The following is a 111161-nucleotide window of genomic DNA, read 5'->3' as shown; positions in this document are numbered from 1 at the left end:
AACAGTGGTCAGGCGCTCGACGAAGGCCACCACCCTGCCCTGTTCATCGAGGATGGGGCGCAGCTCGACATCCACGTGTTCCGGCCCGCGTGGTGTGTGGTGGATGTGCAGGACACGTTCCGGCACCTTGCTGTCCCAGGCCTTGCGCATCGGACAATGCTCCCCAGCCTGATCGCAAGGTACAGCGTAGTGATGGGACACGCGGTGACACTTCTCGCCCAGTGGTGCTTGCTGGTCACGGCCGAACAGCCGGCGGTAGGCCGCGTTGGCCGCGAGGATGTTGTAGTCGGTATCCAGCACGATCGTAGGCTGCGCATCGTGTTCGAGGTAGGAAACCAAAGCTAGGATGAGGGAGTGGGATTCAGGCATGACGGCACCGAGGAATGACCGCTGCAGGGTAACAAGGACTGCCAAACACTGCCATTAGCTGACAGTCGACTGCCAGTGCAGCTGCCATATTGGCAAGGCATACGCCAGGAGCCGCCGTTTTCATTGGCCTTTCGAGCAGAAAAACCCTGGCATGCATCTTGATAAACCTCCCGGCACTGCCTACGCCTCTACAAGGCGCGGTAGATAAATTGGAGAACGTGATGATCATCGGCAACAACCTTCACGTGGAAGCCTTCTTCGACAAGGCGACCTCGACCATCAGCTACCTGGTCATGGACGGCGAGACGCGCAAGTGCGCGTTGATCGACAGTGTCCTGGACTACGACCCGAAGTCCGGGCGCACCTGCACAGACTCCGCAGACTTGCTGATCGCCCGGGTCAAGGCGCTGGGTGCCGAGGTGCAGTGGGTATTGGAAACCCATGTACATGCCGACCACCTTTCCGCAGCGGCTTATCTGAAGGAAACACTGGGTGGCCATACCGCCATTGGTGCCCACATCACGCAGGTGCAGAAAGTCTTCGGTTCGCTGTTCAATGCTGAACCCGACTTTGCTCGTGACGGTAGCCAGTTCGATGTGCTGCTCGAGGACGAAGAAGGCTTCCGTATCGGAAACCTGCACGCCCGTGCCCTGCACACCCCCGGCCACACACCTGCCTGCATGAGCTATCTGTTCGAGGATGCGGGGGAAAAAGCGCTATTCGTTGGCGACACCCTGTTCATGCCCGACTACGGCACGGCGCGTTGCGACTTCCCCGGTGCCGATGCCCGCACCCTGTATCGCTCCATCCGCCGACTGCTGGCCTTCCCTGACCAGACCCAGCTGTTCATGTGTCACGACTACCTGCCAGGTGGGCGTGACATGCGGTACGTCACCACCGTGGCCGAACAGCGCGCCAGCAATATTCACATCCATCAAGGCATCGACGAGGACAGCTTCGTGAGCATGCGCGAAGCCCGCGACAAGACGCTCGACATGCCGGTACTGATCCTGCCCTCGGTGCAGGTGAACATGCGCAGCGGCCATTTTCCCGAACCCGAGGAGAACGGGGTGAGCTACCTGAAGATCCCGCTGAACAAGCTCTGACCGCCCTGCCCCATTATCAGAAATCCAGGAAATACCTTCATGCCTGCCTTGTTGTCCCCAACCCATGCCGATCACCATAAAGTGGTCATCGTCGGTGCCGGTGCCGCCGGTATCGCCACCGCCTCGAGCCTCATCAGCCGCGACCCTTCACTGGATATCGCCCTTATCGACCCTGCCGATGTGCACTACTACCAGCCTGGCTGGACCATGGTTGGCGCGGGTGTGTTCAAAGCACCGAGCACCGCCCGCACCATGGCTTCGGCCATCCCGCGCGGTGTGCATTGGGTCAAGGCACGGGTCCAGGGCTTCGACCCGTCGGGCCAGCTGGTGATGCTCGAAGACGGCCGCGCCATCAGTTATGAACAGCTGGTGGTCTGCCCGGGCCTCAAGCTCGACTGGGAGGCCATTGCCGGGCTCAGCGAAACCCTGGGCCGCAATGGTGTGACCTCGAACTACCGTTACGACCTGGCGCCTTATACCTGGCAGCTGGTGCAAAACCTCAAGCAGGGCCGAGCGCTGTTCACCCAGCCGCCCATGCCGATCAAGTGTGCTGGCGCGCCGCAGAAAGCGCTGTACCTGTCCTGCGACCACTGGCTGCGCCACGGTCAGCTGGGCAATGTCAAAGCCAGCTTCTTCAATGCCGGGGCGGTGCTGTTCGGTGTGCCCGACTATGTGCCTGCGCTGATGGCCTACATCGACAAATACGGTGTCGACTTGAACTACAGTCACCGTCTGGTCGCGGTGGATGGCCCCAACAAGCGCGCAACGTTCGCCCGTACCCTCGCCGACGGCACCCGCGAAACCCGCACTGAAGCCTTCGACATGCTGCACGTGGTGCCGCCGCAGGTTGCCCCCGAGTTCATTCGCCAAAGCCCGTTGGCCGATGCCGCTGGCTGGGTCGATGTCGACCCGCAGACCCTGCGCCATCGCAAGTTCTCCAATGTCCATGCCTTGGGCGACGTGGCCAACACCAGCAATGCCAAGACCGCTGCCGCGGCGCGCAAGCAGGCGCCAGTGGTGGCCAACAACGTGCTGGTGGCGCTGGGCAGGTTACCTACCCTGGCCCAGTACGATGGCTACGGCTCCTGCCCACTGACTGTCGAGCGCGGCAAGATCGTGTTGGCCGAGTTCACCTATGGCGGCAAGGTCGCGCCAAGCTTCCCGCGCTGGCTGCTCGATGGCCGCAAGCCTACCCGCCTGGCCTGGTTGCTCAAGGCGCGGGTGCTGCCACCGCTGTACTGGCAAGGCATGCTCAAGGGGCGCGAATGGATGGCGCGTCCACAGCCACTGGTCGAGGCCCGCCAGTGATCGAACATCAACTGCTGGGCGCCGGCCTCGGCGCCATCATCGGTGCGGTGCTGGCGCTGACTGGCGCTGGCGGCGGCATCCTGGCGGTGCCGCTGCTGGTGTTCGGCCTGGGTTTGTCGATGGTCGAAGCGGCGCCGATCGGGCTGCTGGCGGTGGGGCTGGCGGCGGCCGTGGGCGCGGTACTGGGTTTGCGCCAGGGGCTGGTGCGTTATCGTGCCGCCTTGTTCATCGCCCTGATCGGTATCGTTGCAGCGCCGTTCGGGCTGATGCTGGCCCACCGCTTGCCCAATACGCCCCTGGCCCTGGTATTCGCCGCCGTGCTGGTTTATGCCTGCCTGCGCATCTGGCGCAAGGCGGCCAAGGAGCTGCGCGGCGAAACCGTCGATGCGCACCGGCTCATCGCACCCTGCGTACTCAACCCGTTGCAGGGTCGCTTGCGCTGGACCTTGCCATGCGCGCGAGCTTTGGCCTTCACGGGCGCATTGTCCGGGCTGTTGTCCGGCTTGCTGGGTGTGGGCGGCGGATTCGTGATCATTCCTGCCTTGAATCGCTACACCAACCTGCGCATGACGAGCATCGTCTGCACATCGCTGGCGGTGATCGCCCTGGTCTCCATGGGCAGCGTGGTCAGCGCCAGCCTGGCGGGGGTGATGCACTGGCGGGTTGGCGCACCGTTCGCCATCGGCGCGGTGCTCGGCTTGCTGGTGGCCCGGCCACTGACCGCCAAACTCGCCGGGCCGCGATTGCAGCAGCTGTTTGCCGTTGCCGGTTGGTCGGCGGCACTGCTGCTGGCGGGCAAGGCGCTACTCGGCTAGCAATTCGCCTTGCTCCGCCGCGCACAGCGCCAGCAGGTAGTCCCAGACCACCCGCAGGCGCACCGACTTGTGCAGCTCGCGACGGGTACAGATCCAGTAGCTGCGCTGGATGGTTTCGCTGGGCAGCACGCGGACCAGCGTGGGGTCGCGGCGGGCCATGTAGTTGGGCAGCACGGCGATACCCAGCCCGGCGCGGGCCGCGGTTTGCTGGGCGATCACGCTGGTGCTGCGAAAGGCCACGTTGGGCGCCCGGCAGAAGCTGTTGAGGAACAGCAGCTCCTGACTGAACAGCAGGTCATCGACGTAGCCGATCCAGCTGTGCCGGGCCAGGTCCTCGCGGTTGCGCAGCGGTGGGGCGCGGTCCAGGTACGCCTGGCTGGCATACAGCGCCAGGCGGTAGTCGGTGAGTTTTCGGGTGATCAGCAGGTCGGCGTTGGGCCGTTCCAGATGGATGCTGATCTCCGCTTCACGGTTCAGGATGCTGACGAAGCGCGGCACGGCAACCAGTTCTACCTCAAGGCCCGGATAGCGTTCGAACAGCTCGCTCATGCGCGGGGTGAAGAACATGATGCCGATGCCTTCGGTAACCCCCAGACGGATCTTGCCCAGTGGCGTGATGGCCTGGGTGATTTCTTCCTGCGCCAGCAGGGCAACGTTCTCCATGGCTTCGGCATGCTTGAGCAATGCCTGGCCTGAGGAGGTCAGTTCGTAGCCTTGGGCATGTTGCACGAACAGCGGTGTACCGAGGCTTTTCTCGATGCTCTCGATATGCCGGGCGACGGTGCTGTGGGTGGTGTTGAGGCGTTTGGCAGCAGTGAGCAAGCGGCCGCTGCGCTGTAACTCGAGGAAAAACCGCAGATCATTCCAGTCGAACATGCTGATCCCTTTGTGCTGTTCGTTCTGGCCCCATCGCCGGCAAGCCGGCTCCCACAGGGAGAAAACCACACCCCTTCTCTGTGGGAGCCGGCTTGCCGGCGATAGGGCCAGTACAGGCTTACCGCTGTGCTAAAACGCACAACGGCTGCGCGAAATCTCGTGTTTCCTCAGCGAAATTAATCAATAAGATGTAGGACGACAAGAACAATAATCAGGCGCGAGGTTGCACATGCCGTCAGCCGATTCTGTCTTCGATTACGTGGTCGTAGGTGCCGGTCCCGCCGGCTGCCTGTTGGCCAATCGTTTGTCCGCCGACCCCGCTTGCCGGGTCTTGCTGCTCGAAGCGGGCGGCCGCGACAACTACCCCTGGATTCATATCCCGGTCGGTTACCTCTATTGCATCGGCAACCCCCGCACCGACTGGTGCTTCAAGACCCAGGCACAAACCGGCCTGAGCGGTCGCAGCCTGGGTTATCCCCGGGGCAAGGTGCTGGGTGGCTGCTCTTCCATCAACGGCATGATCTACATGCGCGGCCAGGCCGCCGACTATGACCGTTGGGCCGAGCAAGGCAACGATGGCTGGGCCTGGAAGGATGTGCTGCCGCTGTTCAAGGCCAGCGAAAGCCACTTTGCCGGCAGCAGTGAGCACCATGGCAGCAGCGGCGAATGGCGGGTCGAACGTCAGCGCTACAGCTGGCCGATCCTCGATGCCTTCCGTGATGCCGCCGAGCAGAGCGGCATTGGCAAGGTCGACGACTTCAACACCGGTGACAACCAAGGCTGTGGATACTTTCAGGTCAACCAGCGCAGCGGTGTGCGCTGGAATGCATCCAAGGCATTCCTGCGGCCGATAAAGGACCGCGCCAATCTCACCGTGCTCACCGATGTGCAGGTCGACCAGGTGCTGTTGAACAACACCCGTGCACGGGCGGTGAAAGCACGCTGGCAAGGCGCCTGGCATGAGTTTGCCGCGCGCCGCGAGATCATCCTGTGTGCCGGTGCCGTGGGGTCGCCCGGCATCCTGCAGCGCTCGGGTATCGGCCCGCGCACGCTGCTGGAAAGCCTGGGCATTGGCGTGCGCCACGACATGCCCGGTGTCGGCGGCAACCTGCAGGATCATCTGCAACTGCGTCTGATCTACCAGATTCGCAACACCCGCACCCTCAACCAGATGGCCAACAGCCTGTGGGGCAAGATGGGCATGGGCCTGCGCTATCTGTATGACCGCAGCGGCCCGTTGGCCATGGCGCCAAGCCAGTTGGGCGCCTTCGTGCGCTCGAGCCCCGAGCAGCCCACGGCCAACCTGCAATACCACGTACAGCCGCTGTCCCTGGACCGCTTCGGTGAGCCGCTGCACCGCTTCCCGGCCTTTACCGCCTCGGTGTGCAATCTGCGCCCGGCGAGCCGCGGGCGGATCGACATCGCCAGCGCTGACATGAACAGCGCCCCGCTGATCGATCCCCATTACCTGAGCGACCCTCAGGACCTGCGCGTCGCCGCCGATTCCATTCGCCTCACCCGGCGCATCGTCCAGGCCCCTGCCCTCGCCGCGTTCGCCCCCGAGGAGTATTTGCCGGGCCCAGCGTTGCAGACGGAAGAAGAACTGTTCGAAGCCGCAGGCCAGATCGGCACCACCATCTTCCACCCGGTGGGCACCTGCCGCATGGGCAGCGGCGCGCTGGACGTTGTGGATAACCAGCTGCGTGTGCATGGCATACCCGGCCTGCGCGTGGCAGACGCCTCGATCATGCCGCAGATCACTTCCGGCAATACCTGTTCCCCCACCCTCATGATCGCCGAGAAGGCGGCGCAACTGATCCTCAAAGGAGCGGCTACCCAGACCTACCTAAACGAAGACGCGATACCGACGCCCTGACCCGGGTGCGTGCAGTACCGGCGGCTTGTGGTCAGAGGCTGCCGACAGTGGAACAAAAAGAATAATCACTGTGGCCTGTGGGCCGAGGACAGCAACGATGTCGGATTACATTCAAGAGCAGGGGGCGACGGCGAGCAGCCCCAGCCGTCGTGAAGAACGCAAGATCATTTTCGCGTCATCCCTCGGGACGGTTTTCGAGTGGTATGACTTTTTTCTCTATGGCGCCCTGGCAGCGGTCATCAGCAAGCAGTTCTTCGCTGGAGTGAACGACACCACCGCCTTCATCTTCGCCTTGATGGCCTTTGCCGCCGGCTTCCTGGTCCGCCCTTTCGGCGCGTTGGTATTCGGCCGACTGGGTGACATGATCGGGCGCAAGTACACCTTCCTGGTGACCATCGTGCTGATGGGCTTGTCCACTTTCGCGGTCGGCCTGTTGCCCACCTACGCCAGCATCGGCATCGCAGCACCGATCATTCTGGTGGTGTTGCGCATGCTCCAGGGCCTGGCGTTGGGCGGGGAATACGGTGGAGCCGCGACCTACGTGGCGGAACATGCGCCACCTGGCAAGCGCGGCTTCCACACCGGTTTCATCCAGTCCACCGCTACCCTTGGCCTGCTGTTGTCGTTGCTGGTGGTGCTGGGCAGCCGCTACATCAGCGGCGACCAGTTCGAAACCTGGGGCTGGCGCCTGCCGTTCCTGCTGTCGATCGTGCTGCTGGCGATTTCCACCTGGATTCGCATGAGCATGCACGAGTCGCCGGCCTTCGTGAAAATGAAGGCCCAGGGCAAGGTCAGCAAGTCGCCGATCCGTGAGTCGTTCACCTCCTGGCCGAACCTCAAGGTGGTGCTCACTGCCCTGTTCAGCATCAACGCCGGGCAGGCCGTGACCTTCTACACGGCGCAGTTCTACGTGCTGTTCTTCATGACCCAGATGCTCAAGATGGACCCGGCCCAGGCCAACACCTTGCTGATCATCAGCGTGGTGATCGGGGCGCCGTTCTTCGTGTTCTTCGGCTGGCTGTCCGACCGCATCGGTCGCAAGCCGATCCTGATGCTCGGCCTGCTGTTGGCCACGGTGTTGTACTTCCCGCTGTTCAAGGCGCTGAGCCACTACGCCAACCCGCAGATCGACGCCGCCAGCCGCGAGGCGCCGATCGTTGTCACCGCCGATCCGCAAGGCTGCACCTTCCAGTTCGACCCCGTAGGCAAGGCGCGTTTCGACAGCCCCTGCGACAAGGTCAAGACCTTCCTGGTCAAACAGGGCCTGCCTTACAACTCGGTGGAAGTTGCCGGTAGCCAGGTGGTCGTGAACATTGGCGACAAGACCATCAACGGCTTCGACGAAGCGGCCATGCGTGCGGCGGTGGAGCAGGCGGGTTACCCGGCGAAGGCAGACCCGTCGCAGGTCAACCAGGTGATGGTGGTGGTGTTGATCGTGGCGATGATCCTGATCGCTACCATGACCTACGGGCCGCTTGCGGCTGTGATGGTCGAACTGTTCCCGACGCGCATTCGCTACACCTCGATGTCGCTGCCCTATCACATTGGTAACGGCTGGTTCGGGGGCTTCCTGCCGACCGTGTCGTTCGCGCTGGTGGTGTATACCGGGGATATCTTCTACGGGCTGTGGTACCCGGTGCTGGTGACCGGGATCAGCCTGGTGGTGGGTATCTTCTGCCTGAAAGAAACCAAGGATGTGGATATCGACAAGATCTGAGGTTGTCAGGGCTGGCCCTATCGCCGGCAAGCCGGCTCCCACAGTTCATTTGTGGGAGCCGGCTTGCCGGCGATAGGGCCATCGAAGCCCATAAAAAAACCGGCTGTAAAAGCCGGTTTTCTTATGCCTCAAAAAAACTTATGCACGATTTTCAGAAAAATGTCATAGAGATAAATAAACAGCTAATTCAAATACTTAGCGATCACTTACGGCATTTAGTCCAAAAACTGTCAACACGTTATCCACAGATGGTCAGGCCATCTGCTCCTGCGGTTTTTCATCCACTGGCGGCAGCGAACCCATGGCCCGCTGGGTTGCTTCGTTCCAGGCCGCAGCACGGTCATTGAGCTCGGCGATGGCGCGTGGGCCGCTGCCGTTGGCGTACATCGGCTCACCGATCACGACCTCGATGGTGCCAGCACGCTTGCCCCAGCCAGTCTTCGGCCAGAACTTGCCCGCGTTGTGCGCAATCGGCAGCACCGGCAACCCTGCATTCACCGCCAGCGCAGTACCGCCACGGGAGAACTTGCCCACGGTGCCGAACGGCACACGCGTACCCTCCGGGAAGATCAATACCCACACCTTCTGCTTGAGCAGCTCGTCACCCTTGCTGGCAACCTGGCGCAGGGCTTCCTTGGGGTTGTCGCGGTTGATCGCGATCGGCCGCAGCATGGCCATTGCCCAGCCGAAGAACGGCACGTACAGCAGCTCACGCTTGAGCACCTGGCTCAGGGGCGAGAAGTACGCCGAGAGGAAGAAGGTCTCCCAGGTACTCTGGTGGTTGGAGAGAATCACACAAGGCTCTTTCGGCACGTTCTCGGCACCGGTGATCTTGTAGTCGATGCCGAGAATGGTGCGCGTCAGGAACAATGCGCAGCGACACCAGTACACGTTGATGAACTTGTAGCGTTTGGGGAATGGCAGAAAAGGTGCAACGAAGAAGCTAAGCGAGCACCAGAGCAGCGAACTGGTGCCCAGCAGCAGGTAAAAAAGAAAGACTCTGATCGCCTGCAGGATCGACATAGTGGCATGTACCGTTGCGGGGCTCGCCCGCCTGAGAAAAATGCGCCCGAAGGCGCATTGTTTAAATTAGTTCTCTGGCGATAGCAGCCAGATCGTCGAAAATCAGTGTAGTTTGCGCGACCCCTTTTTCCAGGGTCCGCTCGCCCTTGCCGGTTTTCACCAGCACAGGTTGTGCACCGACGGCCAGGGCGGCCTCAAGGTCACCTTTGCTGTCGCCGACGAACCAGACGCCTTGCAGGCCAACCTGGTAATGCTCGGCAATCGCCCGCAGCATGCCAGGCTTGGGCTTGCGGCAATCGCAGCCTTCGTCCGGCCCGTGCGGGCAATACACGATGTGGCCCACTTCGCCGCCCTGCTCGGCCACCAGCGCGCGCAAGCGCGCATGCATGGCCTCGAGGGTTGCCAGCGAGTAATAGCCACGGGCAATGCCGGACTGGTTGGTGGCCACGGCCACCGTCCAGCCCGCCTTGCTCAACTGCGCGATCGCTTCGATCGAGCCGGGTATCGGGATCCACTCCTCCAGCGACTTGATGTAGGCGTCGGAGTCCTGGTTGATCACCCCGTCACGATCGAGAATCAGCAGTTTCAAGGCTTACCCCAGCAGCGAAATGTCGGCAACACCCAGGAACAGGCCGCGCAGGCGGCTGAGCAGGGCATAACGGTTGGCGCGTACCTTGGCGTCCTCGGCGTTGACCATCACCGCCTCGAAGAAGGCGTCGACCGGGTCACGCAGGGCGGCCAGGCGGGCCAGCGACTCGCTGTACTGGCGCGCAGCAGCCATCGGTTGTACGGCCTGGTCGGCCTGCTGGATGGCCGAGTACAGGGAGAACTCGTTGGCGTTGTCGAAGTACTTCGGCTCGACCTGGTCGGCGATAGCGCCTTCGGCCTTGCTCAGCAGGTTCGACACGCGCTTGTTCACCGCAGCCAGGGCTTCGGCTTCCGGCAGCTTGCGGAAGGCCTGTACGGCCTGCACGCGCTGGTCGAAGTCCAGGGCCGAGCCCGGCTTCAAGGCACGTACCGACAGGTAGGTGGCCACGTCGATGCCTTCGTCTTCGTAGCGCGCACGCAGGCGGTCGAAGATGAACTCCAGCACCTGCTCGGCCAGGCCGGCGGCCTTGACCTTGGCACCGAACTGCTTGACCGCGAACTCGACCGCACCGGTAAGGTCCAGGTCCAGTTGCTTCTCGATCAGGATACGCAGCACGCCCAGGGCGGCACGGCGCAGGGCGTACGGGTCCTTGCTGCCGGTGGGCAGCATGCCGATGCCGAAGATGCCGACCAGGGTGTCGAGCTTGTCGGCGATGGCCACGGCCGCACCGGTGAGGGTCTGCGGCAGCTCGGCGCCAGCACCGCGCGGCATGTACTGCTCGTTCAGGGCCAGCGCGACGTCTTCCGGCTCGCCATCGTTGAGCGCGTAGTAGTAACCGGCAACGCCCTGCATCTCAGGGAACTCGCCGACCATCTCGGTGGCCAGGTCGCACTTCGACAGCAGGCCGGCACGGCCAGCGCGCTGGGCGTCGCCGCCGATCAGCGGGGCAATGAACGCGGCCAGCTTGGAGACGCGCTCGGCCTTGTCGTAGACCGTGCCCAGCTGAGCCTGGAACACCACGTTCTTCAGACGCTCGTTGAACGTTTCCAGCGGCTGCTTCTTGTCTTGCTTGAAGAAGAACTCGGCGTCGGTCAGGCGTGGGCGCACGACCTTCTCGTTACCCTGCACGATCTGCTTGGGGTCACGGCTCTCGACGTTGGCCACGGTGATGAAGCGCGGCAGCAGCTTGCCTTCGCTGTCCAGCAGGCAGAAGTACTTCTGGTTGTCCTGCATGGTGGTGATCAAGGCTTCCTGCGGCACCTCGAGGAAACGCTCTTCGAACGAGCACACCAGCGGCACCGGCCACTCGACCAGCGCGGTCACTTCATCCAGCAGCGCTGGCGGCACGATGGCAGTGCCTTCCTGCTGCAGGGCCAGCTCGGCGGTACGCTTGCTGATCAGCTCGCGGCGCTCGGCGAAGTCGGCCAGCACGTAGGCTTTGCGCAGGTCTTCGACGTAGTTGGCTGGCGTGGTGATGACCACGTTTTCCGGGTGGTGGAAGCGGTGGCCACGGGATTCACGGCCGGCCTGCTGCGACAGGATGGTGCAGTCGATTACCTGGTCGCCAAGCAGCATCACCAGCCACTGGGTCGGACGCACGAACTCTTCACGGCTGGCGCCCCAGCGCATGCGCTTGGGGATCGGCAGGTCGTTGAGCGAATCTTCGACGATGGTCGGCAGCAGGCTGGCAGTAGCCTTGCCCGCAATGTGCTGGGAGAAGCGCAGCTTGGCGCCGCTCTGGTCGATCTCCGACAGCTCGACGCCGCACTTCTTGGCGAAGCCCAGGGCGGCTTGGGTCGGCTGGCCTTCGGCGTTGAAGGCTGCCTGCATGGGCGGGCCATCGATATTGATGCTGCGGTCCGGCTGCTGCACGTCGAGCTGACGGATCAGCACGGCCAGGCGGCGTGGCGCGGCGTACACCTGCTTGGCGGTGTAGTTCAGGCCAGCGGCCTGCAGGCCTTTCTCGATGCCGGCCAGGAAGGCGTCGCCGAGGGTGGACAGGGCTTTGGGTGGCAGCTCTTCGGTGCCCAGTTCAACCAGGAAATCTTGAGCACTCATTGTGCAGCCTCCAGCTTCGCCAACACTTCGTCACGCAGTTCAGGGGTAGCCATCGGGAAGCCCAGGCGTGCGCGGGCTTGCAGGTAGCTTTGCGCCACGTCCCGGGCCAGGGTACGTACGCGCAGGATGTAACGCTGGCGCTCGGTCACCGAGATGGCGCGGCGGGCGTCCAGCAGGTTGAAGGTGTGCGAGGCCTTCAGCACCATTTCATAGGTCGGCAGCGGCAGGTCCAGCTTGATCAGTCGGTTCGCTTCGCTTTCGTAGAAGTCGAACAGTTCGAACAGCTTGTCGACGTTGGCGTGCTCGAAGTTGTAGGTCGACTGCTCCACCTCGTTCTGGTGGAACACGTCGCCGTAGGTGACCTTGCCGAACGGGCCGTCAGCCCATACCAGGTCGTACACCGAGTCGACGCCCTGGATGTACATGGCCAGGCGCTCCAGGCCATAGGTGATTTCACCGGTGACCGGGTAGCACTCGATGCCGCCCACTTGCTGGAAGTAGGTGAACTGGGTCACTTCCATGCCGTTGAGCCAGATTTCCCAGCCCAGGCCCCAGGCGCCCAGGGTCGGCGATTCCCAGTTGTCTTCGACGAAGCGAATGTCGTGGACCAGCGGATCCAGGCCGATGGCTTTCAGCGAGCCGAGGTACAGCTCCTGGAAGTTGGCCGGGTTCGGCTTGAGCACCACCTGGAACTGGTAGTAGTGCTGCAGGCGGTTGGGGTTTTCGCCATACCGCCCGTCGGCAGGGCGACGGCTAGGCTGCACATAGGCGGCGTTCCAGGTTTCTGGACCCACGGCGCGCAGGAATGTAGCGGTGTGGAATGTGCCGGCGCCTACTTCCATATCGTAGGGCTGAAGCACCACACAACCTTGGTCTGCCCAGTAGTTCTGCAGGGCGAGGATCAGGTCTTGGAAGGTACGCACGGCTGGCGTAGGCTGGCTCACGAAATTCACCTGTATCTGGGGATGCGGATGTAAAGAGCGGGAGTATAACCTGATTCGCCTCGCCCTCTACTTATTGGAGCCTTATGCCACGCTGCTTTTGGTGTACCGACGATCCGTTGTACCAGGCCTACCACGACCAGGAATGGGGAACGCCACAGCGTGACCCGGCGTTGCTCTTCGAGATGCTTTTGCTCGAAGGGTTCCAGGCGGGGTTGTCATGGATCACCGTGCTGCGCAAACGCGAGCGTTATCGTGAGGTACTGCACGGCTTCGACCCGCACAAGCTGGCGCAGATGAGCGACGAACGGGTCGAAGAGCTGATGCTCGATGCCGGCATCATCCGCAACCGCCTCAAGCTCAAAGCCGTGCGGCGCAATGCCCAGGCCTGGCTGGCTGTGGATAACCCTGCCGAATGGCTGTGGTCGTTCGTGGGCGGCGCGCCGAAGATCAATCATTTCAACAGCCGCAGCGATGTGCCGGCGGTCACCGACGAAGCCAAGGCAATGAGCAAGGCTTTGCAGAAAGCCGGCTTCACCTTCGTTGGCCCGACCATCTGCTACGCCTTCATGCAGGCCACCGGCATGGTCATGGACCACACCACCGATTGCGATCGCTACGCCGCCTTGCTGCGCTGAGGGGTTACAATGCGCGCCTTGCTGAAATAAGGAATTCGCCTGTGGAAAAGTTCAAGGGCGCCCTGATGGTCGGGGTGCTGCGTCTGTTTGCCAAGCTGCCCTGGGGCGCTGTACAGCGCGTTGGCGCCGGGATCGGCTGGCTGATGTGGAAGATCCCCAATGGGTCGCGCAACGTCGTGCGCATCAACCTGGCCAAGTGCTTCCCGGAGATGGACCCGGCCGAGCGTGAGCAACTGGTAGGTCGTGCACTGAAAGATATCGGCAAGTCCTTTACCGAAAGTGCCTGCGCCTGGATCTGGCCGCCGCAGCGTTCGCTGGAGCTGGTCAAGGAGGTGCATGGGCTGGAAGTACTGGAACAGGCCCTGGCCTCGGGCAAGGGTGTGGTCGGTATCACCAGCCACCTGGGCAACTGGGAAGTGCTCAACCACTTCTACTGCAGCCAGTGCAAACCGATCATCTTCTACCGCCCGCCCAAGCTGAAGGCAGTGGATGACCTGCTGCGCGAGCAGCGTGTGCAGATGGGCAACCGTGTGGCGCCTTCGACCAAGGAAGGCATTCTCAGCGTGATCAAGGAAGTGCGCCGCGGTGGGCAGGTAGGGATTCCGGCCGACCCCGAGCCGGCCGAGTCTGCCGGGGTGTTCGTGCCGTTCCTGGGGACTCAGGCGCTGACCAGCAAGTTCGTGCCGAACATGCTGGCCGGTGGCAAGGCGGTGGGGGTGTTCCTGCATGCGCTGCGGCTGCCGGATGGTTCGGGCTTCAAGGTGTTCCTGGAGGCGGCGCCGGAGGAGATGTACAGCACGGATGTGAACGTGTCGGCGGCGGCCATGAGCAAGGTGGTCGAGCGGTATGTGCGCGAGTATCCGAGCCAATACATGTGGAGCATGAAGCGCTTCAAGAAGCGCCCTGCTGGTGAGGCGCGCTGGTATTGAGGATTTGGGGGCGCTTTGCGCCCCTTTCGCGACACAAGGCCGCTCCTACAGACGACCGCGATCTTCTGTAGGAGCGGCCTTGTGTCGCGAAAGGGCTGCAAAGCAGCCCCAGCAATCTCAGACCTTGTTCAACTTCTTGAGAAACACCACCATCTCCTTCTCGGCCTGCTTGTCCCCATGGGCCTGCGCCGCCACGATCCCGTCTTCCCAGGCCTTGCGCGCCGCTGCCAGGTCACCCTGCAACTGATAGGCCTTGCCCAGCAGCTTCCACGCCGCCGAGTACTTCGGATCCTGTTCCACACAGCGCGCCAGGTGCACCGCCGCTTCAGCACCATTGCCCTCATCCAGCCAGGCCTTGCCCAGGCCAAACCTCAGCAATGGGTTATCCACACCCTTGGCCAGCATCTTCTCCAGCGATTCGCGCATTCCCTCTTCTCCTAGAAGAAACTCAAGCCGACGTGGAACAGCTTCTCCACATCCCGAATATGCTTTTTATCCACAACGAACAGGATCACATGGTCACCCGACTCGATCACCGTGTCGTCATGGGCGATCAGCACTTGTTCATCGCGGATGATCGCACCGATGGTGGTGCCGGGCGGCAGGGCGATGTCCTCGATGGCCTTGCTGACCACTTTGCTCGACTTCGCATCACCATGCGCCACCGCCTCGATGGCCTCCGCCGCGCCGCGGCGCAACGAGTGCACGCTGACGATATCGCCCCGGCGCACATGCGCCAGCAAGGTACCGATGGTGGCCAGCTGCGGGCTGATGGCGATATCGATGTCGCCTCCTTGCACCAGGTCGACGTAGGCCGGGTTGTTGATAATGGTCATCACCTTGCGTGCACCCAGGCGCTTGGCCAGCAGCGACGACATGATGTTGGCCTCGTCGTCGTTGGTCAGGGCCAGGAAGATGTCGGCGTCGGCGATGTTCTCTTCGAGCATCAGGTCCTTGTCCGAAGCGCTGCCCTGCAGCACCACGGTGCTTTCCAGGGTGTCGGAAAGGTGCCGGCAGCGTGCCGGGTTCATCTCGATGATCTTCACCTGGTAGCGGCTTTCGATGGCCTCGGCCAGGCGCTCGCCGATCTGCCCGCCGCCGGCGATGACCACGCGCTTGTTGGTTTCGTCGATACGGCGCAGCTCGCCCATCACGGCCCGGATGTCTTTGCGTGCGGCGATGAAGAATACTTCGTCATCCGCCTCGATGACCGTGTCGCCGCGCGGCGTGATCGGCCGGTCGCGGCGGAAGATCGCGGCCACGCGGGTGTCGACGTTGGGCATGTGCGCGCGGATCTGGCGCAGTTGCTGGCCCACCAGTGGGCCGCCGTAGTAGGCCTTGACCGCCACCAGCTGCGCCTTGCCTTCGGCGAAGTCGATCACCTGCAGCGAGCCGGGATGCTCGATCAGGCGCTTGATGTAGTTGGTCACGACCTGCTCGGGGCTGATCAGCACGTCCACCGGGATATGGTCGTTGTCGAACAGCTCCTCGCGGGTGAGGTAGGCCGACTCGCGCACCCGGGCAATCTTGGTCGGGGTGTGGAACAGCGAATAGGCCACCTGGCAGGCGACCATGTTGGTTTCGTCGCTGTTGGTCACCGCCACCAGCATGTCGGCATCGTCGGCACCGGCCTGGCGCAGCACCGTTGGCAGCGAGCCGCGGCCCTGCACGGTGCGGATGTCGAGGCGGTCGCCAAGGTCGCGCAGGCGCTCGCCGTCGGTATCGACCACGGTGATGTCGTTGGCTTCGCTCGCCAGGTGCTCCGCCAGCGTCCCGCCCACCTGCCCTGCGCCGAGGATGATGATCTTCATCCGTTACTCCCTAACGTTTGCTTACCCGCGCGAGGCGGCAATCTTGATCAGCTTGGCATAGTAGAAGCCGTCGTGGCCGCCTTCCTGGGCCAGCAACTGGCGGCCGTGGGGCTGGCGCAGGCCGGCTTCGGTGGCCAGGTCCAGCTCACGGGCACCTGGGGTGCGGGCAAGGAAGGCGCCGATCACTTCGGTGTTCTCGGTCGGCAGGCTGGAGCAGGTGGCATACAGCAGCATGCCGCCGACTTCCAGGGTCGGCCACAGGGCATCGAGCAGTTCGCCTTGCAGGGCGGCCAGGGCCGGAATGTCATCGGCCTGGCGGGTCAGCTTGATGTCCGGGTGGCGGCGGATCACGCCGGTGGCCGAGCACGGGGCGTCGAGCAGGATGCGCTGGAACGGCTTGCCGTCCCACCAGCTGGCGGTGTTGCGGGCATCGCAGGCGATCAACTCGGCGTCCAGCTGCAGGCGGTCGAGGTTTTCGCGCACGCGGGTCAGGCGCTTGGCTTCCAGGTCGATGGCCACCAGGTGCGCCAGGCCCGCTTCGGCTTCGAGCAGGTGGCAGGTCTTGCCGCCCGGGGCGCAGCAGGCGTCGAGCACGCGCTGGCCGGGGGCGAGTTCGAGCAGGTCGGCAGACAGCTGCGCAGCTTCGTCCTGAACGCTGACCCAACCTTCGGCGAAGCCCGGCAGGCCACGCACATCGCAGGCCTCAGCCAGGACGATACCGTCGCGGCTGAACTGGCAAGCGCTGGCAGCGATGCCGGCTTCGACCAGCAGCGCCAGGTAGGCATCGCGGCTGTGGTGGCGGCGGTTGACCCGCAGGATCATCGGCGGGTGCGCGTTGTTGGCCGCGCAGATTGCTTCCCACTGCTCCGGCCAGAAGGCTTTCAGCGACTTCTGCAGCCAGCGCGGGTGGGCGGTGCGCACCACCGGGTCACGCTCCATGCCGGCGAGCAGCGCCTCGCCTTCACGCTGGGCGCGGCGCAGTACGGCGTTGAGCAGGCCTTTGGCCCACGGCTTCTTCAGCTTGTCGGCGCAGCCGACGGTTTCGCCGATGGCGGCGTGGGCCGGGATGCGCGTGTAGAACAGCTGGTACAGCCCGACCAGCAGCAGTGCCTGCACATCGGTATCGGCGGCCTTGAACGGCTTTTGCAGCAGCTGTGCTGCGAGCAGGTCGAGGCGTGGCTGCCAGCGGGCGGTGCCGAATGCCAGGTCCTGGGTCAGGCCACGGTCGCGTTCATCGACCTTGTCCAATTGCGCTGGCAGCGAGCTGTTCAGCGAGGCCTTGCCGCTGAGTACAGCGGCCAAGGCACGGGCGGCGGCGAGGCGTGGGTTCATTGGCCCAGCACCTTGCCACTGGCGAACTTCTCGCGGCGGCTGTTGAACAGGTCGCTGAAGGCCAGGGCCTTGCCACCGGGCAATTGCAGGCGGGTCAGGCTCAGGGCCTGGTCACCGCAGGCGACCACCAGGCCGTCCTTGCTGGCTGAGAGGATCTCGCCCGGGGCGCCCTTGCCTGTGGACAAGTTGGCGGCGAGAACCTTCACGCTCTCGCCATCGAGCGTGCTGTGGCACACCGGCCATGGGTTGAAGGCACGGATCAGACGCTCCAGCTCGACAGCCGGGCGGTTCCAGTCGATGCGCGCTTCGTCCTTGTTCAGCTTGTGTGCATAGGTGGCCAGGGCATCGTCCTGTACCTCGCCCTGCAGGCTGCCGTCGGCCAGACCGGCGATGGCTTGCACCACGGCAGGCGGGCCCATTTCGGCGAGGCGGTCATGCAGGCTGCCACCGGTATCGTCGGCACTGATCGGGGTGACCACCTTGAGCAGCATCGGGCCGGTGTCCAGGCCCGCTTCCATGCGCATCACGGTCACGCCGCTCTCGGCGTCGCCGGCTTCCACGGCGCGCTGGATCGGCGCCGCACCGCGCCAGCGTGGCAGCAGGGAGGCGTGGCTGTTGATGCAGCCCAGGCGCGGGATGTCCAGCACCACCTGGGGCAGGATCAGGCCGTAGGCGACCACCACCATCAGGTCCGGCTTGAGCGCGGCGAGTTCAGCCTGGGCGTCTTCGTTGCGCAGGGTTGGCGGCTGGAACACCGGGATGTCATGGGCCACGGCCAGTGCCTTGACCGCGCTCGGCATGAGCTTCTGGCCACGGCCGGCGGGGCGATCGGGCTGGGTGTAGACGCCCACGATCTCGTAAGGGCTGTCGAGCAGGGCCTTGAGGTGTTCGGCGGCAAACTCTGGAGTGCCTGCAAAGACGATGCGCATGGAGTTCTCGCTTCAAAAAAGAAAAAGGCTTGCCGGAGCAAGCCTTCTGGAAGGTAGGGATCAGGCTTGCTGGCGGTGCTGCTTTTCCAGCTTCTTCTTGATCCGGTCGCGTTTGAGTTGCGACAGGTAGTCAACGAACAGCTTGCCGTTGAGGTGATCGAACTCGTGCTGCACGCACACCGCCAACAGGCCTTCGCATTCCAGCTCGAACGGCTTGCCGTCGCGGTCCTGGGCCTTGACCCGCACACGCAACGGGCGGTCGACGTTCTCGTAGAAGCCAGGCACCGACAGGCAGCCTTCCTGGTACTGGCCCATGTCGTGGGTCAGCTCTTCGACCGTGGGGTTGATGAAGACGCGCGGCTCGCTGCGGTCTTCGCTCAGGTCCATGACCACAACCTGCTTGTGCACGTTGACCTGGGTAGCGGCCAGGCCGATGCCAGGGGCTTCGTACATGGTTTCAAACATGTCGTCGATCAGCTGACGCAGGGCGTCGTCGAACTCCGTCACCGGTTTGGCAAGGGTGCGCAGGCGCGGGTCCGGGAATTCGAGAATGTTCAAGATGGCCATAAGGTCAGGCAGTCACTGTGCGTTCGGTTGAAAACTGAGCACACATAATAAAGGGAATCGACGATTTCGGCACCTGGCAAGCTCGACTAGGGTGTCTATGGGCTTGGTAGCGTCCAATTCATGGACAGCTTTTCAAACTGTTACCCACACAGTTATCCACAGGTTGTGCCACGTAATTGGCCCTGTTTCGATCAAGGATGATCCCCATGTCTACCCACCACTCGTCGCTTTGTTCGCCTGCCGAAATCGAGGCCCGATTGCGTCTGCATCGCCTCCCCGAGGTCGGGTTGCGGCGTTTTCACGCCTTGCTGAAAGCTTTTGGCAGCGCCTCTTCGGCGCTCAGTGCCCCGGCCGGGGCATGGCGTGCGCTGGGTATGGCGCAGGCCACCATCGATGCCCGGCGCAGTGCCCAGGTGCGCGACGGAGCATTGGCCGCAATGGCCTGGTTAGAGCGGCCGGGCCAGCATTTGCTGATGTGGGACAGCCCAGGTTACCCCGCGCTGCTGGCCGAAATCGACGATGCCCCACCGCTGCTTTTCGTGGCAGGTGAGCCCGCGTTGCTCGACCGCCCGCAGTTGGCAATTGTGGGCAGCAGGCGTGCTTCACCCCCCGCCATCGACAACGCCAGAGGATTTGCCCGTTACCTGTCGCAAGCCGGGTTCACCATCACCAGTGGCCTTGCCTTGGGGATCGACGGTGCCGCTCATCGGGCTGCCTTGCAGGCCGGAGGGGGCACGATCGGTGTACTCGGCACGGGGTTGCAAAAACTTTATCCACAGCGCCACCGTGAGCTGGCCAAGGCGATGGTCGACAGCGGTAGCGCGCTGATTTCGGAGTTTCCGCTGGATGCTGGGCCGCTGCCGGGCAACTTCCCGCGGCGCAATCGCATTATCAGCGGGCTGTCGCTTGGCGTTCTGGTGGTCGAGGCGAGCCTGGCCAGTGGTTCGTTGATCACGGCCCGGCTGGCAGCCGAGCAGGGACGTGAGGTCTATGCCATTCCCGGTTCGATCCACCATCCCGGTGCCAAGGGCTGCCACCAGTTGATCCGCGACGGTGCGTTGCTGGTGGAAAGCGTGGAACAGATCCTGGAAACCTTGCAGGGTTGGCACAACATGCCGCCGGTGATTGTGGATAAACCGTCGCATCCCCTGCTGGCATTGCTGCATGCCGCGCCGCAGACCAGCGAGGCACTGGCGGTTTGCAGCAAGCAGCCACTGGCGCAGGTGCTGGCGCAATTGACCGAGCTGGAGCTCGAAGGCCGAGTGAGTAATGAAGCCGGGCGTTGGTTTGCCCGCGTGGGCTAAGTAAACTGCCGTCATGGCTTAAATGCGGAGAAACACAAATGGTGAGCAGTTGGCGTGTGCAACAAGCCGCGCGTGAGATTCGGGCGGGCGCGGTAATCGCCTACCCGACGGAAGCGGTCTGGGGCCTGGGCTGCGACCCTTGGAACGAGGACGCGGTGTATCGCCTGCTGGCGCTCAAGTCGCGGCCTGTGGATAAAGGCCTGATTCTGGTCGCCGACAACATCCGCCAGTTCGACTTCCTGTTCGAGGATTTCCCGGAAGACTGGATCGACCGCATGGGCAGTACCTGGCCCGGGCCCAATACCTGGCTGGTGCCGCATCAGGACCTGTTGCCGGAGTGGGTGACGGGGCAGCATGACACGGTGGCGCTGCGGGTCAGCGATCATCCGCAGGTGCGTGAGTTGTGTGCGTTGGTGGGGCCGTTGATTTCCACGTCGTGCAACCCGGGTGGGCGGCCGGCGGCGAAGACGCGGTTGCGGGTTGAGCAGTATTTCCACGGGCAACTGGACCTGGTGCTCGGTGGGGCGCTGGGTGGGCGGAAGAATCCGAGTGTGATTCGTGATCTGGTCACTGGCGAGGTTGTTCGCCCAGGCTGATCCTCTTGGGTGAGCGCTAATTGCTGTAGGAGCGGCCTTGTGTCGCGAAAGGGCTGCGCAGCAGCCCCATCAATTTCCGCACCGGCATTGCACTTGGGGGCCGCTTTGCGGCCCTTTTCGCGACACAAGGCCGCTCCTACAAAGGGGCGCAGGCTTTTCTGAAGTGTCTTATCAAATACGAATTTGGGAAATTTCCTACAACTCGTATCGAATACCATCATCTTCTCAGTAGGAACTCCTGCCTCTAGTCTCCACATCGTCGCCGAACAACTTGGCGATCGGGTGTGGTAACCCGTGGATGTACTGGAAGGTGACAGCCCATGGCGGCTGTGCGCGGGAGGCTTCGTGCCTACCGGGATTGCCTCCAGCCCGGCTTACCACCCCGCGTACAGCTGCCACCCAATCCGTGTGGTAACGGATGGAGGGCAGCTCCTGTTCTGGAGCAAAACATGAAAAAGATAGTCCCCGATCCACCACTCCCCTGCACTTCTACTCGCTCTTTCGGCCGCTGCGACGCCGGCCACGAACCGCTTTTCAGCGTAAACCCGAACATCCCCGCCGCCGACGCGCTGGTCCACGTAGCGCTCTACCTGCGCTGCGCCTACGAGACGGGCTACAAGACCCTCGATTACCTGCGCGAAGAAGGCCGCGGCATGTACTGGTCGAACCTGCATGCGATCGAAATGGCAGAGGGGTTGGTAGAGGCGATGCTTGATGGCATTGAATCCTCACCTGTGTCTAAAAACGCTGTCGGCTGATCTGGCGCTATCGCCGGCAAGCCGGCTCCCACAGGTTCATCAGTCGCTCTTGAGAGCAGATCTGCATTCGTGGGAGCCAGCTTGTCAGCGATCCTTCCAACGCAGATGTTTCCTACATGCACTGTAGAGGGCAATCACCTCCCTGCTCTCAGTCGTCCACTCTATGCTTCGTGTTTTCTTGGTATCCGACCATGAGGCGTTGAGGTTTGTACCTAGGCTTGTACAATGTTTGTGTTTGCAGACCCAAGCCTATTGCCCATCCAGTTGTCCTGGTTGGGTTGAGAAAAACCTGATCCAGGCCCTGCCTGGGAAGGATTTGAAAAAATGCATGTACTGACTTTTAGCCAGGCTCGCGCCGACCTGAAGCAGACGATGGATGATGTATGTCGGGATCACGAACCCGCGATCATCACGCGACAGCGTGGTGAGCAATCAACACTTTGATCAAGGAATGCCTGCGTATCCCTTTCAAGGGCACTGGCAAACCTGAGCCTCTGAAGGGTGATCTTTCAGGATTCTGGTCTCGTCGTATTACCCGCGAACACCGACTGGTCTACCTCTTTGAAGGTGGGCAGATGACCATCTTGCAGTGCAGATACCACTACGATAATTGATCATGTCGCCTGTCTTCTCCGGGCATTGAAGGCGCGCCAATGGCGAACACTACCGCTGGCTGATCTGGCGCTATCGCTGGCAAGCCAGCCCCCACAGGTACACCGCCGCCTGCAAGAGCGGCATAGATACTGTGGGAGCCGGCTTGCCGGCGAATGGGCCGCAAAGCGGCCCCAGGGTTCAAGGCAGTAGAACAGTCGATCCCACAGTCCGCCGCGCCGACAGTTCAGTCTGGGCCTTGGCCGCCTCGCTCAGCGGATAACGCTGCTGGATATCCACAACCAGCTTGCCACTGCCAATCATGGCAAACAGATCATCCGCCATGGCCTGGGTGTTCTCGGCATTGTTGGCATAGCTGGCCAAGGTCGGCCGGGTGACATACAGCGCGCCCTTCTGCGCCAGAATCCCAAGGTTCACCCCACTCACCGCGCCCGAGGCATTGCCAAAGCTCACCATCAACCCACGCGGCTGCAGGCAGTCCAGCGAGGTCAGCCAGGTGTCGGCGCCGACGCCGTCATACACCACGGGGCATTTCTTGCCATCGGTCAGTTCCAGCACCCGCTTGGCCACATCTTCGCGGCTGTAGTCGATGGTCGCCCACGCCCCTAGTGCCTTGGCCCGCTCGGCCTTCTCGGCTGAGCTGACGGTGCCGATCAGTTTGGCGCCCAACGCCTTGGCCCATTGGCAGGCCAGCGAGCCCACGCCTCCGGCAGCGGCATGGAACAAGATCACATCGCCCGGCTGCACGGCATAGGTCTGCTTGAGCAGGTACTGCACGGTCAAACCCTTGAGCATCACCGCCGCCGCCTGTTCGAAGCTGATGTTGTCGGGCAGCTTCACCAGGTTGGCTTCGGGCAGCGTATGCACTTCGCTGTAGGCGCCCAGCGGGCCGACGGCGTAGGCCACGCGGTCACCCACCTTAAGACGGGTGACGCCCTCACCAACCGCATCGACCACCCCAGCCCCCTCGGTGCCCAGGCCCGAAGGCAGCGCAGGCGGTGCGTACAGGCCGTTGCGGAAATAGGTGTCGATGAAGTTCAAGCCGATTGCATGGTTACGCACGCGTACTTGCTGCGGCCCGGGTGGTGCCGGGTCGAACTCCACAAGCTGCAGCACTTCGGGGCCGCCATGCTGGCTGAACTGGATACGCTTGGCCATCTCGCACTCCTGTTGTCGGGATCGGGAAAGGCCTTCTATCGGACGCCTTTGCTTGACCGCCGTCAACTGCGGCGCGCGCTCTGGCGGTGGTATGCTACGCGGCGAATTCTTCCCTGCCCGTTCCTGGTGACCCGATGACTAGCCGCACCGAGGCCGTGAAAGCCTACCTGCTCGACCTGCAAGACCGCATCTGCTCTGCCCTCGAAGCCGAAGACGGCGGCGCCCGCTTCGTCGAGGATGCCTGGGTGCGCGAAGCTGGCGGCGGGGGGCGCACGCGGGTCATCGGCGAGGGCAAGCTGATCGAGAAAGGCGGCGTGAACTTCTCCCACGTGTTCGGCGCCGGCCTGCCGCCGTCGGCCAGCGCCCACCGCCCCGAGCTGGCGGGCCGTGGTTTCGAAGCCTTGGGCGTGTCGCTGGTGATCCACCCGCACAACCCGCATGTGCCGACGTCCCACGCCAATGTGCGGTTCTTCATCGCCGAGAAGGAAGGCGAAGAAGCGGTCTGGTGGTTCGGTGGCGGCTTCGACCTGACCCCGTACTACGGCAATGAAGAAGATTGCATCCACTGGCACCGCGTGGCCGAGCAGGCTTGCGCGCCGTTCGGCGCCGACGTCTACCCGCGCTACAAGGCCTGGTGCGACCGCTACTTCCACCTCAAGCACCGGGGCGAGCCGCGTGGCATTGGCGGATTGTTCTTCGATGACCTGAACGAGTGGGACTTCGACACCTGCTTCGCTTTCATCCGCGCCATCGGCGATGCCTACATCGATGCTTACCTGCCCATCGTCCAGCGCCGCAAGGACACGCCCTACACCCCTGAGCAGCGCGAGTTCCAGGAGTACCGCCGCGGTCGCTACGTGGAGTTCAACCTGGTCTACGACCGTGGCACCCTGTTCGGCCTGCAGTCTGGCGGTCGCACCGAGTCGATCCTCATGTCGCTGCCGCCGCAGGTACGCTGGGGCTACGACTGGAAAGCCGTGCCGGGCAGCGAGGAAGCACGCCTGACCGAATACTTCCTGCAAGACCGCGACTGGCTCGCCCAGTAAGCCTGTGGAAAACCGAGGAGCCCCCATGGACCAGTACGTCGTTTTCGGTAACCCGATTGGCCACAGCAAGTCGCCGCTGATTCATCGGCTGTTCGCCGAACAGACCGGCCAGGACCTGGAGTACTCCACCCTGCTGGCGCCGGTGGACGAGTTCAGCGACTGTGCCCGTGGCTTCTTCAAGCAAGGCAGCGGCGCCAACGTGACCGTGCCGTTCAAGGAAGAGGCCTACCGGCTGTGCGACAGCCTCACCCCGCGCGCCCAGCGTGCCGGGGCGGTGAATACATTGAGCAAGCTGGCGGACGGCACGTTGCAAGGTGACAACACCGATGGCGCCGGCCTGGTGCGTGACCTGACGGTGAATGCCGGGGTCGAGCTGACCGGCAAGCGCATTCTCATTCTGGGCGCCGGGGGGGCGGTGCGGGGTGTGCTGGAGCCGATTCTGGCCCTCGACCCGCAATCGCTGGTGGTCGCCAACCGCACCGTGGAAAAGGCCGAGCAGCTGGCGCGTGAGTTCGCTGAGCTGGGGCCGGTGGTGGCCAGCGGGTTTGGCTGGTTGCAGGAGCCGGTGGACGTGATCATCAACGCCACCTCGGCGAGCCTGTCCGGCGAGTTGCCGCCGATTGCCGAGAGCCTGGTCGAGGCCGGGCGCACGGTGTGCTACGACATGATGTATGGCAAGGAGCCGACGCCGTTCTGCCAGTGGGCGAGCAAGCTGGGCGCGGCCCAGGTGCTGGATGGGCTGGGCATGTTGGCTGAGCAGGCGGCTGAGGCGTTCTTTATCTGGCGTGGAGTGCGGCCGGATACCGGGCCGGTGCTGGACGAGCTGCGCCGGCAATTGGCGCGGGGCTGAGATTTTGGGGCCGCTTTGCGGCCCTTTCGCGACACAAGGCCGCTCCTACAAAGGCACCGCGCTCCCCTGTAGGAGCGGCCTTGTGTCGCGAAAGGGCTGCAAAGCAGCCCCAACGATCACTCCTCAAATCGAATAGGACAAAGCTCCATCCCTTCCAGCTTCTGCAATTCCTCGATCACCTGCGGCCTGGCCCGGTGCAAGGTCAGACTCCCCCCCGCCCGCCTCAACCGCCGCGCCTCGCGGTGCAGCATGTCCACCCCCGAGTAATCGATAAAGTTCACCTGCCGCGCATCGATCACCACATGCGGCCCCTGGCAGCGCTGCAGCCGCACCTGCAGATAATGCGCCGCCCCGAAGAAAATCGACCCGCCCACCCGCAGCACGTCGGCCTGCCCTTCGCGGCTCTGCTGCACCCGTGGTCGCGAAGTGCGCTTGAGGTAGAAGAACAGCGAAGCCAGCACCCCGGCATAAATTGCCGTCTGCAACTCTAACAGCAAGGTCGCTGCAGCAGTCAGCGCCATGACCAGAAACTCCGAACGACTTACCCGGAACAACGCGCGGATAGCCCGGTGGTCAACCAACCCCCAACAGATCAGCAGGATGCTGCCTGCCATGGCCGGAATTGGCAGGTGCGCGATCAGGCCGGCACCGGTCACCGCGAACAGCGCCACCCACAGCGCCGAGAACACACCGGCCAGAGGCGAACGGGCGCCGGCTTCGTAGCTCAGGCCCGAGCGGGTGAAAGAACCGGAAGACAGGTAACCGGAGAAGAACGCGCCGACCATGTTCGACAAGCCCTGTGCACGGATTTCCTGGTCGGCGTCGATCAGTTGCTCGGAGCGTGCCGACAGCGAGCGGGCGATCGACAGGCTGGTCACCAAGCCGAGCATGCCTACCGCAACGGCGCTGGGCAGTAGGCGCAAGATCAGTTCCAGGTCCAGCAAGGGCAGTGGGCTGAGCGGCGGCAGCTGGCCAGTGAAGGCCGGTACCCGTGCCACATGGCCGAAGAAGCCCGGCAGCAGCCAGGCCATCAGGCTGACCAGTACCAGGCTTATCAACAGGCTCGGCCAGCGCGGACGCCAGAGTTTGAAGGCCACCCCGATTACAACGGTAGCCAGGCCAAGCAGCAGCGATGGCAGGTCGACCTCGCCGGCATGGCTAGCCAGGTCCTGCACGGTCTTCAGCGCCGTGGCCTGGCTCGGCAGATCCATGCCCATCAGGTTCGGCAACTGGCCGAGGGCGATGACGATGGCGGCGCCCAGGGTAAACCCGAGCACCACCGAATGGGAGACGAAATTGACCAGCGCGCCGAAGCGCAGCAGGCCGAGCAGCAATTGGAAAATGCCGCCGAGGAACGTCAGCAGCAACACCAGGGTGACGTAGTCGTCGCTGCCGGCCACGGCCAAGGGGCTGATGCTGGCGTAGAGGACAATGGAGATGGCGGCGGTGGGGCCGCAGATCAGGTGCCAGGAGGAGCCCCACAAGCAGGCGATCAGCACCGGCACGATGGCGGCGTACAGGCCGTATTCGGCGGGCAGGCCGGCGATCAGGGCGTAGGCGATCGATTGTGGCAGGGCGAGAATCGCACCGCTCAGGCCCACCAGCAGGTCCTGGCGCAGGCTGCGGCCCGATTGGCGGGGGAGCCAGGTGAGGAAGGGCAGCAGGTGGGTCAGGTGAATCATGGGGCAACTCGCATAGGGGGCTGTCTTGTGCTGGCTTTACTGGCCTCATCGCCGGCAAGCCGGCTCCCACAGGGGGCGATGAGGCCGGTACAGGTTCTACAAATGAGTGTTGACCGCTTCCAGAGCACTGCCCCCGGCCATGGTGGTCACCCCATCCAACCAACCCTCGATTACCTGGGGGTTCGCCTTGACCCAAGCCTCGGCCGCCTCATCGAAGCTGATCTTCTTATCCACAACCTCGGCCATGATGCTGTTTTCCATGTCCAGGGTAAATTTCAGGTTGCCCAGCAGCTTAGCCGCATTCGGGCAGGCTTGTGGATAACCCTTGCGAGTCAGGGTGTAGACCTCGCCTTTGCTGCCAAACCACTGCTCCCCGCCAGTCAGGTAGTGCATCTTCAACTTCACGTTCATCGGGTGCGGTGTCCAGCCGAGGAAGGTGATGAACTGGTTCTTCTTCACCGCGCGGTCGACCTGCGCCAGCATCGCCTGCTCACTCGACTCCACCAGCTTCCACTGGCCGAGGTCGAACTCATTCTTGTCGATGATCGCCTTCAGCGACAGGTTGGCGGGGGCGCCGGAGCCTATGCCGTAAAGCTTCTTGTCGAACTGGTCGGCGTGTTTCTGCAAGTCCGCGAAATCCTTCACGCCGGCATTCCACACGTAGTCGGGCACCGCCAGGGTGAATTCGGTTCCCTCCAGGTTGCGCGAGAGTTGCTGCACATCGCCATTGGCGACGAATTTGTCATGGAAGCCCTGCTGCGCTGGCATCCAGTTGCCGAGGAAGGCATCGACCTTGCCGTCCTTCAGGCCGCCGTAGATGATCGGCACCGCCAGGCTGTCGACCTTGACCTGGTAGCCCAGGCGCTCCAGAAGCAGCCGGGCAATGGCATTGGTGGATGCAATGTCGCTCCAGCCGGGGTCGGCCAGCTTCACGGTGCTGCATTGCGCATCGTCGGCGTGGGCCGTGACGTTGGCCAGGCCAAGGGCCAGGGCGATCACGGCGGTGGAGAACTTGTGCATGGCGGCCTCTCTTCATCAATCCATGGGTGCGGGCTGTGGATAACGTGCCTTGCGCTCGAGGTCGTCGAGATCGATGTGATTGCGCATGTACTGTTGGCTGGCGTCCACCCAGGGTTGGTGGTCCCAGCTTTTCAGCGTGCCGATGGCCAGCGCCTCGGCCACCAGGCGGCGGCGCCTTTGGCTGGCCAATACCTGCTGGCGCAGGCTGGGGATATCCCAACGCGCGCGGGCTTCATCGACAAATGCCTGCAGCACCCCTTGGTGGTCAGGGCTGCCGGTGAGGTTCTCCCGTTCGTGCGGGTCGCGGCTCAGGTCATAGAGTAAACAGGGGTCGTCTTCGCTGTATACGAACTTGTAGGCGCCGCGGCGGATCATCATCAGCGGGCCGACCGTGCCTTCTGCCATGTATTCGCCAATCACCTCGTCGTGGCCGCCCTGCCCCTGCAAATGGCCGAGCAGCGAGCGGCCGTCCAGGTGCAGGGATTTATCCACAGCCCCGCCGGCCAGTTCCACCAGGGTCGGCAGCAGGTCGCAGGTCGATACCGAGGCACTCACGCGCAACGCGGCGAAGCGCTTGGGCGCGTGGATGAGCAGCGGCACCCGCGCCGACATCTCGAACCAGTGCATCTTGTACCAGAGCCCGCGCTCGCCAAGCATGTCGCCATGGTCGCCGGAGAACACGATCAGGGTGTCGTCGGCCAGGTTGCATTCCTCCAGGGTCTGCAGCAGCTGGCCGATGTTGTCGTCGATGTAGCTGCAGGCGCCGAAATAGGCGCGGCGGGCGTCGTGGATCTTGTCCACAGGCAGGGGCTTGTCCCACAGGTCGTAGACCTTGAGCAGGCGTTGTGAATGCGGGTCCAGTGCTTGCTGGCTGAACTCGGCGCGGGGCATGGGGATATCCACACCTTCGTAGCGATCCCAGTAGCGCTTGGGAATGGTGTACGGGTCGTGCGGGTGGGTCATGGATACGGTCAGGCAGAACGGCCGGCCATCGTTTTCGCGCACATGGTCATACAGGTACTGGCGCGCCTTGAACACCACCTCCTCATCGAAATCCAGCTGATTGGTACGCACGCAGGGGCCGGCTTGCAGCACCGACGACATGTTGTGGTACCAGCTCGGGCGCGCGTCCAGGGCATCCCAGTTCACCGCCCAGCCGTAGTCGGCAGGGTAGATGTCGCTGGTCAGGCGTTGTTCGTACCCATGCAACTGGTCCGGGCCGCAGAAATGCATCTTGCCCGACAGCGCCGTGCGATAGCCGAGCCGGCGCAAGTAGTGGGCGTAGGTGGGTATGTCGGCGGGGAAGTCGGCGGCATTGTCGTAGGCGCCGATGCGACTGGGCAGCTGGCCACTGACCAGGGTGAAGCGTGACGGCGCGCACAACGGGCTGTTGCAGTAGGCCGAATCGAACACCACCGCCTGTTCGGCCAGGCGGCTCAGGTGCGGCATCTGGATGGGCGATGGGGCGTAGATCGGCAGCAGGGGGGCGGCCATCTGGTCGGCCATGATGAACAGGATATTCGGGCGCGTCATGGGAGGCTTCCATTGTTTAGGGTTATGCGAACCGCTTGCCTACCAAGATGCGACTGGGGCTAACATGGGTAAAGCCCATGGCGGGCAATGACTGGGATTAGCCGAGCTTATGTTTGACCACCTCGCCGAGCTGTCACTGGATACCTTGCGCGTGTTTGAAGCCGCCGCGCGCCTGCGGGGGTTTACGGCCGCCGCGCTGGAGCTGGGCACCACGCAGCCGGCGGTGAGCCAGCAGGTCAAACGCCTGGAAGCGCAGTTGAGTACGCGGTTGTTCGACCGCATCTACCGAGGTATCGAACTGACCGAGGCGGGCCGGCAGTTGTTCGAACAGGTCCACCAGGGCCTGCAGGCGATGGACGATGGCATTGCCGAAGTCAGTGGGCGTGGCCAGCGAGAGGTGCTGCAGGTGGCCACCGACTTTGCCTTTGCAGCCTACTGGCTGATGCCTCGCCTGCAGCGCTTCCATGAGGCTTACCCACTGGTCGATGTGAGCCTGGTGACGGGTGAGCGCAGCCAGGCCATGCTGCGGCCGGATATCGACGTGGCGGTGCTGTTCGGCGATGGGCGCTTTCATCAGGGTGAGAGCCGTTGGCTGTTCGATGAGGAAGTCTTCCCGGTCTGCAGCCCTCGGCTGATTCATGGCAAACCCTTGTCAGCCGTGGCTTTGCAGCGTTTGCCCTTGCTTCATTTGCGGGGCGAACAGTCCAGTGGCTGGTTCGATTGGGCGGGGGTGTTTCGCGGGTTTGGCGTGACCAGCCCGCCGCCGCCAGGGCAGTTGCGGTTCGATAACTACACGCTGCTGATCCAGGCGGCGATCGCCGGCCAGGGGGTGGCGATTGGTTGGGGGCATCTGGTTGATGGGTTGGTGGAGCAAGGGTTGCTGTGCCGCCCGTTGGAGGGGAGTTTGCGGTCCAGGCGGGGGTATTACGCGGTGCTGCCGCCGCGCAAGCGGCGGGGGGCGCTGATTGAGCGATTCGTGGATTGGCTGGAAAATGAGCGGGGGCAGTGAGGCTTTTGGGGCCGCTTTGCGACCCTTTCGCGACACAAGGCCGCTCCTACAAAGGCACCGCGACCGCTGTAGGAGCGGCCTTGTGTCGCGAAAGGGCTGCAAAGCAGCCCCAGCGATCTATCAAACAAAGTTCAGATGCTCACCCCGATGCAGCCCCAGCTCCAGCATGTCGACCATCCCCGCCGCCACCCCGGCCAAGCGCCGCAACGGCTCATCCAGCTCCGGCTCCACCGTGCCGCTGGTCGTGCGAAAGTGCTCGATCCCCATTCCAGGGTAGTCCTGCGGCGCATTGATCAGCGTCCAGTGCAAAGCACTGCGCTGCAGTGCATCGACCACCTGATCGACGCACCCACGTTCCTCGTCGGAGTAGCTGCCCGGCGTATCCAGTACAGCGAAATCGCCCACCAGCAGCAGCCGGCGTATAGTCGTGCGACTTAGCCCGGCCACCAGCGCCTCGCTCATCCGCCACTGTGCAGGCAGATCACCCGGCGCCAGCGCCGGAAGCAGGGCAATCACTGCCGAGCCGCCTGCGGCGCCCTGCTCCGCCTGGTCAGCACTCGCCAGCCCGCCTATCTTGAAATGCAGGCCGGGGCGCGGGGCATGGCGATTGAGGTCATCGACCACGGCCGTGACTTCATGCTGGCGCGACAGCAGCTCGACCATCAGGGCACTGCCCAGGCTGCTCTCAGCCCCGAACAGCACCAGTTTGAACACTGGGGTTTCGGCATTTTTCACCACGTCACTCCCTTTGCAGGTGGTGATGGTTTGACCGCAATCAGGAGTTATCGTGCAGAGGATCAAGGGCTATCACGCCCACGTTTACTACGACGCATCGACCATCGAGCAGGCCCGCAACCTGTGCGAGGAAGCGGCGCGGCTGTTTCCCGTGACCATGGGCCGCCTGCACCAGAAGCCGGTCGGGCCGCACCCGGACTGGAGCTGCCAGCTGGCGTTCGGGCCGGAGGTGGTGGGGGTGGTTTTGCCGTGGTTGGCGTTGTATCGGAGGGGGCTGGTGGTGTTTTTACACCCGCTGACCGGGGATGAGCTGGCGGATCACCGGGATCATGCGATCTGGATGGGGGCCGTGCGGCCTTTGGATCTGTCGATCTTTGAGGAATAGGTTGGTTTTGCTGGCCCTATCGCCGGCAAGCCGGCTCCCACAGTGGGCATGTGCAGCGCTAACCCTGTGGGAGCCGGCTTGCCGGCGATGAAGGCGACGCGGATCAGGAACGCGCGCCGCGCACCCCTTCAGCCAGGGCCGAGCACAGGCTCAATACATCGCTGACAGCCTGATCGGCATCCTTGGCCTGAGCGATCTTGTCGACCAGCGCCGACCCCACCACCACGCCATCGGCCAAACGGGCAATCGCCGCCGCCTGCTCCGGCGTGCGAATACCGAAACCAACGCTGATCGGCAGGTCGGTATGCCGGCGCAGGCGGGTAATCGCCTCGGTCACGTGCTCGGTGGTCGCCGAGCCTGCACCGGTCACACCGGCCACCGACACGTAGTAGACGAACCCGGAGCTGCGCTCCAGCACGCGCGGCAGGCGCGCATCGTCGGTAGTCGGGGTGGTCAGGCGAATGAAGTCGATGCCGGCAGCCTGGGCCGGGGTGGCCAGCTCGGCGTCGTGCTCCGGCGGCAGGTCGACGATGATCAGGCCATCGACGCCGGCCTCTTTGGCCTCGGCGACGAACTTCTCTACACCAAAGCGATGGATCGGGTTGTAGTAGCCCATCAGCACGATCGGCGTAGCCTGGTTGCCAACGCGGAATTCACGCACCATCTGCAGGGTCTTGGCCAGGGTCTGGCCAGCTTCCAGCGCGCGCAGGGTGGCCAGCTGAATGGCCACGCCATCGGCCATCGGGTCGGTGAACGGCATGCCCAGTTCGATCACGTCGGCACCGGCAGCCGGCAGGCCCTTGAGGATCTGCAGCGAGGCGTCGTAGCCAGGGTCGCCCGCGGTCACGAAGGTGACCAGGGCGGCGCGGCCTTCGGCTTTCAGGTCGGCGAAGCGTTGTTCAAGACGGCTCATGCCTGTTTCTCCTGGGCGGCCATGTGGTTCATCACGGTTTGCATGTCTTTGTCGCCGCGGCCCGACAGGCAGATCACCATCAAGTGGTCCTTGGGCAGGGTCGGCGCGCGCTTGATCGCCTCGGCCAGCGCGTGGGAGCTTTCCAGGGCCGGGATGATGCCTTCCAGGCGGCAGGTGGCGTGGAAGGCGTCGAGGGCCTCTTCATCGGTGATGCTGACGTACTCCACGCGCTTCACTTCGTGCAGGTAGGCATGTTCCGGGCCGATCCCGGGGTAGTCCAGGCCGGCGGAGATCGAGTGGGCGTCGGTGATCTGGCCGTCGTCGTCCTGCAGCAGGTAGGTGCGGTTGCCGTGCAGCACGCCCGGTACACCGCCGTTGAGGCTGGCGGCGTGCTTGTCGGTATCGACACCGTGGCCGCCGGCTTCGACGCCGATGATCTGTACGCTGGCGTCGTCGAGGAAGTCGTGGAACAGGCCCATGGCGTTGGAGCCACCGCCCACGCAGGCGATCAGGCTGTCAGGCAGGCGGCCTTCCTTCTCTTGCAGCTGGGCGCGGGTTTCCTTGCCGATGATCGACTGGAAGTCGCGGACCATGGCTGGGTATGGGTGCGGGCCTGCCACGGTGCCGATCAGGTAGAAGGTGTCGTCGACGTTGGTGACCCAGTCGCGCAGGGCCTCGTTCATGGCGTCCTTCAGCGTACCGGTACCGGCGGTGACCGGCACGATCTCGGCGCCCAGCAGCTTCATGCGGAACACGTTGGCCTGCTGGCGCTCGATGTCGGTGGCGCCCATGTAGATCACGCAGGGCAGGCCGAAGCGGGCGGCGACGGTGGCGGTGGCCACACCGTGCATGCCGGCGCCGGTTTCGGCGATCAGGCGTTTCTTGCCCATGCGCTTGGCCAGCAGCACCTGGCCGATGCAGTTGTTCACCTTGTGCGCGCCGGTGTGGTTGAGCTCTTCACGCTTGAAGAAGATCTTCGCGCCGCCGCAGTGCTCGGTCAGGCGCTCGGCGAAGTACAGCGGGTTGGGGCGGCCGATGTAGTCGCGCTGGAAGTAGGCCAGTTCTTCGAGGAACTTGGGGTCGGCCTTGGCCGCTTCGTACTCGCGGGCCAGGTCCAGCACCAGCGGCATCAGGGTTTCGGCCACGTAGCGGCCGCCGAACGAGCCGAACAGGCCGTTGGCGTCTGGGCCGGCGCGGTATTGGGTCTGGGTCATGGGGCGCTCCAGGGCGTTAGCAATGAGTGATGGGCTTTACTCTAACCACGGCAAGCCCGGCTGAAAACCGATAAGATTGCGCAAACCTGTCAGGAAAACTCACACGTCATATGGCCCAGGACCTCCCTCCCCTCAACGCCCTGCGGGCCTTCGAGGCGACTGCCCGGCTCAACAGTGTCAGCCAGGCCGCCGAAGTGCTGCACGTGACCCATGGTGCCGTAAGCCGGCAGATCAAGGTGCTGGAGCAGCACCTGGGGGTGGCCTTGTTCGTCAAGGACGGGCGCGGCATCAAACTCACAGATGCCGGTATCAGGCTGCGCGATGCCAGCGGCGAAGCCTTCGACAAGCTGCGCGGGGTGTGTGCCGAGCTGAGCCGAGATACCCGCGAGGCACCGTTCGTGCTGGGCTGCTCCGGCAGCCTGCTGGCGCGCTGGTTTATCCCCAGGCTCGGGCGGCTCAATGCCGACTTGCCCGAGTTGCGCCTGCACCTGTCGGCGGGCGAAGGCGACCTCGATCCGCGGCGGCCGGGGCTGGATGCGCTGCTGGTCTATGCCGAGCCCCCGTGGCCTGCAGACATGCAGGTGCATGTGCTGGCCGAGGAGCGCATCGGGCCGGTACTCAGCCCGCACTACGCCGGCTTCGAGCGCTTGCGTGGCGCGCCCGCCAAGGCCTTGCTCGGCGAGGCGTTGCTGCACACCACTTCCCGCCCGCAGGCGTGGCCGACCTGGGTCGAGGAACAGGGTCTGGAGGTTGCCGAGGTGAAGTACGGTCAAGCCTTCGAGCACCTGTACTACTTGCTCGAAGCGGCGGTGGCTGGCCTGGGCGTGGCTATCGCGCCTCAGCCGTTGGTGGCGGACGACTTGCGCGCCGGGCGGCTGTGCGCGCCCTGGGGCTTTTCGCCGACGCCTGCGGCGCTGGCGCTGTGGGTGCCACGGCGCGCCGCGGATGGGCGCGCCGAGCAGTTGGCGCAGTGGCTGCGCCGCGAGTTGGGCCGGCAGGCCGGTTAGTTGCGGCGGTACAGCAAGTAGGCTGCCAGCAGGCCGAGCGCGCCAATCGCCACCCCGGCGGTGGTGACGGGGTGTTCCTGGGCGTAGTCGCGGGTGGCGATGCCCGTCTGGCGGGTACGGGTCTTCACTTCCTCATAAGCATCGCTGAGCAGGCTGCGCGAGTGCTTCAGCGCGCTTTCCGCGTTGCTGCGGATGGCCTTCACCGACTTCTGGGATTCCTCCGAGGCGTCGTGCTTGAGGTTTTCCAGGCTTTTCAGAAGGCTTTCGATCTCCGCTTCCATGCTTTCCAGGGACGTTTTACGCAGCGAGTTGCGGTGCATGTTGACTCTCCTTTACAGAATGGACTGTAAGGATTGCGACTGCGTGGGCCGACGAAAGTGCGATCGAACTTTACCCGGCGGCGATGGTTCGCAGGTAAACCAGGCCTGCGCTGCTAGGCTCAATCTCACCGTCAATCAAGGAGTGCGCTCATGTCCGATCATCACACCTACAAAAAGATCGAGCTGGTGGGGTCTTCGCCGACCAGCATCGAAGAGGCGATCAACAATGCCCTGGCCGAAGCGGCCAAGAGCATCAAGCACCTGGAATGGTTCGAGGTGATCGATACCCGTGGCCATATCCGCGGCGACAAGGCGGCGCACTTTCAGGTCACGCTCAAGGTGGGCTTCCGCATCGCCAACAGCTGAGCCGCGTGGGGCTGGCAAAGCCCGGCGTGATGGCGTGATACAGTCAAAGGGGCGCCTGGCCGGCGCCCTTTTTGATTTTCATCTGAACAAGGAAAGCGAGCGATGAAGAAACTGGTTCTGGCAGTAGGGCTGATGGCACTGGCGGGTGGTGCGATGGCGGCCGGGAAGTCGTGCGAGGCGCTCAAGGCGGAGATTGCGGCGAAGCTGGATGCCAAAGGGGTGAAGGGTTACACCCTGGAGATCGTCAAGAAGGGCGACCCGGCTGGCAAGGTGGTGGGCAACTGTGAAGGTGGCGCCAAGGAAATTGTCTATCGTCGCGGTTGAGCGGTGGCCCGATCGCCGGCGAGCCGGCTCCCACAGGTACCCCACTGCCCTTGGGCCAGCTGATATCCCTGTGGGAGCCAGCTTGCCGGCGATCAGGTCCTACTCGGCCTTCAATGCCTGCGCCATCAATTCATAAGACCGCACCCGGTCGGCATGCTCATACAGGTCGCAGGTAAAGATCAGTTCATCCGCCCCGGTCTGCTCCAGCAGCACTTGCACTTTGGCCCGCACCTTCTGCGGGCTGCCGATCATCGCCAGCCCCAGGAAACTGCTAACCGCGTCCCGCTCATGGGGCAGCCACAGCCCGTCCATGCTCTGCACGGGTGGCCGCTGCATCAGGCTTTGCCCGCGAATCAGCGCAAGGATGCGCTGGTACACCGAGGTGGCCAGGTATTCGGCCTTCTCGTCGGTTTCCGCCACCACCATCGGTACGCCGAGCATCACATAGGGCTTGTCCAGCGTGGTGGACGGCTTGAAATGGTCGCGGTAGATGCGGATCGCCTCATGCATGTAGCGCGGAGCGAAATGCGAGGCGAAGGCATAGGGCATGCCGCGCATGCCGGCCAGCTGGGCGCTGAACAGGCTGGAGCCGAGCAGCCACATCGGCACTTCGGTGTCGTGGCCGGGCACAGCGATCACTTTTTGATCATCAAGGCGCGGGCCCAGGTAACGGGAAAGCTCCTCGACATCGTCCGGGAAGTCGTCGGCACTGCCCGAGCGCTCGCGGCGCAGGGCATGGGCCGTCATGTGGTCGGAGCCTGGCGCACGGCCCAGGCCCAGGTCGATGCGCCCCGGATACAGGCTGGCCAGGGTGCCGAACTGCTCGGCGATTACCAGCGGCGCATGGTTGGGCAGCATGACCCCGCCGGAGCCCACGCGGATAGTCGAGGTGCCGCCCGCCAGGTAACCGATCAGCACCGACGTGGCGGAACTGGCGATGCCGTCCATGTTGTGGTGTTCGGCCACCCAGAAGCGGTGATAGCCAAAGCGCTCGACGTGCTGGGCCAGGTCCAGGGAATTGCGCAGCGATTGCGCAGGCCCTGCGTCGGCGCGCACCGGCACCAGGTCGAGGGTGGAAATTTTCAGGTCGCGCAGCAGCGTCATCGAAGTCTCCTGGAACAGGGTTGGCCTGAGGCCTTTTCAACTCTGTATGGGCATATTCGGTGTATTCAATGGCTGCTGCGAGATTGCTCTGAACTTGCCGTAGGGCGCCGTCCTCTGAACTTTAGGCATGTAACCAAGTGACCAGGAGGCATCATGAAAAAGACAGCATCGGCGATCTGGCAAGGCGGCCTGAAGGATGGCAAGGGCCTGCTTTCGACGGAAAGCGGCGCGCTCAAGCAGAACCCCTATGGGTTCAACACCCGGTTCGAAGGCTCGCCTGGGACCAACCCGGAGGAACTGATCGGTGCCGCCCATGCGGGCTGCTTCTCGATGGCGCTGTCGATGATGCTTGGCGAAGCGGGCCTGACTGCAGAGCGGATCGACACCATCGCCGAAGTCAGCCTCGACAAACAGCCCGATGGCTTTGCCATCACCGCCGTGCACCTGATCCTCAAGGCCAAGGTGCCTGGGGCCAGCGAAGCGCAGTTCCTCGAAATCGCCAACAAGGCCAAGGCCGGGTGCCCGGTGTCGAAGGTGCTGAACGCCACTATCAGCCTGGACGCCACGCTGGTGGGCTAAGCGGCGCAACGGGAGCGGTTTCCTGTAGTCTAAGAGGTATCGGCAGCACCGCTGCCCTTTCAGGAGCCGTTCCATGATCCGCGTAGCAATCGCCGTGCTGGCGTCCCTGCTGGCCACATCTGCACTGGCGGCGGTCAAACCGTGCGAGGAACTGAAAGCCGAGATCGAAGCCAAGATCCAGGCCCAGGGCGTACAGACCTATACCCTGGAGATCGTGCCCAACAGTGAGGTCAAGGATCAGAACATGGTCGTTGGCAGCTGTGATGGCGGGACCAAGAAAATCATCTACCAGAAGAATGGCCGGTAGCTGATGGGGCCGCGTGGCGGCCCCGCATTTCAAGGGATGCAGAACACATCGCTGGGCTCGTTCACCAGCACCTTGCGGCTGGCGTCATACAACAGCACTTGCGGCTCCATCACCGGTGCGCGGGCTTCCAGGCGGTAGCGCTCGCCGGCCTTGAAGTCGTCGAAGCGTACGGTCAGGTAGCAGGTGCGGTCTTTCGGCGATGTCAGCATGCCGCCGGCGTAGATTTCGTAATCGAAACGTACCACCAGCTCGTGCTTGCCAGGCGTGACCTGGAAGTAGCGGCCGTCATCCAGCCGTTTGCCATCGAGGCGGTCGGCCATGATGACCCGGCCAGGGGTCATGGTGTAGAGGTCAACCCAGGCCTGCTTGGGGTCGACGGGCGGCAAGGGGCTGGCGCAAGCCCCCAGTGCACTGAGGGCGATCAGCATCATGGGCTGGCGCATGGTGAAACTCCCACTTGCGACTCACAAGCTACAAGCATAGCGCCGTTTGCACGGTTCAGGTGCGTTGGCAGCCTGCCGGCATACCCTGGCCGAGCAATTTCTGCTGCTCGTCATAGAGTTTGATCCACGGGCGGAAGCCGATGCTGCCTGCCTGCAGCTGGTAGCGCTGGCCAGCGCTGAAATCCTTGAAGGTCAGGTTGAGTTGGCAATCGCGCCACAGCGGCTCGGCGTCCGGGCCGATATTGCTCGGTGTGACCGGGAACTGGTAACGCACGGTCAGCTCGTGGCTGCCTGGCTGAACCTCGAAATAGCGGCTTTCGGCCCAGTCACGTTCGTCAACCTGGACGGCGTGCAGGGAGGTGTTGTCGTGCGGGGTCAGGTCGATCCAGGCTTGGTTCGGGTCCGGGTTGGGCAGGGTCGAACAGGCCGATACCAGTAACAGTGAGCCGGCGACGAACAGTGCACGCATGGCGAAACTCCCCATTGGCGAGATAGTCTTGGAGCGTATCGGCCGTGAGCGAGTTGGACTGCCCAAGATGGTTTGGTTTTTTCTTTTGAAGCGCTCAGGCCCTGGGCCACTCGACCGCGTTTTCAGCGCTTTGGTTCCCGTTTTGGGCGTTTTTCTGCTGAACGGTTGCAGCAGCCTTGGCTATTACGGCCAGTTGGCCGAGGGTCAATGGCAACTGCTGCGCGCGCGCCAGCCCGTGGAGCAGGTGATTGCCGACCCGAGCAGCAGCGCGCAATTGCGTACCCGCTTGCAGCACGCTGAACAGGCGCGGGTGTTCGCCAGCGAGCATCTGCAGCTGCCCGACAACCGCAGCTATCGCGTGTACGCCGACTTAGGGCGTCCCTACGTGGTGTGGAACGTGTTCGCCACCCCCGAGCTGTCCTTGCAGCCGGTGACGCACTGCTTCCCGATTGCCGGTTGCGTCGCTTATCGCGGCTATTACCAGAAGGGCGCGGCCCGTGGTGCGGCGGCGTTGATGCGCCAGGACGGCATGGACGTGTATGTGGGCGGTGTGGAGGCCTACTCGACCCTGGGCTGGTTTGATGACCCGATCCTGTCGACGATGCTCGGTTGGGGAGACGAGCGCCTGGCCACGCTGATCTTCCATGAGTTGGCCCACCAGCGTTTCTACCTGCAGGACGACACCGCGTTCAACGAGTCATTCGCCACCTTCGTCGAGCAGGAAGGAACGCGGCAATGGCGTGCGGCGCGTGGGCTTGCGGCGATTGACGATAGCCAGGCCGGGCAGCGCGAGCAGTTCACCCGGCTGGTGCTGGCGAGCCGTGAGCGGCTGCAGGGGATTTATGCCGGGCCGTTGGATGATGCGCACAAGCGTGCGGCCAAGCAGGCGGAGTTTGCGCGCTTGCGGCGCCAGTACCGTGAGGTGCGTGACCGGGAATGGGGCGGTGATAAGCGCTACGACGCCTGGATCTATGGACCTATGAACAATGCCAAGTTGCTGCCGTTTGGGCTGTATGACCAGTGGGTGCCGGCGTTTGCGGCGCTGTTTCGGGTGGTTGGGGGAGATTGGGCGCGGTTCTACGAGCGGGTTGAAGCGTTGGGGCGGTTGTCGGTCGCAGAGCGCAAGGCGGCGTTGACCCGATTGGCGGGGAGTCTGTGAGATTTTGGGGCCGCTTTGCGGCCCATCGCTGGCAAGCCAGCTCCCACAGGAAGCGCGCCAGCTTTTAGAAATTGAGCAAGACAGTTGCTCTCACCTGTGGGAGCCGGCTTGCCGGCGATGGGCTGCGAAGCAGCCCCAATGCACCTCAGACCTTGCTAAAGGCCTGATGCAATTCGGCCACAGTGGCAAAGTGGAAGGCCGGTTCCTCGGCCCTCAGTTCTTCCTCGCTACCAAACCCATACCCCACTGCCACCGCCTGCAAACCATTGCTCCGCGCGCCGATCAGGTCATGTTTGCGATCACCGATCATCAGCGTCTGCGCCGGGTCCAACCCTTCCTCATCCAGCAAATGGCGAATCAGTTCGACCTTGTTGGTGCGCGTACCGTCCAGCTCACTGCCGTAGATGACCTTGAAATGATGGTCGAAGGCAAAGTGACGGGCGATTTCGCGGGCAAATTCCCAAGGCTTGGAAGTGGCGATGTACAGGGTGCGGCCTTGGCCGTTCAACGCTTCGAGCAGCTCAGGCACTCCATCGAACACCAGGTTCTCGTAAAGCCCGGTGACACGGAAGCGTTCCCGGTAGAAGTTCACCGCCTCCCACGCCTTTGCCTCGTCGAAGTTGTAGAACTGCATGAAGGCTTGCAGCAGGGGCGGCCCGATGAAGTGCTCCAGACGCGTCAGGTCCGGCTCGTCGATGCCCAGTTTGGCCAGGGCGAACTGGATCGAGCGGGTGATGCCCAGGCGCGGGTCGGTCAGGGTGCCGTCAAGGTCGAAAAGGATGTTCTGCTGGTGCATGTATGAGGTTCCACTCAAGTCATTCAGGTTGGTCGTAGCCTTCGGCCAGGTGCTGGTCCTTGAGCTTCACGTAGTTGCTGGCGCTGTAGGGGAAAAAAGCGCGCTCCTTGTCGGTCAATGGACGGGCCTGCTTCACCGGGCTGCCCACATACAGGTAGCCGCTTTCCAGGCGCTTGCCTGGCGGCACCAGGCTGCCGGCGCCGATGATCACCTCGTCCTCGACGATGGCACCGTCCATGATGGTACTGCCCATGCCGACCAGGATGCGATTGCCCAAGGTGCAACCGTGCAGCATGACCTTGTGACCGATGGTCACCTCGTCGCCGATGATCAGCGGGAAACCGTCCGGGTTGAACGGGCCGGCATGGGTGATGTGCAGCACGCTGCCGTCCTGCACGCTGGTGCGTGCACCGATGCGGATGCGGTGCATGTCACCGCGCACCACGGTCAGCGGCCACACCGAGCTGTCCTCGCCGATTTCCACGTCGCCCAGCACCACCGCCGAACGGTCGACAAAGGCCCGTGGTGCAACTTTCGGAGTGTGTTGCTGGAAGCGTCGGATGGCCATGATAGCGTCTCTCATCTGTGCCGATAGGCAGGCTGCCTGCTGCGGTCGGCGTCGATTGTAATTAAGATGGGGCAGTGTTTCTTCTGCCAAGGTATCCAAACCGTGAGTGCCAACAACCCGCTTCTGCAATCCTATGATCTGCCGCCCTTCTCGGCGATCCGTGCCGAACACGTGCTGCCGGCCATCGAACAGATCCTGGCCGATAACCGCAAGGCCATTGCCGAGATCCTCGAAAAGCAAGGCAAGAACCCCACCTGGGCTGGCCTGGTGCTGGCCATGGACGAACTGAACGACCGCCTGGGCGCCGCCTGGAGCCCCGTGAGCCACCTCAATGCGGTGTGCAACAGCCAGGAATTGCGCGAGGCCTATGAGTCCTGCCTGCCGGCGCTGAGTGCCTACTCTACCGAACTGGGCCAGAACCGTGCGTTGTTCGAAGCCTACGAGGCCTTGATCAACAGCCCGCAGGCCACAGGCTTCGACGTGGCGCAAAAGACCATCCTCGAGCACGCCCTGCGTGACTTCCGTCTGTCGGGTATCGACCTGCCAGCCGAGCAGCAGCAGCGTTACGCCGAAGTGCAAAGCAAACTCAGCGAGCTGGGCAGCCGTTTCTCCAACCAACTGCTCGACGCCACCCAAGCCTGGACCAAGCACGTCACTGACGAAGCTGCCCTCGCCGGCCTGACCGATTCGGCCAAGGCGCAGATGGCCGCCGCTGCCCAGGCCAAGGGTCTCGAAGGCTGGCTGATCACCCTGGAATTCCCCAGCTACTACGCGGTGATGACCTACGCCAGCGACCGCGCCCTGCGTGAAGAGCTGTACGCCGCCTACTGCACCCGTGCCTCGGACCAGGGCCCGAATGCCGGCCAGTTCGACAACGGCCCGGTGATGCACGAGATCCTCGACCTGCGTCAGGAACTGGCCGCCCTGCTGGGCTACAAGAACTACGCCGAACTGAGCCTGGCCACCAAGATGGCCGAATCCAGCGACCAGGTGCTGAGCTTCCTGCGTGACCTGGCCAAGCGTTCCAAGCCCTTCGCCGCCCAGGACCTGGAGCAGCTCAAGGCCTACGCCGCCGAACAAGGTTGCGCCGAGCTGGCCAGCTGGGACGCCGGCTACTTTGGCGAGAAACTGCGCGAGCAGCGTTACAGCGTGTCGCAGGAAACCCTGCGCGCCTACTTCCCGATCGACAAGGTGCTGTCCGGCCTGTTCAGCATCGTCCAGCGCCTCTATGGCATCGAAATCGCCGAGCTCAAGGGCTTCGACAGCTGGCACCCGGACGTGCGCCTGTTCGAGATCAAGGAAAACGGCCAGCACGTCGGCCGCTTCTTCTTCGACCTCTATGCCCGCGCCAACAAGCGTGGCGGCGCCTGGATGGACGGCGCCCGCGACCGTCGCCGTACTGCCGAAGGCGCGTTGCAGAGCCCGGTGGCCAACCTGGTGTGCAACTTCACCCCGGCCGCACCCGGCAAGCCTGCGCTGCTGACCCATGACGAAGTCACCACCCTGTTCCACGAGTTCGGACACGGCCTGCACCACTTGCTGACCCGCATCGAGCATGCCGGTGTTTCCGGTATCAACGGCGTGGCCTGGGATGCGGTCGAGCTGCCGAGCCAGTTCATGGAAAACTGGTGCTGGGAGCCGGAAGGCCTGGCACTGATCTCCGGCCACTACGAGACGGGCACCGCCCTGCCCCAGGACCTGCTGGACAAGATGCTGGCGGCGAAGAACTTCCAGTCGGGCATGATGATGGTGCGCCAGCTGGAGTTCTCGCTGTTCGACTTCGAGCTGCACGCCAGCCATGGCGATGGCCGCAGCGTGCTGCAGGTGCTCGAAGGGGTGCGCGACGAGGTGTCGGTCATGCGTCCACCGGCGTACAACCGCTTCCCCAACAGCTTTGCGCACATCTTCGCCGGCGGTTACGCGGCGGGCTACTACAGCTACAAGTGGGCCGAAGTCCTGTCGGCGGATGCTTTCTCGCGCTTCGAGGAAGAAGGTGTGCTCAATGCTGAAACCGGCCGCGCCTTCCGTGAGGCGATTCTGGCCCGTGGTGGTTCCCGCGAACCGATGGTGCTGTTCGTCGACTTCCGCGGCCGCGAACCTTCCATCGATGCACTGTTGCGCCACTGCGGCCTGAGCGAGGTCGCGGCGGCATGAGCGAGGTAGTTGTGAACAAGACCAAGAAGCGCTTCATCGCCGGGGCGGTCTGCCCGGCGTGCAGCGAGCCGGACAAGCTGATGATGTGGAGCGAGGATGACGTGCCGCACCGCGAATGCGTGGCCTGCGGCTTTACCGACACCCTCAATGAACAGGGCCTGTCGGTACCCAAGGAGCTGGGCACCCGGGTCAACCACCTGGCGCCCAAGGCAGCTCCGGCCAAAGTGCAGACGGTGCAGTTCTTCCCCAACCCGAAGCTGAAGAAACCGGCCGACTAAGCGCTCCGTTGGCTGACCAGAGGCGCTGGAAGAATCCTCCTTACCGCGATACTGTATATGAATACAGTATCGGGGTGAGCGATGATTCCTCCAGCACCGCAAAAAGGCCGTGGCACGGCGCACAATCCGCACAACCGTTTTGCCCCGAGCCGTTCGGTGGCGGAGGATGACGGCTGGTACCAGGAAGTGCCGCTCACCCAGGGCACCGAGGTGCGCATCGAGACGGCCAAGACGGTCATCACCCGCAATACCTCGCCCGACCTGCCCTTCGACCGCTCCATCAATCCCTATCGCGGTTGCGAGCATGGTTGCATCTACTGCTATGCCCGCCCTTCCCATGCCTACTGGGACCTTTCTCCGGGCCTGGACTTCGAAACCAAGCTGATCGCCAAGACCAACGCCGCCGACGTGCTCGCGCAACAGCTGAGCAAGCCGGGCTACGTCTGCGCGCCGATCAACCTGGGCTCAAACACGGACCCCTACCAACCCATCGAGCGCGAGCAGCTACTGACCCGGCGCCTGCTGGAAGTGCTGCTGCGCTTTCGCCACCCGGTGACCATCGTCACCAAGGGCTCGCTGGTGTTGCGCGATCTCGACCTGTTGTCCGAGATGGCCAGCCAGCGGCTGGCGCGGGTGATGATCAGCCTGACCACGCTGGACGATGACCTCAAGCGAGTACTGGAGCCGCGCGCGGCGTCACCCAAGGCGCGGCTGCGGGCGATCCGGGTGTTGCGCGAGGCAGGCGTACCGGTGGGCGTTCTGTGTTCGCCGATGATTCCGATGATCAATGACAGCGAACTGGAGCGCCTGCTCGAAGCGGCCAAGGAGGCTGGCGCGCAAAGCGCGGCCTACATGATGCTGCGCCTGCCGCTGGAAGTGGCGCCGCTGTTCGAGCAGTGGCTGCAGGACCATTATCCCCAGCGGGCGACCCATGTGCTCAGCCTGATTCGGCAAAGCCGGGGTGGCGAGCTGTATGACAGCCGGTTCGGCGCGCGAATGCGGGGAGAAGGTGTGTTCGCCGAGCTGCTGGCGCAGCGCTTTGCCAAGGCGATGCGGCGCCTGCAGTTCGAAGGGCGGGAAGCGCAGGCACTGGATTGTTCGGCATTCTGTCCACCCGGCGGGCAGATGGCGCTGTTCTGATCCCTCAATCCAACTAATCCAAGCTCATAATTTGATTCTGGGCTCTTGGCAGTTGATGCTTTTTTGCTATTATTCAGATCCCGCCTTTCTCTTCTGGAACACCTGTTCTAGAGCCTTCGAATTAAGTTTCAGTTAAGTTTTCCCCGCTAGCGTAGGAAACCAGTCCACGAAGACTGTGATCTATGGCTCGTGCGTGTCATCTAAAACCCTGCATAGCCAGAATCTTTCACCGGTAAACTGGATTTACCAAAACACCGTCAAGAGGATGAATCATGCCCGTCAAGGACCCATCCAAGGTCATTCCGCAGGCCCCGGCGGAAAGCGCCGATGCCGCCCTGAAGCACATCGTCGACGGCTTCCTGCGTTTTCACCATGACGTCTTTCCCGAGCAACAAGAGCTGTTCAAGAAGCTCGCCACGGCGCAAACCCCACGCGCCATGTTCATCACCTGTGCCGACTCGCGCATCGTCCCCGAGCTGATCACTCAGAGCTCGCCAGGCGACCTGTTCGTGACCCGTAACGTCGGTAACGTGGTGCCGCCTTATGGCCAGATGAACGGCGGTGTTTCCAGCGCCATCGAGTACGCGGTTTCGGCGCTGAAGGTGCACCACATCATCATCTGTGGACACTCCGACTGCGGTGCCATGCGTGCGGTACTCAACCCGCAGTCGCTGGCCAAGATGCCGACCGTTTCCGCCTGGCTGCGTCACGCCGAAGTGGCACGCACCGTGGTCGAGAACAACTGCTCCTGCGGCAGCGAGCATGAAACCATGCAGGTGCTGACCAAGGAAAACGTCATCGCCCAGCTGCACCACTTGCGCACCCACCCGTCCGTGGCTTCGCGCCTGGCGGCTGGCGAGCTGTACATCCACGGCTGGGTGTACGACATCGAAACCAGCAAGATCGAAGCCTACGACGCCCTCAGCGACAGCTTCCTGCCTTTGGCTGCTGGTGAGCCGGTCCCCTGCGCCACTCCGAGAGGCCGCTACTAAGCGACCCGTCCCACGCTAGAACCTTGATAGCCGGCTGCACCCATTAGGGTGTGGCGCGGCCTTCTGCTGCCTTGAATTCCCTGATTGTCCTGCCGGCATCCTCGCTGGCGGCTTGCGCCTGGGCGCGTGTCAGGGGCCAACGTGCCCACGGCCAGAGGAATGGCCGTGTGACTGAGAAAGGAGAAACACGGTGAACATGACACAGTTGAAAGCGGCCCTGCCGCGTGAGTTGTTGGCGTCAGTGGTGGTCTTTCTGGTCGCCCTGCCGTTGTGCATGGGTATCGCGATCGCCTCGGGCATGCCGCCGGCGAAGGGCCTGATTACCGGCATCATCGGCGGTATCGTGGTGGGCTTCCTGGCAGGCTCGCCCCTGCAGGTCAGCGGCCCCGCCGCAGGCCTGGCGGTGCTGGTGTTCGAGCTGGTGCGCCAGCATGGCGTGGCCATGCTCGGGCCGATCCTGCTGCTTGCCGGGGTCTTGCAGTTGCTGGCAGGGCGCTTGCGCCTGGGTTGCTGGTTCCGCGTCACGGCGCCAGCGGTGGTGTACGGCATGCTGGCCGGTATTGGCGTGCTCATCGTGCTGTCACAGGTGCACGTGATGTTCGACACGGCGCCGCAGCCCTCCGGCATGCAGAACCTGTTGGCGTTCCCCGCGACCGTCGCCGCTGCCCTGCCACTGGAAAGCGCAGGCGCAGGCTGGCAGGCCGGGGCACTCGGCCTGGGCACCATCGCCGTGATGTGGGCCTGGGAGCGGCTGCGGCCGCAGAAGCTGCGCTTCATTCCCGGTGCCCTGCTGGGCGTGGCGGCCATGACGGCGATCAGCCTGTGGCTGGCGCTGCCGGTGAACCGGGTGCAGGTTCCGGCGGACCTCTCGCAAGCCATCGACTGGATACGCCCGGATGACCTGCTCAAGCTCGCCGACCCCACCTTGCTGGTGGCGGCCTTCGCCCTGGCCTTCATCGCCAGTGCCGAAACCTTGCTGTCGGCCGCCGCCGTGGACCGCATGCACAGCGGCCAGCGTTCGGACTTCGACCGCGAGCTGTCGGCCCAGGGGATCGGCAACATGCTCTGCGGTGTGCTTGGCGCCTTGCCGATGACCGGCGTGATCGTGCGCAGCTCGGCGAACGTACAGGCCGGTGCGCAGACCCGCGCTTCAGCCATCTTCCATGGTCTGTGGCTGCTGGCCTTCGTCGTGATGCTCAGCAGTGTGCTGCAGCAGATTCCGGTGGCCAGCCTGGCGGGTGTGCTGGTGTTCACGGGGATCAAGCTGGTGGATGTGAAGGCGTTGCGTGGATTGGGGCGCTATGGGCGGATGCCGATGTTCACCTACGCGGCGACTGCGCTGGCGATCATCTTTACCGATCTGCTGACGGGGGTGCTGCTGGGCTTTGCCCTGACGCTGCTGAAACTGGCCTTCAAGGCGGCACGCCTGAAGATCAACCTGGTGAGCCTGGACAAGGTTGGGCACATGGAGCTGCGCCTGGGAGGTGCCGCCACGTTCCTCAAGGTGCCTGCACTGACCCAGGTGCTGGATACCGTACCGGCGGGGACCACGCTGCATGTGCCGTTGGGCAACCTCAGCTATATCGACCACGCTTGCCTTGAATTGCTTGAGGACTGGAGCCGGAGCAATACCGCTCATGGGTCGCGGTTGGTGATCGAGCAGCGGCGGTTGAAGCGGCGGATCGAGGGGCGGATGCGCACGACGGCGGGGGTTGGGGCTTAGGGGCTGACCGCTTGGCTGACTGAACTGGCCCTATCGCCGGCAAGCCGGCTCCCACAGGTACTGCACAAGGCTCGGGCAATGTGCTGACCCTGTGGGAGCCGGCTTGCCGGCGATAGGGCCGGTAGGGTCAGGCCGGCTGGCCCAGCTCCACACCCAGCTGGCGCGACAGGCATGGCCAGCGCTTCCAGGCGGCGCCGGTTTCCGGGCTGCACAGGGCCTCGCGGTAGGCTTCCACCGACTCTGCTGCAAAGCTTTCGTCGTTGAGCATCTCATCCACCGAATGGTGCACAACCTCATCCAGCTGGTTGGCAAAGGTCTCGCCGATCAGCTGATGCGCGATCAGGTTGGCCAGGGTGGTATCGAAAGGAATCAGCGGCTGCTGGAAATGGCGGATGTACAGGTCGTTCACTTCTTCCACCAGGCGATGCGCAAGGTAGGCTTCATCCAGCAGGCAGTCCAGGCCCACTTGCCCCTGCATCACGCTCGGTGGTTGCAGGAAATAGGCTTCGGCGATCTTCAGAACCGGTTTGATCTGCGACTCGATACCGGCTTCGCGGGCCACCTCATGGGCAGCCTCGATCAGCTCTGGAACCTGGTCGATGTAAGCGCTGACGAAGCGCGCCAAAGTACCCTGGGCGTCCTGCTCAGGCAGTTGGATCGAGGGGTGCAGGTGTGGCAGTTGCAGCTCGAGACGCTCTTTCAGTTGACCGGTACGGCCTTCGTGATCGTGGGCTTGGCTAATTTGCTCGCGTACAGCAGCGATGTTCATGACAACTCCAGGGACAAGACGTTTCAAACGGAAGACACTAAATTAGCTCGGTATACCGAATACCTAAGACTCATTTGTTATAAATCTCGCAAACGTGTGCGCTGTTGGGTATAACCAAGTGCCACCATTATGCCAGACCCTATCTAGCGCGCGGCTTGCGCGTCATTTCACGATTTCATGCAGTTCATTTCTCCCCTCGCGTTGCGTGCCATTGGTCGGTGTCTATACTCGGGATGAACGTGATTCGTTGATGAGGCCCGTCTGCTTTCGCAGGGGGCTCGGTCGTCGAAGCCAGCAGTCTTGACCGCCGTTCCCGCTTGCCGCAGGCCACGCCTTCGGGACAACAAGAACTAGAAGGGGAACCCGCAATGATGCGACATCCACATGTCTGGATGGGCCTTCTGTTGTGGTCGGTTTTCGGTCAGGCCAACGCCGCCTGGACCGTGAACATGGCGCCAGGGGCGACGGAAGTCTCCAACGCCGTGTTCGACCTGCACATGACCATCTTCTGGATCTGCGTGATCATCGGCGTCGTGGTGTTCGGCGCGATGTTCTGGTCCATGGTCCTGCACCGGCGTTCCACTGGCCAGCAGGCCGCGCATTTCCACGAGCATACCTGGGTGGAAATCCTCTGGACCGTGGTCCCCTTCCTGATTCTCGTGGCCATGGCCATCCCCGCCACCAAGACCCTGATCGACATCTACGACGCCAGCGAGTCGGACATCGACATCCAGGTCACCGGCTACCAGTGGAAATGGCACTACAAATACCTGGGCCAGGACGTGGAGTTCTTCAGCAACCTGGCTACCCCTGCCGACCAGATCCACAACAAGGCTGCCAAGGACGAGCATTACCTGCTCGAAGTCGACCAGCCGCTGGTGCTGCCGGTGGGGGCGAAAGTGCGCTTTCTGGTGACCGCCGCCGACGTGATCCATTCCTGGTGGGTACCGGCCTTCGCGGTCAAGCGTGACGCTATCCCGGGGTTCGTCAACGAAGCCTGGACGCGCATCGAGAAACCCGGCATCTACCGCGGCCAGTGCACCGAGCTGTGCGGCAAGGACCACGGCTTCATGCCGGTGGTGGTCGAGGTCAAGTCCAAGGCCGACTACGACACCTGGCTCGGCGAGCGCAAGGCCGAGGCGGCCAAGCTCAAGGAGCTGACCAGCAAGGAATGGACCCTCGAAGAGCTGGTCGAGCGCGGCGACAAGGTCTACCACACCACCTGCGTCGCCTGTCACCAGGCCGAAGGTCAGGGCCTGCCGCCGATGTTCCCGGCGCTCAAGGGCTCGAAGATCGCCACCGGGCCGAAGGAAGGCCACCTGGGCATCGTCTTCCATGGCAAGCCTGGCACTGCCATGGCCGCATTCGGCAAGCAGCTGTCGGAAGTCGACATCGCCGCCGTGGTCACCTACGAGCGCAACGCCTGGGGCAACAACAAAGGCGACATGGTCACGCCGAAGGACGTGCTGGCGCTCAAGCAGGCAGAAGCGCAATGAACCGGGTTACTCGCGGCAATCAATGGATTGCAGGAGACAGGACATGAGTGCAGTGATCGACGACCACGCCCACGGCCATGACCACGCGCACGGCCCGGCCAAGGGCCTGATGCGCTGGGTGCTGACCACCAACCACAAGGACATCGGCACGATGTACCTGTGGTTCAGCTTCATCATGTTCCTACTCGGCGGCTCGTTCGCCATGGTGATCCGCGCCGAACTGTTCCAGCCCGGGCTGCAGATCGTGGAACCTGCGTTCTTCAACCAGATGACCACCATGCACGGTCTGATCATGGTGTTCGGCGCCGTGATGCCGGCCTTCGTCGGCCTGGCCAACTGGATGATCCCGCTGATGATCGGCGCGCCGGACATGGCCCTGCCGCGGATGAACAACTTCAGCTTCTGGCTGCTGCCGGCGGCGTTCCTGCTGCTGGTCTCGACCTTGTTCACCCCGGGCGGCGGGCCCAACTTCGGCTGGACCTTCTATGCGCCGCTGTCGACCACCTACGCACCGGCCAGCGTCACCTTCTTCATCTTCGCCATTCACCTGATGGGCATCAGCTCGATCATGGGCGCGATCAACGTGATCGCCACCATCCTCAACCTGCGCGCACCCGGCATGACATTGATGAAGATGCCATTGTTCGTCTGGACCTGGCTGATCACCGCGTTCCTGCTCATTGCGGTGATGCCGGTGCTGGCCGGCGTGGTGACCATGATGCTGATGGACATCCACTTCGGCACCAGCTTCTTCAGCGCCGCCGGCGGTGGCGACCCAGTGCTGTTCCAGCATGTGTTCTGGTTCTTCGGCCACCCCGAGGTGTACATCATGATCCTGCCGGCCTTCGGCGCGGTCAGTTCGATCATCCCGGCGTTTTCGCGCAAGCCACTGTTCGGCTACACCTCGATGGTCTATGCCACCGGGGCCATCGCCTTCCTCTCGTTCATCGTCTGGGCCCACCACATGTTCGTGGTCGGCATCCCGGTGGTCGGTGAGCTGTTCTTCATGTACGCCACCATGCTGATTGCCGTGCCCACCGGGGTGAAGGTGTTCAACTGGGTCAGCACCATGTGGGAAGGCTCGCTGACCTTCGAGACACCAATGCTGTTCGCCATCGCCTTCGTCATCCTGTTCACCATCGGTGGCTTCTCCGGGCTGATGCTGGCGATTGCCCCGGCCGACTTCCAGTACCACGACACCTACTTCGTGGTGGCGCATTTCCACTACGTGCTGGTGCCGGGGGCGATCTTCGGCATTTTCGCCTCGGCCTACTACTGGCTGCCGAAGTGGACCGGGCACATGTACGACGAAACCCTTGGCAAACTGCACTTCTGGCTGTCGTTCGTCGGCATGAACATGGCCTTCTTCCCCATGCACTTCGTTGGCCTGGCCGGCATGCCACGGCGTATCCCTGACTACAACCTGCAGTTCGCCGACTTCAACATGGTGTCGTCGATCGGCGCCTTCATGTTCGGCGCCACGCAGATCTTCTTCCTGTTCATCGTCATCAAGTGCATCCGCGGCGGCGCGCCGGCACCGGCCAAGCCGTGGGACGGTGCCGAGGGCCTGGAGTGGTCGATCCCCTCGCCTGCGCCCTACCACACCTTCCAGACCCCACCGGAAGTGAAATAGGGAACCGCCATGACCGGCCAACCGCTCAAACGCCTGGTGCTGCGCCTGCTGATGCTGACGGTGGTGATGTTCGCCTTCGGCTTCGCCCTGGTGCCGATCTATGACGTGATGTGCAAGGCCTTCGGCATCAATGGCAAGACCGGTGGGCAGTACGAGGGCAGCCAGGTCAGCGACACCTCGCGCTCGGTGCGGGTGCAGTTCATGTCCACCAATGCCAGCGACATGGTCTGGGACTTCTATTCCACCGCCGACCAGCTCGAGGTCAACCCGGGGGCGGTCAACCAGATGATCTTCATCGCCCACAACCCGACCGACCGGCCCATGAGTGCCCAGGCCATCCCCAGCATCACCCCGGCCGAAGCCGCGGCGTACTTCCACAAGACCGAGTGCTTCTGCTTTACCCAGCAGGTGCTGCAGCCCGGCGAACGCATCGAAATGCCGGTGCGCTTCATCGTCGACCGCGACCTGCCGGCCAGCGTGAAGCACCTGACACTGGCCTACACCTTGTTCGACATCACCGCTCGCCACCCGCCGGTCGCCCACAACGCGGCCCAGGACGTCCAGGGCGCCCGTTAAGGGAAGGAGAACAGCAATGGCAAGTCACGAGCACTACTATGTTCCGGCGCAGAGCAAGTGGCCGATCATCGCCACCATCGGCATGTTCATCACCGTGTTCGGCCTGGGTACCTGGTTCAACGACCTCAAGGCCGGCCACCCCGACTCCCACGGGCCGCTGATCTTCTTCGTCGGCGCTCTGTTCCTGGTCTACATGCTGTTCGGCTGGTTCGGGGCGGTGGTCAAGGAAAGCCGAGCCGGGCTCTACAGCTCGCAGCTTGACCGCTCGTTCCGCTGGGGCATGAGCTGGTTCATCTTCTCTGAAGTGATGTTCTTCATGGCCTTCTTCGGCGCGCTGTTCTATGTGCGCGTGCTGGCCGGGCCATGGCTCGGTGGCGAGGGGGCCAAGGGTGTCGCGCACATGCTCTGGCCCAGCTTCGAATTCGCCTGGCCGCTGTTGCACACGCCAGACCCCAAGCTGTTCCCGCCGCCCAAGGAAGTCATCGACCCGTGGCACCTGCCGCTGATCAACACCATTCTGCTGGTCAGCTCCAGCGTGACCATCACCATCGCCCACCACGCCCTACGCCGTGACCATCGCGGTGCGCTGAAGCTGTGGATGGCACTGACCATCATTCTGGGCATCAGCTTTATTACGTTGCAGGCCTACGAGTACCACGAGGCCTATACCAAGCTGGGGCTGACCCTGGGGTCGGGGATCTACGGCGCGACGTTCTTCATGCTTACGGGGTTCCACGGTGCCCACGTGACCTTGGGCACGATCATCCTGATCGTCATGTTCGTGCGCATCCTGCGCGGGCATTTCAACCCTGAGAAGCACTTCGGTTTCGAAGCGGCCAGCTGGTACTGGCACTTCGTCGACGTGGTGTGGGTGGGGTTGTTCATCTTTGTGTATGTGCTGTAGGAGCGGCCTTGTGTCGCGAAAGGGCCGCAAAGCGGCCCCCGCGATTTTTGCTGTGACGATGGGATTGTGGGGCTGCTTCGCACCCCTTTCGCGACACAAGGCCGCTCCTACAGAGGGTCGGTGCAGCTATTAGAAAGGTGCATGAGAAACAAGCTGGCCACTGATGAAGCCATACGCCACCAGGCCTATGGTCAGGCTGGCCAAGGTGACACGCACGGTCAGCGCCTTGAGCAGGCGGGTCGAGTTCTCATCGTCCTTGACCAGAAACACCAGGCCACTGAACAGGCTGGCAACCGTGGCCAACAGCATCAGGACAATCGCGGCCTTGAGCATGGCGACAACTCCGGGGGGAATGCAGTGATGAATACAAGTATAGCGACTGACCTGACGAGCCTTCGATGAGGCCATTCCGTCCGGGCTGGATACCGACCCTGGTGGTGCTCGCGCTGCTGCCGGGGTTGATTGCGCTGGGCTGCTGGCAGCTTGGCCGGGCCGACGAGAAGCGCGCGCTCCTGGCTACCTACGCCCAGCGCAGTGCTGATGCGCCGTTGGCCACTTCCAGCTTGCAGCAAAGCAGCGACCCGGCCTTCCGCCAGGTCCACCTGTATGGCCGTTTCGATGCCGCGCACAGCCTGCTGCTGGACAACCGCATGCGTGACGGGCAGGCCGGTGTCGAGCTGCTGCAGCCGTTCCACGACCAGCCCAGCGGCCTCTGGCTATTGGTCAACCGTGGCTGGCTGGCGTGGCCCGACCGGCGCGTGCCGGTGCAATTCGACACGCCCAGTCAGGCGCTGGCCCTGGATGCCTCGGTGTACGTGGCGCCGGGTAGCACCTTCCAGTTGCACCCCGACCCGGTGGGCGGCCAGTGGCCGCACCTGCTGACGGCCATACACCCCGAACAGCTGTGGCAGCAGCTCGACCGCGAGGGCTTTGCCTACGAACTGCGCCTGCAGCCCGGCCCGGCCAGCTACCGCCTGGACTGGCCGGTAGTCGCCATGGGCCCGGAAAAGCACCTGGGCTACGCCGTGCAGTGGTTTGCCCTGGCCGGCGCCCTGGTGCTGCTCTACCTCTACTTTGGCTGGCACGACAAAAAGGAGAATCACCATGGCCGCCGCCACCACTCCACTGGACCCGCCTGAACGTGGCAAACCCAGAGCCCGCGGGCGTTTGCAACTGATCCTGATCCTCCTGGTAGTGCTTGGCCCGATGATCCTGGCCACCAGCATGTACAAGCTCAAGTTCTGGGTACCGGACGGGCGCAGCTATCACGGGGCGATGATCGGCAACGGCCAGACGCGCGCCGATATCGGTATCGCGGGCGAGGACGCACGTTGGCAGCTGCTGGTCGCGGCGCCCGAGGCCTGTGCCGAGGATTGCCAGCGCCTGGTGTACCTGGCCCGGCAGATCCAGGTCGGCCTGGGCCGTGACGCCAGCCGCGCCAGCCATGCCCTGGCCGCTGCCCAGCCGTTGAGCGCGGATTACCAGGACCTGCTGGGGCGGGAGTACCCGCAGCTGCAACGTTATCCACTGGATGCCCCGCACTACGTGCAGAAGGTCGGCGAACCCGGTCCGCAGCTGTGGATCGTCGACCCGCACGGCAACCTGGTGCTGCGCTATGGCGGCAAGGTCAACGGCAAGCATGTGCTGGACGACCTGCGCCACCTGCTCAAGCTGTCCAACATCGGCTAGGAGCCTGCCATGGCCAGACCTGGATTTCGCCTTGCTGTTTTCGCCACCCTGCTGGCACTGCTGGTCGTCCTGCTCGGTGCCTACACCCGCCTGACCCATGCTGGCCTGGGCTGCCCTGACTGGCCGGGTTGCTATGGCTTCATCAGCGTGCCCAAGACCGATGCCCAGCTGGCCCATGCCGAGCTGCACTTCCCCGAGCACCCGGTGGAAGAAGCCAAGGGCTGGGCCGAGATGGTCCATCGCTACTTCGCCGGAACCCTGGCACTGGTGATTGCCCTGCTGGCCTTGCAGGCTGTTCGGCGCCATGCCCGCGACGGTCAGCCCTACCGCCTGCCCTTGCTGTTACTGGGCGTGGTGCTGGCCCAGGCGGCGTTCGGCATGTGGACGGTGACGCTGAAACTGTGGCCGCAAGTGGTCACCGCGCATCTGCTCGGCGGCTTCACCACCCTGAGCCTGCTGTTGCTGCTGTCCCTGCGTCTATCCCGGGCCTTTGCGCCCCTGCCGAAGTTGCCCTTGAGTCTGCGTCGGATCGCTGCGTTGGCGTTGCTGGTGGTCATCGGCCAGATCGCCCTGGGCGGCTGGGTCAGCGCCAACTATGCGGCGGTCGCCTGCATCGATTTGCCCACTTGCCATGGCCAGTGGTGGCCGACAGCGGACTTCAGCAACGGCTTCCACCTGACTCAGCATGTCGGCCCCAACTACCTGGGTGGGCAGCTGGACAGCGATGCGCGCACGGCCATCCATATCAGCCATCGCCTCGGTGCCCTGCTGGTCACCTGCGTGCTGCTGATGCTCAGCTGGAAGCTGTATCGCTGTGGCTTGCCCGGCCTGGCGCGACTGGTGCTGTGCGCCTTGGCGCTGCAGGTTGGCCTGGGCATCAGCAACGTGGTGTTCCAGTTGCCGCTCGCCGTGGCTGTGGCGCACAACGCCGGCGGCGCCCTGTTGCTGCTGAGCATGGTGCTGGTCAACTACCGCATCCGCGTGGTCGACAAGGTGCGCATGGGTGTCGGCCATGGTTGGCGCTTGCGGCCGGTCGCTGGCGTGGCCATCTCCCAACACATGAGGAACGGCTCGTGGCGACGCTTCTGAATGCCTGGCGTGTCGGCTGGCGCGACTACCTGGAGCTGACCAAGCCCAAGGTCGTGGTGCTGATGCTGATCACTTCGCTGGTGGGGATGTTGCTCGCCACCCGGGCGGGTGTGAGCTGGAGCGTGCTGCTGTTCGGCAATCTGGGAATCGGCCTGTGCGCGGGCGGTGCGGCAGTGGTCAACCACGTGGTGGACCGGCGGATCGACGCGCTGATGGCGCGTACGCACAAACGCCCATTGGCCCAGGGGCGGGTCGAGCCGCTGCCGGCGCTCTTGTTCGCGCTAGCCCTGGCGCTACTGGGGATGGCCTTGCTGCTGGTGTTCACCAATGCCCTCACCGCCTGGCTCACCCTGGCCTCGCTGCTCGGTTATGCGCTGCTCTACACCGGCTTTCTCAAGCGGGCCACGCCCCAAAATATCGTCATCGGTGGCCTGGCCGGGGCGGCCCCGCCGTTGCTCGGCTGGGTAGCGGTGAGCGGGCATATCAGCGCCGAGCCGTTGTTGCTGGTGCTGATCATCTTCGCCTGGACGCCCCCGCATTTCTGGGCCCTGGCCCTGCACCGCAAGGCCGAATACGCCAAGGCCGATATCCCGATGCTGCCGGTGACCCACGGCGAGCGCTACACCAAGCTGCATATCCTGCTCTACAGCCTGATTCTGCTGGCGGTGACCCTGCTGCCCTATGCCATCCACATGAGCGGCCCACTCTACCTGGCCTGTGCCCTCGCCCTGGGCCTGCGCTTCCTGCACTGGGCCTGGGTGTTGTACCGTGGCAGCCGGCCGCACGCGGCGATCGGCACCTTCAAGTACTCTATCGGCTACCTGTTCGCGCTGTTCGTCGCGTTGCTCGTTGACCACTACCTGTTGCTGAGCCTATGACCAGAACCCAGAAAACCGTCTTCATCCTCGTTGCCGTCGTCGCGCTGATCCTGGGCCTGACCGTCAACAAGGTGCTCAATGGCCGCGATCAGCCCAACCCGACCGAGCTGATCGACGCCGGCATCATCCTCCTGCCGCAGAGCCGCACGGTGGCCGATGTGACCATGACCAACCAGGATGGCCAGCCGGTGCAGCTGGACGATCTCAAGGGCAAATGGTCGCTGCTGTTCTTCGGCTACACCTACTGCCCGGACATCTGCCCGACCACCTTGGCCCAGCTGCGCCAGGTGAAGAGCGAGCTGCCGAAGGAGGCCGTGGACCGTTTGCAGGTGGTGCTGGTGAGCGTGGACCCGAATCGCGATACGCCGACCCAGCTCAAACAGTACCTGGGCTACTTCGACAAGGATTTCGTGGGGGTGGCGGGGTCGATCGAAGATACCCAGAAGCTTGCCAATGCCTTGAGCATTCCGTTCATTCCGGCCGATACCAGCAAGCCGGGGTATACCGTGGATCACAGCGGTAACCTGGCCGTTGTCGGGCCGGATGGGCGTCAGCGGGGGTTCATTCGTGCGCCGTTCAACAACCAGAAGCTGGTGGCGCAGTTGCCGGGGCTGGTCAAGCGGGATTGATGCAGGCTGCAAAAGCATCGCCGGCAAGCCGGCTCCCACATTGATTGCGCACAGCCAGAGACCTGCGCTGTAACTGTGGGAGCCGGCTTGCCGGCGATAGGGGCAACGAGATGCTCCAGCTTAGAACGCCGGAACGACAGCGCCCTTGTACTTCTCGACGATGAACTGCTTCACCTCTGGCGAGTGCAGCGCCGCCGCCAGTTTCTTCATGTCATCCGAATCCTTGTTGTCCGGGCGGGCAACCAGGATGTTCACGTAAGGCGAGTCGCTGCCTTCGATGGCCAGCGCGTCTTTCTCCGGGTTCAGCTTGGCTTCCAGCGCATAGTTGGTGTTGATCAGGGCGATATCGACCTGGGTCAGCACGCGCGGGATGGTGGCTGCTTCCAGCTCGCGGAACTTCAAGCCCTTGTCGTTACCGGTGATGTCTTTGACGGTCGACAGGATGTTCTTGTTGTCCTTGAGCTTGATCACGCCGGCCTTGTCCAGCAGCAGCAAGGCACGGCCGCCGTTGGTGGCGTCGTTGGGGATGACCACGGTGGCGCCGGAAGACAGCTCGTCGAGCTTCTTGATCTTGGTCGAGTAAACGCCCAGCGGCTCGATGTGCACGCCGGCCACGCTCACCAGCTGGGTGCCCTTGGCCTTGTTGAACTCATCAAGGTACGGCTGGTGCTGGAAGAAGTTGGCGTCCAGGCGCTTTTCGGCCACTTGCACGTTCGGCTGGATGTAGTCGGTGAATTCCTTGACCTTCAGCTCCACGCCTTCCTTTGCCAACTGCGGTTTGACGAAGTTGAGGATCTCGGCGTGCGGCACCGGGGTGGCGGCGACAGTCAGGTCCCCGGCATGGGCCGAGAAGGCCGCAACGGCGGCAGCAACAGCAAGCAGCTTCTTCATGAATCACTCCTTGTGAGGGCCGCGACGGCCCCCGAACGGGTCGGCCGGGCCGACCCCATTGGGGTTACTTACGGGAAAAATGCACGACCAGTTTGTCGCCCACGCTCTGCAGGATTTGAACCAGTATCAGCAACAGCACCACGGTGACCACCATGACGTCGGTCTGGAAGCGCTGGTAGCCGAAGCGGATGGCCAGGTCGCCCAGGCCGCCTGCGCCGACCACGCCGGCCATCGCGGTGTACGACACCAGGGTAATGGCCGTGACGGTGATGGCGGCGAAGATGCCCGGGCGGGCTTCTGGCAGCAGCGCGTTGGTGATGATCTGGCGGGTGGTGGCACCCATCGACTGGGTGGCCTCGATGATGCCGCGGTCCACTTCACGCAGGGCGGTTTCCACCAGGCGCGCGAAGAACGGCGTGGCACCCACCACCAGCGGCGGGATGGCACCGGCCACACCCAGCGAAGTACCGGTGATCAGCACGGTGATCGGGATCATCACGATCAGCAGGATGATGAACGGCAGCGAGCGCAGGATGTTGACGATCAGCGACAGCAGCGCGTACACGCCCTTCTGCTCGAACATCTGACGCGGGCCGCAGAGGAACAGCAGCACGCCCAGCGGCAGGCCCAGCAGTACGGTGAAGAACAGCGAGCCGAACAGCATGATCATGGTATCGACGGTGGCCAGCCAGATTTCGGCCCAGTCGACGTTGGCGAAGAAATTCAGGGCGTCCATCAACGCAGTACCTCCATATGTACGTCAGCTGCCTTGAAGCGGTCGAATGCCGCTTCCATGTCGCCGCCGGTGACGGCCAGGGTCAGCTGCCCATAGGGCACATCCTTGATGCGGTCGATACGCCCGGCGAGGATGCTGTAGTCCACACCGGTTTCGCGGGCCACGGTGCCCAGCAGCGGCGCGTAGGTGGCATCGCCCTGGAAGGTCAGGCGGATGATGCGGCCCGGCACATGGGCGAAGTCGTCGCGTTGTTCGCCTTCGTCGACCTGCTCGTCTTCCTGGACGAAGCGCTTGGTAGTCGGGTGCTGCGGGTGCAGGAACACCTCGGCCACCGAGCCCTGCTCGACGATCAGCCCGGCATCCATCACGGCCACGCGGTCGCAGACCCGGCGAATCACGTCCATTTCGTGGGTGATCAGCACGATGGTCAGTTTCAGCTCGCGGTTGATCTCGGCCAGCAGTTGCAGCACCGACGCCGTGGTCTGCGGGTCGAGGGCACTGGTGGCCTCGTCGCACAGCAGGATCTTCGGGTTGGTGGACAGGGCGCGGGCAATGCCGACGCGCTGCTTCTGGCCGCCAGACAACTGGGCCGGGTACTTCCTGGCGTGGTCTTGCAGGCCCACGCGGGCCAACAGTTCGCTGACACGCTGGTCGATCTCGCGGCGCGACAGTTCGCCGGCCAGGGTAAGCGGCAGGGCGACGTTGTCGGCGACGGTCTTGGAGGCCAGCAGGTTGAAGTGCTGGAAGATCATCCCGACCTGCTGGCGGAAGCCGCGCAGCTGGTTGGCATTGAACGCGGTGACGTCTTCGCCGTCGACGATGATCTTGCCACCGGAAGGCTCTTCCAGGCGGTTGATCAGGCGCAGCATGGTGCTTTTGCCAGCGCCGGAATGGCCGATCAGGCCGAACACCTGGCCGTCTTCGATGGTCAGGCTGGTCGGGTTCAGGGCGGGGATTTCCCTACCGGCGACGCGGTAGGTCTTGTGTACATGTTGGAACTCGATCACGTAGCGAACCTTGTGGGGCGCATGGAATTTGGGGTCAGCGGTTAGCTGGGGTGGCGCATTTTAGCCTTTTCCCATAGCTGTTCTTAGCATTTATTTCGTAATGCTCCAATCCATCGGGCATAACGCGACAACTGGTAATCCCGATTGAACGCTCGGCAAAGCCTTCCAGTCACTAGTGGAACAAGCCCGCTACGGGCACGCCTGAAGACTGATGAGGAGAGCCGACCATGCCCAGCAAGAAAACGGACGCGCCCAAGCACAGTGAGGCCGCCGGCACCCAGACCCCTGACCGGGCCAATACCAATGCCAAATTGCAGAGCCTGGAGGCTTTTCGCAGCGATGCCACCGGCCAGGCGCTGCGCACCAACCAAGGGGTGAAAGTTGCCGATAACCAGAACACCCTGAAGGCGGGGGCCCGGGGGCCGTCGCTGCTCGAAGACTTCATCATGCGCGAGAAGATCACCCACTTCGACCACGAGCGCATACCCGAACGCATCGTCCACGCCCGCGGTACCGGGGCCCATGGCTATTTCCAGAGCTACGGCAACCACGCCGAGCTGACCAAGGCGGGTTTCCTGCAGGACCCTGAGAAAATCACCCCGGTATTCGTGCGCTTTTCCACCGTGCAGGGGCCGCGCGGTTCGGGTGACACGGTGCGCGATGTGCGCGGCTTTGCGGTGAAGTTCTACACCGATGAAGGCAATTTCGACCTGGTCGGCAACAACATGCCGGTGTTCTTCATCCAGGATGCGATCAAGTTCCCCGACTTCGTGCACGCGGTGAAACCCGAACCGCACAACGAAATGCCCACCGGCGGCTCGGCCCACGACACCTTCTGGGATTTCGTCTCGCTGGTGCCGGAGTCGGCGCACATGGTCATCTGGGCGATGTCCGACCGGGCCATTCCGCGCAGCCTGCGGATGATGGAAGGCTTTGGCGTGCACACCTTCCGCCTGATCAACGCCGATGGCGTGGCCAGCTTCGTCAAGTTCCACTGGAAGCCGCGCCAGGGCGTGCACTCGGTGCTCTGGGACGAAGCCCAGAAGCTGGCGGGCAAGGACACCGACTTCCACCGTCGCGACCTGTGGGACGCGATCGAGAAAGGGGACTACCCGGAATGGGAGTTGGGCGTGCAGATCGTCCCCGAGGCCGACGAGCATAAATTCGACTTCGACCTGCTCGACCCCACCAAGATCATTCCCGAAGAACTGGTGCCGGTGACGCTGCTGGGCAAGATGGTGCTCAACCGCAACCCGGACAACTTCTTCGCTGAAACCGAGCAGGTCGCCTTCTGCCCCGGGCACATCGTGCCGGGCATCGACTTCAGCAATGACCCTTTGCTGCAGGGCCGGCTGTTTTCCTACACCGATACCCAGATCAGTCGCCTGGGCGGGCCGAACTTCCACGAAATCCCGATCAACCGGCCGGTGGCGCCGAACCACAGCAGCCAGCGCGATGCCATGCACCGCATGACCATCGACAAGGGGCGTGCGTCCTACGAACCCAATTCGATCGATGGCGGCTGGCCGAAAGAAACCCCGCCCGCCGCGCAGGATGGTGGCTTCGAGAGCTACCAGGAGCGCATCGAGGCGCACAAGATCCGCCAGCGCAGCGAGTCGTTCGGCGATCACTTTTCCCAGGCGCGGCTGTTCTTCCAGAGCATGAGCCCGAACGAGCAGCAGCACATCATCAAGGCCTACAGCTTTGAGCTGGGCAAGGTGGAGCGTGAGGAAATTCGCACCCGCGAGGTGAACGAGATCCTGGCCAACATCGATCTGAAGCTGGCGGCGGCGGTGGCGGCCAACCTCGGGCTGCCTGCGCCCAAGCAGGGCACGGTCCAGGTAAAAGGCAGCAAACCCGCGCAGTCCAAGGCCTTGAGCCAGATGAACCACCCCGGTGATGTGGGCATCAAGGGACGCAAGATCGCGGTCGTGGTGGCCGATGGTGTGAATGCTTCGAGTGTCGATACCCTGGTGAAGGCGCTTGAGGCGCAAAGCGCGCGACCCATGCTGCTGGGGCCGACTTCGGCGCCGGTGAAGACGGCGGATGGCAAGGCATTGCCGGTGGCGGCGTCGATCGAGGGGATGCCTTCGATCATGTTCGACGGGATCGTCGTTCCGGGTGGGCAGGGTTCGATCGATGCGTTGGCCGCCAGCGGTGTGGCCAAGCATTTCCTGCTTGAGGGCTACAAACACCTGAAGGCGATGGTGCTGGCCAACGAGGCCAAGGCACTGGTGGCCGGTCTGGGGCTGAAGGAGGACAAGGGGTTGTTGCTGGGGGATGACCAGAAGACCGTGGAGGCCTTCGTCAAAGCGGTCGAAGGGCATCGGGTGTGGGAGCGGGAGGCGGCGGCAGAGGCTATTCCTGCCTGATCGGTGTCGGCTTCATCGCCGGCAAGCCGGCTCCCACAGGTACACCACAGTGCTCAAGGGTTGTGGGGCCCTGTGGGAGCCGGCTTGCCGGCGATGAGGCCATCAAACATCACTGCTGATGCGGAACCAGTACCACCTGAGCCGGCAACTTGCGCTGAATCTCATGCTTCTGCTTCAGCTTGAAGCCGCTGTCGATCTTGTGCACCCGCTTCTCCAGCAGGTTCTTCAACCAAGGCGCATCCTCGGTACGCGGCACCTGGAACACCACTTCGCACTGGTAATTCACCACGTCCTTGGCAATTTCATCGAGCTGGCGGCGCATGGCGGCAATATCCGTGGTCTTCAGCGCAATCACCGTGCTCGGCGCAGTCGGGTCGATCACCCGCGCTTTCGGCTTGGCTTCGGCCGCCTTCAAGGCCGCTTCGGCTTTCTCAAGCTCGGCCTTGCGCGCCTGGGAGACTGCATCACCGCCCGTGACGGCCGGTGCCTGCGGCATCAGCGCACGGGCCCGGGCCAGCGCGGTCGCCGCCGCGTTGACATCGCCCTTCTGCAGGACGATCTGGCTGCGCTTGAGGTAGGCCTCGGCCAACTGGCGCTGGTACTGCTCCAGGCGTGCATCATCGGGTGACTGGGCCTGCAGGGCAGCCAGCTGGTCTTCGGCGGTGGCCAGCTCATTGCTGGCGATATTCTGCTGCAGCTGCTGCCAGGCATCAGCTTGGGCAGGTGCATCGGTCTGATCGACCGGCGCACTGGAACAAGCGGCCAGGAGCAGGGAAAACGCGGCAACAAGCAGATAACGGGATGCGAACGGCTTCATTCCTGCGACTCTCTATTTGCGCAAAAAGCGAGCAAGTCTACACCCAGGTGCGCACGCTCGAAAACAGGTCTTACAGACCCTTTACCCGCGAAAAAGTTGCAGGGCACACGCTCGTGTACCCCGGTTTTCAGCGTTTTGGCAGGGCTAGGCTCAGCAAGAATAGCACCGCCGCGCAGACCACGATCGATGGGCCGGCGGGGGTGTCCTTGAACCAGGACAGGGCAAGGCCCCCGCAAACGGCTGCAACACCCAGCAGGCTGGCACCCAGCGCCATCTGTTCGGGCGAGCGGGCATGGCGTTGCGCGGCGGCAGCCGGGATGATCAACAGCGAGGTGATCAGCAGCACGCCGACGATCTTCATGGCCACGGCAATCACCACGGCAATCAGCAACATCAGCGCCATGCGCAGGCCGGCCACCGGCAAGCCTTCGACCATGGCCAGTTCTTCATGCACGGTAATGGCCAGCAGTGGCCGCCACAATGCAGCCAGCAGCAGCAAGACCAGCGCACTGCCGCCAAGGATCCAGCCCAGGTCGCCGGGGCTGATGGCCAGCAGGTCACCGAACAGGTAGGCCATCAGGTCGATGCGCACGTCCTTCATGAAACTCAGCACCACCAGGCCCAGCGACAGGGTACTCGGCGCGAGAATGCCGAGCAGGGTGTCCGAGGCCAGCGGCTGGCGCTGTTGCAGGGTGACCAGGAGGATGGCCAGCAACAGGCAGCCGACGGTTACCGCCAGCGCCGGGCTGACGTCCAGCACGAAGCCCAGGGCCACGCCCAGCAGTGCGGCATGGGACAGGGTGTCGCCAAAATAGGCCATGCGCCGCCACACCACGAAAGAGCCAAGCGGGCCCGCCACCACCGCCAGGGAAAGACCCGCAAGCAAGGCGTAGAGAAGAAAATCAGCCATGCTTGCAGTGCTCTCCGTGAACATGGGCGCCAGGGGCAACGACCGAACCGTGCAGGTCGTGGCTGTGGTCATGGTGGTGGTGATAGATGGCCAGGCTCGGGGCATTCTGGCCGAACAGCTCGACGAAGGCCGGGTCGTTGCTGACCTGCTCGGGGTGGCCCGAGCAGCACACGTGGCGGTTGAGGCAGACCACCTGGTCGGTGGCGCTCATCACCAGGTGCAGGTCATGCGACACCATCAGCACGCCGCAGCGGTGGCGGTCGCGCAGGCGGGTGATGAGGTTGTACAGCTCGGTCTGGCCGACCACGTCGACGCCCTGCACGGGCTCGTCCAGCACCAGCAGCTCGGGTTCGCGCAGCAGCGCTCGGGCCAGCAGCACGCGCTGCATCTCACCACCGGAAATGGTCTGGATCGGGCTGTCGATCACCTGTTCGGCTCCGACTTCCTGCAACGCTGACTGGGCTGCCGCGCGGTCTACGCCGGGCACCAGGCGCAGAAAGCGCAGCACCGAGAGCGGCAGCGTGGCATCTACCTGGATCTTCTGTGGCATGTAGCCGATACGTAGCTTCGGCTTGCGCCACACTTTGCCGCGATGCGGCTTGAGCAACCCGAGTACGGCGCGCACCAGGGTGGTCTTGCCGGCGCCGTTGGGGCCGATCAGGGTGACGATCTGGCCGGGTGCCACCGACAGGTCGATGCTATCGAGCACCGCCTCGCCGCCGAAGGTGACGCCGACCTGCTCAAGGCGGATCAGGGCGTCGCTCATGCTGTGCCCCGGCAGTTGCCGCAAAGGCCAACGATTTCCACCGTCTGGGTCTCGACAGTGAAGCCCACGCCCTTGGCGCTGGTGACGATGGCGTCGCTGATGCTGTCCTGCTCCAGCTCGATGGCCACGTGGCACACGCGGCAGATCAGGAACTGGCCATGGTGCGCGTGTTCCGGGTGGCTGCAGCCGATGAAGGCGTTGAGCGAGGCGATGCGGTGCACGAGGCCGTTTTCCAGGAGGAAATCGAGTGCGCGGTACACCGTGGGCGGGGCGGCGCGGCGGCCGTCCTGCTCGCTGAGCACGGCGAGGATGTCGTAGGCGCCCAGCGGCTTGTGGCTCTGCCACACCAGTTCCAGTACACGGCGACGCAGTGCGGTCAGGCGCAGGCCTTGGCGGGTGCACAAGGCGTCGGCTTCGGCCAGGGCGCTGTGTACGCAATGGGAATGATCGTGGGGGCGGTGAGCCAGCGGCGTGATGGACATGGTCAGCGACGGTTCTGGATGGAGACGTTATTATGTTACCTGTTTCTGACGAGTCGAGTATTCAACGTGTCCCGATTCCTTGTGCTTTTTGTCGCATTCATCGCCTGCTCGGCGCAGGCCGATGTGCGCGTGCTGACCAGTATCAAGCCCTTGCAGCAGATTGCCGCCGCCGTGCAGGACGGCGTGGGCAGCCCCGACGTGCTGCTGCCGCCCGGCGCCTCGCCGCACCACTACGCGCTGCGCCCATCTGACGTGCGGCGAGTGGCCGATGCCGACCTGCTGTACTGGATCGGCCCAGACATGGAGAGCTTCCTGCCACGGGTGCTCGGCAGCCGCAGCAAGCCCACGGTCGCCGTGCAGTCGCTGACAGGCCTGCAGCTGCGCCACTTCGGCGAGGACAGCCATTCCCACGAGGAAGACGACCACGACGAGCATGACCACGATCACCGCCCGGGCAGCCTGGATGCGCACCTGTGGCTATCGTCGGCCAACGCGCGGGTCATCGCGGCGAAGATGGCGGCTGACATGGCGGCGGCGGACCCAGCCAACGCGGCGCGCTACCAGAGCAACCTGAAGGCGTTCAGGGAGCGTCTCGACGGGTTGGATGCACGCATCAAGGCGCGTGTGGCGGGTATCGCCGACAAACCTTACTTCGTGTTCCACGAAGCGTTCGACTACTTCGAGTCGGCTTATGGGCTGAAGCACACCGGTGTGTTCAGCGTGGCCTCTGAGGTGCAGCCTGGCGCGCAACATGTCGCCGCCATGCGCAAGCGCCTGCAGGAAGTGGGCAAGACCTGTGTGTTCAGCGAGCCGCCGCTGCGGCCGCGTCTGGCTGAAACGCTGACGGCCGGGCTGCCGGTGCGGTTGGCCGAACTGGATGCCCTGGGTGGCGCGGACCCGGTGGATGCCAAGGGGTATGAGCGCTTGCTGGAGAAGTTGGGCGGTGACCTGGCGGGGTGCCTGGAGCAGTTGTAATGCCTGGGCTGGCCCTATCGCCGGCAAGCCGGCTCCCACAGGTATCCCACAGGCCTTGAGCGTTGTGGTGAACCTGTGGGAGCCGGCTTGCCGGCGATGGGGCCACTGCGGTCAGAGCGCGAACGGCAAGTGCAAAGCCACCTGCTGACGCTGCGCCAGACGCACCTCGAATTCGCTCGGGTCATGGATCATCACATCCATCCCGGCAAACGACTCCGCCGCGATCAGGCGCGACAGCCAGAAGCGCACACACCCTACCCGCAGCATTTCCGGCCACAGCTCAGCCTCGGCCGCCGTGAACGGTCGCAACGCCGCGTAGGCCGCCAGCAGCGCCTGGGCGCGTGGCACATCGATCGCGCCCTGCTCATCCAGGCACCAGTCGTTCACGGTGATGGCGATGTCATACAGCATCGGCCCGGAGCAGGCGTTGTAGAAGTCGATCACACCGGTCAGGTGGGTGCCTTCGAACATCACGTTGTCACGGAACAGGTCGGCATGCAGATTGGCCCGCGGCAAGGCGAGGATCTGGGCCTTGTGCGCGGTGATTTCGTTCAGTGCCGGCTGCAGCAACGCCACTTGCTCGGGGGTCAGTCGCGGCATCAGCTCGGCACCGGAGGCCAGCATCCAGTCCAGGCCGCGGTCGGTCTTGCGCTCGATCACTCGGTCGCGGGTGGCCAGGTGGATGTGCGCCAGCAGCTCGCCGACCTGGGCGCAGTGCTGGTTGTTCGGCGCCTTGATGTGCTTGCCCGACAGCCGTGGCTGCAGCAGGGCAGGCTTGCCGCACAGCTCGCGCAGGCCGTTGCCGTCGCGGTCGCGCAGGGCATAGGGCACCGGCATGTCGGCGGCGTGCAGGGTATCGAGCAGTTCGATGAAGAACGGCATGTCCTCGCTGGGCCCGCGCTCGATCAGCGTCAGGACGAACTCCCCCTGTTCGAGGCTGACGAAGAAATTGCTGTTTTCGGTGCCGGCGGCAATGCCCTGGAAGTCGAGCAGACGGCCCAGCTCGTAAGGCGCCAGAAAGGTTTCCAGCTCAGGCCGGGTCACGGGGGTGAAGACTGACATGATGAAAAGATGCCCATGCGGGCACTTCCGCCGGGAAGTGCCGGGTTGATGTGAACGATACGCGTCAGATTACCACTCGAAGATCTTCCAGGACGGGATCAGCATGTCCGGCTGGTCGGAACGAATGAAATTGCCATCAGAGCCATCGGCGCGTACCAGAAAATAAGGTTTGCCGTTTTTCGGCGTGATCTTGATCGCATACAGGAAGCCGTTCTGGCGGTATTCCTGGATGGTTTTATCGCCTTCCGTGCGAATGGTCACCTCGGGATCGGCCGAGGGGGCGTCGTCCGCCGCCAGGGTGACGACTGGCATGGTTGCCATCAGACCGAGCAGTAACAGGCGATTGAGTGTACGCATGATAACCTTGTCCCTTTGTCGTCATTGATCCGGCTATTCTAGCCCCGGACCCGCCGAAAAGGTTGATTCTCCTCATGAGCCAAGCGCCTCTCGTCCTGGTGGACGGTTCCTCCTACCTCTACCGCGCTTTCCACGCACTGCCGCCGCTGACCACCTCCAAGGGCATGCCCACCGGCGCGGTCAAGGGTGTGCTGAACATGCTCAAGAGCCTGCGCAAACAATATCCCGACAGCCTCTTCGCCGTGGTGTTCGACGCCAAGGGCGGCACCTTCCGTGACGCCATGTTCGCCGAGTACAAGGCCAACCGCCCGAGCATGCCGGACGACCTGCGGGTCCAGGTCGAGCCGTTGCACGCCAGCGTCAAGGCACTGGGTTACCCGCTGCTGTGCGTGGAGGGCGTGGAGGCCGACGACGTGATCGGTACCTTGGCGCGTAGCAGTGCCGCCCAGGGCCGGCCGGTGATCATCTCGACCGGCGACAAGGACATGGCGCAGCTGGTGGACGGCCACGTTACCCTGGTCAATACCATGACCGGCAGCGTGCTGGACGTCGCTGGCGTGCACGAGAAATTTGGCGTTGGTCCTGAGCACATCATCGATTTCCTCGCCCTGATGGGCGACAAGGTCGACAACATTCCTGGCGTACCGGGCGTTGGTGAAAAAACGGCAGTAGGCCTGCTGACCGGTATCGGCGGAGGCCTCAGCGACCTCTACGCCAACCTCGACAAGGTGCCGACGCTGGCCATCCGTGGCGCCAAGACCCTCCCCGCCAAGCTGGAAGAGCACCGCGACGCGGCGTTCCTGTCCTATGAACTGGCGACCATCAAGCTCGACGTGCCGCTCGATATCGAAGTGGACGCGCTGGTGTGCGGCGAGCCGGACCGCGAAGCGCTGCTGGCGCTGTACACCGAGATGGAGTTCAAGAGCTGGGTCGCTGATGTTCAGCGTGACGCGGCCAAGGCTGGCGCTGAAATTGCGCCGGTCGAGGAGCCTGCGGCCAAGGTCGAGCCGAAGTACGAGACGATCCTCGACCAGGCCCGTTTCGACGCCTGGCTGGAGAAACTGCGCCAGGCGCCGTTGTTCGCTTTCGACACCGAGACCACCAGCCTGGATGCGCAAAAAGCGCAGCTGGTCGGCCTGTCCTTCGCCGTGCAAGCCCATGAAGCGGCCTATGTGCCGCTGGCCCATGACTACGAAGGCGCGCCCGTCCAGCTGGATCGTGAAGCCGTGCTGCTGGCCTTGAAACCGCTGCTGGAAGACCCGGCCAAGGCCAAGGTCGGGCAGAACGCCAAGTACGACATCAACATCCTGGCCAATGGCGCCCCGGCCATCGAGATGCGCGGCGTGGCCTACGACACCATGCTCGAATCCTACGTGCTCAACTCCACCGCCACCCGTCACGACATGGACAGCCTGGCGCAGAAGTACCTCGACCACGCGACCATCTCGTTCGAGGACATCGCCGGCAAGGGCGTCAAGCAGTTGACCTTCAACCAGATCCACCTGGACAAGGCTGGCCCTTACGCGGCCGAAGATGCCGACATCACCCTGCGCCTGCACCAGGCACTGCAGGCGCGCCTGGCCAAGACGCCGAGCGTGCAGCCGGTGCTGATGGACATCGAGATGCCGCTGGTGCCGGTGCTGGCCAAGATCGAGCGCCAGGGTGCGCTGGTCGATGCCGCCTTGCTGCAGGTACAGAGCGGTGAGCTGGGCGTAAAAATGGCCGACCTGGAGCGTCGCGCCTACGAGCTGGCCGGTGAAGAGTTCAACCTCGGTTCGCCCAAGCAGCTCGGCTCGATCCTCTACGACAAGCTGGGCATGCCAGTGCTGAGCAAGACCGCCAAAGGCCAGCCGTCCACGGCCGAAGCGGTACTCGACGAGCTGGCCGAGCAGGGCTACCCGCTGCCCGAGGTACTGATGCAGTACCGCAGCCTGAGCAAGCTCAAGAGCACCTACACCGACAAGCTGCCGGGCCAGATCAACCCGCGCACCGGGCGCATTCATACCTCGTACCAGCAGGCGGTGGCGGCCACCGGTCGCCTGTCGTCGAGCGACCCGAACCTGCAGAACATCCCGATCCGTACCGCTGAGGGCCGGCGCATTCGCCAGGCCTTCGTGGCCAGCCCGGGCTACCAGCTGCTGGCGGCGGACTATTCGCAGATCGAGCTGCGCATCATGGCGCACCTGGCCAAGGATGAAGGCCTGCTGCATGCCTTCCGTAACGACCTCGATGTGCACCGTGCCACGGCTGCGGAAGTATTTGGCGTGGCCCTGGAGGCGGTCACCACCGACCAGCGCCGTAGCGCCAAGGCCATCAACTTCGGCCTGATCTACGGCATGAGCGCCTTCGGCCTGGCCAAGCAGATCGGTGTCGACCGCAAGCAGTCGCAGGACTACATCGACCGTTACTTCGCCCGCTATCCGGGCGTGCTGGCCTATATGGAGCGCACCCGCGCCCAGGCAGCCGAGCAAGGTTTCGTCGAGACCCTGTTCGGCCGTCGCCTGTACTTGCCGGACATCAACGCCAAGAACCCGGCCCTGCGCAAGGGCGCCGAGCGCACCGCGATCAACGCGCCGATGCAGGGTACCGCTGCCGATATCATCAAGCGGGCGATGGTCAACGTCGACAACTGGCTCAGCCAGAGCGGCCTGGACGCGCGCGTCATCCTGCAGGTGCACGACGAACTGGTGCTGGAGGTGCGTGCAGACCTGGTGGAGCAGGTGAAAGATGAAATTCGCGGGCACATGAGCAGTGCCGCGCAACTGGATGTGCCGCTGCTGGTCGAAGTGGGTATTGGTGCGAATTGGGACGAAGCTCACTGATTGAGCAGGGAAAGCTGTGTAGGATCTGCGGCGTAGTGACGCGGATCCTGGAGTGGCCCTATGCCATTGGTTCAGAAGTTTCATGAAACTATCGCAAATAGTTTTCAGGGCTTCGGAACTAAATGGGTGAAGCGGAACTCAGAGTAACTGAATGGCTGGTGAAGCCCTTCGATGCTCCTATGTTGTGTTAAGTGTTGGCAGATACCCGGACCCCGCCCTAGCGGTCCGGACTTGGACCCCGAACTTCCCCCTCCCCATACGAAGTCCGGGGTTTTTTTTGCCCGGAATTTGGGGTGTGGGTGCTGGCCCTATCGCCGGCAAGCCGGCTCCCACAAGGTTTGGTGGTGCTTGGGCTTTTTGTGGGAGCCGGCTTGCCGGCGATAGGGCCGCCTCCGTCTTCAGGCTACTGGCTTGTCTTCCAGCTCCATCCAGTCGGCCAGCACTTTGTAGGCCTCTTCCAGCCCCAGGCGCTTGGGTGCCGAGAACAGCTGGATGGTCACGCCATCCCCCCAACCCTTGCGAATCTCCGACTGCACCTTGAGCAGCGTGTTCTTGGCCGCGCCGTGGGTCAGCTTGTCGGCCTTGGTCAGCAGGATGTGCATTGGCATGCCGCTGGCCTTGGCCCAATCGAGCATCATCTTGTCGAAGTCGGTCATGGGATGGCGCACGTCCATCATCAAGATCACCCCGCGCAGGCACTCGCGGCTGCCCAGGTAGGCTTCCAGGTGGCGCTGCCAGTGTTGCTTGAGCGGAATCGGGACTTTTGCATATCCGTAGCCCGGCAGGTCGACCAAACGCCGTTCATCGTCCAGACTGAAGAAATTCAACAGCTGGGTGCGCCCTGGAGTTTTCGAGGTACGCGCCAGGCTGGCATGAGTCAGGGTATTGAGGGCACTGGATTTGCCGGCGTTGGAACGGCCGGCGAAAGCCACCTCGTAACCCTGATCGTCCGGGCATTGTTCGACCTTGGCAGCGCTGAGGGCGAATTTGGCTTTCTGGCAGAGGCCGAGGATGGGGTTCTTGACTTGCATGGGATATCCGATGTGGGTGTTGCCAAAGCCTAGGCCGGCAAGCGGTGTCGTTTCCGTTTGGATGGCGGAAGTATATAATGCCCCAGTTTTTGTGTGCTCATTCTCCCAGCGAAGGAGAACGGGCATGGGGTGTCGAACAATAGCTCGCGCATCAGAACGCAGCGCGTCCCCCAACCCTGTCAGGTCGTTTCGCATGGCGAAATGGCTGCTTGCTGTCGGTATGTTCCTGCCGTTTTTCAGCGCACAGGCTACACAGGATCCCGAGGCGTTGTACAACCGCACGTGTGCGGCCTGTCACGCCGGGCAGTTGCCACAGGCACCCAAGAAGGGCGACCGGGCAGCGTGGGAGCCAAGGCTGGCGAAAGGCATGGAGGTACTCCAGACGCATGTTACCCAGGGTTTCAAGGCTATGCCGCCGCGTGGATTGTGCATGGACTGCAGTGCCGAGGACTACCGTTTGGTCATCCTTTGGATGAGCGGCAGTCCCGATACATAACATTTCACCCTTAGCCGTGTTGGATTAGCTGATGAACAAACTAGTCGTGAGTCTGCTGTTGACCATGGGTGTCGCCGGTGCAGCCACTGCTGCGGACCCCATCAAAGGCGATGCCGCCGCCGGCCAGGCCAAAACGGCCGTTTGTGGGGCCTGCCACAACCCCGACGGCAACAGCCTGGCGCCGAACTTCCCGAAACTGGCCGGCCAGGGCCAGCGCTACCTGGAAAAACAGCTGCACGACATCAAGTCGGGCAAGCGTACCGTGCTGGAAATGACCGGCATGCTGGCCAATTTCAGCGACCAGGATCTGGCCGATATCGCCGCTTATTTCTCCAGCCAGAAGGGTAGCGTCGGCGCCGCCGATCCCAAGCTGGTCGAGCGAGGCCGCGCCTTGTTCAATGGTGGCGACCTGGAAAAAGGCATGCCTGCCTGTACCGGCTGCCACTCGCCCAATGGCGCGGGTCTCGCACTGGCCGGTTTCCCGCATCTTGGGGGCCAGCATTCGCAGTACGTGGCCAAGCAGCTCACCGATTTCCGAGAAGGCGACCGCACCAACGATGGCGATGCGGCCATCATGCGCACCATCTCAAGCAAGCTGAGCAACCATGACATCCAGGCCTTGTCCAGCTACATCCAGGGTCTGCATTAACATTCGGTTAATGCGTCGACGGTAAAGATGAAAGGGCGGCGCGGACCGCCCTTTTTTCTGTCCGCTGCCGTTACACTACAGAACTCGGGCCCTTCCCGACCTGTCTCAGAACGGGTCGTGTCGAGGCGACCAATGACTGCTCAGGAGTAAAGCATGCGTAAACTGATTCTCAGCGCCGCGCTGGTCGCTGCCAGCGTGTTCGGTATGGCCGCCGTCCAGGCCGCGGAGCCTATTACGGCCGGTAAGGAATACCTCGAGCTGAGCAACCCTGTTCCGGTATCCGTCCCCGGCAAGATCGAAGTGGTCGAACTGTTCTGGTACGGCTGCCCTCACTGCTATACCTTCGAGCCGGTGATCAACCCATGGGTTGAAAAACTGCCCAAGGATGTCCACTTCAAGCGCGTGCCTGCCATGTTCGGCGGTCCTTGGGATGCCCACGGCCAGATGTTCCTGACCCTTGAAGCCATGGGCGTCGAGCACAAGGTTCACGCTGCGGTGTTCGATGCCATCCAGAACCAGCGCAAGCGCCTGACTGACAAGAACGACATGGCCGACTTCCTGGCCACCCAGGGCGTCGACAAGGACAAGTTCCTCGCCACCTTCGACTCCTTCGCCATCAAAGGCCAGGTCAATCAGGCCAAGGAACTGGCGAAGAAGTACGAGATCACCGGCGTACCCAGCATGGTGGTCAACGGCAAATACCGTTTTGACCTTGGCACCGCTCAAGGGCCGGAAGGTGTGCTGAACGTCGCCGACCAACTGATCGCCAAGGAGCGCGCCGCTAAGTAAGCGGCGAACCCCATGCGCCGTTTCAGATCCGCGCGTGGCATTGGCCTGCACCAGCCGCAGGTCAACGAGCATCACCTGCAGGCTTCCGGCCTGCCCGAGGATGGTCGCTTGCGGCTGCTCAGTTTCAACATCCAGGTCGGCATCAGCACCGAGCGCTACCGCCATTACCTGACCCGCAGTTGGCAGCACCTGCTGCCGCACAACGGGCGGGCGGGCAACTTGCAGAAGATTGGCGACCTGCTCAACGACTTCGACCTGGTGGCCTTGCAGGAAGTCGATGGCGGCAGCCTGCGCTCGGGCTACGTCAACCAGGTGGAACACCTCGCCCATCTGGGCGCTTTCCCCTACTGGTACCAGCAGCTCAACCGCAACCTCGGGCGCTTTGCCCAACACAGCAACGGCGTGCTCAGCCGCCTCAAGCCACAACTGCTCGAAGACCATCCCCTGCCCGGCCCATCGGGTCGCGGCGCGATCCTGGTGCGCTTCGGCGAAGGTGAGGATGCGCTGATCGTGGTCATGATGCACCTGGCGCTGGGCGCCAAGACCCGCGCTCGGCAGCTGGCCTACATTCGTGAACTGATCGGCGGCTACCGCCATCAGATTCTCATGGGCGACATGAATACCCATGCCACCGACTTGCTTGACCACTCCCCCTTGCGCGACCTGGGCCTGATCGCCCCTCAGGTCGAAGCGACCTTCCCCAGTTGGCGCCCGCAGCGCTGCCTGGACCATATCCTGCTCAGCTCGAGCCTGACCCTTGAGCGGGTCGAGGTGCTGGCGCAGCCGATTTCCGACCACCTCCCGGTCGCAGTGGAGATCCGATTGCCTGATGCACTGACTGTGGATACGCTGCCGGTCTTGAGCTAGATCAGCTAACGCCTCTTGCACCCTCAAGTGTTCGAGGTACGCGCCGACAGCCTGTATTCACGTCCCACAGATGCATCACCCGTCGCGGATCCAGGCATGACCGAAGAAGCCGAGCGCTGGAAAGAAAAATACCTCAAAAGCATCGAACAGCAGGAAAAGCTCGAACGCCGCTGGGCCGCCCGGCTCGATTTGCTGCGTCGGGGCCTGGTGCGCAGCTCCCTCGCCGCCGAGGGCAGCGACAAGGTTGTCGACGAATGCATGAAGGAAATGCGCGAAGTCATCCGCACTGACAACATGGACGCCGGCCTTGCCGGATTGATCCCGCGCCTGGAAAAGGCCGTGCTGGACTCCGAACAGCGCCGCGATACGCGCATGAGCCAGGTCAGCGATGCGCTGACTGCGCTGGTTACCCAACTTCAAGGCTTGCCGCTGCCCGGTGAGGTTTCCCGCCCGCTGAAGAAGCTGGCGAAGAAACTCGACGGTGGCGTCAGCCAGTCGCGCGAATTGCCGCCCTTGCTGGGTGAGCTCAGCGGGCTGCAGGGGCGCGCGCTGACATCGCTGAGCAAGCCGGATGAACACGCCAGGTCAGGGTTCCTGCAGCGGTTGTTCGGTAATCGTGACAGCGACCCTGAGACGAAGGACGCTCCCGAACCGGCGCCTCCGGTAGCTGATGCACAGGCCGACACACCGTCTCAGCCATTGCCTGATGGTCCCGTTCTGGTGGACTTGCCGCCACTCGATGCAGACGAGCTGCGCCCACTTGAGTCGTCGCCGGAAACTGACCCAGGCCAGCCATCGCCAGAGGTGTCGGATGTCGAGCCCGTTGCTGGCGAAGCCGCAGAATCGACAGCACCGTCTCAAGAGCGGATAGCCGAGGCCGAAGACCTGGCGAGCCTTGAGCAAACCTTCGGCGAAGATGGCCCCTACTCGCTCCCGGACGCAGTCGAGCCGCCCTACAGCCAGGTTGCCGCGCATATCGAGCAGACGCTGCTCGGCCTGCTCGATGACCTCAGCCTGCCGGAGCGCCACAAGGCTCAGGCCCTGGCGATGCGCGAGCGCGTGGCGCGCGGGCTGAACTGGTACGAACTGATTCCGGTGCTCGATGACCTGGCCGTGCTCATGCTGGCCATCACCGACAGCGGCCAGCACGAATTTGAAACCTACCTGCAGCAGCTCAACGAGCGCCTGGAAAGTTTCCAGAGCCACTTGCACGAAGCCAGCGCCGGTCATGCCGATAACAGTACTGCCGCACGCGAGCTGGACAGCCAGTTGCGCGAGCAGGTCGATGGCCTGCACAGCAGCGTACAGGGGGCGGCCGATGTCGGCAGCCTCAAGCACATCCTGGAAAGCCGACTGGAAGGCCTGCTGGCGACCATGGACGACCACCAGCAGGTACGTGCCCGCCGCGAACAAGAGCTGGCTGGACGTCTGCAAGGCCTGGCCGAACGGGTCGCGAGCATGGAGCAGGAGGCCCTTGGCTATCGCGAGCACTTGGAAGAGCAGCGCCAGAAGGCCCTGATCGACCCGCTGACCGGTCTGCCCAATCGCGCCGCCTGGAGCGAGCAAGTCGAGCGCGAGATGCTCGATTGGCAGGACAAGGGGGGGCATCTGGCGATGGCGATTCTCGACCTGGATCACTTCAAGCGCATCAATGACAACTATGGGCACTTGGCGGGCGACAAGGTGCTGAAGATCGTTGCCGAGCAGTTGCGCAAGCGCCTACGGGCACGCGATTTCATCGCCCGTTTCGGTGGTGAGGAATTCGTCGTCCTGCTGCCGCAGACAACACCTGCAGCCGCTGCCCAGGTCACCGAGGTGCTGCGCGCCGCCGTCGAGGCCTGCCCGTTCCATTTCAAAGGCGAACGCGTGGTCATCACCACCTCCATTGGCCTGAGCGCTTTCCGTTCCGGCGAGCGTGGCGACCAGGTGCTAAAGCGTGCCGATGCGGCGCTGTACCGGGCCAAGGGCCAAGGCCGCAATCGGGTGGAGCAAAGCTGAGTGGGTGGGCTGGGCGCGCATACGTTATGCTGATGCGTTACCGGCTCATCACCTGGTTTCCCCTATGAAAGCGCTGTTTTCTGCATTGCTGCTGATCGTCCTGGCAGGCTGTTCCACGGGCCTGCGCATCGACCGCAGCCATCCCTCGGCCAACCAGGACGAGCGCATCCAGTTCGTCGTTCTGCATTACACCAATGCCTCGCTGGAGCGCTCACTGGAGCTGCTCACCCACGGAGAGGTCAGCGCCCATTACCTGATCGGCGACGGCCCGGCCACGGTCTACCAACTGATCGACGAAAACCGTCGCGCCTGGCATGCCGGAGATAGCCAGTGGCAGGGCCGGACCTGGCTGAACTCCAGCTCCATCGGTATCGAGATCGTCAACCCAGGATTCGATGACACCCCCAATGGCCGGGTGTGGTACCCCTACACCGAAGCGCAGATCCAGTCGCTGATCGCCTTGCTCAAGGACATCGTCAAGCGCAACAACATCGAACCGCGGCACATCGTCGGTCACAGTGACATCGCGCCGTTGCGCAAGCTCGACCCGGGGCCGCTGTTCCCCTGGAAGCGTCTGGCCGAAGCGGGGCTTGGCATTTGGCCCGAGGCCAACGCGGTGGCCCGGCAGCAGGCCTACTTCAACGCCAACCCGCCAACCATCGGCTGGTATCAGCAGGAACTGGCCCGCTTTGGCTACGCTATTGAACAGACAGGGCAGCTGGATGTGGCCACGCGCCATGTCATCGCGGCCTTCCAGATGCGTTTCCGTCCACAGCGTTTCGATGGCACGCCCGATGCGCAGACGGCGGCGATGTTGCAGGTGCTTAACCGCATGCGGTAAATCCTCCGCCAAACGGCCAGGCTAATCCACGCTTCAGTTGCTATATCTTGTATATCAACCGGATGCTGCCCATGTCGGCCCTAATAACTGCACTGCGCCAATTTTTCTACCGACCCTGGATGCTGGCTGCCTTGGCAGCGGTAGCCAGCGCCGCAGTGTTGCTGACTGCCAGCATCGGTATTGCCCTGCAGCAGATGAAGGAAAGCGAGAGCGCGCAGATGAACGCCCAGGGCGAGCGCTTTCTCGATCGCCTGGAACAGGTGTTCGGCCAGCTGCGTGAGGGCGTCGATGAGCTGCAGGGTCAGCCGCTTCGAGGTTGCAGTCCGGCGATGTTGGCGTTGCTGCAACAGGTTGGGCTAGGTTCACGCTTCATCTACGAGGCGGCCTACGTCGACGTCAATGTCGCCTGTTCCAATCGCGGCGGCGCCAGGGCCTTCGTTCCCACGCGGGCGCCGGATATCCAGGGCCCGACCTACAGCTACTGGCTCAACACCACCACCGAACCCAACGAAAACCTCGCCGCGCTGATGCTCGCCCGGGGCAATTTCCTGGTTTCCACTTCGCGCGGGCATCTGACCGATGTGGTCGACCTGCCACCCGGCGGCAGCCTGTTGGTAGTGCTCGACAATGGCACGCGTGCTATCCCGGTGCTGGGCCCGCCGCAAGTCTGGCCGCCTGCCAACAGCTGGCCGCCACCCAGCGGCAATTCGCTGTTCGAACTGCATGACCGCCTGGTCTATCGCATGCCGACCAAATCACCGGACTACCAGCTCGTCCTGATCGCGCCACGGGCCAGCCTGCCGCTGAGGATGAACGGCATGCTCTGGCTGTTGTTCCCCGGCAGCGTGCTGGCGGCCTGTTGCATCGGGTGGCTGGTGCTGCAACTGATCCTGCAGCGCCGCTCGATGAGTTCGGAGCTGCAAAATGCGCTGCGTCGCGGCGAATTGCAGGTGCTCTACCAACCCATCATCGAACTCGACAGCCGGCGGTGTGTGGGGGCCGAAGCGCTGGTGCGCTGGCGGCGACCGGATGGCACGCTGACCAGCCCGGACTTGTTCATTCCGCTGGCCGAGAACACCGGCCAGATCCGCCAGATCACCGATTTTGTCCTGCAGCGCGTGCTGGAACAGCTGGGGCAGTTATTGCGTTCGCACCGCAACCTGTACATTTCGGTGAACCTTGCCGCCTGCGATGTGATGGCGCCGCGCATCGGCCGGGTGGCAGCGCGGTTGTTGGCGCTGCACCGAGTCGCGGCCAGCCAGATCGCCTTCGAGGTGACCGAGCGCGGGCTGATCGATGTGGTCGTGGCCCGTGACAACCTGCAAGCACTGCGTGCTGTAGGCCATCAGGTACTGATCGATGATTTCGGCACCGGCTACTGCAGCCTGGCCTACCTGCAGACCTTGCCGGTCGACTGCCTGAAGATCGACAAGGCGTTCATCGATGCCTTGGGGCACGATGCGGCCAGCAGTGGCGTAGCACCGCACATTATCCGCATGGCCCATGACCTTCATCTGCGGGTGATTGCCGAAGGTATCGAATGCGAGGCGCAGGCGGTGCTGCTCAACAGCGAAGGGGTCAACTACGGCCAGGGCTGGTTGTTTGCCCATCCGTTGAATGCACGGCAGTTCGCCGAGCTGGTGACCCGCGGCCGGCAAGTCAGGCGGCAGCGAATCGATGATGAGCCTTAGACGGGCAGCGCCATGTAGAACTGCGTGCCCTGCCCCGGTCGAGAAAATACCCCCATGCGCCCGCCATGCAGCTGGACGATTTCCTTGCACAACGCCAACCCCAGCCCTGCCCCGCCTTTCTTGCGCCCGACCTGCACGAACGGCTCGAAGATCCGCCCCTGCTGGCCATAGGCAATACCTTCGCCGTTGTCTTCGACGCTGATGATCACCCGCTCCGCATGCCGCCGCGCATGCAGGCGGATGCGCCCGCCGCGGGCGGTGTGGCGGATGGCGTTGTGCAGCAGGTTATCGAGCACGCGGTCGAGTTGGGCGATGTCGGCTTGTATGCGAGGCAGTGGCATATCCAGCTCCTTGAGCAACTCGATCTGCTTGGCAGAGGCCGGTTCGCTGAAACGTGACTGGGCCCGTTCCAGCAACGCATCGATGGCGCAGGGTGCGAGGTCGAGCTTCTGCAGCCCGCTTTGATAACGCGAGAAGTTGAGCAGGTCGTTGATCAACTGGGTCAGGCGCTGCATTTCTTCGCCGATGGTTTCCAGCAAGTCGCTTTCGCGCGCTTCAGGTGGGAACTTGATGCGCTCGCGAAGCAAGCCAAAGGCCATGTGCATACCGGTAACCGGGGTGCGCAGTTCATGCGAGGCGCGCAGCACGAACTCGCTGCGCACACGCTCGAAGGCACGTTGCTCGGTGACATCATGCAACACCATTACGGCCCCCAGAATCGGCCCTTGCGGGTGGCTGACCGGGGTCAGGCTGTACGTCAGCAGGCGTGACTCTTCATCGACCTCGATGCTCAGGTCGTCAGGTGGGCGATCCAGGCTGCCGCCGCGCAACACTTGGCGCAGCTGTTGCTCCAGTTCCGGTCGCTGCAGGGCTTCGGCCAGGCCGCTGCCGACGCGGCTGTCACTCCAGCCCAGCTGGCGCTGGGCAACCGGGTTGAGGTGCTCGAGGCGGCCTTGGCGGTCGATGATCAGCAAACCGTCGTCGATGCTGTCCAGCACTGCCTGCAGGCGCTGTTGGCCGGCCAACAGTTCATCGACATTGGTGGCCTGGTGCTTGCGCAGGGCATCGGCCATCAAGCCAAAACGGCGCGTCAGCTGGTTGAGCTCGATCGCCTGGGTTACCGGCAAGGTGACGTCGAAGTTGCCTTGGCCAAGCTGGTCGGCCGCCTTGGCCAAGGCTTCGATCGGTTGGCCAAAGCGACGGGCGATGTTGTGCGCGGTGATAAAGCCCAGGATCACCACCACCAGCCCCATCAGGCCGAGCACGCCACTGACCAGCAAGGCGCGGTCGCGCGTGCGTTCTTCACTGCGGGTGATCTGTTCGAGGGCTTGCTTGTGGGAATCGATCAGGTCGGTGCGAACCTGATTGAACGCGGCGCCCAGTGGCTGCTCGACACCCATGCTGCGTGCCGGTGTCGGGCTGTCACGGTAAGCCTGGAGGAAGGCCTGGTAGTTGCTGTTGGCCTTGCTGAAGCCGGTGCGTTCTCCGCCTTGTTCGAGCCCCTGATGCAGCAGGCTCTGAAAGCTCTCCTGCAACGTCTGGAGGTTTTCCGGGGCGGTATCCTCATCGAGAATCAGCGTCAGTTGTTCACCAAGGTTCTGCCGCAACTTGAGGCCTGTTTCCAGGGCTTGGGTGGTATCGCGCACCGACTGCTGCTGCACCGTGGCCATCTGCAACACGCTGACCAGGCCCAGCATCAAGCCCAGCAGGGCAACGGTGACCAGTGCTGAGATGCTGAGGAAAAGCCGCGTGCGCAGCTTCATGGGCCATCTCATAAGTTGTACTGCTTGCGTTTGCGATAGAGCGTCGAGGCATCGATGCCCAATGTCTTGGCCGCCTGGTCGAGCGTGTCGCTGGTCGCCAGCACCGCACCGATGTGGGCGCGCTCCAGCTCATCCAGGCTCAGTGCCGCGCCCACTCGGGGGGCATTGCTGGCGGGCTGCTCGCCCATGCCCAGGTGGCTGATTTCCACGCGCTCCTGCGGGCAGATGATGCTGGCGCGCTCGATTACGTTGCGCAGCTCGCGGATGTTGCCGGGCCAGCGGTAGTTGAGCAGCGCCGCGCGGGCTTCGTCGCTGAAACCGCGGGCCGGGCGTGAGTACTCCTTGACGAAGCGTGCCAGGAAGCGGTCGGCCAGGGTCAGGATGTCCTCGCTACGTTCGCGCAGCGGCGGCAGGTGCAGGGTGATGACGTTCAGGCGGTACAGCAGGTCTTCGCGAAAACGGCTTTCGCGCACCATTTCTTCAAGGTTCAGGTTGGTCGCGGCGAGGATCCGTACATCGGCGCGGCGGGTCACCGGATCGCCGACGCGCTCGTACTCTTTATCCTGAATGAACCTCAGCAGCTTGGGTTGCAAGGTCAGCGGGAAATCGCCGATTTCGTCGAGAAACAGCGTGCCGCCGTCAGCCTGACTGACCCGCCCAAGGGTGCTCTCGCTGGCACCGGTAAAGGCACCACGGGTGTGGCCGAACAGCTCGCTCTCCATCAATTCGGCATTCAGCGATGGACAGTTGATGGTCACGCAGGCCTTGCGTGCCCGTTTGCTCCAGCCATGAATGGCCCGGGCCAGTTCGCCCTTGCCGGTGCCCGATTCGCCAAGGATGAGGATGTTGGCGTCGGTGGTGGCCACCTGGCGTGCAGTTTCCAGCACCGCCATCATGGCCGGGCTGTGCGAGTCGAGGCCGTCCTTGGGTTTGCGTACTTCGCCTTCCAGCGCTTCCAGGCGTGCCGACAGCTGGCGAACTTCCAGTTGCTTGGCGGTGGCCAGGCGCAATTGGTCGGGGCTGCAGGGTTTGACCAGGTAATCGGCAGCACCCGCCTGAATGGCATCGACCGCCGTATCGATCGCTGAGTGCGCGGTCACGATCACCACGCGCATCCACGGTGCCTGGATACGCATCTGCGCCAGTACATCCAGGCCGTTGTCCTCACCCAGGCGCAGGTCGAGGAAGCAAAGGTCGAACACCTGGCGCTGCAACAAGGCTTCGGCCTGAGTGGCACTGTTGGCGGTGGACACGCTGTAGCCTTCGTCTTCCAGGCAATAGCGGAAGGTGCGCAGGATAGCGGACTCATCGTCCACCAGCAGAATGCGGCCTTGGTTGTCCTGGGCTGATTCCATTTTCCTGCGCTCCTTAGGATAGCTCTTCAATTAGTGTGGGAAAAATCGGGCAAGTTGCATGGTCGATTCTGAAGGATTCTGCCCTTTGCATGCTAGCCAATGGCCAAGTAGCGGCTCTGTTCACTGATATATCGATGATTTCCTTAGAGCTACGCGCTGGCACATTGGTTGCGACGATTTACGGATTTTGCCCATAAAAGGAGTGCAGTCATGCCCTTTTCCATCCGAATGGCCGCGCTGACGGTCAGCCTCCTCTCCATTTGCACCTCGGCCATGGCCGACCCGATCCAGGACGCTCGCCTTCAGGGTTCGTTGCAAACGGCGCTTTCGCTCAACCAGATGCTCAATCCGTTTCGTATAGATGTCGAAGTCGAAGGGCCCAAGGCACGCCTTTCGGGTGAAGTGGAAAATGAGGTCGAGCGCCAGTTGGCCGAGCAGGTGGCGCTGGCTACCCGAGGCATCGAGCAGGTCGACAACCAACTGCGGGTCAATGCCGAATTGGTCGAGCGCCCACTCGAGCTGCGCGCGTACGCCCAGCGCCTGACGGATGCAACCCTGGCCGCGGTGATCCGCGCTCGGCTGCTGTGGAGCCGTATCACGGAAAAGGCCGCCATCGAAGTGCAAAGCAGCGGTGGCGTGGTGACTTTGCGCGGCAAGGTCGACAGCACCGAGGCCAAGGAGTTGGCTGGGGTGGTGGCGCGGACCACCGATGGGGTGCACCTGGTGAACAACCTGGTCAGCCTGGATACCGTGGCCATGGCCAAGGCGCGGGAAACCCCGGTCGATGCGTCCACTGGGCCGCAACCCAGTGACAGCTGGGTGATCGACAAGATCCAGAACAGCTTCCGCTTCAGCCGCAATCTGGACGGCCTGAATATAAAGGTGGCCAGTGAAGAAGGCATGGTGCGGCTGTCAGGCGAGGTGCTCAGCAGTGAGCAGAAAACCATCGCGGTAGAGATTGCCCGGCAGATCATTGGGGTGCGCGGCGTGGATGCTGACCTGTTGAAAGTGGCGACCAAGGTCGAGGGCTGAATCGTGCAATTCGCACGACGTCAAAGGCGCCATCGTGCAGGATACGTCCTCAAGGGGGATATGGAATTCAAATAAGTTATTGATTTATAAGGATTTTATTTGAATTTGACGGCTGGCATGCAGGCTGCAATTACCTATTCAGGTTTGTATAGAAAAATTACAGCAGGAGAACCGGCATGAACCGCCAATCCGTCAACCGCTCGCAAAATGTCGCACTCCCCCTGCGCCAAGTCCTGTTACTCGGGATGGCGATGCTGCTGACGCTGGCTGCCGGCCTCTTCTACTACAGCTGGCAGACCGCCCGACTGGCCGAACAGGTCGCGGCGCAAACCGCGTTGCTGACGCACATTCAGGCAACGCGTGCCAACACCTTGGTGAAGGCAGCCCAATCGCTGCCAGCAGCCAATACCTCGCCAGCCACCGTGGCAAATGTCGTGCCCCAGGAACGCTGGGTGTTCTGACGGTCAGGCTGGACCGATCTCAAAAAAGAAAGGAGAAGCATCATGCTTAGCTGGGCTATCACTTTCCTCATCATCGCCATCATCGCCGCCGTACTTGGCTTCGGTGGTATCGCTGGCGCCGCTACGGGTATCGCGAAGATCCTGTTCATTGTCTTCCTGGTCCTGTTCGTAGCCTCCTTCTTCTTTGGACGTGGTCGAGGTTGAAGATGGGCAGGAAGCTTTGCACGACGTTGGCTGCCGCCCTGGTATTGACGGGTAGCGCGGGAGCCATGGCGGCCAATGACGGCCAGGTCCGGGTCGACCAGTTGCTCGGCTCGGACCCCGAGTACCAGGAAACCTGGCAGGACGCACTCAAAGGCGAGGAACGCCTGCCCGACTGGGTGATCAACCTCACGGGCAGCGCCGAGCAACAGATGTCGGCGGTGACTGAAGATGGCGACAAGTACCTGGTCGGCCCGCTGTGCGAATCCCAGGAAAACTGCACCTACAAACGCCTGATCGTGGCGTTCAGTTGGGACAAGGACGATGCCTACGGGATGCTCGTTGAAGTACCCGAGGGCTTGCCCAGTGACAAGTCGCCCACCCGCCACGCGCAGTACCGTTGGCTGGGTAAACCGGACGAAGGCATGAAGTCGATGTTGCAGGAGCAACTCAAGCGCGATCCGAAGTGGTATTGAGCGTCACCGACGAGCGGTCGCGCGCTGTCATGTAATAGAAGCGGAACCTTTCTATCTTTCACGCTTCTATGATGCGCCGCCCCGAGGAGGGGCGACACATGACCAAGGGGCCGGGCTGTTCTGATTGTTGCAGGATCGGAGTGGCCTAGGGGTACAGGGAGTGCCTCCAGGATTGGGCCGGGTCAGGAAAAGGCAGAATCGGAAGCTTCAGGCCAGGCGTGTTTCACGCCATGGCAATCAGGCCTGGCTTCCGAGGCGCCATCTCTTTTTCGTGTCGTACTTTTCCCTTTTTGCTGTCAGGACACATTTTGTCTTGACCGTACATCAACTTTTTTTCGAACGTGCGTTCAGTTAAACAAGTGCCATTTTGGCCATTCGGATTGTCGAACAAGCCATCTTCAACCCCCTTCCTACCCTGCCAAATCTGCCTAAAAATGGCGGTTTGGTCTTGTTCGGGATTCCGAACGTTATAAATCAATGACTTGCAAACGCCTCATTTTGACGCAGATCAGTATGCGTAATCGGTATGGGGTATACGCTTCCGGCATTAGATTTCATCCTTTCCCATCGCAATAGTTGCCGCCTTTTCGCTGGCCCGAGCGCCCTGTCGCTCGCTCGCGGTGTCCTTACATGAGGTCTCCGGACGGAAGCTGTATGCTGCCCGTGACGTTGCCAACGGCTCTGTTACGCGCTTTTCCGGTCGGTGCCCGTGACCACTAGAACAAAGGGTAAAGACATGAAGAAGGCAAAACTGAGCCTCGCCTGGCAGATCGTCATCGGTCTGGTCCTGGGCGTTGCAATCGGCGCGCTGCTGAACCACTTCAGTGCGGAAAAGGCATGGTGGATCAGCAACGTTCTCCAGCCCGCCGGTGACATCTTCATTCGCCTGATCAAGATGATCGTCGTCCCGATCGTGATTTCGTCGCTGATCGTGGGCATCGCCGGGGTTGGCGACGCGAAGAAACTGGGCAGTATCGGTCTGAAGACCATCGTTTATTTCGAGGTGGTGACCACCATCGCCATCGTTGTCGGCCTGGTGATGGCCAACCTGTTCCACCCGGGCGCCGGCATCGACATGAGCACCCTGGGTACCGTCGACATCTCCAAGTACCAGGCCACTGCGGCCGAAGTGCAGCATGAGCATGCCTTCATCGAGACGTTGCTCAACCTGATCCCGTCGAACATCTTCGCGGCGCTGATGCGTGGCGAAATGCTGCCGATCATCTTCTTCTCGGTATTGTTCGGCCTCGGTCTGTCGAGCCTGCAGGCCGACCTGCGCGAACCGCTGGTGCGTACCTTCCAGGGCGTGTCGGAGACCATGTTCAAGGTCACCCACATGATCATGAACTACGCCCCGATCGGCGTTTTCGCCCTGATCGCCGTGACCGTCGCCAACTTCGGCTTCAGCTCGCTGCTGCCGCTGGCCAAGCTGGTGCTGCTGGTGTACTTCGCCATCGCCTTCTTCGCCTTCATGGTGCTGGGCCTGGTGGCACGCCTGTTCGGCTTCTCGGTGATCAAGATCATGCGCATCATGAAAGATGAGCTGATCCTCGCCTACTCCACCTCCAGCTCCGAGACCGTGCTGCCGCGCGTGATCGAGAAGATGGAGAAGTACGGTGCGCCGAAGTCGATCTGCTCGTTCGTGGTACCGACCGGCTACTCGTTCAACCTCGACGGTTCGACCCTGTACCAGAGCATCGCGGCGATCTTCATCGCCCAGCTGTACGGCATCGACCTGTCCTGGAGCCAGCAGCTGCTGCTGGTGCTGACCTTGATGGTCACCTCCAAAGGTATCGCCGGTGTGCCAGGCGTATCGTTCGTGGTCCTGCTGGCGACCCTGGGCAGCGTAGGCATCCCGCTGGAAGGCCTGGCCTTCATCGCCGGTGTCGACCGCATCATGGACATGGCGCGTACCGCCCTGAACGTGATCGGCAACGCCCTGGCCGCTCTGGTGATCGCACGTTGGGAAGGCATGTACGACGCCGCCAAGGGCGAGCAGTACTATGCCTCGCTGATGGCGGGCAAGCAGGAAGCGGCCGTGGTTGGCGAGCACGCCAAGCGCTGAGCCTGATGGACTGAACTAAAGAGCCCCGACTTGTCGGGGCTTTTTGTTGTCTGTAAGGGCCCTATCGCCGGCAAGCCGGCTCCCACAGGTAACCCCGCTGAACCTCAGAGCGGTGCCATACCTTGTGGGAGCCGGCTTGCCGGCGATGAGGCCGGTACAGACTAAACCAGTTATCATTCAGGCATTTTTCAGGGGGAACACACGGATGCTCAACGGCCTTTGGCTCGGCTTTTTCCTGGTAGCGGCCGTCTGCGCCCTGACCCAATGGCTGGTCGGTGGCAACGCCGATATCTTCGCCGCGATGGTCGAGAGCATCTTCGCCATGGCCAAGCTGTCGGTGGAGGTCATGGTCCTGCTGTTCGGCACCCTGACCCTGTGGCTGGGCTTTCTCAAGATTGCCGAAAAAGCCGGCATCGTCGAATGGCTGGCCAAGGTGCTGGGCCCGTTGTTCGCACGGCTGATGCCCGAGGTGCCGCCCGGCCACCCTGCCCTGGGGCTGATCACCATGAACTTCGCGGCCAATGGCCTGGGCCTGGACAACGCCGCCACGCCGATTGGCCTGAAGGCCATGCGCGCCCTGCAGGAGCTCAACCCCAGCAGCACCACGGCGAGCAATGCGCAAATCCTGTTCCTGGTGCTCAACGCTTCGTCCCTGACCTTGCTGCCGGTGACCATCTTCATGTACCGGGCGCAGCAAGGCGCCACCGACCCCACCCTGGTGTTCCTGCCCATCCTGTTGGCCACCAGCGTGTCGACCCTGGTCGGCCTGCTGTCGGTGGCGGTCATGCAGCGCTTGCGCCTGTGGGACCCGGTGGTGCTCGCCTACATGATTCCGGGTGCGCTGCTGCTGGGCGGTTTCATGGCGTTCCTTGGCACCCTGTCGGCAGCCGCGCTGGCCAGTCTGTCGTCGATCCTCGGCAACCTCACCCTGTTTGGCGTGATCACCCTGTTCCTGGTGATCGGCGCACTGAGGGGAGTGAAGGTGTATGAAGCCTTCGTCGAAGGGGCCAAGGAAGGTTTCGACGTGGCCAAGAGCCTGCTGCCCTACCTGGTGGCGATGCTGGTGGCAGTCGGCGTACTGCGGGCCTCCGGGGCCCTGGAGCTGGCGCTGGACGGCATTCGCCACGCCGTGAACTGGCTGGGCATGGACACACGTTTCGTCGAGGGCCTGCCGACGGCCCTGGTCAAGCCGTTCTCCGGCAGTGCCGCGCGCGCGATGTTGATCGAGACCATGCAGACCCACGGCGTGGACAGCTTCCCGGCGCTGGTGGCTGCGACCATCCAGGGCAGTACCGAAACCACCTTCTACGTACTGGCCGTCTACTTCGGTGCGGTAGGTATTCAGCGTGTGCGCCACGCCGTCGGCTGCGCCTTGCTGGCCGAGCTGTGCGGGGTGATTGCGGCCATCTGCATCTGCTACTGGTTCTTCGCCTGAGCCTGAGTGCCCTGGGCAACGGTCCAGTTGATTACCTGCCCGGCTAGCTGGTCGCTGGCCGCGCCAAAGCCTGAGACCACTGCAGCGACCTGCTGGTCGGTCAGCGGCTGGTGCACCTCGAAGCGCTTGCTGGCGAGAATGCGCTGGCTGCGCCCCTGCACCAGGCGCGCGTCATAACGGATCACCACCTCCAGCGTGCCGCCTGCGCGGTACTCGCTCTGGAACGCCTGCAATTCACCCACCAGCTCGTAATCGGCCTGCAGGTTGCTGTCGTCGGCGCTCAGGCGTTGTACACGCCCGTCACGCTGAAAACCGTCGAGCAGGCGGTTACGTACCAGCAACGGCGTTGGGTCGCTCCAGCGCGCACCTTTGTAGCTGCTGACCACGTCGCCCTGGGGAATCACGGCGATGCGCGGGCCGGCCAGCACCTCGCTGGCCAGCGGTTTGTTCAGGCGCAGTGACCAGTCCACCGGCGTGGCCTGGCGGCTGGCCTGGTTGACTGGCAGCCGGTAGAGATCCACAGGCTCGCCCTTGGGCAGGATCGAGCAGGCGGTGACCTGGCTCAGTGCAGCCGTCAGGGCCAGCAGGCGCAGCGACGGATTCATGGTTGGAACTCCTTGGTGTTGTCGCGGCCAAGCAGGTAGCCGCTCGGATCGGCCTCCAGGCGCCTGGAGATGCCCTTGAGCGAGTTGAGGGTCTCGCGCAGCTCGCGGATGGCCGGGGCCAGCTGGTTGAGCCCTTGCGCGCCGTCGTCGATCGACTGGCGGTTGTCCTGCAGCAAGCTGTTGATGGTTTCGGTGCTTTGCGCCAACGACTGCATGGCCTGCTGGGCACTGTCGACAGCCTGCTTGCCCTGGGTGCCGAGCAGGCCGTTGGCGTTGCGCATCAATGCCTGGGTCTCGGCCAGGGTGGCATTGGCCTGTTTGCCGACTTGCGCCAGTTGTTCGATGGCTACGCCGATACCGCCCTTCTGGTTGGCGAAGGCATCGGTGGTCTGCTCAAGGTTGGCCAGCGTGTTGCTCAGGCGCTCGATGTTGCTTTCCGAGAACATCGCGTTGGCGTTGTGCAGCAGCAGGTTGATGTTGGTCACCAGGTCGCTGCTGTCATTGAGCAGGCGCGAGATCGGCGATGGCGAGGCGACGATCACCGGCAGCTTGCCATTCTTGCTCTTGAGCTCCGGGCTTTGCGGGGTACCGCCGCTGAGCTGGATGAACGAGTTGCCGGTGACCCCAGCCAGGGTCAGCTTGGCCTGCGTGTCTTCCTTGACGGGAGTGTCGCCACTCAGGCGCACCCGGGCGAGCACACGGCGCGGGTCCTTGGGGTCCAGGCGCAGGCTGGTCACGTCGCCGACCTTGATGCCGTTGTATTGCACCGGGCTGCCACGGGACAGGCCCGAGACGGCCTCGTTGAAGATCACTTCATAGTCCTTGAACGCGTCGTCGACGCTGGACTTGGTCAGCCACAGACCGAACAGCATGGCACCGACGACCACCACGACGGTGACCAGGCCAATGAGAACGTGATGAGCTCGGGTTTCCATCGTTCAGCGCTCCTGCCCGGCGCTGGCGGCGGCGTGTTCGGCCGCGCGCCCGCGTGGGCCGTGAAAGTATTCGTGAATCCACGGGTCGTTGGTTTGCTCGACCTCGGCCAGGGGGCCGGCGACCAGCACTTTTTTCTGCGACAGCACGGCGACGCGGTCGGTGATCGTGTAGAGGGTGTCCAGGTCGTGGGTAATCAGGAACACGCTCAGGCCCAGGGCATCGCGCAAGGTCAGGATCAACTGGTCGAAGGCCGCGGCACCGATGGGGTCGAGGCCGGCGGTGGGTTCGTCGAGGAACAGGATATCCGGGTCCAGGGCCAGCGCACGGGCCAGGGCTGCGCGCTTGATCATGCCGCCGGACAGTGACGACGGATACTTGTCGGCAGCCGACAGCGGCAAACCTGCCAGGGCCAGCTTGACCCCGGCCAGGTGCTCGGCATCGTCGCGCGACAGGCCGGCATGCTCGATCAATGGCAAGGCCACGTTCTCGGTGACGGTCAAGGAGGAAAACAGCGCGCCTTTCTGGAACAGCACGCCGAACCGCCGCTCGACCTGCGAGCGCTGTTCGTCGCGCAAGCTGGCGAGGTCCTCGCCGAACACCTTGATCAGCCCTTCGTTCGGCCGCCGCAGGCCGATGATGCTGCGCAGCAGTACCGACTTGCCGCTGCCCGAACCGCCCACTACGGCGAGGATCTCGCCCCGGTAGAGGTCCAGGTCGAGCTGTTCGTGCACGCTCTGGCTGCCGAAGCGGTTGCAGATACCGCGCGCTTCGATGACTGCTTCGCGGCCGCTCACCAGCCCATCTCCATGCAGAACAGCGCGGCCACGGCATCCAGCACGATGACCACAAAGATCGATTGCACCACGGCGGAGGTGGTGTGGGCGCCCACTGACTCGGCGCTGCCGCTGACCTTGAAGCCTTCCAGGCAACCGATGGCGGCGATCAGGAAGGCGAAGAACGGCGCCTTGGCCAGGCCCACGAGGAAGTGCTGCACGCCGATGTCGCTCTGCAGCAACGAGAGGAACATCGCCGGCGAAATGTCCAAGGTCAGGGCGCAGACTACCGCGCCGCCAACGATGCCGCAGATCATCGCGACGAAGGTCAGCAGAGGCAGTGAGATCAGCAGTGCCAGTACCCGTGGCACCACCAGCAGTTCCATGGGGTTCAGCCCAAGGGTGCGGATGGCGTCGATTTCTTCGTTGGCCTTCATCGAGCCGATCTGTGCGGTGAAGGCACTGGCAGTGCGGCCGGCCATGAGGATGGCGGTGAGCAGCACGGCGAATTCGCGCAGGAACGAAAACGCCACCAGGTCGACGGTGAAAACGGTCGCGCCGAACGCGGCCAGCACCGTGGCGCCGAGGAAGGCCACCACCGCGCCCACCAGAAAGGTCAGCAAGGCAACGATGGGGGCAGCGTCCAGGCCGGTCTGTTCGATGTGCGCGACCACCGGCGTGACGCGCCAGCGGTGGGGCTGGAACAGCCGGCGCACCAGGGTTTCCAGGATCAGGCCGACGAAGCCGAGCAACTGCAGGGAGTCCTGCCAGAGCGTGTCGACCGCACTGCCGATGCGCTCCAGCAGCAGAAGCAGCACATTGCGCTCGGGTGCCTTGACCGGGATGCAGTAGTCCTGCACCGAGCAGTAGACCGTTTTGAGCAGGGCGCGGCTGGCTTCTGGCAGGTCTTCGGTACAGTGCGACAGGCGCTCGGCGCCCAGCAGCTCGGCCAAGAGCGAGGCGCCGGCGGTGTCCAGGTTGCCCAGTTGGCTGAGGTCGGCGATGGCGTCGCTGGTGGATTGCGCGCGCAGCTGCTCGCTGTCGCGCCTGAGGCTGGCGTAGTGGGCCAGGGTCCAGTCACCGGCGATACGCAGGCAGGCTGGCTGGCAAGTGGTGTCCAGGGTGGCGCTGGGGGTGGTCATAGGCTCCATGCATCTGACTGCGCGCGGGGGGCGTAGAGGCTGATCATAGCGCAGCGAGTCTGTCTTGGCCCTATCGCTGGCAAGCCAGCTCCCACAGGTACCCCAGTGTTCTCAAGGGCAGCGAGATACCTGTGGGAGCTGGCTTGCCAGCGATGGGCTGCGAAGCAGCCCCTTTCCATTACCCCGCCGGTACGTCGTCGACCACCTCGAAGCGCAGCACCCCGATCACCTGACCATCCTCGGTCAGCACCCGCACCTGCCACTTGCCGACCGGGTTGGGCGGGAAGTTCTGCTTGTGGGTCCAGGCCCTATACCCTTCCTTGCGCCCGCCATGAATATCCAGGGCAATGCGGTCGACCTCCTGGCCGTCCTTCTGCCACACGTGATAGATGCGTTCGTTGAGCCCCCGCGGTGCATTGATGGCGGTATAGGCATACAAGCCGCTGCTGCGGATGCGGCTGGCGGCAATTTCATCCAGCGATTTGCCGGGCTGGCGATTCAACACTTCGGTACTCACCGCCACCTCGGTCATCCACAAGGTGGCGGGCGGCACCCAGGAGCGCAGCAGCCAGCCACCGCCACCGACGGCCAGGGTCACCAGCACCAGTGCCACGCCCCGGCGCCAGGTATTGACCGGGAAGCTGCTGACCAGGCTCGGGAACGACAGTGCCATCGCCGCGATCAACGCCAACTTGAAGCTTTGCGCAGTGGTCAGGTGCAAGATGATCGGCAGCGCGGTCAGCAGTGCCGCGAACAGGGTCAGGGTATGAAACGCCAGGAACAGCCAGCGCCGTGGGGCCAGCCACTTGTAGTACAGCGGGTCGATAATCGAGACCAGCCCGGCGGCGCCGAGCAGGCCGGTGAACAGCAGCTGCAGGCTGTTCCAGGTGGTGGTGATGAAGAAGAACGGCAGGACGAAGAACAGGCTTTCCTGGTGGATCATCTGCGTCGCGTAGCGCAGCAGCGGCTGCGGGATTTCGCGCTTGAAGGTGCGGGCGAACAGGCCGGTCAGGGTGTTCTCCAGCATCAGCCAGATCCAGCTGACCAGCATGAGGATGGCGACCCAGCTGGCCAGGCCGGCCTGGCGGTCGACCAGGATGAAGCTGCCGATGCCGGAGAGGAAGCCGCCGAGCGCGATGATGCCGGGGTAGCGTTTGAGCAGTTCGATGATGCGCTGGACTAGATGGGGAATTGGGGGCATTGGGGCTGCAACAAGTGTATGAAGTGGCTGCCCGCCCTATCGCCGGCAAGCCGGCTCCCACAGGCACCCCACAGTACTTGAGGACGGTGGGCTACCTGTGGGAGCCGGCTTGCCGGCGATAGGGCCGGTACTGGCAAAAGGATACCTCCGATCTACCGCTCCCGTGTAGCGCCACTCGGTCGATCAGGCGTATGGCGCCGCCAGCGCAGCAGCCCTGCCGCCAGAATAAGCCCCAACAGCAACGCCACCAGTCCATAAAGTTCGTCATACCCCAGAAACGGCTTCTCGATCCGCAGATAACCTTCATCCTTGAGCAGATTCTTCAGCGCCTCGTTGGCCTGCGCCAGGGTGACCTGGCGCAATTTGCGCACCGGGTTGGCGAAGCGCCCGTTGCTGTAGTCGTTCAGCGCCCCCCAGTAATAGTCGGCCAGCGCGCTGTTGCCCTGGGTGCTCCAGCTTTCCTTGGCAACGGCGGCATCCTTGATGCGGGCAAAGGTATCCGGATCGAGGCCTTCCTTGCGCAGGTGATCGAACAGTTGCTGCATCACCTTGACCGCCGCATCGACGTCGTCGCGCTCAAGGTCGGCATTGAAGCTGAGCATGCCACTGTCGCCGAAACTCTCGCGCTGCACCGACGGGCCATAGGACAGGCCGTTGCGCAGGCGCAGCTGGTCGTACAGGGCCCAGTCCAGGTAGCGCGAGAGCAGGTCGAGGGTCTGCTGGTGGTCGTTGTCCAGTACCGGTTCGATGAACAGCCAATGCAACTTGGCGCTGTCGCCCAGCAAGCCCCGGGTCAGATCACGACGTTGTTCGGCCTGCTGGCTGATGCTGTCGAGGTTGCGGCGCTCTTCCGGTTCGGTGGCCGGCAATTCGCCAAACGTGCGCTCCAGGTAGGCCGGCAGCACGCGATCGAGGCCGCCGACGACGATCAGGGTCATGTTGTTGGCGGCATACCAGCGATCGCGCAGGGCCTGCACCTGCTCCAGGGTCATGTCGTCGAGGTTGGAACGTTCGGGGCATTTCAGGCCCAGTTCGGTAGCCAGTTGGTCGCTGGCAGGGTGGCCGATGTCCTGGCGGTCGAGCCAGCGTTGCAGGTGGCCATAGTGGCCGCCATCCTCGCGTTCGATGATGCGCTTGGCGGTGGCCAGGCTCTTGGCGTCGATGCGGGTGTCGCGGATCACCGCCAGCAACAGGTCGAGCACCTTGCGCTGGTTGCGCGACGGGGCCTCGATGACAAAGGTGGTGTCGGCGCTGCTGGTGTAGGCATTCCACTCCCCGCCCAGCGCCTGCAGGCGCTCTTCCAGGCCGCCTTCGCCGGTTTCGTCGATACCGCTGAACAGCAGGTGTTCGAGCAAATGCGGCAGTTCTTTCTGCTCGCAGCCAAAGTCGTCCAGGCCAACCCCCACCACCAGGCGGATCGCCACATGGTCCCGTTCGTAGCCGGATTTGAGGATCACCTGCAAACCGTTTGGCAACAGGTAACCCTCGACCCGCGAACGATCGAGGGCAAGCGTGGGCAGGCTGCAGATCAGCAGGCAAACGAACATCAGGCAACGCATGGGCGAGCTTCGGTCTCCGGGTTTGCGAGGTCAGGGCAGGCGGGCTTCGTCCGGTACGGTGTCGAGCATCAGCCCGCCCGTGTCCGACCCACCCAGTACCACATAGGCACTGCTGCAGAACAAAGAGTTCAACCGCTTCATGTCGGCGATCAGCTCCAAGTGTAGCGAACTCGTCTCGATACTTTGCACCACCTTGCGTTGTAGGCGGCTGACATGGGCATGGGCCAGACGCCGCTCCTGGGCGCGGAAGCGGCGCTTTTCGCGCAATAGCAGGTGAGCGCTTTCGGGGTCGGCACTGAGGAACACCGACAGGCCCAGGCGCAGATTGGCCAGCAACTGCTCCTGCAGGCCGGTCAACTCCTCCAGACCCACCTGGGAGAACTCCCGGCGCTGGCTGGTCTTTTGCTGCTGAACCTTGCGCAGCATGCGCTCGATCAGGTCGCAGGCGAGCTTCAGGTTGATCGCCAGCTCGATGATCTCGGCCCAGCGCCGGTTGTCCTGGTCGCTGAGGTCTTCCCTGGGCATCTGGGCCAGATACAGTTTGATTGCGCTGTACAGGGCTTCGCCGTCCTCTACCAAGGCGCGAACCTGTTGAGGCAAGGCAGTCTGGGTGCCACGCAGGGCGCCGAGCATGGCTTCCAGCAAGCTGTCCACGATATCGCCCAGGCGCAGGGTTTCGCGGGCGGCGTTGGCCAGGGCCAGGCTGGGGGTGGTGAGTGCCGATGCGTCGAGGTGGCGTGGGCGCACCTGGCCGTTGCCGTTCTCGCGTTCGGGTAGCAGGGCGTTGCATAGGCGTCCCATGGGTTTCACCGTGGGCAGCATGATCAGGCAGCGCAAGGTGTTATAGAGCAGGTGGAAGCCGATCACCAGTTCCTGCGGGCTGAAGCTGAGCGAGTCCATCCACTCCACCAGCGGATGCAGCACCGGGATCATCAGAAGCAGCCCGATCAGTTTGTACAGCAGGCTGCCCAAGGCCACTCGCCGGCCTGCGGCGTTCTGCATGCTGGTGCTGATGAAGGCCAGCAAGCCGCTGCCAATGTTGGCGCCGACCACCAGGCCGATGGCCACCGGCAGGCTGATCACCTCGGCACCGGCCAGGGTCGCGGTCAGCAACACTGCGGCCAGGCTGGAGTAGGTGACCATGGCGAACAACGCGCCGACCAGGGCATCGAGCAAGATGTCGCCGGTCAGCGAGGCGAACAGTACTTTCACGCCTTGTGCATGGGTGATCGGTGCTGCGGCCTGCACGATCAGCTCGAGGGCGAGAATGATCAGGCCCAGGCCGATGGCCACCCGCCCGAGTTGGCCGGCGCGCGTCTGCTTGCGTGAAAGGAAGAAGATCACGCCAAGGAATACCAGCAGCGGCGACAGCCACGACAGGTCGAAGGTGAGCACGCGCGCCATGAGTGCCGTACCCACATCGGCACCCAGCATGATCGCCAGGGCCGGGGTCATGGCCATCAGGCCCTGGCCAACGAAGGACGTGACCAGCATGGCGGTGGCGTTGCTGCTCTGTACCACGGCGGTGACCACGATGCCGGCGATGAACGCCAGCGGTCGTCGGTTCATGTTCTGACTGAGTACTCGGCGCAGGTTGGAACCGAACACCCGCAGGATGCCGGTACGAACGATATGCGTGCCCCACACCAGCAATGCCACGGCGGAGAGCAGGTTGAGCAGGATCAGCATGGTCTAGCCCCCCTTATGATTCGGGCTCCAGAAGCAGAGCCAATGGGTGAAGCCGTGAGCCTGGCCCGGGGGTGGGTATTTTTATTCAGTGCTCACTCAAGCTTTAGTTGTTTTGCAGACCGCGCGCCAGCTTGGCACGCTCGGCAAGCATTTGAAATCTTTCCGTCATGAAACCGCGGACATGAAAAAAGGCCCCGGAGGGCCTTTTTTGCAGTGCTTCCTGAATCTATTGACCCGGAATGTCCTTGCGCAGTTTCACCGGATCATGTTCCTTGCCCGCTTTACGCGCCAGGGCGGTGCGCATGCGGATGTTGATCGCTTCAACGGCCAGGGAGAAGGCCATGGCGAAGTAGACGTAGCCCTTCGGCACGTGCACGTCGAAGGATTCGGCGATCAGCACGGTACCCACCACGATCAGGAACGACAGGGCGAGCATCTTCAGCGACGGGTGCTTGTCGATGAAATTGCTGATGGCGCCCGCGCACAGCATCATCACCAGCACCGCAACGACGATCGCCGCGATCATTACTGGAACATGGGAGACCATGCCCACCGCCGTGATCACCGAGTCCAGGGAGAACACGATGTCGATGATGGCGATCTGGATGATGGTGTAGAAGAATTTGCCACTCGCGCCTTTCGGCTCGTCGGCGCTTTCATCCTCGCCTTCCAGGCCGTGGTAGATCTCCTGGGAGCTTTTCCACAGCAGGAACAAGCCGCCGAAGAACAGGATCAGGTCGCGTCCGGAGATGCCCTGGCCGAAGACCACGAACAGGTCGGCGGTCAGGCGCATGACCCAGGTGATCGACAGCAGCAGCATGATGCGGGTGACCATCGCCAGCGCCAGGCCGAAGATCCGGGTGCGCGGCTGCATGTGCTTGGGCATGCGGCTGACCAGGATCGAGATCATGATGATGTTGTCGATACCAAGAACGATCTCAAGCGCTGTTAGGGTAAAAAAGGCAACCCAGATTTCCGGGCTGGTCAGCCATTCCATGTGTATTCCTTCGAACGGTAATGGCGAAACGCCCTTGAACGGGCGCCTCGCGTTGGGGCAATGCGGATTAGATTAAAGACTGCTGAACAGCGGGAAAATGCCCATCAGCAGCGCGGCGGCCATTATGCACAGGCAGACCAGCACTGCCCACTTGAGGGTGAAGCGCTGGTGATCGCCGAATTCGATACCTGCCAGGGCCACCAGCAGGTACGTGGAGGGTACCAGCGGGCTGAGCAGGTGTACCGGTTGCCCGACGATCGACGCACGGGCCATTTCCACCGGGCTGATCCCGTAGTGGCTGGCCGCTTCTGCCAGCACCGGCAGCACGCCGTAGTAGAACGCGTCGTTGGACATGAAGAAGGTGAACGGCATGCTCACGATGGCGGTAATCACCGCCAGGTAAGGGCCCAGGGCTTCGGGAATGACCGCCAGCAGGCTCTTGGACATGGCTTCGACCATGCCGGTGCCCGACAGGATGCCGGTGAAGATACCGGCGGCAAAGATCAGCCCGGTCACCGCCAGCACGCTGCCGGCATGGGCGGCGATACGGTCTTTCTGCTGTTGCAGGCAGGGGTAGTTGACGATCATGGCGATACTGAAGGCGATCATGAACAGCACCGGCAGTGGCAGCAGGCCGGCGATCAGCGCGACCATCAGCGCGGCGGTCAGGGCACCGTTGAACCACAGCAGCTTGGGGCGACGGGCTTCCGGGAACTGCGAAACGCTGATTTCGCTGTGGTCGATGTCATCGGTGGGCAGGTGCAGTTCACCCAGGCGGGCGCGTTCACGCTTGCCGTAGAGGTAGGCGATGCCCAGGATCGCCACGATGCCGAACAGCATGGCCGGAATCATCGGCACGAAGATGTCCGACGGGTCCACGTGCAGGGCGCTGGCGGCGCGGGCGGTTGGGCCGCCCCAAGGGGTCATGTTCATCACCCCGCCGGCCAGGATGATCAGGCCGGCCATGATCCGCGGGCTCATGCCCAGGCGGCTGTACAGCGGCAACATGGCGGCGCAACAGATCATGTAGGTGGTGGCGCCGTCACCGTCGAGCGAGACCACCAGGGCCAGCGCGGCGGTGCCGACGGAAACTTTCAGTGGGTCGCCCTTGACCAGCTTGAGGATCTTGCGCACGGCCGGGTCGAACAGGCCGGAGTCGATCATCAGGGCGAAATAGAGGATGGCGAACATCAGCATCACGCCGGTGGGCGCAAGCTTGCTGATGCCTTCGAGCATCATGGGGCCGATCTTGGCGGAAAAACCACCGAACAGGGCGAACAGGATCGGTACCAGGATCAGCGCGATCAAGGCCGACAGGCGCTTGGTCATGATCAGGTACATGAAGGTGATGACCATGGCAAAGCCGAGGAAGGTCAGCATGGCAATACTCCAGGCGTGGCGCGGCGAAAGGAATGGCTATTCGGGCGGATCAGCGCGTCGAGCGCTGCGCAGGGAGCAAGCGCAGGGGAGCTACGGAAGAGCGGGCACGGGAAAACATCGGAATCACCATTGTTGTTGTTGATTGGGCCGGGCGCGGAAAAATCCGGGTGCCCTGGCTGACCGGTCTGCTGCCGGTAGTGGGGGCTATCCTAGGGGGACAAGCTTTCAGCCAGCTTTCGCCGAGAAAAGGGCGACAGGAGGTAGTAATGCCGGATGTAACCGAAGGAGGCTGCCATTGCGGCGCCTTGCGCTATCGGCTTCAGGGTGAGCTGACGGACATCGCCCATTGCCATTGTTCGATCTGTCGGCGGGTCAGCGGCGGGCTGGTGGTGACCTGGCTTACCCTGCCCCGCTCAGGGTTTCGTTGGCTGGCCGGGCGGCCTCAGTGCTATATGGCGCCGGCCGGTTGCAAACGCTATTTCTGTGGGGAATGCGGGGCGCATGTGGCGTTGGTGACGGAGCACAGCCCGGGCAGTATCGATGTGACGGTGGCGACGCTGGATCATCCCGAGCAGGTGCGCGCCAAGCGGCATATCTGGACCAGCAGCCGCTTGCCTTGGGTGCATCTGGATGAGGATTTGCCGGGAGAGGCCGAGGAGGCATTGTAGGCCTTGTGTCGGGTTCTCGGGCCCTATCGCCGGCAAGCCGGCTCCCACAGGTGCTCCACAGGCTTTGTGTGGGAGCCGGCTTGCCGGCGATAGGGCCAGTGCAGGCGCTACGGCAACTGCAGGCCCCCGGCAGCCTTGTGCAGTGCCCGCAAATGCTCCCCGACCTGCTTCACATTGGCCTCGACCGCAGCAATTTCCCTGGCCCGCGAAGGATCCAGCAGCGCCCGCACTTCCTTGTCCAGGTCGGTACTCAAACGCAAAAGCTGCGCCTGCCGCTCACTGCTGACCTTCTCCAGATGCTTGCGCTCATCCGGCTGTGGCAGCCCATAGCCCTTGGCATCGAGCAACTCCGCCGGGCGACTGAGGAAGCCACTGTTGGCGAGCATCTGCTGAAGGGTCTGGTTGGCCTTGTTCATGCTGCCATCCTTGAGCTCGATGGCATTCAGGTAGCGCTGCTTCACTTCGTCCTGGGCCAGCAACAACTGCTTGCGCAGGCTGGCCTGCTCCAGTAGCAGCAACGCGGCGCTGGTACGCAAATTGGCCTGGGCGAACCACGTGCGGCGCCGCTCGGCATCCAGCTCCAGCCAGTCTTCTACCTTGTCCTGCTTGATCGGCAACTGCTGCTTCAGTACCTCGAACATGGCCTGGTAGCGGTCACGGTAGGAGTCGAAGCGGTAGCCTAGACGCAAGGCTTCGCGTGGGTTGTCGAGCACGCTGGTGTCGGCCAGCCCCCTGGCCTTGAGCACTTCAAGCAAGCCATTGGGCATGATGCTGTCGAGGTCGTTCAGGCGTGGATTGGCGGTGCCGGTACGCAGCAACTTCAACGATTCAACTGCACAGTTGTTGGACAGGAAGTAGTAGTTGCCGTCGTAGCCCCAATGTATCTCGGCGGCCTGGCGCACGAGGCTCTCGACCTCCTTGCGGTCGAGCTTCAACGGTACCGATGCCAGGCTGCGCAGTTCGGTCTTGGTGTACTCGTCGATCACTTGGTTGAGGGGGAGCACGAACAGCCGCGACGGGTAGGCACCGACCAGGCCACCCCAGCTGGAAAGTTGTACGTCGTTGACAAAGGCGCGGTACGACAGCACCAGGTGCTGATCGAGGTCCAGGCGGCAGTCCGGTCCGCGTGGGCGGCCAGGCTTGCAGATGACCAGGCGCAGCATGCTGTGCCCCCAACGGCTGACCCAGTTCTGGTTGGCTTCGGCCAGCAGGTAGTCGACTTCATAGACCCGATCCGGGTCGATCTCGCCCAATGGCTGGCGGGCAAAGTCGTTGCCGGCGTTCAGAAATGGCAGGCCTTTTTCGCAACTGTCCTGCTGTGGGCCCCAGCCAAAATGATCACGCAAATACTGGTTGAGCGCGGGACGCCGGCAGGCATAGCTCGGGTCGAGGAGAAAGTACTCCATGTTGACCGCGATGAATTCCTTGGGGCTGCTCAGCTCATAGCTGTCCGGGCTGCGAGCGAGTTGGCCATTGTGCTGCTCGCGTTCGCCTCGGCGGCCGACGTATTGCTGCCATCCCGCCAGGTCGAGCAAGCGTGGGTCGTCGCTGAGGGTAAAGCGGCGTTCGGCCTGGCCGCGGCATTCTTCGGTCAGGCCAACCTTGCCCAAGGTGCCCTGCTGGCGTTTGCAACGGGTGATCATCAAGCGCTCAGGACTGGGCCAAAGGCGCGCGCGGTCGTAGATGTGGGTGAGCTCATGCAGCACGGTGGCCAGCAATTCCTGGCGCACCGTACCGTGTGGCCGGTGGGTGCTTTCATGGGCGGCGCTGCCGTCCGCAAGGCCGGGAAGCAGGCGACGATTGAGTTCCAGGGTCGAGACCAGCGAAGCCTGGCCGTAGGCATCGGCCGGCATCTTGTCAGTCCAGCTGACCTGGATGCGCCGGTCCAGTTGCTGCTTGAAGCGTGGCGGTAGCTTGCCCAGTGCTTCATCCAGCAAGTCCTGGCTGGCCTGGACTTGCTGCGGGTCGAGGCCGGAGGCCTGCAGTTCAAGCTGCAGGTCGGCCAGGGCGGGCGTACCCAGCAGCGTCAGGAGGCAGCCGAGCAGCCAGGTACGCATGCCAGTCACAGTGCGAGGATGGCTTCGGCCAGTACCTGGTCGCTGGCGCCGCGCGCTTCGGGAACGCGCTCGCGCAGGGTGTCGAAGGCCGCCTCCAGTTGGGCGCCACGGATATCCCCGTTGCTGGCGACGAAGCTGGCGGCATCGTCATGGGCTGCACGCACCACTTTGGAGTCGCGGATCGACGTGGTGGTATCGGACGTGAAATCGATCGAGCGACCGAAGGCGCGCACGATGATGTTGCTGGTGGCCACCAAGGTCTGCGCCTGGGCCAGGTCGGCCAGCAACAGCATGCCGAGGGTCGCGGCGATCAGCGGTTTACGCATGGAGCATCTCCGAAAATACAGGGAGTCAGGTGTTGTCGTTGGACGGGAATTGTTCGTGCCAGTTCAAGGTCGCCGACGAATGCGGCAACGGGTAACGCATCGGCGGGTGTGCGACCGGGACGGGGCGGCGAAGACTAAAACGAATGCGCCGGCCGGGGCCAGCGCATTCGTTTTGTTGCAGCCGGTGTATCAGATGACCAGGATGGCCTGGGCCAGCTGTGCATCACTGGCTTGCAGGGTCGGCATGCTCGAGCGGATATGCATGAAGGCACTTTCCAGCTTGGCGCCGCGAATGGCGCCCTGGCTGCCAACGAAGCTGGCGGCGTCATCGCGCGCGGCTTGGACGATCTTGTCGTCACGGAACGACGAGGTCAGGTCGGAGGTGGCATCGGTGGATGCAGCGAAGGCACGTACAACGGTATCGGTCGTGACGACGAAGCTGGTGGCGTTGGCGGTGCCGGCCAGGCCGAGCAGCAGGGCGGCGCCAATCAGGTGTTTGCGGGACATGGTCGTGGACTCCTGGGAAGGGTCGGGTGAATCTGCAATATCAGACGTTCACACGGTTCGTTACGGCACTTGGGCAACTGGCTTCAACCAGGCTGCTAAGCCAAGCGTATCACGCGGCGAGATTTCCAGAGGGTAACGAACGTCACGGAAATTGACTGTGCTGGTCATGTTTGCAGATATAAGAAACTGTACCTGTCTGGCTTTAGAGCGGTCTAGCACGCGTTTCGGCAAATAAAAAACCCGCTGCAGCGTCCTGCAACGGGTTTGGGAATTCGCGGTGCCAGCCGTAGCCGGCGAACCGGGCTTAGCGCCAGAACGGCTTGCTGAGCTCTTCGTAACGCTGCGACTCGCTGATACCGGCGTCGGCCAGCAGACGGGCGTCCAGGCGAGCCAGTTGACGGCGGCTAGCCATGCGGCGCTGCCACAGCAGCAGGGTCGACAGGGCACGCAGCGGCATCGAGGCGTGGGATTGCTTGGCGGTGCTTTCAAAAACCAGACCGGAACTGAGGGTACGTTCCATGATGCTTCATCCTTCCGCTTGTGGCGGGATTAGGTAGTGATTTAACTGGTGCCCATGATCCTCTTCTGATGTCCATAACAGTAGATACAGTTTGGTTGAAAGACGATGGCTCAGTTAACTGTGTAACCCTACTGTTGCACTCGAAATTGGCGCAACTGTACTGGTCCGCACTGTTGTGGTGCATTTATGGATGGCGAGGGAGTTTTGGAGGGAGTGGACTGGCGAGGATAGCAGTACAGTAGAACAGTTTTTGTGGATTGCGGGGTGAGAGGGGGTTTGACTGTGCTGGCCTCATCGCCGGCAAGCCGGCTCCCACAGGTACCGCGCTGACCTTGAGGGCAGCGCATTACGGTGTGGGAGCCGGCTTGCCGGCGATGGGTCTACGCGGATCAGCTAGCGAGCATGCGCCCGCATTCTTCCAGGTTCTCGTGCCAGCTCAGCGCTTCGCGCAGGATGTGCGGCGTGTGGCCGCCACGCTGGCAGGCGCGTTCGAAGTAGTCATTCAAGGCTGCGCGATAGTCTGGGTGAACACAGTTATCGATGATCGCCCGTGCCCGCTCGCGAGGCGCCAGGCCGCGCAGGTCGGCCAGGCCTTGCTCGGTGACCAGGATATCCACGTCATGCTCGGTATGGTCGACATGGCTGACCATCGGCACCACGCTGGAAATCGCACCGCCCTTGGCGATCGACTTGGTGACGAATACCGCCAGGTGTGCGTTGCGGGCGAAGTCGCCCGAGCCACCGATGCCGTTCATCATCCGGGTGCCGCAAACGTGCGTGGAGTTGACGTTGCCGTAGATATCGAACTCCAACGCCGTGTTGATGCCGATGATGCCCAGGCGGCGCACGACTTCAGGGTGGTTGGAGATTTCCTGCGGGCGCAGTACCAGCTTGTCTTTGTAGCGCTCCAGGTTACCGAACACATCGGCATTGCGGCGCGTCGACAGGGTGATGGAGCTGCCCGAGGCGAAGCTCAGCTTGCCGGCGTCGATCAGGTCGAAGGTCGAGTCCTGCAGTACTTCGGAGTACATGGTCAGGTCTTCGAACGGCGAATCGATCAGGCCGCACATCACGGCGTTGGCGATGCTGCCGATACCGGCCTGCAGTGGGCCGAGCTTGTTGGTCATGCGGCCAGCGTCCACTTCGCTCTTGAGGAAGTTGATCAGGTGGTCGGCGATGCCCTGGGTTTCGTCATCCGGCGGCAGCACGGTGGACGGCGAGTCCGGTTGGTCGCTGATGACGATACCCACGATCTTGGCCGGGTCGATCGGGATGGCGGTGCTGCCGATGCGGTCATCGACTTTCACCAGCGGGATCGGTGTGCGGGTCGGGCGGTAAGTCGGGATATAGATGTCGTGCAAGCCTTCGAGGTTGGCGTTGTGCGACAGGTTGATCTCGACGATCACTTGCTTGGCGAAGATGGCGAAGCTGGCCGAGTTGCCGACCGAGGTAGTCGGCACGATGTGGCCGTCTTCGGTAATGGCCACGGCTTCGATGACCGCGATGTCCGGCAGCTTGAGCTGTTGGTTACGCAGTTGCTCGACGGTTTCCGACAGGTGCTGGTCGATGAACATCACCTGGCCGTCGTTGATGGCCTTGCGCAAGGTGCTGTCGACCTGGAATGGCATGCGACGCGCCAGTACACCGGCTTCGGTCAGCTGCTTGTCGAGGTCGTTGCCCAGGCTGGCGCCAGTCATCAGGCTGATTTTCAGAGGCGACTGCTTGGCGCGTTCGGCCAGAGCATGCGGCACAGCCTTGGCTTCGCCGGCGCGGGTGAAACCGCTCATGCCGACGGTCATGCCGTCCTCGATCAGGCCGGCGGCATCAGCCGCACTCATTACCTTGCTGTGCAGGGAGGACAAGCGGATACGATCACGGTACATGGATTGTTATCTCGGGCTACTGAGGCTACTGCAGCGCAGTCTAGAGATTTCGCCCGTCGCCGTCCCACGACCATGGTCGTATGAGAAGCCCGGAAATAGAGCCGTTGATCTGGATCAATGAAATGAAAAACCCCGGGGAATTTCCGCCGGGGTTTTTATATCGCAACGTTTACTACGAACGGTCTTACTCCACCGCTTTGACCATATCCTCGATGACCTTCTTCGCGTCACCGAACACCATCATGGTCTTGTCCAGGTAGAACAGTTCGTTGTCCAGGCCCGCATAGCCGCTGGCCATGGAGCGCTTGTTGACGATGATTGTCTTGGCCTTGAACGCTTCAAGGATCGGCATGCCGGCGATGGGCGACTTCGGATCGTTCTTCGCCGCCGGGTTGACCACGTCGTTGGCGCCCAGCACCAGCACCACGTCGGCCTGGCCGAACTCGGCGTTGATGTCCTCCATCTCGAACACCTGGTCGTAAGGCACTTCGGCTTCGGCCAGCAGTACGTTCATGTGCCCGGGCATGCGCCCTGCCACCGGGTGGATCGCATACTTCACGGTCACGCCGTTGTGGATCAGCTTCTCGGTCAGTTCCTTGAGCGCGTGCTGGGCGCGGGCCACCGCCAGGCCGTAGCCGGGCACGATGATCACGCTGTCGGCGTTGCTCAGCAGGAAGGTGGCGTCATCGGCAGAGCCGGATTTCACCGGGCGCTGCTCTTTCGAGCCTTGTGCCGCGCCAGCATCGACATCGCCGCCGAAGCCGCCGAGGATGACGTTGAAGAACGAGCGGTTCATCGCCTTGCACATGATGTACGAGAGGATCGCGCCGCTGGAGCCCACCAGGGAGCCGGCAATGATCAGCATCGAGTTGTTCAGCGAGAAGCCGATACCGGCCGCCGCCCAGCCCGAGTAGCTGTTAAGCATCGACACCACCACCGGCATGTCGGCGCCACCGATCGGGATGATGATCAGCACGCCCATGACGAAGGCCAGGGCCAGCATCAGGGTGAAGGCGCTGTAATGGCCGGTGAAAGTGAACAGCAGGCCCAGGGCGATGGTGGTCAGGCCGAGGATCAGGTTCAGCTTGTGCTGGCCGGTGAACTGTACGGGTGCCCCTTGGAACAGGCGGAACTTGTACTTGCCCGACAGCTTGCCGAAGGCGATCACGGAGCCTGAGAAGGTGATGGCACCAATGGCCGCGCCGAGGAACAGTTCCAGGCGGTTGCCGGTGGGGATCGGGTCGCTGATGGCGGCGACGATGCCCATCGACTGGGGTTCGAGCACGGCGGCAATGGCGATGAACACCGCGGCCAGGCCGATCATGCTGTGCATGAAGGCGACCAGCTCAGGCATCTTGGTCATCTCGACGCGCTTGGCCATGATCGACCCGGCGGTACCACCGACCAGCAGGCCGACGATCACGTAGCCGATACCGGCAGTGCCCAGCTCAGCGCCCAGCTTATAAATGAGGCCGACCGTGGTGAGGATGGCGATCCCCATGCCGATCATGCCGTACAGGTTGCCGCGCCGCGAGGTGGTCGGGTGCGACAGGCCCTTGAGCGCCTGGATGAAGCACACCGAGGCGACGAGGTAGAGGAGCGTTACCAGATTCATGCTCATGCTTACTTCTGCGCCTCGTTCTTGGTTTTCTTCTTGAACATCTCAAGCATGCGGCGGGTGACCAGGAAGCCACCGAACACGTTGACCGCGGCCAAGGCTACCGCCAGGGTGCCCATCACCTTGCCGGCCGGGGTCACGGTCAGGGCGGCAGCCAGCATGGCGCCGACGATGACGATCGCCGAGATGGCGTTGGTGACCGCCATCAGCGGAGTGTGCAGTGCCGGGGTCACGTTCCAGACCACGTGGTAGCCCACATAAATGGCCAACACGAAAATGATCAGGTTGTAGATGCCATGGGAAATCAGCATGTCTTCCATTGTCGTGCTCCTTAGCCGTTCTTGCGGACGACTTGACCGTCACGGCACATGAGGCAGGCCGCGACGATATCGTCTTCGAGGTTGATGACCAGTGCGCCGTCCTTGTCGAACAGCAGCTTCATGAAGTCCAGCAGGTTGCGTGCATACAGTGCCGAAGCATCCGCCCCTACCTGAGCTGGCAGGTTGGTCGGGCCGAGGATGGTCACGCCGTTCGACATGACCACTTGATCGGCCACGGTCAGCGGGCAGTTGCCACCTTGGGCGGCGGCCAGGTCGACGACCACCGAGCCGGGCTTCATCTGTGCCACGGTTTCGGCGCTGAGCAGGGTCGGCGCCTTGCGGCCGGGGATCAACGCCGTGGTGATGACGATATCGGCCTGCTTGGCGCGCTCGTGCACGGCCTGGGCCTGACGTTGCATCCAGCTGGCTGGCATTGGGCGGGCATAGCCGCCCACACCTTGGGCGCACTCGCGTTCCTCATCGGTTTCGTAAGGCACGTCGATGAACTTGGCGCCGAGCGACTCGATCTGCTCCTTCACCGCCGGGCGCACGTCCGAGGCCTCGATCACCGCCCCCATGCGCTTGGCCGTGGCGATGGCCTGCAGGCCGGCAACGCCTGCGCCAAGGATCAGCACACGGGCGGCCTTAACGGTGCCGGCGGCTGTCATCAGCATGGGCATGAAGCGCGGGTAGTAGTGGGTCGCCAGCAGCACAGCCTTGTAACCGGCGATGTTGGCCTGCGACGACAGCACGTCCAGGCTCTGGGCCCGCGATGTACGCGGTGCAGCTTCCAGGGCGAAGGCGGTGATGCCGTGCTCGGCCATCTTGCCGATCAGCTCGCTGTTGAAGGGGTTGAGCATGCCTACCAGAAGGCTGCCGCTGTTGATCTGGGCCAGCTCCTGGTCGTTGGGCGCGACCACTTTCAGAACCAGTTGGGCACCGTAGGCATCGGCTGCGCTTCCCAGGGAAGCGCCCACGGCCTCATAGGCACTGTCCGGAATGCTGGCGTTCAGGCCTGCCCCCCGTTGGACGGTGACCTGATGGCCCTGGCCAATCAGTTTCTTGATGGTTTCGGGGGTCGCAGCGACCCTTGTCTCACCGGTCTGCGTCTCGAGAGGAACACCAATGTGCACGACTATTTCTCCTGCGGTGACCTTTTGTCTTTATAAAAGCCCGCGCACTTCGGGTGGTACGCAGGGTTGGCTGTTGAGCGCCAGCCCGCCGAATCCTGGGCGGGCCGAGCATTTTGCAGACGAACCCAGGGGCCTTCAACCGGTTATGGAGCGAAACGAAGTCAAAACTACAAGTCACCCTGTGACCGTATGTCGCAACAATCGGGTCGCAGCCCGTCAAACATAGGCCATTGGCAGATTAGGGGATTTTTTGAAATTTTTTGCGATGATTTCGCGGATGGGCTCGCGAGTGTCGTAAAACCCTCTGAAAGCCGCGTGTTTAGCGGCTTGGTTGGGGTTTTTCGATTCACCTGAACAGTTTGCGTGTATGCGACAAAAACGTATATCTGTAGGTGTTTAAAATAATTGACTACATTAGTCAGGCAGGCACTTCGCCTTTGTGCGCAGCGATGTAGCTGCGTGCCTGCTCCGCCAGCCAATCGCGGAAGGCGCGCAGCGAAGCCGATTCCACCTTGCGTTCGGGAATCATCAGATAGTAGGCCTTGTCGCTGGACAGTGCGTGCCTGTTAGCGACCACCAGCCTGCCCTCCTCCAGCTCTCGTTGGATCAGGAACGGTGGAATCAGGGCCACCCCCATCTCGTGCATCGCGGCCTGGGCAAGCATGGAGAATAGTTCATAGCGTGGCCCTGTCATGTCGCCGGCGACATTCATGCCCTGGCCGTTGAACCACTGGCGCCAGGCATATGGCCGGGTGGTCTGCTGCAACAACGGCAGGCTGGCAATACGTCTGGCATCGAGCATGCCCTCCCCGTCCAGCAGCGTCGGGCTGCAGACCGGCAGCGGGTTTTCGCCCATCAGGCGCTGGGACTGGGTGCCGGACCAGTCGGCATCACCGAAATAGATGGCGGCATCGAAGGGAGTATCGGCGAACAGGAAAGGTCGGGTGCGGTTGGTCAGGTTGACGGTGACTTCCGGGTGGTGGTGCTGGAAGTCTTTGAGCCGCGGCAGTAGCCAACGCGTGCCGAAGGTCGGCACTACCGCCAGTTCGATCACGTTGGCGCCCTGCTGGCGCATCACCGACAAGGTATCGCGCTCCACCGCATCGAGTTGTGCAGCGACCTGGCGGCTGTACGACAGGCCGGCCTCGGTCAGTTTCACGCCACGCCGTGAGCGCCGGAACAGTTCCACGTTGAGAAAGTCTTCCAGGCCGCCAATCTGCCGACAGACGGCGCCTTGCGTCAGGGCCAGTTCCTGGGCGGCCTTGGTGAAGCTCTCGTGGCGTGCGGCTGCCTCGAAGCAGATGAGCGCGGTGGTGCTGGGGATCTTGCGGCGCATGTACGTCAACCTCACTCGTGGTGTCGTAAATACTGGGTTTTCTCAGCTTTCAGAGTGACAAAATATCACTAATACGTGCGCATTCCTCGTTTGTCCCGACGCCCGAACAGGCCTAGGATCAATGGCACAAGAACATGCTCCCTATATAAGAGGATTTCGCTCATGGCCGGTAAAGCAAGCTTCAACTGGATCGACCCGCTGCTGCTGGATCAGCAGCTCACTGAAGAAGAGCGCATGGTGCGTGACAGCGCTTATCAGTTCGCCCAGGACAAGCTGGCACCGCGTGTGCTGGAGGCTTTCCGCCACGAGCAGACCGACCCTGCGATCTTCCGCGAGATGGGCGAAGTCGGCCTGCTGGGCGCCACCATTCCTGAGCAGTACGGTGGCAGCGGGCTGAACTATGTGTGCTACGGCCTGATCGCCCGTGAAGTGGAGCGTATCGACTCTGGCTACCGCTCGATGATGAGCGTGCAGTCTTCGCTGGTGATGGTGCCGATCAACGAGTTCGGTACCGAGGCACAGAAGCAGAAATACCTGCCCAAGCTCGCCAGTGGCGAGTGGATCGGCTGCTTTGGCCTGACCGAGCCTAACCATGGTTCCGACCCGGGTTCTATGATCACCCGCGCCAAGAAGGTCGATGGCGGCTACCGCCTCAGTGGCAGCAAGATGTGGATCACCAACAGCCCTATTGCTGATGTGTTCGTGGTCTGGGCCAAGGATGACGCTGGCGATATCCGCGGCTTCGTCCTGGAAAAGGGCTGGCAAGGCCTCAGTGCCCCGGCCATTCATGGCAAGGTCGGCCTGCGTGCTTCTATTACCGGCGAGATCGTCATGGACAACGTGTTCGTACCGGAAGAGAACATCTTCCCCGAGGTGCGCGGTCTGAAGGGGCCTTTCACGTGCCTCAACTCGGCCCGCTATGGCATCTCCTGGGGCGCCTTGGGGGCGGCTGAAGCCTGCTGGCACACCGCGCGTCAGTACACCCTGGACCGTCAGCAGTTCGGCCGCCCACTGGCAGCCAACCAGCTGATCCAGAAGAAGCTGGCAGACATGCAGACCGAAATCACCCTGGCCCTGCAAGGGTGCTTGCGTCTGGGGCGCATGAAGGACGAAGGCACTGCAGCCGTTGAGATTACTTCGATCATGAAGCGCAACTCCTGCGGCAAGGCGCTGGATATCGCGCGCATGGCCCGTGACATGCTGGGCGGCAATGGTATCTCCGACGAGTTCGGCGTCGCACGCCACTTGGTCAACCTTGAGGTGGTCAACACTTATGAGGGTACCCATGACGTGCATGCGCTGATCCTGGGCCGTGCGCAAACCGGCATCCAGGCTTTCTACTAATAAGGAGCCCGTCCATGGGAGCGCTATCACATCTGCGGGTGCTTGATCTCTCTCGTGTGCTGGCGGGACCTTGGTCTGGCCAGATCCTGGCTGACCTGGGCGCCGACGTGATCAAGGTCGAACGCCCAGGCAATGGCGACGATACCCGCTCATGGGGGCCGCCCTTCCTTAAGGATGCGCAAGGCGAGAACACCAGCGAGGCGGCTTACTACCTGTCCGCCAACCGCAACAAGCGTTCTGTGACGATCGACTTCACCCAGCCAGAAGGCCAGCGCCTGGTGCGCGAACTGGCGGCCAAGTCGGATATCGTTATCGAAAACTTCAAGGTTGGCGGTTTGGCGGCCTATGGGTTGGACTACCAGAGTCTGAAGGCGGTCAATCCGAAGCTTATCTATTGCTCCATCACCGGTTTCGGGCAGACAGGGCCGTATGCCAAGCGTGCCGGGTATGACTTCATGATCCAGGGGCTGGGCGGGCTGATGAGCCTGACCGGGCGCCCGGATGGTGAGGAGGGTGCGGGTCCGGTGAAGGTGGGGGTGGCGCTTACCGATATCCTCACGGGGCTGTACTCCACTGTGGCGATCCTGGCCGCCCTCGCCCATCGTGATCAAACCGGCGTTGGCCAGCATATCGATATGGCGCTGCTCGATGTACAGGTAGCTTGCCTGGCCAACCAGGCGATGAATTACCTGACCACGGGGAGCCCGCCTCGTCGGCTTGGTAATGCCCATCCTAATATTGTCCCGTACCAGGACTTCCCGACCGCGGATGGCAACTTCATTCTCACCGTGGGCAACGATGGCCAGTTCCGCAAGTTCGCTGAGGTGGCTGGGCAGCCGCAGTGGGCGGACGACCCGCGCTTCGCCACCAACAAGCAGCGGGTGGCCAATCGCGCCGAGCTGATTCCGTTGATTCGCCAGGCTACTGTTTTCAAGACCACGGAAGAGTGGGTGCAGCAGCTTGAGGCTGCTGGGGTGCCTTGTGGGCCGATCAATGATCTGGCGCAGATGTTCCAGGACCCACAGGTGCTGGCGCGTGGCCTGGCGGTAAGCCTGCCGCATGCTCTGGCTGGAAGTGTGCCGCAAGTGGCCAGCCCGATTAGGTTGTCGGAGACTCCGGTCGAGTATCGGCATGCGCCACCTTTATTGGGTGAGCACACCGAGCGGGTGTTGGCGGATGTGCTGGGGCTGGATGCCGAAGCTGTGCAGCGTTTGCGCGGTGCTGGTGTGCTGTGACGCTACTATTGGATGTAAAGCGGGGAGGCCGTCAGGCCTCCCCGCTTCGCTTTTTCAGCGATATTGAAGTTTCTTGGAATTAAGCCTTGACGGGCTCTCGAATCCCCTTATAATGCGCCCCACTTCCAGCGTAGTCGGAACGAAAAACTCCTTGAGATTCAAAGAGTTAATCGAGCCAGGTAGTACTGGAGGTGCTTCGATCGAATGATCGATAGCGGTTGAAAAGGTGGTTGACAGCGCTTCTAAACGCTGTATGATTCGCCTCCCGCTACGAGAGATCGCAGCGTTGCCAAGTGTTTGAAGCTAAACGAGTTTCTCGCAAAAAACTTCAAAATAAACGCTTGACAGCAAATGAGGAAAGCGTAGAATGCGCGCCTCGGTTGAGACGAAAAGCTCTTAACCAAACGCTCTTTAACAAATCGAATCAAGCAATTCGTGTGGGTGCTTGTGAGTACGGACTGATAGTCACAAAGATTATCAGCATCACAAGTGAC

109 protein-coding genes and 2 pseudogenes (1 of these 111 running past the window's edge) are annotated in these 111161 nt (G+C 63.0%); 55 read left to right on the top strand and 56 right to left on the bottom strand.

Annotated elements, in window-relative coordinates:
* Window positions 1-369, bottom strand: the 5' end (the start) of a protein-coding gene (locus ACIPZB_RS00555) for a sigma-54 interaction domain-containing protein (protein ID WP_400638591.1). It extends 930 nt beyond the left edge of the window; the window shows 369 of its 1299 coding nt (coding positions 1-369); it begins with the start codon at window positions 367-369; its stop codon lies off the left edge, out of view.
* A 221-nt stretch (window positions 370-590) separates the two neighbouring features.
* Here ACIPZB_RS00555 and ACIPZB_RS00550 point away from each other — a divergent pair, with 221 nt between their 5' ends.
* Genes ACIPZB_RS00550 through ACIPZB_RS00540 form a run of 3 tightly spaced genes read left to right on the top strand, consistent with a single transcriptional unit; the run spans window position 591 to window position 3598 of the window.
* Window positions 591-1475, top strand: a complete 885-nt coding sequence (locus tag ACIPZB_RS00550; protein WP_400638590.1) for an MBL fold metallo-hydrolase — start codon at window positions 591-593, stop codon at window positions 1473-1475.
* Between the two features lie 39 nt (window positions 1476-1514).
* Complete coding sequence (locus tag ACIPZB_RS00545) at window positions 1515-2783, top strand: FAD/NAD(P)-binding oxidoreductase (RefSeq protein ID WP_400638589.1); 1269 nt, start codon at window positions 1515-1517, stop codon at window positions 2781-2783.
* On the top strand, window positions 2780-3598 hold the full coding sequence (locus ACIPZB_RS00540) for a sulfite exporter TauE/SafE family protein (protein ID WP_400638588.1): 819 nt from the start codon (window positions 2780-2782) through the stop codon (window positions 3596-3598). The genes ACIPZB_RS00545 and ACIPZB_RS00540 overlap by 4 nt, the downstream gene beginning before the upstream one ends.
* Here the strand turns inward: ACIPZB_RS00540 and ACIPZB_RS00535 are convergent.
* Window positions 3587-4474: a LysR family transcriptional regulator gene (locus ACIPZB_RS00535; protein ID WP_400638587.1), complete on the bottom strand. Its 888-nt coding sequence runs from the start codon at window positions 4472-4474 to the stop codon at window positions 3587-3589. The genes ACIPZB_RS00540 and ACIPZB_RS00535 overlap by 12 nt on opposite strands.
* A gap of 229 nt (window positions 4475-4703) precedes the next feature.
* Here ACIPZB_RS00535 and ACIPZB_RS00530 point away from each other — a divergent pair, with 229 nt between their 5' ends.
* Both ACIPZB_RS00530 and ACIPZB_RS00525 read left to right on the top strand, forming a co-directional pair.
* Entirely contained in the window at window positions 4704-6350 is a 1647-nt protein-coding gene (locus ACIPZB_RS00530) for a GMC family oxidoreductase (RefSeq protein ID WP_400638586.1), read from the top strand.
* Window positions 6351-6447: 97 nt separating this feature from the next.
* Complete coding sequence (locus ACIPZB_RS00525; RefSeq protein WP_400638585.1) at window positions 6448-8067, top strand: MFS transporter; 1620 nt, start codon at window positions 6448-6450, stop codon at window positions 8065-8067.
* A gap of 252 nt (window positions 8068-8319) precedes the next feature.
* Here the strand turns inward: ACIPZB_RS00525 and ACIPZB_RS00520 are convergent, their stop codons facing one another.
* The 4 genes from ACIPZB_RS00520 to glyQ all read right to left on the bottom strand — a co-directional run bounded on the left by ACIPZB_RS00520 (window position 8320) and on the right by glyQ (window position 12681).
* Complete coding sequence (locus ACIPZB_RS00520) at window positions 8320-9090, bottom strand: lysophospholipid acyltransferase family protein (RefSeq protein WP_400638584.1); 771 nt, start codon at window positions 9088-9090, stop codon at window positions 8320-8322.
* 61 nt (window positions 9091-9151) lie between these two features.
* Window positions 9152-9679, bottom strand: coding sequence for a D-glycero-beta-D-manno-heptose 1,7-bisphosphate 7-phosphatase (gene gmhB / locus ACIPZB_RS00515; protein WP_400638583.1), 528 nt, complete (start codon window positions 9677-9679; stop codon window positions 9152-9154).
* 3 nt (window positions 9680-9682) lie between these two features.
* Window positions 9683-11737, bottom strand: coding sequence for a glycine--tRNA ligase subunit beta (glyS, locus tag ACIPZB_RS00510; protein WP_400638582.1), 2055 nt, complete (start codon window positions 11735-11737; stop codon window positions 9683-9685).
* Window positions 11734-12681 (bottom strand): glycine--tRNA ligase subunit alpha, encoded by a 948-nt coding sequence (gene glyQ / locus ACIPZB_RS00505; RefSeq protein WP_008096545.1) that lies wholly within the window; start codon window positions 12679-12681, stop codon window positions 11734-11736. Before glyQ ends, glyS begins: the two co-directional genes overlap by 4 nt.
* A gap of 83 nt (window positions 12682-12764) precedes the next feature.
* Here glyQ and ACIPZB_RS00500 point away from each other — a divergent pair, with 83 nt between their 5' ends.
* On the top strand, window positions 12765-13316 hold the full coding sequence (locus tag ACIPZB_RS00500; protein WP_400638581.1) for a DNA-3-methyladenine glycosylase I: 552 nt from the start codon (window positions 12765-12767) through the stop codon (window positions 13314-13316).
* A 41-nt stretch (window positions 13317-13357) separates the two neighbouring features.
* The gene (locus tag ACIPZB_RS00495; protein WP_400638580.1) at window positions 13358-14245 is read left to right on the top strand and encodes a lysophospholipid acyltransferase; all 888 of its coding nucleotides are present in this window, start codon (window positions 13358-13360) and stop codon (window positions 14243-14245) included.
* A 117-nt stretch (window positions 14246-14362) separates the two neighbouring features.
* Here ACIPZB_RS00495 and ACIPZB_RS00490 read toward each other — a convergent pair whose 3' ends face one another.
* The 5 genes from ACIPZB_RS00490 to def are packed head-to-tail and all read right to left on the bottom strand — an operon-like array spanning window position 14363 to window position 18884.
* Entirely contained in the window at window positions 14363-14671 is a 309-nt protein-coding gene (locus ACIPZB_RS00490) for a tetratricopeptide repeat protein (RefSeq protein WP_400638579.1), read from the bottom strand.
* Between the two features lie 11 nt (window positions 14672-14682).
* Window positions 14683-16056: a Trk system potassium transporter TrkA gene (trkA, locus tag ACIPZB_RS00485; protein WP_008096552.1), complete on the bottom strand. Its 1374-nt coding sequence runs from the start codon at window positions 16054-16056 to the stop codon at window positions 14683-14685.
* 21 nt (window positions 16057-16077) lie between these two features.
* Window positions 16078-17388, bottom strand: a complete 1311-nt coding sequence (gene rsmB, locus ACIPZB_RS00480; protein ID WP_400638578.1) for a 16S rRNA (cytosine(967)-C(5))-methyltransferase RsmB — start codon at window positions 17386-17388, stop codon at window positions 16078-16080.
* The gene (gene fmt / locus ACIPZB_RS00475) at window positions 17385-18317 is read right to left on the bottom strand and encodes a methionyl-tRNA formyltransferase (protein ID WP_400638577.1); all 933 of its coding nucleotides are present in this window, start codon (window positions 18315-18317) and stop codon (window positions 17385-17387) included. The genes rsmB and fmt overlap by 4 nt, the downstream gene beginning before the upstream one ends.
* Before the next feature lie 60 nt (window positions 18318-18377).
* Window positions 18378-18884, bottom strand: a complete 507-nt coding sequence (gene def, locus ACIPZB_RS00470) for a peptide deformylase (RefSeq protein ID WP_176511735.1) — start codon at window positions 18882-18884, stop codon at window positions 18378-18380.
* 206 nt (window positions 18885-19090) lie between these two features.
* Between def and dprA the strand changes: the two genes are divergently transcribed.
* The 5 genes and pseudogenes from dprA to ACIPZB_RS00445 form a co-directional block, all read left to right on the top strand.
* Complete coding sequence (gene dprA, locus ACIPZB_RS00465) at window positions 19091-20188, top strand: DNA-processing protein DprA (protein ID WP_400638576.1); 1098 nt, start codon at window positions 19091-19093, stop codon at window positions 20186-20188.
* Between the two features lie 38 nt (window positions 20189-20226).
* The gene (locus ACIPZB_RS00460) at window positions 20227-20784 is read left to right on the top strand and encodes an L-threonylcarbamoyladenylate synthase (protein ID WP_176511733.1); all 558 of its coding nucleotides are present in this window, start codon (window positions 20227-20229) and stop codon (window positions 20782-20784) included.
* 449 nt (window positions 20785-21233) lie between these two features.
* Window positions 21234-21542, top strand: a complete 309-nt coding sequence (locus ACIPZB_RS00455) for a DUF3077 domain-containing protein (RefSeq protein WP_400638575.1) — start codon at window positions 21234-21236, stop codon at window positions 21540-21542.
* 324 nt (window positions 21543-21866) lie between these two features.
* Window positions 21867-21971: pseudogene (locus ACIPZB_RS00450) on the top strand (type II toxin-antitoxin system Phd/YefM family antitoxin); the annotation flags it as partial.
* Window positions 21971-22156, top strand: a pseudogene (locus ACIPZB_RS00445) (Txe/YoeB family addiction module toxin); the annotation flags it as partial. The pseudogenes ACIPZB_RS00450 and ACIPZB_RS00445, both read left to right, overlap by 1 nt.
* A 178-nt stretch (window positions 22157-22334) precedes the next feature.
* Here the strand turns inward: ACIPZB_RS00445 and ACIPZB_RS00440 are convergent.
* Window positions 22335-23312 carry an NADPH:quinone reductase gene (locus tag ACIPZB_RS00440; RefSeq protein WP_400638574.1) on the bottom strand — a complete coding sequence of 326 codons (978 nt, stop codon included), beginning with the start codon at window positions 23310-23312 and terminating at the stop codon, window positions 22335-22337.
* 134 nt (window positions 23313-23446) lie between these two features.
* Here ACIPZB_RS00440 and hemF point away from each other — a divergent pair, with 134 nt between their 5' ends.
* Both hemF and aroE read left to right on the top strand, forming a co-directional pair.
* Window positions 23447-24358, top strand: a complete 912-nt coding sequence (gene hemF, locus ACIPZB_RS00435) for an oxygen-dependent coproporphyrinogen oxidase (RefSeq protein ID WP_400638573.1) — start codon at window positions 23447-23449, stop codon at window positions 24356-24358.
* A 25-nt stretch (window positions 24359-24383) separates the two neighbouring features.
* A complete protein-coding gene (aroE, locus tag ACIPZB_RS00430; protein ID WP_400638572.1) occupies window positions 24384-25208 on the top strand; it encodes a shikimate dehydrogenase in 825 nt (274 codons plus the stop codon).
* Between the two features lie 116 nt (window positions 25209-25324).
* Here aroE and ACIPZB_RS00425 read toward each other — a convergent pair whose 3' ends face one another.
* From ACIPZB_RS00425 to betC, 3 genes are all read right to left on the bottom strand, one after another.
* Entirely contained in the window at window positions 25325-26890 is a 1566-nt protein-coding gene (locus ACIPZB_RS00425) for a SulP family inorganic anion transporter (protein WP_400638571.1), read from the bottom strand.
* A 96-nt stretch (window positions 26891-26986) separates the two neighbouring features.
* A complete protein-coding gene (gene choX, locus ACIPZB_RS00420; protein WP_400638570.1) occupies window positions 26987-27910 on the bottom strand; it encodes a choline ABC transporter substrate-binding protein in 924 nt (307 codons plus the stop codon).
* Between the two features lie 15 nt (window positions 27911-27925).
* Window positions 27926-29443 (bottom strand): choline-sulfatase, encoded by a 1518-nt coding sequence (gene betC / locus ACIPZB_RS00415; protein ID WP_400638569.1) that lies wholly within the window; start codon window positions 29441-29443, stop codon window positions 27926-27928.
* 109 nt (window positions 29444-29552) lie between these two features.
* On the opposite strand from betC, the gene ACIPZB_RS00410 reads away from it, so the two are divergent.
* Window positions 29553-30452, top strand: coding sequence for a choline sulfate utilization transcriptional regulator (locus ACIPZB_RS00410; RefSeq protein ID WP_400638568.1), 900 nt, complete (start codon window positions 29553-29555; stop codon window positions 30450-30452).
* A 120-nt stretch (window positions 30453-30572) separates the two neighbouring features.
* On the opposite strand, the gene ACIPZB_RS00405 is transcribed toward ACIPZB_RS00410, so the two are convergent.
* Window positions 30573-31187 carry an NAD(P)-dependent oxidoreductase gene (locus ACIPZB_RS00405; RefSeq protein ID WP_400638567.1) on the bottom strand — a complete coding sequence of 205 codons (615 nt, stop codon included), beginning with the start codon at window positions 31185-31187 and terminating at the stop codon, window positions 30573-30575.
* A gap of 52 nt (window positions 31188-31239) precedes the next feature.
* Here ACIPZB_RS00405 and ACIPZB_RS00400 point away from each other — a divergent pair, with 52 nt between their 5' ends.
* A complete protein-coding gene (locus ACIPZB_RS00400) occupies window positions 31240-31572 on the top strand; it encodes a DOPA 4,5-dioxygenase family protein (RefSeq protein WP_400638566.1) in 333 nt (110 codons plus the stop codon).
* 103 nt (window positions 31573-31675) lie between these two features.
* On the opposite strand, the gene trpA is transcribed toward ACIPZB_RS00400, so the two are convergent.
* Together trpA and trpB are read right to left on the bottom strand one after the other, a co-directional pair.
* The gene (gene trpA / locus ACIPZB_RS00395) at window positions 31676-32485 is read right to left on the bottom strand and encodes a tryptophan synthase subunit alpha (RefSeq protein WP_008095456.1); all 810 of its coding nucleotides are present in this window, start codon (window positions 32483-32485) and stop codon (window positions 31676-31678) included.
* The gene (trpB, locus tag ACIPZB_RS00390) at window positions 32482-33699 is read right to left on the bottom strand and encodes a tryptophan synthase subunit beta (protein ID WP_400638565.1); all 1218 of its coding nucleotides are present in this window, start codon (window positions 33697-33699) and stop codon (window positions 32482-32484) included. Before trpB ends, trpA begins: the two co-directional genes overlap by 4 nt.
* Before the next feature lie 110 nt (window positions 33700-33809).
* On the opposite strand from trpB, the gene ACIPZB_RS00385 reads away from it, so the two are divergent.
* On the top strand, window positions 33810-34706 hold the full coding sequence (locus ACIPZB_RS00385; RefSeq protein ID WP_400638564.1) for a LysR family transcriptional regulator: 897 nt from the start codon (window positions 33810-33812) through the stop codon (window positions 34704-34706).
* On the opposite strand, the gene ACIPZB_RS00380 is transcribed toward ACIPZB_RS00385, so the two are convergent.
* Window positions 34703-35026 carry a YqjD family protein gene (locus tag ACIPZB_RS00380; protein ID WP_008095450.1) on the bottom strand — a complete coding sequence of 108 codons (324 nt, stop codon included), beginning with the start codon at window positions 35024-35026 and terminating at the stop codon, window positions 34703-34705. The two genes, ACIPZB_RS00385 and ACIPZB_RS00380, sit on opposite strands and share 4 nt — an antisense overlap.
* Window positions 35027-35176: 150 nt before the next feature.
* Between ACIPZB_RS00380 and ACIPZB_RS00375 the strand changes: the two genes are divergently transcribed.
* The gene (locus ACIPZB_RS00375) at window positions 35177-35392 is read left to right on the top strand and encodes a dodecin (protein WP_008095448.1); all 216 of its coding nucleotides are present in this window, start codon (window positions 35177-35179) and stop codon (window positions 35390-35392) included.
* A 102-nt stretch (window positions 35393-35494) separates the two neighbouring features.
* Window positions 35495-35716 carry a DUF1161 domain-containing protein gene (locus ACIPZB_RS00370; protein ID WP_400638563.1) on the top strand — a complete coding sequence of 74 codons (222 nt, stop codon included), beginning with the start codon at window positions 35495-35497 and terminating at the stop codon, window positions 35714-35716.
* A 99-nt stretch (window positions 35717-35815) separates the two neighbouring features.
* Here ACIPZB_RS00370 and ACIPZB_RS00365 read toward each other — a convergent pair whose 3' ends face one another.
* Window positions 35816-36820 (bottom strand): LLM class flavin-dependent oxidoreductase, encoded by a 1005-nt coding sequence (locus ACIPZB_RS00365; protein ID WP_400638562.1) that lies wholly within the window; start codon window positions 36818-36820, stop codon window positions 35816-35818.
* Window positions 36821-36973: 153 nt separating this feature from the next.
* Here ACIPZB_RS00365 and ACIPZB_RS00360 point away from each other — a divergent pair, with 153 nt between their 5' ends.
* Together ACIPZB_RS00360 and ACIPZB_RS00355 are read left to right on the top strand one after the other, a co-directional pair.
* Entirely contained in the window at window positions 36974-37399 is a 426-nt protein-coding gene (locus ACIPZB_RS00360; protein WP_008092126.1) for an OsmC family protein, read from the top strand.
* A 73-nt stretch (window positions 37400-37472) separates the two neighbouring features.
* Window positions 37473-37706 carry a DUF1161 domain-containing protein gene (locus ACIPZB_RS00355; RefSeq protein ID WP_400638561.1) on the top strand — a complete coding sequence of 78 codons (234 nt, stop codon included), beginning with the start codon at window positions 37473-37475 and terminating at the stop codon, window positions 37704-37706.
* 29 nt (window positions 37707-37735) lie between these two features.
* Here ACIPZB_RS00355 and ACIPZB_RS00350 read toward each other — a convergent pair whose 3' ends face one another.
* On the bottom strand, window positions 37736-38149 hold the full coding sequence (locus ACIPZB_RS00350; RefSeq protein WP_176511713.1) for a hypothetical protein: 414 nt from the start codon (window positions 38147-38149) through the stop codon (window positions 37736-37738).
* Window positions 38150-38204: 55 nt separating this feature from the next.
* Window positions 38205-38618: a hypothetical protein gene (locus ACIPZB_RS00345; RefSeq protein ID WP_400638560.1), complete on the bottom strand. Its 414-nt coding sequence runs from the start codon at window positions 38616-38618 to the stop codon at window positions 38205-38207.
* An 85-nt stretch (window positions 38619-38703) separates the two neighbouring features.
* Here ACIPZB_RS00345 and ACIPZB_RS00340 point away from each other — a divergent pair, with 85 nt between their 5' ends.
* Window positions 38704-39777, top strand: a complete 1074-nt coding sequence (locus ACIPZB_RS00340; protein ID WP_400638559.1) for an aminopeptidase — start codon at window positions 38704-38706, stop codon at window positions 39775-39777.
* Between the two features lie 145 nt (window positions 39778-39922).
* Here the strand turns inward: ACIPZB_RS00340 and ACIPZB_RS00335 are convergent, their stop codons facing one another.
* Both ACIPZB_RS00335 and ACIPZB_RS00330 read right to left on the bottom strand, forming a co-directional pair.
* Complete coding sequence (locus ACIPZB_RS00335) at window positions 39923-40573, bottom strand: HAD family hydrolase (RefSeq protein ID WP_400638558.1); 651 nt, start codon at window positions 40571-40573, stop codon at window positions 39923-39925.
* Window positions 40574-40592: 19 nt separating this feature from the next.
* Window positions 40593-41141, bottom strand: coding sequence for a gamma carbonic anhydrase family protein (locus tag ACIPZB_RS00330; protein ID WP_008092117.1), 549 nt, complete (start codon window positions 41139-41141; stop codon window positions 40593-40595).
* Between the two features lie 102 nt (window positions 41142-41243).
* Between ACIPZB_RS00330 and prlC the strand changes: the two genes are divergently transcribed.
* The 5 genes from prlC to ACIPZB_RS00305 all read left to right on the top strand — a co-directional run bounded on the left by prlC (window position 41244) and on the right by ACIPZB_RS00305 (window position 47428).
* Window positions 41244-43295 (top strand): oligopeptidase A, encoded by a 2052-nt coding sequence (gene prlC / locus ACIPZB_RS00325; protein WP_400638557.1) that lies wholly within the window; start codon window positions 41244-41246, stop codon window positions 43293-43295.
* Window positions 43292-43573 carry a YheV family putative zinc ribbon protein gene (locus ACIPZB_RS00320; RefSeq protein WP_008092114.1) on the top strand — a complete coding sequence of 94 codons (282 nt, stop codon included), beginning with the start codon at window positions 43292-43294 and terminating at the stop codon, window positions 43571-43573. The genes prlC and ACIPZB_RS00320 overlap by 4 nt, the downstream gene beginning before the upstream one ends.
* Before the next feature lie 81 nt (window positions 43574-43654).
* Complete coding sequence (locus ACIPZB_RS00315) at window positions 43655-44713, top strand: PA0069 family radical SAM protein (protein ID WP_400638556.1); 1059 nt, start codon at window positions 43655-43657, stop codon at window positions 44711-44713.
* Window positions 44714-44985: 272 nt separating this feature from the next.
* A complete protein-coding gene (locus tag ACIPZB_RS00310; protein ID WP_008092112.1) occupies window positions 44986-45705 on the top strand; it encodes a carbonic anhydrase in 720 nt (239 codons plus the stop codon).
* 196 nt (window positions 45706-45901) lie between these two features.
* Window positions 45902-47428: a SulP family inorganic anion transporter gene (locus tag ACIPZB_RS00305; RefSeq protein ID WP_400638939.1), complete on the top strand. Its 1527-nt coding sequence runs from the start codon at window positions 45902-45904 to the stop codon at window positions 47426-47428.
* A gap of 127 nt (window positions 47429-47555) precedes the next feature.
* On the opposite strand, the gene ACIPZB_RS00300 is transcribed toward ACIPZB_RS00305, so the two are convergent.
* Entirely contained in the window at window positions 47556-48197 is a 642-nt protein-coding gene (locus tag ACIPZB_RS00300) for a hypothetical protein (RefSeq protein WP_008092107.1), read from the bottom strand.
* 368 nt (window positions 48198-48565) lie between these two features.
* Between ACIPZB_RS00300 and coxB the strand changes: the two genes are divergently transcribed.
* The 4 genes from coxB to ACIPZB_RS00280 are packed head-to-tail and all read left to right on the top strand — an operon-like array spanning window position 48566 to window position 52806.
* Window positions 48566-49693, top strand: coding sequence for a cytochrome c oxidase subunit II (gene coxB / locus ACIPZB_RS00295; RefSeq protein ID WP_400638555.1), 1128 nt, complete (start codon window positions 48566-48568; stop codon window positions 49691-49693).
* 43 nt (window positions 49694-49736) lie between these two features.
* Window positions 49737-51326 (top strand): cytochrome c oxidase subunit I, encoded by a 1590-nt coding sequence (ctaD, locus tag ACIPZB_RS00290; protein WP_400638554.1) that lies wholly within the window; start codon window positions 49737-49739, stop codon window positions 51324-51326.
* Window positions 51327-51335: 9 nt separating this feature from the next.
* On the top strand, window positions 51336-51902 hold the full coding sequence (locus ACIPZB_RS00285) for a cytochrome c oxidase assembly protein (RefSeq protein WP_400638553.1): 567 nt from the start codon (window positions 51336-51338) through the stop codon (window positions 51900-51902).
* A gap of 16 nt (window positions 51903-51918) precedes the next feature.
* Window positions 51919-52806 (top strand): cytochrome c oxidase subunit 3, encoded by an 888-nt coding sequence (locus ACIPZB_RS00280; protein ID WP_400638552.1) that lies wholly within the window; start codon window positions 51919-51921, stop codon window positions 52804-52806.
* A 129-nt stretch (window positions 52807-52935) separates the two neighbouring features.
* Here ACIPZB_RS00280 and ACIPZB_RS00275 read toward each other — a convergent pair whose 3' ends face one another.
* Window positions 52936-53139 carry a twin transmembrane helix small protein gene (locus ACIPZB_RS00275; protein WP_016394254.1) on the bottom strand — a complete coding sequence of 68 codons (204 nt, stop codon included), beginning with the start codon at window positions 53137-53139 and terminating at the stop codon, window positions 52936-52938.
* A gap of 65 nt (window positions 53140-53204) precedes the next feature.
* Here ACIPZB_RS00275 and ACIPZB_RS00270 point away from each other — a divergent pair, with 65 nt between their 5' ends.
* From ACIPZB_RS00270 to ACIPZB_RS00250, 5 genes are read left to right on the top strand one after another with little or no spacing between them, the layout of a single operon-like run.
* Complete coding sequence (locus ACIPZB_RS00270; RefSeq protein WP_400638551.1) at window positions 53205-53945, top strand: SURF1 family protein; 741 nt, start codon at window positions 53205-53207, stop codon at window positions 53943-53945.
* A complete protein-coding gene (locus ACIPZB_RS00265; protein WP_400638550.1) occupies window positions 53911-54495 on the top strand; it encodes a hypothetical protein in 585 nt (194 codons plus the stop codon). The genes ACIPZB_RS00270 and ACIPZB_RS00265 overlap by 35 nt, the downstream gene beginning before the upstream one ends.
* Window positions 54496-54504: 9 nt before the next feature.
* Window positions 54505-55584 (top strand): heme A synthase, encoded by a 1080-nt coding sequence (locus tag ACIPZB_RS00260; protein ID WP_400638549.1) that lies wholly within the window; start codon window positions 54505-54507, stop codon window positions 55582-55584.
* A complete protein-coding gene (gene cyoE, locus ACIPZB_RS00255) occupies window positions 55569-56462 on the top strand; it encodes a heme o synthase (protein WP_400638548.1) in 894 nt (297 codons plus the stop codon). Before ACIPZB_RS00260 ends, cyoE begins: the two co-directional genes overlap by 16 nt.
* A complete protein-coding gene (locus tag ACIPZB_RS00250; protein ID WP_400638547.1) occupies window positions 56459-57091 on the top strand; it encodes an SCO family protein in 633 nt (210 codons plus the stop codon). The genes cyoE and ACIPZB_RS00250 overlap by 4 nt, the downstream gene beginning before the upstream one ends.
* 120 nt (window positions 57092-57211) lie before the next feature.
* On the opposite strand, the gene ACIPZB_RS00245 is transcribed toward ACIPZB_RS00250, so the two are convergent.
* From ACIPZB_RS00245 to ACIPZB_RS00235, 3 genes are all read right to left on the bottom strand, one after another.
* Window positions 57212-57982, bottom strand: a complete 771-nt coding sequence (locus ACIPZB_RS00245) for a MetQ/NlpA family ABC transporter substrate-binding protein (protein ID WP_400638546.1) — start codon at window positions 57980-57982, stop codon at window positions 57212-57214.
* Between the two features lie 64 nt (window positions 57983-58046).
* Window positions 58047-58718 (bottom strand): methionine ABC transporter permease, encoded by a 672-nt coding sequence (locus ACIPZB_RS00240; protein WP_400638545.1) that lies wholly within the window; start codon window positions 58716-58718, stop codon window positions 58047-58049.
* Entirely contained in the window at window positions 58718-59725 is a 1008-nt protein-coding gene (locus tag ACIPZB_RS00235) for a methionine ABC transporter ATP-binding protein (RefSeq protein WP_008092089.1), read from the bottom strand. Before ACIPZB_RS00235 ends, ACIPZB_RS00240 begins: the two co-directional genes overlap by 1 nt.
* Window positions 59726-59952: 227 nt before the next feature.
* Here ACIPZB_RS00235 and katE point away from each other — a divergent pair, with 227 nt between their 5' ends.
* Complete coding sequence (gene katE, locus ACIPZB_RS00230) at window positions 59953-62097, top strand: catalase HPII (RefSeq protein ID WP_400638544.1); 2145 nt, start codon at window positions 59953-59955, stop codon at window positions 62095-62097.
* A 109-nt stretch (window positions 62098-62206) separates the two neighbouring features.
* Here katE and ACIPZB_RS00225 read toward each other — a convergent pair whose 3' ends face one another.
* From ACIPZB_RS00225 to zur, 4 genes are all read right to left on the bottom strand, one after another.
* Window positions 62207-62914: a PA5502 family lipoprotein gene (locus tag ACIPZB_RS00225; RefSeq protein WP_400638543.1), complete on the bottom strand. Its 708-nt coding sequence runs from the start codon at window positions 62912-62914 to the stop codon at window positions 62207-62209.
* A gap of 127 nt (window positions 62915-63041) precedes the next feature.
* The gene (znuB, locus tag ACIPZB_RS00220; RefSeq protein ID WP_400638542.1) at window positions 63042-63824 is read right to left on the bottom strand and encodes a zinc ABC transporter permease subunit ZnuB; all 783 of its coding nucleotides are present in this window, start codon (window positions 63822-63824) and stop codon (window positions 63042-63044) included.
* Complete coding sequence (znuC, locus tag ACIPZB_RS00215) at window positions 63817-64590, bottom strand: zinc ABC transporter ATP-binding protein ZnuC (RefSeq protein WP_400638541.1); 774 nt, start codon at window positions 64588-64590, stop codon at window positions 63817-63819. The genes znuB and znuC overlap by 8 nt, the downstream gene beginning before the upstream one ends.
* Window positions 64587-65072 carry a zinc uptake transcriptional repressor Zur gene (gene zur, locus ACIPZB_RS00210; RefSeq protein ID WP_008092084.1) on the bottom strand — a complete coding sequence of 162 codons (486 nt, stop codon included), beginning with the start codon at window positions 65070-65072 and terminating at the stop codon, window positions 64587-64589. The genes znuC and zur overlap by 4 nt, the downstream gene beginning before the upstream one ends.
* Before the next feature lie 18 nt (window positions 65073-65090).
* Here zur and ACIPZB_RS00205 point away from each other — a divergent pair, with 18 nt between their 5' ends.
* Complete coding sequence (locus ACIPZB_RS00205; RefSeq protein WP_400638540.1) at window positions 65091-66047, top strand: zinc ABC transporter substrate-binding protein; 957 nt, start codon at window positions 65091-65093, stop codon at window positions 66045-66047.
* A gap of 111 nt (window positions 66048-66158) precedes the next feature.
* Here the strand turns inward: ACIPZB_RS00205 and ACIPZB_RS00200 are convergent, their stop codons facing one another.
* Window positions 66159-67109 (bottom strand): homoserine kinase, encoded by a 951-nt coding sequence (locus ACIPZB_RS00200; protein ID WP_400638539.1) that lies wholly within the window; start codon window positions 67107-67109, stop codon window positions 66159-66161.
* A gap of 69 nt (window positions 67110-67178) precedes the next feature.
* Window positions 67179-67466, bottom strand: coding sequence for a DUF2782 domain-containing protein (locus ACIPZB_RS00195; protein WP_346612818.1), 288 nt, complete (start codon window positions 67464-67466; stop codon window positions 67179-67181).
* Window positions 67467-67540: 74 nt separating this feature from the next.
* On the opposite strand from ACIPZB_RS00195, the gene polA reads away from it, so the two are divergent.
* Complete coding sequence (polA, locus tag ACIPZB_RS00190; protein ID WP_400638538.1) at window positions 67541-70288, top strand: DNA polymerase I; 2748 nt, start codon at window positions 67541-67543, stop codon at window positions 70286-70288.
* 398 nt (window positions 70289-70686) lie between these two features.
* On the opposite strand, the gene yihA is transcribed toward polA, so the two are convergent.
* A complete protein-coding gene (gene yihA / locus ACIPZB_RS00185) occupies window positions 70687-71319 on the bottom strand; it encodes a ribosome biogenesis GTP-binding protein YihA/YsxC (protein ID WP_008092077.1) in 633 nt (210 codons plus the stop codon).
* Window positions 71320-71512: 193 nt separating this feature from the next.
* On the opposite strand from yihA, the gene ACIPZB_RS00180 reads away from it, so the two are divergent.
* From ACIPZB_RS00180 to ACIPZB_RS00150, 7 genes are all read left to right on the top strand, one after another.
* Complete coding sequence (locus ACIPZB_RS00180) at window positions 71513-71815, top strand: c-type cytochrome (protein ID WP_400638537.1); 303 nt, start codon at window positions 71513-71515, stop codon at window positions 71813-71815.
* Window positions 71816-71846: 31 nt separating this feature from the next.
* Complete coding sequence (locus ACIPZB_RS00175; protein ID WP_400638536.1) at window positions 71847-72464, top strand: c-type cytochrome; 618 nt, start codon at window positions 71847-71849, stop codon at window positions 72462-72464.
* A gap of 153 nt (window positions 72465-72617) precedes the next feature.
* The gene (gene dsbA, locus ACIPZB_RS00170) at window positions 72618-73253 is read left to right on the top strand and encodes a thiol:disulfide interchange protein DsbA (protein ID WP_400638535.1); all 636 of its coding nucleotides are present in this window, start codon (window positions 72618-72620) and stop codon (window positions 73251-73253) included.
* 12 nt (window positions 73254-73265) lie between these two features.
* Complete coding sequence (locus ACIPZB_RS00165; RefSeq protein ID WP_400638534.1) at window positions 73266-74120, top strand: endonuclease/exonuclease/phosphatase family protein; 855 nt, start codon at window positions 73266-73268, stop codon at window positions 74118-74120.
* A gap of 96 nt (window positions 74121-74216) precedes the next feature.
* On the top strand, window positions 74217-76118 hold the full coding sequence (locus ACIPZB_RS00160; RefSeq protein ID WP_400638533.1) for a diguanylate cyclase: 1902 nt from the start codon (window positions 74217-74219) through the stop codon (window positions 76116-76118).
* 64 nt (window positions 76119-76182) lie between these two features.
* Entirely contained in the window at window positions 76183-76959 is a 777-nt protein-coding gene (locus tag ACIPZB_RS00155) for an N-acetylmuramoyl-L-alanine amidase (RefSeq protein ID WP_400638532.1), read from the top strand.
* A gap of 71 nt (window positions 76960-77030) precedes the next feature.
* On the top strand, window positions 77031-78650 hold the full coding sequence (locus ACIPZB_RS00150) for an EAL domain-containing protein (protein ID WP_008092068.1): 1620 nt from the start codon (window positions 77031-77033) through the stop codon (window positions 78648-78650).
* Here ACIPZB_RS00150 and ACIPZB_RS00145 read toward each other — a convergent pair.
* Together ACIPZB_RS00145 and algB are read right to left on the bottom strand one after the other, a co-directional pair.
* Entirely contained in the window at window positions 78647-80425 is a 1779-nt protein-coding gene (locus ACIPZB_RS00145) for a KinB sensor domain-containing domain (RefSeq protein ID WP_400638531.1), read from the bottom strand. The genes ACIPZB_RS00150 and ACIPZB_RS00145 overlap by 4 nt on opposite strands.
* Window positions 80422-81768 carry a sigma-54-dependent response regulator transcription factor AlgB gene (gene algB / locus ACIPZB_RS00140; protein WP_400638530.1) on the bottom strand — a complete coding sequence of 449 codons (1347 nt, stop codon included), beginning with the start codon at window positions 81766-81768 and terminating at the stop codon, window positions 80422-80424. The genes ACIPZB_RS00145 and algB overlap by 4 nt, the downstream gene beginning before the upstream one ends.
* 210 nt (window positions 81769-81978) lie before the next feature.
* Here algB and ACIPZB_RS00135 point away from each other — a divergent pair, with 210 nt between their 5' ends.
* The 6 genes from ACIPZB_RS00135 (at window position 81979) to ACIPZB_RS00110 (ending at window position 87438) form a co-directional block, all read left to right on the top strand.
* Window positions 81979-82800, top strand: coding sequence for a BON domain-containing protein (locus ACIPZB_RS00135; RefSeq protein ID WP_400638529.1), 822 nt, complete (start codon window positions 81979-81981; stop codon window positions 82798-82800).
* A 176-nt stretch (window positions 82801-82976) separates the two neighbouring features.
* The gene (locus ACIPZB_RS00130; protein WP_400638528.1) at window positions 82977-83261 is read left to right on the top strand and encodes a hypothetical protein; all 285 of its coding nucleotides are present in this window, start codon (window positions 82977-82979) and stop codon (window positions 83259-83261) included.
* Window positions 83262-83303: 42 nt separating this feature from the next.
* The gene (locus tag ACIPZB_RS00125) at window positions 83304-83465 is read left to right on the top strand and encodes a DUF1328 domain-containing protein (protein WP_008092060.1); all 162 of its coding nucleotides are present in this window, start codon (window positions 83304-83306) and stop codon (window positions 83463-83465) included.
* A gap of 2 nt (window positions 83466-83467) precedes the next feature.
* A complete protein-coding gene (locus ACIPZB_RS00120) occupies window positions 83468-83938 on the top strand; it encodes an inhibitor of vertebrate lysozyme family protein (RefSeq protein WP_400638527.1) in 471 nt (156 codons plus the stop codon).
* Between the two features lie 736 nt (window positions 83939-84674).
* Window positions 84675-86003, top strand: coding sequence for a glutamate/aspartate:proton symporter GltP (gene gltP / locus ACIPZB_RS00115; RefSeq protein WP_008092057.1), 1329 nt, complete (start codon window positions 84675-84677; stop codon window positions 86001-86003).
* A gap of 205 nt (window positions 86004-86208) precedes the next feature.
* Window positions 86209-87438 (top strand): nucleoside recognition domain-containing protein, encoded by a 1230-nt coding sequence (locus ACIPZB_RS00110; RefSeq protein ID WP_400638526.1) that lies wholly within the window; start codon window positions 86209-86211, stop codon window positions 87436-87438.
* Here the strand turns inward: ACIPZB_RS00110 and ACIPZB_RS00105 are convergent.
* From ACIPZB_RS00105 to ACIPZB_RS00065, 9 genes are all read right to left on the bottom strand, one after another.
* Window positions 87420-88043, bottom strand: a complete 624-nt coding sequence (locus tag ACIPZB_RS00105) for an ABC-type transport auxiliary lipoprotein family protein (RefSeq protein WP_400638525.1) — start codon at window positions 88041-88043, stop codon at window positions 87420-87422. The genes ACIPZB_RS00110 and ACIPZB_RS00105 overlap by 19 nt on opposite strands.
* Window positions 88040-88978 (bottom strand): MlaD family protein, encoded by a 939-nt coding sequence (locus tag ACIPZB_RS00100; RefSeq protein ID WP_400638524.1) that lies wholly within the window; start codon window positions 88976-88978, stop codon window positions 88040-88042. The genes ACIPZB_RS00105 and ACIPZB_RS00100 overlap by 4 nt, the downstream gene beginning before the upstream one ends.
* Window positions 88979-88981: 3 nt before the next feature.
* Window positions 88982-89773: an ABC transporter ATP-binding protein gene (locus tag ACIPZB_RS00095; protein ID WP_008092049.1), complete on the bottom strand. Its 792-nt coding sequence runs from the start codon at window positions 89771-89773 to the stop codon at window positions 88982-88984.
* Window positions 89770-90903, bottom strand: a complete 1134-nt coding sequence (locus ACIPZB_RS00090; RefSeq protein ID WP_400638523.1) for an ABC transporter permease — start codon at window positions 90901-90903, stop codon at window positions 89770-89772. Before ACIPZB_RS00090 ends, ACIPZB_RS00095 begins: the two co-directional genes overlap by 4 nt.
* Window positions 90904-91072: 169 nt before the next feature.
* Complete coding sequence (locus ACIPZB_RS00085) at window positions 91073-92095, bottom strand: DUF5924 family protein (protein ID WP_400638522.1); 1023 nt, start codon at window positions 92093-92095, stop codon at window positions 91073-91075.
* Between the two features lie 152 nt (window positions 92096-92247).
* Complete coding sequence (locus ACIPZB_RS00080; RefSeq protein ID WP_400638521.1) at window positions 92248-93654, bottom strand: M16 family metallopeptidase; 1407 nt, start codon at window positions 93652-93654, stop codon at window positions 92248-92250.
* Between the two features lie 30 nt (window positions 93655-93684).
* A complete protein-coding gene (locus ACIPZB_RS00075) occupies window positions 93685-95343 on the bottom strand; it encodes a Na/Pi cotransporter family protein (RefSeq protein WP_400638520.1) in 1659 nt (552 codons plus the stop codon).
* 226 nt (window positions 95344-95569) lie between these two features.
* Window positions 95570-96340 carry a TerC family protein gene (locus tag ACIPZB_RS00070; RefSeq protein WP_400638519.1) on the bottom strand — a complete coding sequence of 257 codons (771 nt, stop codon included), beginning with the start codon at window positions 96338-96340 and terminating at the stop codon, window positions 95570-95572.
* 72 nt (window positions 96341-96412) lie between these two features.
* On the bottom strand, window positions 96413-97720 hold the full coding sequence (locus ACIPZB_RS00065; protein WP_008098374.1) for a CitMHS family transporter: 1308 nt from the start codon (window positions 97718-97720) through the stop codon (window positions 96413-96415).
* Window positions 97721-97986: 266 nt separating this feature from the next.
* Between ACIPZB_RS00065 and ACIPZB_RS00060 the strand changes: the two genes are divergently transcribed.
* Window positions 97987-98388: a GFA family protein gene (locus tag ACIPZB_RS00060; RefSeq protein WP_400638518.1), complete on the top strand. Its 402-nt coding sequence runs from the start codon at window positions 97987-97989 to the stop codon at window positions 98386-98388.
* 107 nt (window positions 98389-98495) lie between these two features.
* Here ACIPZB_RS00060 and ACIPZB_RS00055 read toward each other — a convergent pair whose 3' ends face one another.
* From ACIPZB_RS00055 to ACIPZB_RS00015, 9 genes are all read right to left on the bottom strand, one after another.
* Window positions 98496-100445, bottom strand: coding sequence for a DUF4105 domain-containing protein (locus ACIPZB_RS00055; RefSeq protein ID WP_400638517.1), 1950 nt, complete (start codon window positions 100443-100445; stop codon window positions 98496-98498).
* Between the two features lie 5 nt (window positions 100446-100450).
* Window positions 100451-100771: a DUF2388 domain-containing protein gene (locus ACIPZB_RS00050; RefSeq protein ID WP_400638516.1), complete on the bottom strand. Its 321-nt coding sequence runs from the start codon at window positions 100769-100771 to the stop codon at window positions 100451-100453.
* A 189-nt stretch (window positions 100772-100960) separates the two neighbouring features.
* Window positions 100961-101278, bottom strand: a complete 318-nt coding sequence (locus tag ACIPZB_RS00045; RefSeq protein WP_400638515.1) for a DUF2388 domain-containing protein — start codon at window positions 101276-101278, stop codon at window positions 100961-100963.
* A 304-nt stretch (window positions 101279-101582) separates the two neighbouring features.
* Window positions 101583-101798 carry a DUF1127 domain-containing protein gene (locus ACIPZB_RS00040; RefSeq protein WP_400638514.1) on the bottom strand — a complete coding sequence of 72 codons (216 nt, stop codon included), beginning with the start codon at window positions 101796-101798 and terminating at the stop codon, window positions 101583-101585.
* A 389-nt stretch (window positions 101799-102187) separates the two neighbouring features.
* Window positions 102188-103681, bottom strand: a complete 1494-nt coding sequence (locus tag ACIPZB_RS00035) for an acetyl-CoA hydrolase/transferase family protein (protein ID WP_008097409.1) — start codon at window positions 103679-103681, stop codon at window positions 102188-102190.
* A gap of 184 nt (window positions 103682-103865) precedes the next feature.
* The gene (locus tag ACIPZB_RS00030; protein ID WP_008097411.1) at window positions 103866-105302 is read right to left on the bottom strand and encodes an NAD(P)(+) transhydrogenase (Re/Si-specific) subunit beta; all 1437 of its coding nucleotides are present in this window, start codon (window positions 105300-105302) and stop codon (window positions 103866-103868) included.
* A 2-nt stretch (window positions 105303-105304) separates the two neighbouring features.
* Window positions 105305-105619, bottom strand: a complete 315-nt coding sequence (locus ACIPZB_RS00025) for an NAD(P) transhydrogenase subunit alpha (RefSeq protein ID WP_008097413.1) — start codon at window positions 105617-105619, stop codon at window positions 105305-105307.
* 11 nt (window positions 105620-105630) lie between these two features.
* Window positions 105631-106752 carry a Re/Si-specific NAD(P)(+) transhydrogenase subunit alpha gene (locus tag ACIPZB_RS00020; protein WP_400638513.1) on the bottom strand — a complete coding sequence of 374 codons (1122 nt, stop codon included), beginning with the start codon at window positions 106750-106752 and terminating at the stop codon, window positions 105631-105633.
* Window positions 106753-107170: 418 nt separating this feature from the next.
* Window positions 107171-108088, bottom strand: coding sequence for a LysR family transcriptional regulator (locus tag ACIPZB_RS00015; RefSeq protein ID WP_400638512.1), 918 nt, complete (start codon window positions 108086-108088; stop codon window positions 107171-107173).
* Between the two features lie 162 nt (window positions 108089-108250).
* Here ACIPZB_RS00015 and ACIPZB_RS00010 point away from each other — a divergent pair, with 162 nt between their 5' ends.
* Together ACIPZB_RS00010 and ACIPZB_RS00005 are read left to right on the top strand one after the other, a co-directional pair.
* Window positions 108251-109432, top strand: a complete 1182-nt coding sequence (locus ACIPZB_RS00010; protein WP_400638511.1) for an acyl-CoA dehydrogenase — start codon at window positions 108251-108253, stop codon at window positions 109430-109432.
* A gap of 14 nt (window positions 109433-109446) precedes the next feature.
* Window positions 109447-110667: a CaiB/BaiF CoA transferase family protein gene (locus ACIPZB_RS00005; protein WP_400638510.1), complete on the top strand. Its 1221-nt coding sequence runs from the start codon at window positions 109447-109449 to the stop codon at window positions 110665-110667.
* Window positions 110668-111161 lie beyond the last annotated feature (494 nt).

The organism is Pseudomonas sp. NPDC089396 (genome assembly GCF_044749545.1).
GTDB lineage: Bacteria > Pseudomonadota > Gammaproteobacteria > Pseudomonadales > Pseudomonadaceae > Aquipseudomonas.
This window is presented reverse-complemented; position numbering and strand designations above follow the sequence as displayed.

Bases quoted from the DNA above. Each gene is read 5' to 3' on its own strand.
- hemF (WP_400638573.1), top strand. From the start codon at position 23,447: ATGACTAGCCGCACCGAGGCCGTGAAAGCCTACCTGCTCGACCTGCAA.
- ACIPZB_RS00305 (WP_400638939.1), top strand. From the start codon at position 45,902: ATGACACAGTTGAAAGCGGCCCTGCCGCGTGAGTTGTTGGCGTCAGTG.
- znuC (WP_400638541.1), bottom strand. From the start codon at position 64,590: ATGAGCGACGCCCTGATCCGCCTTGAGCAGGTCGGCGTCACCTTCGGC.
- ACIPZB_RS00165 (WP_400638534.1), top strand. From the start codon at position 73,266: ATGCGCCGTTTCAGATCCGCGCGTGGCATTGGCCTGCACCAGCCGCAG.
- dprA (WP_400638576.1), top strand. From the start codon at position 19,091: ATGTCTACCCACCACTCGTCGCTTTGTTCGCCTGCCGAAATCGAGGCC.
- ACIPZB_RS00225 (WP_400638543.1), bottom strand. From the start codon at position 62,914: ATGAAGCCGTTCGCATCCCGTTATCTGCTTGTTGCCGCGTTTTCCCTG.
- ACIPZB_RS00365 (WP_400638562.1), bottom strand. From the start codon at position 36,820: ATGACGCTGCTGCGCGACCTGAAAATTTCCACCCTCGACCTGGTGCCG.
- ACIPZB_RS00070 (WP_400638519.1), bottom strand. From the start codon at position 96,340: ATGGAATGGCTGACCAGCCCGGAAATCTGGGTTGCCTTTTTTACCCTA.
- def (WP_176511735.1), bottom strand. From the start codon at position 18,884: ATGGCCATCTTGAACATTCTCGAATTCCCGGACCCGCGCCTGCGCACC.
- ACIPZB_RS00060 (WP_400638518.1), top strand. From the start codon at position 97,987: ATGCCGGATGTAACCGAAGGAGGCTGCCATTGCGGCGCCTTGCGCTAT.
- coxB (WP_400638555.1), top strand. From the start codon at position 48,566: ATGATGCGACATCCACATGTCTGGATGGGCCTTCTGTTGTGGTCGGTT.
- ACIPZB_RS00120 (WP_400638527.1), top strand. From the start codon at position 83,468: ATGGGCAGGAAGCTTTGCACGACGTTGGCTGCCGCCCTGGTATTGACG.
- glyS (WP_400638582.1), bottom strand. From the start codon at position 11,737: ATGAGTGCTCAAGATTTCCTGGTTGAACTGGGCACCGAAGAGCTGCCA.
- ACIPZB_RS00040 (WP_400638514.1), bottom strand. From the start codon at position 101,798: ATGGAACGTACCCTCAGTTCCGGTCTGGTTTTTGAAAGCACCGCCAAG.
- ACIPZB_RS00055 (WP_400638517.1), bottom strand. From the start codon at position 100,445: ATGCGTACCTGGCTGCTCGGCTGCCTCCTGACGCTGCTGGGTACGCCC.
- ACIPZB_RS00260 (WP_400638549.1), top strand. From the start codon at position 54,505: ATGGCCAGACCTGGATTTCGCCTTGCTGTTTTCGCCACCCTGCTGGCA.
- betC (WP_400638569.1), bottom strand. From the start codon at position 29,443: ATGACGCGCCCGAATATCCTGTTCATCATGGCCGACCAGATGGCCGCC.
- znuB (WP_400638542.1), bottom strand. From the start codon at position 63,824: ATGGCTGATTTTCTTCTCTACGCCTTGCTTGCGGGTCTTTCCCTGGCG.
- ACIPZB_RS00245 (WP_400638546.1), bottom strand. From the start codon at position 57,982: ATGAAGAAGCTGCTTGCTGTTGCTGCCGCCGTTGCGGCCTTCTCGGCC.
- ACIPZB_RS00360 (WP_008092126.1), top strand. From the start codon at position 36,974: ATGAAAAAGACAGCATCGGCGATCTGGCAAGGCGGCCTGAAGGATGGC.
- ACIPZB_RS00035 (WP_008097409.1), bottom strand. From the start codon at position 103,681: ATGTACCGTGATCGTATCCGCTTGTCCTCCCTGCACAGCAAGGTAATG.
- ACIPZB_RS00330 (WP_008092117.1), bottom strand. From the start codon at position 41,141: ATGGCCATCCGACGCTTCCAGCAACACACTCCGAAAGTTGCACCACGG.
- ACIPZB_RS00535 (WP_400638587.1), bottom strand. From the start codon at position 4,474: ATGTTCGACTGGAATGATCTGCGGTTTTTCCTCGAGTTACAGCGCAGC.
- ACIPZB_RS00195 (WP_346612818.1), bottom strand. From the start codon at position 67,466: ATGCGTACACTCAATCGCCTGTTACTGCTCGGTCTGATGGCAACCATG.
- fmt (WP_400638577.1), bottom strand. From the start codon at position 18,317: ATGCGCATCGTCTTTGCAGGCACTCCAGAGTTTGCCGCCGAACACCTC.
- ACIPZB_RS00005 (WP_400638510.1), top strand. From the start codon at position 109,447: ATGGGAGCGCTATCACATCTGCGGGTGCTTGATCTCTCTCGTGTGCTG.
- ACIPZB_RS00025 (WP_008097413.1), bottom strand. From the start codon at position 105,619: ATGGAAGACATGCTGATTTCCCATGGCATCTACAACCTGATCATTTTC.
- trpA (WP_008095456.1), bottom strand. From the start codon at position 32,485: ATGAGCCGTCTTGAACAACGCTTCGCCGACCTGAAAGCCGAAGGCCGC.
- ACIPZB_RS00380 (WP_008095450.1), bottom strand. From the start codon at position 35,026: ATGCACCGCAACTCGCTGCGTAAAACGTCCCTGGAAAGCATGGAAGCG.
- ACIPZB_RS00010 (WP_400638511.1), top strand. From the start codon at position 108,251: ATGGCCGGTAAAGCAAGCTTCAACTGGATCGACCCGCTGCTGCTGGAT.
- ACIPZB_RS00440 (WP_400638574.1), bottom strand. From the start codon at position 23,312: ATGGCCAAGCGTATCCAGTTCAGCCAGCATGGCGGCCCCGAAGTGCTG.
- ACIPZB_RS00375 (WP_008095448.1), top strand. From the start codon at position 35,177: ATGTCCGATCATCACACCTACAAAAAGATCGAGCTGGTGGGGTCTTCG.
- ACIPZB_RS00250 (WP_400638547.1), top strand. From the start codon at position 56,459: ATGACCAGAACCCAGAAAACCGTCTTCATCCTCGTTGCCGTCGTCGCG.
- ACIPZB_RS00045 (WP_400638515.1), bottom strand. From the start codon at position 101,278: ATGTCCCGCAAACACCTGATTGGCGCCGCCCTGCTGCTCGGCCTGGCC.
- algB (WP_400638530.1), bottom strand. From the start codon at position 81,768: ATGGAATCAGCCCAGGACAACCAAGGCCGCATTCTGCTGGTGGACGAT.
- ACIPZB_RS00460 (WP_176511733.1), top strand. From the start codon at position 20,227: ATGGTGAGCAGTTGGCGTGTGCAACAAGCCGCGCGTGAGATTCGGGCG.
- ctaD (WP_400638554.1), top strand. From the start codon at position 49,737: ATGAGTGCAGTGATCGACGACCACGCCCACGGCCATGACCACGCGCAC.
- ACIPZB_RS00110 (WP_400638526.1), top strand. From the start codon at position 86,209: ATGCTCAACGGCCTTTGGCTCGGCTTTTTCCTGGTAGCGGCCGTCTGC.
- ACIPZB_RS00050 (WP_400638516.1), bottom strand. From the start codon at position 100,771: ATGCGTAAACCGCTGATCGCCGCGACCCTCGGCATGCTGTTGCTGGCC.
- ACIPZB_RS00275 (WP_016394254.1), bottom strand. From the start codon at position 53,139: ATGCTCAAGGCCGCGATTGTCCTGATGCTGTTGGCCACGGTTGCCAGC.
- ACIPZB_RS00105 (WP_400638525.1), bottom strand. From the start codon at position 88,043: ATGAATCCGTCGCTGCGCCTGCTGGCCCTGACGGCTGCACTGAGCCAG.
- ACIPZB_RS00320 (WP_008092114.1), top strand. From the start codon at position 43,292: ATGAGCGAGGTAGTTGTGAACAAGACCAAGAAGCGCTTCATCGCCGGG.
- ACIPZB_RS00550 (WP_400638590.1), top strand. From the start codon at position 591: ATGATCATCGGCAACAACCTTCACGTGGAAGCCTTCTTCGACAAGGCG.
- ACIPZB_RS00300 (WP_008092107.1), bottom strand. From the start codon at position 48,197: ATGAACATCGCTGCTGTACGCGAGCAAATTAGCCAAGCCCACGATCAC.
- ACIPZB_RS00410 (WP_400638568.1), top strand. From the start codon at position 29,553: ATGTTTGACCACCTCGCCGAGCTGTCACTGGATACCTTGCGCGTGTTT.
- ACIPZB_RS00280 (WP_400638552.1), top strand. From the start codon at position 51,919: ATGGCAAGTCACGAGCACTACTATGTTCCGGCGCAGAGCAAGTGGCCG.
- ACIPZB_RS00085 (WP_400638522.1), bottom strand. From the start codon at position 92,095: ATGCCCCCAATTCCCCATCTAGTCCAGCGCATCATCGAACTGCTCAAA.
- ACIPZB_RS00530 (WP_400638586.1), top strand. From the start codon at position 4,704: ATGCCGTCAGCCGATTCTGTCTTCGATTACGTGGTCGTAGGTGCCGGT.
- ACIPZB_RS00090 (WP_400638523.1), bottom strand. From the start codon at position 90,903: ATGGAGCCTATGACCACCCCCAGCGCCACCCTGGACACCACTTGCCAG.
- ACIPZB_RS00355 (WP_400638561.1), top strand. From the start codon at position 37,473: ATGATCCGCGTAGCAATCGCCGTGCTGGCGTCCCTGCTGGCCACATCT.
- dsbA (WP_400638535.1), top strand. From the start codon at position 72,618: ATGCGTAAACTGATTCTCAGCGCCGCGCTGGTCGCTGCCAGCGTGTTC.
- ACIPZB_RS00135 (WP_400638529.1), top strand. From the start codon at position 81,979: ATGCCCTTTTCCATCCGAATGGCCGCGCTGACGGTCAGCCTCCTCTCC.
- ACIPZB_RS00130 (WP_400638528.1), top strand. From the start codon at position 82,977: ATGAACCGCCAATCCGTCAACCGCTCGCAAAATGTCGCACTCCCCCTG.
- ACIPZB_RS00270 (WP_400638551.1), top strand. From the start codon at position 53,205: ATGAGGCCATTCCGTCCGGGCTGGATACCGACCCTGGTGGTGCTCGCG.
- polA (WP_400638538.1), top strand. From the start codon at position 67,541: ATGAGCCAAGCGCCTCTCGTCCTGGTGGACGGTTCCTCCTACCTCTAC.
- yihA (WP_008092077.1), bottom strand. From the start codon at position 71,319: ATGCAAGTCAAGAACCCCATCCTCGGCCTCTGCCAGAAAGCCAAATTC.
- ACIPZB_RS00100 (WP_400638524.1), bottom strand. From the start codon at position 88,978: ATGGAAACCCGAGCTCATCACGTTCTCATTGGCCTGGTCACCGTCGTG.
- ACIPZB_RS00490 (WP_400638579.1), bottom strand. From the start codon at position 14,671: ATGCGCGAATCGCTGGAGAAGATGCTGGCCAAGGGTGTGGATAACCCA.
- zur (WP_008092084.1), bottom strand. From the start codon at position 65,072: ATGTCCATCACGCCGCTGGCTCACCGCCCCCACGATCATTCCCATTGC.
- ACIPZB_RS00370 (WP_400638563.1), top strand. From the start codon at position 35,495: ATGAAGAAACTGGTTCTGGCAGTAGGGCTGATGGCACTGGCGGGTGGT.
- ACIPZB_RS00065 (WP_008098374.1), bottom strand. From the start codon at position 97,720: ATGCTGACCTTCCTCGGCTTTGCCATGGTCATCACCTTCATGTACCTG.
- gltP (WP_008092057.1), top strand. From the start codon at position 84,675: ATGAAGAAGGCAAAACTGAGCCTCGCCTGGCAGATCGTCATCGGTCTG.
- ACIPZB_RS00335 (WP_400638558.1), bottom strand. From the start codon at position 40,573: ATGCACCAGCAGAACATCCTTTTCGACCTTGACGGCACCCTGACCGAC.
- ACIPZB_RS00240 (WP_400638545.1), bottom strand. From the start codon at position 58,718: ATGGACGCCCTGAATTTCTTCGCCAACGTCGACTGGGCCGAAATCTGG.
- ACIPZB_RS00345 (WP_400638560.1), bottom strand. From the start codon at position 38,618: ATGCGTGCACTGTTCGTCGCCGGCTCACTGTTACTGGTATCGGCCTGT.
- ACIPZB_RS00180 (WP_400638537.1), top strand. From the start codon at position 71,513: ATGGCGAAATGGCTGCTTGCTGTCGGTATGTTCCTGCCGTTTTTCAGC.
- ACIPZB_RS00080 (WP_400638521.1), bottom strand. From the start codon at position 93,654: ATGCGTTGCCTGATGTTCGTTTGCCTGCTGATCTGCAGCCTGCCCACG.
- ACIPZB_RS00150 (WP_008092068.1), top strand. From the start codon at position 77,031: ATGTCGGCCCTAATAACTGCACTGCGCCAATTTTTCTACCGACCCTGG.
- ACIPZB_RS00455 (WP_400638575.1), top strand. From the start codon at position 21,234: ATGAAAAAGATAGTCCCCGATCCACCACTCCCCTGCACTTCTACTCGC.
- ACIPZB_RS00175 (WP_400638536.1), top strand. From the start codon at position 71,847: ATGAACAAACTAGTCGTGAGTCTGCTGTTGACCATGGGTGTCGCCGGT.
- ACIPZB_RS00030 (WP_008097411.1), bottom strand. From the start codon at position 105,302: ATGAGCATGAATCTGGTAACGCTCCTCTACCTCGTCGCCTCGGTGTGC.
- ACIPZB_RS00350 (WP_176511713.1), bottom strand. From the start codon at position 38,149: ATGCGCCAGCCCATGATGCTGATCGCCCTCAGTGCACTGGGGGCTTGC.
- ACIPZB_RS00075 (WP_400638520.1), bottom strand. From the start codon at position 95,343: ATGCTGATCCTGCTCAACCTGCTCTCCGCCGTGGCATTGCTGGTGTGG.
- aroE (WP_400638572.1), top strand. From the start codon at position 24,384: ATGGACCAGTACGTCGTTTTCGGTAACCCGATTGGCCACAGCAAGTCG.
- katE (WP_400638544.1), top strand. From the start codon at position 59,953: ATGCCCAGCAAGAAAACGGACGCGCCCAAGCACAGTGAGGCCGCCGGC.
- ACIPZB_RS00315 (WP_400638556.1), top strand. From the start codon at position 43,655: ATGATTCCTCCAGCACCGCAAAAAGGCCGTGGCACGGCGCACAATCCG.
- ACIPZB_RS00160 (WP_400638533.1), top strand. From the start codon at position 74,217: ATGACCGAAGAAGCCGAGCGCTGGAAAGAAAAATACCTCAAAAGCATC.
- ACIPZB_RS00125 (WP_008092060.1), top strand. From the start codon at position 83,304: ATGCTTAGCTGGGCTATCACTTTCCTCATCATCGCCATCATCGCCGCC.
- rsmB (WP_400638578.1), bottom strand. From the start codon at position 17,388: ATGAACCCACGCCTCGCCGCCGCCCGTGCCTTGGCCGCTGTACTCAGC.
- ACIPZB_RS00265 (WP_400638550.1), top strand. From the start codon at position 53,911: ATGGCCGCCGCCACCACTCCACTGGACCCGCCTGAACGTGGCAAACCC.
- ACIPZB_RS00385 (WP_400638564.1), top strand. From the start codon at position 33,810: ATGGCCCAGGACCTCCCTCCCCTCAACGCCCTGCGGGCCTTCGAGGCG.
- ACIPZB_RS00285 (WP_400638553.1), top strand. From the start codon at position 51,336: ATGACCGGCCAACCGCTCAAACGCCTGGTGCTGCGCCTGCTGATGCTG.
- ACIPZB_RS00425 (WP_400638571.1), bottom strand. From the start codon at position 26,890: ATGATTCACCTGACCCACCTGCTGCCCTTCCTCACCTGGCTCCCCCGC.
- ACIPZB_RS00015 (WP_400638512.1), bottom strand. From the start codon at position 108,088: ATGCGCCGCAAGATCCCCAGCACCACCGCGCTCATCTGCTTCGAGGCA.
- ACIPZB_RS00525 (WP_400638585.1), top strand. From the start codon at position 6,448: ATGTCGGATTACATTCAAGAGCAGGGGGCGACGGCGAGCAGCCCCAGC.
- trpB (WP_400638565.1), bottom strand. From the start codon at position 33,699: ATGACCCAGACCCAATACCGCGCCGGCCCAGACGCCAACGGCCTGTTC.
- ACIPZB_RS00145 (WP_400638531.1), bottom strand. From the start codon at position 80,425: ATGAGATGGCCCATGAAGCTGCGCACGCGGCTTTTCCTCAGCATCTCA.
- ACIPZB_RS00545 (WP_400638589.1), top strand. From the start codon at position 1,515: ATGCCTGCCTTGTTGTCCCCAACCCATGCCGATCACCATAAAGTGGTC.
- ACIPZB_RS00155 (WP_400638532.1), top strand. From the start codon at position 76,183: ATGAAAGCGCTGTTTTCTGCATTGCTGCTGATCGTCCTGGCAGGCTGT.
- ACIPZB_RS00500 (WP_400638581.1), top strand. From the start codon at position 12,765: ATGCCACGCTGCTTTTGGTGTACCGACGATCCGTTGTACCAGGCCTAC.
- ACIPZB_RS00205 (WP_400638540.1), top strand. From the start codon at position 65,091: ATGGAGACGTTATTATGTTACCTGTTTCTGACGAGTCGAGTATTCAAC.
- choX (WP_400638570.1), bottom strand. From the start codon at position 27,910: ATGCACAAGTTCTCCACCGCCGTGATCGCCCTGGCCCTTGGCCTGGCC.
- ACIPZB_RS00310 (WP_008092112.1), top strand. From the start codon at position 44,986: ATGCCCGTCAAGGACCCATCCAAGGTCATTCCGCAGGCCCCGGCGGAA.
- ACIPZB_RS00520 (WP_400638584.1), bottom strand. From the start codon at position 9,090: ATGTCGATCCTGCAGGCGATCAGAGTCTTTCTTTTTTACCTGCTGCTG.
- trkA (WP_008096552.1), bottom strand. From the start codon at position 16,056: ATGAAGATCATCATCCTCGGCGCAGGGCAGGTGGGCGGGACGCTGGCG.
- ACIPZB_RS00200 (WP_400638539.1), bottom strand. From the start codon at position 67,109: ATGTCAGTCTTCACCCCCGTGACCCGGCCTGAGCTGGAAACCTTTCTG.